Source organism: Peptoniphilus sp. SGI.035 (assembly GCF_050315115.1).
GTDB lineage: Bacteria > Bacillota > Clostridia > Tissierellales > Peptoniphilaceae > Peptoniphilus_A.
The window spans coordinates 115,344-228,576 of record NZ_JBNPOJ010000001.1 but is presented as its reverse complement, the minus strand read 5'-3'; the positions used below and the strand labels follow the sequence as shown (position 1 = coordinate 228,576).

Below are 113,233 nucleotides of genomic sequence, written 5' to 3'. Positions count from 1 at the left end.
AATGAGTATGGGATAGAAAAGAAAATGTAGTTTTTTAACTACAACATTATTATACGAGGTGGTTGAAAATGAAGACTTTTAACTGGTACAAGATACCTATAAATATACGAAGGTTTATAGGGATTACTATTCTATTTATTCTTGGTTACTTGGCTGTTAGCTTTGGAATTAAATTAATATTTTACATTTTATATGCAGGGACAACAGTAATTGACAAGTTTTTTAGTTTTTTAGTTAGTTTATTTTAGGAGGCAAAAATGTTATCTAACAAATTAGAATCACAGTTTGGTTTATTTGATATAGCAGGTCCAAGGAAGGCGAGTATAGAGTTCTATCAAAGAATTATTGAAGATCTTTTATATGAAGATGTAAAAACAATTGATTATCACGAAAAGGAAGAATACTTTGAAGTTGAATTTAACAATGAGTATTTACCAAAGTTATTAATTAACGTTAGGATGGACAGTATATCAGCTTGCACAAGAGATGTTATACATCAAACCATAAAATACAGAGACCAAATAAGGAATGATTAATTTGAATAGAGCAAATAAAAAAGTCCTGCAGCGACTAAACAACAGGACTAAACAATTAAAAAAATATTTATTTGCTCTTATTATATCACAGATTATAGAAATTTGGAGTTAGAAATGAAGGATTCATTAATAATTTTAAAAGGCGAATGGAAAGAAGCCGAGTATCTTTACTACAAATGTTGCGACCCTCAATTGAAAAATGAGATAGGCATCAATATGGCAGACATTAGGTCAAAGATTACACAGTTGGAGTTAGAAGAAAAGAATATAGAAAAAGTGATTAAGGGAGTAATAGTATGAAATTTAATAATTATAAAGAATTTATAGACGGAAATTTAAGAGAAACTAAAGCTTATACCATAGATGGTGAAAACCTATATAAAACGGAAGAAGAAGCTATTGAAAACTATAAAAAGGAAAGAATAAAAAGCTTAATTAGTTCAAGTATTAGCAATGTATTTGATTACGACCAAGAGTATGTAGCACAAAGAGTTACTGAAGAATTAGAAAAGAATATAGAAGAATTAATTGAAATATATAACCTTTAAGGAGGATAAAATGGAAAATTTCACACTTTACGAATTAACGGAACTTTATACAAATTTGATGGACCTAGACCTAGAGGACGAACAAGTGCAGCAAGCTCTGGAAGACATAGACGAAAAAATAGAGATTAAGGCGGACAACATAGCAAAGCTGATGAAGGGTCTGGAAGGTCAAAAAGATATTTGCAAGGCGGAAGAAGAAAGAATTTATAAAAGAAGAAAGAGCATAGAAAACAGGATAGACAACCTAAAGAAATATTTACAAAAAACAATGATAGCAACTGACAAAAGGAAATTTAAGACCGACTTATTCAGTTTCAGCATTCAAAAGAATAGAGCTTCAATAAAGATTTTAGACGAAGAAAAGGTGCCAGAAGAATACGTAGAATACGACAGAAAAGTTTTAAAGGATAAGCTAAAAAAGGCAATTACAGAAGGACTGGAAGCAGACTACGCAGAATTAATACAAACTGAAAGTTTAAGAGTTAAGTGAGGAGCAGGAAATGGCTAATACAATTTTTCAAAAATTACAAAACATTCAAAGTAGGTTGAAGGTAGAAAAAAAGAACTATAACAGTTTTGAGGGATATAGCTACAGGAGATGCTGTAGTTGATGAAAATGGAGAAATCATTGAAGGCATAAAAATCACAGAATATAAGAACTTTAATGTTAAGTATTGAGGTGGATTATGAAAAAAATAAGATTGTTGAAACCTAATGAAATTGATGTACGAGTACAAATGATAAAATCAAATTATATAAGCGTCCTTCTATATAAGGACGCAAGAGTCGATATGAAGATCCTTGATGAAACCTTTGGACCTATGAATTGGCAAAGAACACATAATGTAGTTAACAATAATTTGTTTTGTACAGTAAGCGTTTACGATGAAGATAAAAAGCAATGGATATCTAAACAAGATGTGGGAATACCAAGCTATACCCAAGCTGAAAAAGGAGAAGCTTCAGATTCCTTTAAAAGAGCTTGTACAAATATAGGAATTGGAAGAGAACTTTATTCTGCTCCATCAATATTTATTACACCAATGCAAGGGGAAGTTACACAAAATAAAGGCAAATTTCAAACTAGGTCAAAATTTTATGTAAAAGAAATTGAATACAACAATGAGTGCGAGATTGCCTATTTAACAATAGTAGATGGTCAAGGCAACCAAAGATATTCATACGGAAGAAAAGCCCAAGGAAAACAAACTGTGGCTAATAAAAACAATACAAACAACCCAAACAAAAACCAATTAGACCAACATAGAGTAGAAATAGCACAATTATTAAAAGTTAAACATATACAATCAGAAACTTTTGTAAATTGGTTGAAACAAGAATATGGAGTTGAAAGATTGGAAGGACTAAACGCAGAACAAGCTGAAGCAGTTAAGAATATAGTAGCTAGTTGGTAAAGGAGAAAATAATGGAAGAACAAATTAACAAAAGTTATTATGCAATAATACCTGCTGATGTGAGGTATGATAAAAATTTAACAGCAAATGCAAAATTATTATACGCAGAAATAACAGCATTGACAAATGAAAAGGGATATTGCTGGGCGACTAATAGTTATTTTGCTGAGTTATATGGAGTTAGCAAAAGAAGTATTTCAGCGTGGATAAAAAACTTAGAAGAACAAGGATATATTTATACAAAAAATATTTACGAAGAAGGCTCAAAAAATATTAAATGCAGATATATATATTTAAACAATTCACCCAATACCTATAGAGAAAAACTTCCAGAGGTAGTGAAAGAAACTTCCGACCCTAGTGAAGAAAACTTCATGAGGGTAGTGAAGAAATCTTCCGACCCTAGTGAAGAAAACTTCGCAGAGAATAATAAATATAATAATACATTTAATAATAATTACCCCCCTATATCCCCCCAAGGGGAAAATGGGGAGGTGGAATCTGAAAATAAAATATCAGACAACATAGAATCTAAAGAAGATACACCACAAGAAAAAGCAAATAGGATTATAAACTCTATAAGCAAAGATAAAAGCATAAAAAAAGTTATTAAGGACTTCGCAGGAGAAGACATTGACTTAATAGACGCCTTAAAAGAATTTTATAAGGCAAGGAGCAAGTTAAAAAAACCACTGACAGCACGAGCCTTAAAACTAAATATACGAGCCTTAAAAGAACTGTCCACAGACAGAGAAGAACAAATAGAAATTATAAACCAGTCAATCGAAAAAGGCTGGCAGAGTTTCTATGAATTACCTAAAGATCATCCTTATCAACGCAAAAAGTCGATGAAGGAGAATGCAAAATATGGATACGTATTTTGACAAAACAAAAAAAATCATAAATTCAAAAGTAAGTCAATTCACAAAAACTAAAGCTATATCTTTAGACGAAATGGAGATATACAACAGCACTACTGGCAATGAAACTAATTGCCCTAAATGCAAAGGGAGAGGATACATAGCAGAAGTTGTAGGCGAAAAGGACGTAAATGGCAATGACATCAGATGCTATATGGTTTTAAAAGAATGCGAATGTTTAAGCTATAAAAGAGAAAGCATAAAGGCTAAAAATAGCGGAATACAGCCGCTACTAGAAAAGACCTTTGAAAACTTTATAGCAAGAGAAGATTGGCAAAAAAATATAAAAAATCTTGCCGAAGAAAATGCAAAGGGCAAAGATTGGTTCTTTATTGGCGGTCAAAGTGGTACAGGCAAAACACATATATGCAGTGCCATTTTAAATTATCAATCAAGAAATCACATAAGAGTCAAATACATGATTTGGAACGAAGACATAAACAAGCTAAAAGATTTTGAAGATAACACAATTATTGAAAAACTAAAGCGTGTAGATTGCTTGTATATAGACGACCTTTTTAAAAAACCTAAAGGACAAAATGAATTGCCAAATTTAACCTCACCAGACATTGATAAAACTTGGGAGCTAATTAACTTTAGATACCTAAACAAGTTAAAAACAGTAATATCAAGCGAATTAACCATTGAAGATATTTTAAAAATTGACGAAAGTTTGGGAAGCAGGATAAAGCAAAGCGCAGGTAAATTTACGATTTCACTTAACCAAGACAAATTAAAAAATAGGAGGTTAGCGTGATTTATCAAGAAGCTTTAAAAGCAATGAAAAATAGGTCAAAGGTAAGAGTAGGCGGAATAGTTTACAAGCACATAAACGCAATTATCTTTAGAAAAACAGAAACCAAAGAAATGATTGAGTTAGAACTACAAAGCAATTGCCAAAATTCAGTAACAATTGCTGATATAGCACAAGCAGAGGTCATAGATGAAAGTTAAAGGAAGACTAAAAAACTTAAATTACAACATAGAAGGTAAGCCACAAGTTACCTTTGAACTAGAAAGATACCTAGATATAAATAAAATATACGAAATTAAAGAAGAGGACCTGCTTAATATAAATATATCAAAGGCAAAGAAATCACGTACACTTGACCAAAATAATTTACTATGGGCGATAATATCAGACATTGACAGAAAGATTAATGGAATACCATCTGAAATTTTTAGGTGGGATCTATATATACAAGGGATTGAAGAAGCAGGAATTGAATATGAAGATGTGTTGATACCACAAAAGAGTTTAAAAATCTTTAAACAAGCCTTTAGAGCCTATAAGATTTTAGGCGAAAAAGAAGACAAAATACTTTTAAGATGCTTTTTAGGTTCAAGCAAATTCGACACAAAACAAATGACAAATTTGATTGACTATTTCTTAAAAAAAGCAAGTGAACTAGGTGTAACAATAGTTGATTATAGGGAAGAATATGAGAGGTTATTTTATTGAAACATAGAGCAGAATATGAAATATGCGGAAGATATGAATATTTAGAAGAGCATCACCTAATACCAGGGATTGCCAATAGAAAATTAAGCGACAGATACAAATTAAAAATTAATATTTGCAGAGCTTGCCATAACAACATTCACAATAAAAAAGAACTCCTAGACTGGAGCAAAAAAAGAGGACAAAAACTCTTTGAACGAAAACACAGTCGAGAGGAATTTATAAAGGTATTTGGAAGGAGTTACCTTTGACACGAAGCAAGTACAACTCAATAAAAACAATAGTTGACGGAATAAAGTTTGATAGCAAAAAAGAAGCTAGACGTTACAAAGAATTAAAAGTATTAGAAAGAGCAGGAACTATAAAAGAATTGGAATTACAGCCAAGGTTTTTATTACAAGACAAATTTAAACTAGAGGGGACAACCCATAGAAAAATTGAGTATGTAGCAGATTTTAAATACTGGGATAAAGAAAAAGAAACTTGGATAGTGGAAGACGTCAAAGGTGTAAAGACAGATGTATATAAACTAAAGAAAAAAATATTTTTGAAAAAATATGGTCGAGAATATACATTCATAGAGATTTAAGGACAAAGAGAGGTAGAAGATGAGAATATTAAGCCAAGATAAGCTTACGGAACTTCCTGTTCTAAGAATAAAAGATAGCTTAATGGGAGATAGAGTAATAGGGAGCAATGTCCACGATATTTATATTTTAGGCAAAGATGGAGGATTACACTATCTAAACACACAAGGCATGATAGGGACAGGATATGGTGAACTTGAATTTGAAGTCGAAGAATATGAGTGCTATAAAGTTTTTGAAAGTTGGAATTTTATAGAGTTAATGGATCATGATGCTAAAAGACTAGGAATTTCAGAAAGTGAAGACTATAAGAAGACCAAAGAAAAAATAAAAGATATTTTTACAAAGGCTTTTAACGAGAAAGAAGAAAGAAAGAATAAAAAACTTATGGAAGTATTGCAAAAAGATTTTATTGAGGGATAGAAGAATGAACCAAGCAAATTTAATTGGCAGATTGACAAAAGACATTGATTTGAGATATACAACATCACAAATGGCAATAGGCAGATTTACATTAGCCATAAATAGAAAATTAACAAAAGAAAAAAGACAAGAAGCAGAAGCTAATAATCAACCAACAGCAGATTTCATTAATTGCATAGCCTTTGGAAAGACAGCAGAAACACTTTCAAATTATGTAGGCAAGGGAAATCAATTGGGAATTGAAGGACATATACAAACTGGGAGTTATGAAAATAAAGAAGGTCAAAGAATTTACACAACAGACGTAATAGTAGATGGATTTACCTTTATAGATTCAAGGCAAGACACACAGTCAAGCACAGATAGCGACTTTATCCCAGTGAATAATGACGATATACCATTTTAAAGAGGGAAAAGAGGATTTTGAAGACGAGTTTATTGAAAGTTAGGTGAGATATGATATTAGATGTATGTTGCGGTAGTCAAATGTTTTATTTTGATAAAAATAGAGATGATTTAATAACTATGGATATTCGAAAAGAAAATTTTGAAATTCACGGTAAAAAAGTTAATGTTAATCCTCAAATTATCGGTGATTTTACAAACATACCTTTTAAAAATGAAACATTTCACCATGTTATCTTTGATCCGCCTCACTTAATAAGTCCAGGTAAAAATTCAATAATGGGCGCACAGTATGGTGGTTTGAACAAAGATACTTGGCCAGTGATTATCAAAAAAGGATTTGAAGAGTGCATGAGAGTATTAATGCCTAATGGTACTTTAGTTTTTAAGTGGTCCGAGCATGATATTACTCTAAAAAAAGTATTAGATATATGTCCTTTTAAACCAGTTTATGGGCATAGAAGAGGAAAGACGGTTTGGATGATTTTTATAAAATGTTAAGAAATGTTAATAGTTTAGATATATAAAATAATCGGTGTTTGAATTTAAGGGAGTAAAAATTGAAAAATAAAGAACTTACCCTAGAGGATAAGATAAAGGGTTTCATTATTTTAAATTACCATGCTATGGAATTTAAAATAAAATACCTAAAAAAAGAATGTGAACGAGGAAGACTATCAAGAGATTATTTAAATGGGTATTTAAAAGGAGTTACTGATTTTAAAAATGATTTAATGGAAGCAGATTTAAAATTTTTAAAAGAAGAGAATTAAGAGATAAGGGGCAAAGAAGGCGGGTCTTATGAATTGGGAAAATTATGAAAAAGGAAGAGGATATGTGATGAATGCAAAGGTGTCTATTAATTCCTTACAAAACTTTTAGTGATAGGATTAGGATAGTTAATTATTATGAAAGACGAGGATATTATATAGAAGTTTGGACAGATTATATTTATTGTTATAGGGGGAAATAATGACTAGGGAGCAGTTAGGGCAATATAGAAGCTTGTGTCTTGAAATTAAAGAATTAGAAAATAAACTTAATAATTTAAAGGTGCAAGAAGTTTCTGATAAGGTTATTGCATCTGCTTCTGATTTTCCTTATAACCAGTATGAACTTAAAATATTTGGTCTTGAGGATGATAAATACATAGAGAAGATAAGGGTAAGACTCACTCGCAGAATTAGAAGATGCAAGAAGTTAAGACTTGAGATAGAGGAATTCATTGATGGTATTGAGGACTCTAGGACAAGATTGGTTTTTCAGCTTAGATATATTGAAGCTAAGAGTTGGGTATATATATCTAGACAATTAGGAAGTTCAAACGAGTCTTATGCACGAATGATTCATAATAGATATTTAGAGTTGTAGACACTACATATAGCGTATAACACTATATGTAGTGTCTGTTCAGAAAAACATATATTTGATATAATTTATTTTAAATAAAGGAGGCGAGAGAATGGCAAATAAACTTAGGATTAAAATAGAGCCAGAAATTATAAAATGGGCTATAAAAGAAAGTGGTAAAAGTGAAGATGAAATATTAAAAAAATTTCCTAATATTGTTGGTTGGATAAATTTGGATGAAAAACAATTGCCCACTTTTAAACAAGCTGAAAATTTTGCTAATTATTTAAAAATTCCTTTTGGTTATTTGTTCTTAAGTTCTCCTCCAAAAAAATTTGAAATTGGTGCAGACTTTAGATCTATTAACAATATTTTTCCAAAAGCTTCTAAAAATTTAAAAGATACAATTATAGACATGAGTAATAAACAAAACTGGCTTATTGAATATAGAAAAAGTTTAGGATATGAATTTTTAGAAATAAACAAAAAGTTCAAATCCTACTATCATGATAATATGAACTATGAAGAAGTTGCACACATTGTAATAGATTTAATAAATTTAGATCATTTAGAAGTCGAAAAGATGAAAAACAGTGCTGAGTATTATAAGTTTTTTAGAAATAAATTTGAAGATCTTGGAGTGAGTGTTTTTCAGAACGGTATTGTAGGTGGAAACACCGGAAGAAAGCTTGATATTAATGAATTTAGAGCATTTGTGTTAATAGATGAAATAGCTCCTGTTATATTCATCAATAATCGAGACAGCGTAACAGGCAAAATATTTTCTATTGTTCATGAATTCACACATATGCTTTTAGGGAAAGATGATATTATTACAAAAAATAGTGGCGAAGAAACATTTATAAATAATATTACTTCTGAAATTTTAGCTCCAAAGAAATATTTATTAAAAAACTTTGATAAAAACTTACCAGCAATAAATCAAATAGAAGAACTTTCTAAGAGATTAAAAATTAGCAGAGTGTCTATAGCCATTAAGCTTTTAAAGTTAAACTTGATAACAAATGAGGACTTTTTATATATAAAGAAATTGACAGAAGAAAATGTAATCCAAAAGGTTAGTTCTGGAGGAAATTATTATAATTCATTGAACTCTAGACTTAGTGAAAACTTTAAAAAAGATGTAATATCCAGTGTTGAGTCCAATAATACAAGCTATACAGAAGGGTTTAGGTTATTGGGAAATATTAAATCTAAAGCCTATGACAGCTTAAAGGAGATGACATATGGAGTATAAGTATTTAATTGACACTAACGTACTAATAACTGCACACAGGCAAACTTATCCAATGGATATATTTCCTTCTTTTTGGGAACAATTGATAGAGAAAGGTAGTTCAAAAATTATATTTTTAGATAAAGTATATGATGAAATCATTAATAATTCTGGAAAATCAGATGCATTAAAAACATGGGTTTCAGATAATAAAAACAACTTTGAAAATATAGTTAGTTCTGATAAAGATATAATTTCAGAGTATAGTGAAATAGCTAATGAAATTCAAAAAAGTAAAAGATACGAGGATCCAGCAAAACACGAATATTTTGATGTTGCGGATTCATGGATATGTGCAGCAGCAAAGGCAAAAGATCTTGTGATCGTGACGAATGAAGTAAGTTCAAATGCCAAAAATCGAGTAAAAATTCCTGATGTTTGTGAAAAGTTTAATATTAAATATATAAACTCTATTAAATTTATTAGAGAATTAGGAATGAGATTTTAATTTTAATTATTTTGTGCGTTTTGTGCGATTTTTGTGTGTTAATATATAAACTGAAAGAATGTAAAATTTACTGGGTTCATAATATAATGAAAGATTACAATTAAAGACAAAATTTACTATAAGAGGCTTGCGTTGCAGGTCTCTTTTATTGTGCTTAAAAGGTTAGAGAAAACCTAGTATAAAGATAATATTAAATATCAAGGACAACATCTATTTTAAATAAGTAACAAACAAAAAAACTAAATTTTAAAATAAGAGTACAAGTTTAAATATGAATTAGATTTAATGAGGGTAGCCATAAATATAAATGCCAATTAACGAACCTACTTTTATTATTTAATCCTTAATGAGATTTCTACAAAAACACCTCCAATAAAAGGCTACCTAAAATTAAATCTAAAAAGTTTTAAAATTAAATATAAATTAAACTAGGGAGCGAAGATTTCGCTTCTTTTTTTATGATGTAATGTTAATAAAGGAATGATTGGAAATGAAAAACAAAGGGGGAAGAAAGGGTAAGTACCACGAATGGATTGAAGAAGATGGTTTAAAGAAACTTGAAGCGTGGGCAAGAGATGGCTTAACTGATGAGCAAATTGCAAAAAATATTGGAATAAATATTGCTACATTGTATGAGTGGAAAAAGAAGTACGCCGAATTAAACGACGCCCTAAAAAGAGGAAAAGAAGTAGTAGACATAGAAGTAGAGAATGCACTTTTAAAAAGGGCTTTAGGAATGGAAATTAAGGAAGAGAAAATATATATACAAGAAGTTGACGGAGTAATTACTCAAAGAAAAGAGATAATCAAAAAGCAAATACCTCCGGATACAACGGCAATGATATTTTGGCTCAAAAATAGAAAACCTTATGAATGGAGAGATAAAAGGCATCAAGTATTAGAGGGAGAAGTTAAAGTACAGAATGACCCACTAGAAAAGCTATCAAGTAATGAATTAGACAAATTACTAGAAGCACTGGGCGAGGATAATGAATAATTTACTTAACAAATTAACTGAGCAAGAAAAGGCTCAATTAAGATGCAGGGCAACAATGATAAAAGCAAGGAAAAACTTTTATTCATTTTGTAGGTTAAAAAGTCCTCAATTCTACAAAGATAGTAGGTCATACTTAAAAGACGTATGTAATAGACTTGAAAACTTTTATAACTCTAAAGACCAAGTATTAATAATCAATATGCCTCCGAGACATGGAAAGACTTTTTCTATTAATCATTTTGTTCAATGGATACTTGGAAATAACAATAATTTAAAAATAATGATAGGGGCATATAACGACCTTTTATCGACTAACTTCTCAAAACAAATAAGAAACTCAATAGCAGAAGAAAATCCAAGAGCGGTTACATTCTCCGACATATTCCCAAACACAAAAATTAAATACGGAGATGGAGCAATAAACCAATGGTCATTAGAAAATGGCAATAACAATTATTTAGCAACATCTCCAGGTGGAACTTCTACAGGATTTGGAGCCGACATACTGGTAATAGACGACTTGATAAAAAACTCAATGGAAGCAAACAACACCCTAACCCTAGAAAAGCAATGGTCCTGGTTTACAGATACAATCCTATCAAGGCTTGAGGGAAACAACTGGAAGATAATAGTAGTAATGACTAGGTGGTCAACTAAAGACCTTGCAGGTAGATTAATAGAATTTTGTAAAGAAAATGGTATTCCATATCAGCACATAAATTATAAAGCAGTTCAGGAAGATGGGAGCATGCTATGCGAAGAGATACTAAATCGAAAGTCTTTTGAAATTAAGACCAAGGCAATGAGTCCAGAGATAGCAAATGCAAATTACCAACAAGAGCCAATAGACATAAAGGGAGTTTTATACAAAAATTTCAAGACATATTGCAAGATACCAGTTGATATGTTTGGAAGGCATAAATTTACAGAAATTAGAAGTTACTGTGATACAGCGGATACAGGCGACGACTACTTGTGCAATATTATATACGGAGTCTTAAATAGAGAAGCTTATGTATTAGATGTTTATTACACCAAGGAACACATGGAGATAACAGAAAAAGAAGTTGCAAGAAGGCTTACAGAATATCAAGTAAATACAGCACTTATTGAAGGAAATAATGGTGGGAGAGGTTTTGCAAGACAGGTAGAAAGTCACTGCCATGAGTATGGCAATTATAAAACCATTATTAATACTTTTCATCAATCAAACAATAAGAACGCAAGGATACTATCCAATGCTACATGGATAATGGAACACATCTATTACCCAGAAAACTGGTATAACAGGTGGAATGAATATTTTATAAGTATGAAAGAGTACCAAAAGGAAGGAAAGAATCCTCACGACGATGCACAAGATGCAACAACGGGAGTAGCAGAAAATATTATAAACGAAGGAGGTCTGTACTTTGGATAATCTATCGCCCAAGATACTGATAAAGATTTTAAATGATTATAGGAATAGCCAAGATTACAAAGAGATAGTAACTAGTTATGAATACTATAACAACAAACAAGAGGTTCTAGATAAAAAAAGGCTGGGAATTGGAGAGGTAAAAGGAACAAGAGAAGTTATAGAAAACCTCCCCAATAATAAAATCATGAGAAACCAGTATGCAGTATTAGTAGACCAGAAGAAGAACTATCTGCTCACTAGACCTATTGGAGTGAGCAGTGAAAATAAAAGTTACCAAGAAAAGCTACAGGAAGAACTTTTTGATTTTAAATTCCACAAATTAATAAAGTCAGTTGGCAGAGATTCAATTTTAGCTAACATGGGCTACATCTACCCTTATATCGATGTAGAAGGAGAATTTAAACTGATGAAGTTTGACCCTTTAGAAATAATTCCAATATGGGAAGATAAACTCCATACATGGTTACAAGGTTTTATTAGATTTTATAAGACAGTAGACTATGAAGATAATGAAACGCAAATAGTAGAATACTACCACATGTGGGGGATAGATAGATATGAGGAAATAGATGGAGAATTATTTTTAAGGGAGCAGGAACCTTATTTTATGGTAGGAGATGAGATAGGAAATTGGGGAAGAATTCCATTAGTTTATTTTAGAATGGACGAGCAAGAGCAACCTTTGCTTAATAGGGTTAAGACATTACAAGATGCAATTAATTCTATCCTATCAAAATTTATGGACTCAATGGACGAGGATTCAAGAAACACAATCTTAGTGTTAAAAAACATAGGTGGACATAATGAGCAAGACCTAAAAAGAATTAGAAGAGAAATAAACCGAAGCGGTATAATAGCTTTTTCCTCAAACCCTCAAACAGGCAATGCTGATGTAGAAACATTAAAAGTTGATATAGATATAACAAATTATAAGATAGTGCTAGATATACTTATAAGATCCTTGATAGAAGTAGGAAGAGGAGTAGATACTAACTCGGAACTTTTTCAAAAGGCAGTAAATCAAATGACCATTCAATCTCTTTATACCAATATAGACCTAGATGCCAACGAGATGGAAACGGAGTACAAGGTAAGTTTAGATATACTTTTATATTTTTATAATTTTTATAAAGGTTACGACCACCAAAGCGTGAAGTTTACATTTGACAGAAATGTTTTAATCAATGAAAGTGCAACAATAGAAAATGCTCAGAGGTCAATAGGAGTAATTTCAAATAGAACTATAATGCGAAATCACCCATGGGTTGAAGACATAGCTGAAGAAGAAAAGCAAGTAGCCAAAGAGATGAAAGAGGAGTCGGACTATGACGGAGTACTGGAAGAATAGATTTCTCAAATCCACAAAAGATATTTTTGACAGCAACGACAAATATGTAGCTGAAATTTTTAGAATGTATAAAAGAGCATCAGAAAGCATCGATAGAGATATCCTAAGTATTTTAAATTCCATGAATCAAGTGAGCATGAGTGAAGCAAAAAAACTTTTAAACAAGAAAGAAATTAAAGGTTTAAAAAATAATTTAGAAGACTTTATGAATGCTTCAAAAGGTTTTATAACACCAGACATTGAAAGGGAGCTTGATTTAATTTCAAGACGAGTGAGGATATCAAAGCTTCAGGGGATGCAGCTATCTTTAAAATCAAAGGTGGCTGTACTTTTAAATGAAGAGCAGAAAAAATTATTTGCTCATTTATCTAATCAATATGTAAGTAGTTACTATAAAGATTTATATGGATTACAAAGGATTACAGGATATAAAAATATAAATAAACTTTCAAAAGATTTTGTAGAGGAAGTTTTAAATGCATCTTGGGCAAATGACGGGAAAAATTTCTCAGACAGAATATGGAAAAGGAAGGATAAACTAATAAGTTCACTGGATACCGACCTAAGACAAGGACTTATTATAGGTAAAAGTCCTGATAAAATTACAAAAGCCATAGCTGATAAGTTAGAAGTTAGCAAGAATAATGCAAAGAGATTAGTTCAAACGGAATCAGCAGCAATACATTCAGGCTCAAGAAAACTAATGTATGAAAGAATGGGAGTAGAAAAGTACGAGATACTAGCTACACTAGACACAAGGACTTCTGATATTTGTAGAGGACTAGACGGCAAGGTATTTGAAGTTAAGGACTATGAAAGAGGTATAACTGCTCCTCCTTTTCATGTAAATTGTTATGATAAAAAAACGGAAGTTTTAACAAATAATGGATGGAAATATTTTAAAGACATAGAAAATGAAGATTATGTTTATACATTAAATCTTGATACTAAAATTCCAAAATGGCAAAAGCCAATAAAATTAATAAATTATAAATACAAGGGTAAAATGATTAAGTATTCTAGTGATAGATTTGATTTGTTAGTTACACCAAATCATAATATGCTAGTTCAAAACATGGCCTCAAGTTTTAAGGATAAAAGCTATAAGTTAAGGCAAGCTAATAAGATAGGTATAAAATCTAAAAATAGGATACCATGCGGGATTGACTGGGTAGGAGAAAGCAAAGAAACAATTGAACTTGTAGGTAAAGAGCTTGACATAAAAACGTATTTAAAATTTATGGCATATTGGTTATCTGATGGAAGTGTAACAAAGGATAAAGGACGATATAAAATAAAAATAGCACAATGCAAAAATGATTGGATGTGGAATGAGTTAAAAAAATTACCTTTTAAAAAGTATAAGTGTAAAGAAAGTATTCTTGTAGAAAATAATGAATTGGGTGAAGAATTAACAAAATTTGGAAAATGTAATAAAAAATATATTCCTAGTATAATAAAAACATTAGATAGAGATTTAATTATTTTTTTCTTAAAAGAATATGCAAAGTGCGATGGGACAATTAAAAAAGGAAAGTTTTGGAAGGGTTATCAATTTAATGATAGCACTTCTTTTTTTACAACTTCAAATCAACTAGCAGCTGACTTAGGAGAGTTAATTTTAAAGGCTGGGGGCAGACCAAGTTATAGTTTAAATAAATGTTCTGGAAATAAGGTAAAATTTTCTAATGGCACATATACTTTAAATTATGATGTTTGGACTATATATTGGAATAAACAAATCTATTCATGGATTTGCTACATGAATGTAGATAAGTCTTTTTATTATGATGATTTTGTTTATTGTGTAGAAGTTCCTGAATATAATACTTTATATGTTAGAAGAAATGGGAAGTGTTGTTGGAGTGGGAACTGTCGAACAACAACAGTACCATATTTTGACGATGACATACAAAAAGAGATAGAAAATACTAGAATGGCAAGAGATGTTGAAAGCGGTAAAAGTGTTAGAGTTGAAGATATTTCTTATAAAGAGTGGTTTGATAAATATGTTAAAGCTCCTAAAGATGAGGAAGAATATAATAATATTGTTAATATATTAGGGTATAAAGTTGTTGGAAATCTTGAGAAATACAAGGATATAAAGTATAATGATGGTGCAAGATATAAACAAATAAACCGTGAAGTAAATACAATGTGTATGATAGACGAAAAAGATTGGGCAGGATCTTATAAAGAAAAAATTAAAGACTTATATTATGAGTTTAGAGAAAAGGGTCATGAGCTTAGTATGCATGGTTTGGAAAGAACCCATAAACGAATACTAAAAGGCAAATTTACAAAAGATGAAGTTTTAGAAGTACTAAATAAAGACTTCAATAAAAGACAAATAGTTGATGATAGACCAGTCAAATTTTATAACAACATACAAGCTGTATACCTAGATGATGAAATAGAAATTCTTAATGTGTTATATAGAGGCAAAAACTGGAAGGAAGATGAGAAGTTATATGACTACAATAAATAATTTTTTTAAAGAAATTGAAAAGATATTATACGCAGAACCCTCTAAGGAAGACTGGGATTTATTCAATGATTTGGAAGACTATTTCATAGATAACAACGAGCCAATTTTTAAAGAGAGTGAGAAAATATCTGATTTAGGCTATGATATGCAAGATATCATAGCAGAGATGGGTTATATGGATGATTTCACAGAGTGCAGAAGAAAAATCAAAAAATTATATGATGAGATGAAAAAAGAATATTCTAAATAAAGAGCACATTAGCAGTTAAATGTTAGGAGTGCTTTTTTATTGGGGGTTTTTATGGCTAAAGATGATTATTTTGTGATTGTATGCTATGTTTTAAAATATTTATATGAATGTTTAAAAGCTGGGGTAATTCCAAAGGAGAATATTTTAAATCTCGATGTGTATCCTGTTGAAATAAAGGATAGTTATAAATTAAATATTTATAAAAATCTTTTAAAAGATGGATATATTGATGGAGTGGAAATAGTGGATATTCCAAGGCTTGGGTCAAGTGAAAATTTAGTTTATATTAGAAATTTAAATAAGGCGGTGATTAGTCCGAAAGGTATTGAATATTTAGATGAAAACTCTATGATAAAAAAGGCAATTAAAACATTAGAGATAATTTCAAATGTTTTGCCTTGGTAAAGCACACTGACAATTATGTTAGGTGTGCTTTTTGTTTGGAAGAAAAAAGAAAATTAATCGTAAGTAATCGTGAGGAAATCGTGCGAAAAACAGACACAAATCCAAGCGATTATTTTTTATGGCCAAAGTGGGAAGTGCGACAAGTTATTTATTTTGCACAAAGGGGTGGGGAAAAATAACTTGAAAGTTAGTCAACTGTAAAATGACGATTAGTAACTATGCGAAAATAGGAGGAGAAAATGTTAAGTAAAGAAAGATTACTAGAACTTGGGATTGAAGATGAGAAAGCCGAAAAAATACTTGAGGAAGTAAATAAAGACTATGTACCTAATTATAGATACAAGGAAGTCAAAGACAATTTAGACAGTTTAAATGAGGACATTAAAAAGAGAGATAAGCAAATTGAAGGCTTGAAAAAACACACTGGAAATAAGGAAGAGCTTGAAGCTGAAATTAATAAGCTAAAAGAGGAAAACAAAAAGGATAGAGAGGCAGCAGAGGGTAAGTTAAGTGCTATAAGAAAGGATAACGCAATAACAGAATACCTATATGGACAAAAAGTAAATAATATAAGTGTAGTAAGAAAACTATTAGATGCAGATAACATAAAGTACGAAGACAACAAACTAATAGGAATTGATGAACAACTTAAAACATTAAAGGAAGATGAAACGCTGAAATCTCTATTCAAGGAAACAAAAATGACTGGGGCAAATCCAAGGATACCTGGAGATAATCCTGAAAAGCCAAAGGGACTTTTTGATGTAGTAATCGGCAGAGAAGTAGATAATAAAGATTTTAATCCATGGGGATAATAGGAGGTAAGTATGTTAAACAAAAATTTATTATTTGAAGCCAAAACAAATATTTTAGTATACGCAGATCCATATGTAGCTATGACAGTTACTCTAAAAAAAGGAAGTGGAAAAGATATTGCAGGAAGAAATATCGTAAAGGCAGGTACTATTTTTCCGAAGAATGATGCGACAGCAAAGGGTATTATTTTATACGATATTGATGTAACAGAATCAGATGTGGAAGCACCGCTATTAATTGAAGGTTATGTTTATGAAAATAAATTGCCAGAACCAATTAATTCAGAAGCGAAGATGCCAGAAATTAAATTAGTGAAATAAGAAGGGGGAATTTTAATGCCACAAGAACTTACTAATGCGATTTTAAATTTAAGCGAGGGAAACCTTGACCTTAGAGAGTACGCAAGAACTAAACAAGAAGGGAATAATATAGGAAACTTTTTATTTCCAAATGTTAAGACTGATGATTTAAAGATTGAATATATTGTAGGTGGAAATCAACAGCCTGTTACTGCTGAAGTTTACGCTCCAGATACTAATACGAAGTTATCAACAAGACAAGGTTTGTATAAAAACATCTTAGATATGCTTTTGGTAAAAGACTCAAAGTCTATTACTGAAGATGAAATTGTTAAGCTTCAAAATCCAAGAACATCTGCAGAGGAGCAAGAGGTACTGAACAAGATATTTAACGATGTGGATTTAACTATTGAGTCAGTTTATAAAAGAATTAACATGATGAGATTTGAAATCCTACAAACAGGAAAGCTAACTCTTGATGAAAATGGTGTAAAGGGAGTGATTGACTACCATATGCCAGAAAGCCACAAGGAAGCTTTAAAAACTACTGCACGTTGGGGAGAAAGTGGAGCGGATCCACTAGGAAATCTTGATGCTTGGGTAGATAAAATAGTTGAAGATACTGGAGTAAATCCTACAAGAGCATTAATGGATAAGGCAACTTCAAGACTAATTTTAAATTCAGAAGCAGTGAGGAAGGGAATATATGGGGTAAATTCTTCAATCATTCCAAGTCTAACAAATTTAAATGACTTTTTAACTCAAAGAGACCTACCAACAATTGCAGTTTATAATGAAAAATATAGACTTTCAGATGGAACAATTATGCCACTTGTAAAACCTAATACAGTTATACTAATGCCAGATACAAAGCTAGGCAATACTAATTTTGGACTTACAGCTGAGGAAGTGGAATTGCCAGCTGTATCAAACTTAGATGTTAGAAATAAAGATTTTATTACAACTGTGATTTATAGAAGAATTGATCCAGTAGCAAGAATAACTAAATCAGTAGCAAGAGCAATTCCGTCTTTTGAAGCTTGCAATCAAGTTTTTGTTGCAACAGTAAAATGATTAAGCTTGATAATGTAAATAAAATTATTAAAGAGTTGGGTGGAAAGGAAATTGACGCTCAACTTTTTAATTTTATTCATGATGAGGTTTTAGATTTTTTAAGATGGGCTTGTTATAGGGAAGATTTTCCAGAAGATGCGAAAGGATCTATTGAATATTTTATTGCTATAAAGGCAATCCTAAGTAGAATGGAAATTGATGATTTAAATAAGGCAAATGAACCTATTAAAGATAGAAAAAGATTAGCTAAGTCAATTTCTATTGAAAACACTAGGGTTGAATTTGATGATAAAAGCGAAGAAGAAATAAGAGATGCTGTAATTTTAAATTATAAAAATAAGTTAAATTATTTGTTTAACAGTAGGCTTGAAATATTTTGCTCTAGATATAGGTGTTTAAAATGGTAATTGATTATGATTCTTATGGTAAAAATCTTTCACTTTTATTTGAGGATAGGGTAACTGCAATTTCTGTTGAAACTTATGAAGATGAAAAAACAAAGGTTACAAAGAGAAGAAAGGTTACTGTTGTTGATAATAAGCCTTGTAGAATTAGTTTTAATGTGTCTTCTCACAGTGACGATTTTATAGGTCATAGCGAGGCAGAGAGAAGAGATATTTTGACAACGGGGCATGATGTTAATATTCCAAAGGGGTCTGATGTAATAGTTACTAGATGTGATGGAAGCAGATACCATTATAAGTTTTCTGATACTCCTTCAATACATTTATCCCATAGGAGATATGTTCTTGAGAAGGTTGATATTTCATGAAAATTGATATTAAAGCTCTTAAAGATTATAAAAATAATTTAGATAAGTTTAAAAGTGTAACTAATGAAATTTTTATGGAAGCAGTTTATGAAGTTGCTACAAGAGTTTTTCAAGCTACGGTAAAAAACACTCCAGTTGATACTGGAGATCTTCGTGAGTCTTGGAATATTGATGATATAAAGAAAAAGGGTAGTGTTTACGAGATAGAGATTTCTAATAATTTGGAATATTCAACTTATGTTGAGTTTGGCCATAGAATTGTTGTCGGTGGAAATACTTTAGGTTGGAAAGATGGTGTTTTTATGTTAACTATTGCTGAAAAAAATTTAGAAAAAGTTATGGATAGAATTTTTCAAAGAAAGTTTGAAAAGAGGTTTAAAGAACTATGGTAGCTATTTTACAACCAGTAATCAATAGGCTTAAAGAGTTATTTCCAGATATAAAAATTGAAATCGATAGACAAAAGCAAGGGGTAGTTGCTCCTTGTTTTTTTATTAATCTTATTAGGACTGAGCTTATTAGACAATTTGATAATCGATTTTTCTTAAATAATACTGTAAACATCAATTATTTAAGATGTGATGAAGATGATTTGTTTAGTCTAGAAGAAATTAGATTTAAGCTTCTTATTGGAATGGAAGAGGTGAAGCTTAAAAATAGTGGTGTTACTTGTGAAAATCTGCAGACAAAAATTGTTGATGGTGACCTTGTAATGACCTTTGATTTAAATGTTTGGATGGAAAAAGTGAAGATACCTGATCCACTTATGAAAAGACTTAAACAGGAGGGTTTAATTAAAAATGAATAAAAGTAATAATGCTCCTACTTTTACTAAGGAGCAATTTTTAAATGCTAAGGAGCCAATAGGAAATGTTGATGCTCTCTATGCAATTTTAGAAGATGGTAAAGAATATACAAAAGAAGAAGTTTTAAAACTTTATGATGATTTTATGAATAGGGAGGTTAAATAATGGCTTATGGTGGTGGTACTTGGAATCCTCCAGTACAAAATAAAATGCTTTCTGGGACTTATATTTGTTTTTCTTCAAAAGCAAGACCTTCTAATATTTTTGGAGAAAGAGGTTTTGTTGCTTGTGGTTTAAATTTAAGTTTTGGTTTAGAAAACGAGATTATAACTGTTGAACCTTCAGATATTCAAAGACAATCTCTTGAACTATTTGGTTTGGAATATACAGATGAAGAGTTACTGCCTTTAAGAGAAATTTTGGCACATGCTAAGACTGCTTATATTTATAGATTAAATGGTGGCGGAGAAAAGGCAAAGGCAAATGTTGAATCTCTTACTATTACTGCTAAGCATTCAGGGACTAAGGGAAATCAGTTTGTTGTAATTATTTCAAATAATGTTGATGAAGAGGAAAAATTTGATGTAACTATTAAAATTGGAACTCTTAAAGTTTATGAAAAGGTTGCAGTTAAAGATATTGAAGATTTAAAGGATTGTCCTTATGTTGACTTTAAAGGAACTTTAACTAAGACAGTTGGTATTAATTTAACTGGTGGGACTAATGGAGTGGAAAATACAAAGTCACATACTGATTTTTTAGAAAAAGTTGAAAAGAAGTATATTAATGTAATTGCTTATGCAGGTACTGATGAAGCTATTAAAAGAATGTATAAGTCTTATGTTGAAAGAAGAGTTAATCTTGAAGGGGCATATTTCCAAGCTTGTTTGTATAATTTTGACGCCAATAGTGAACTTGTAATTAATGTGGCATCAAGGGCAAAGGAAAATGAAGCAGGCCTTGTTTATTGGGTAGCTGGTACTGAAGCGGGTTGCGAAATAAATAGGACTGTTGGAAATCATATTTACGATGGAGAATATACAATTGAGCTTAACATGAAACAAAGAGATTTAATAGCTGCTATTAAGAAGGGTCAGTTTGTATTTCATGAAGTAGATAATAAGCCAAGGGTTTTAAGTGATATTAATTCTTTTACTGATTTTAGCGTTAGAAAAAATGAAGATTTTTCAAAAAATCAAATTATAAGAGTTCTTCATCAAGTTGGAAACGATGTTTCAACTATTTTCAATACTAGATATCTTGATAAGGAACAAAACAATGAAATTGGTAGAAATATCCTATGGAATGACATATATAATCATGCACTTAAGCTACAAGGATTAGGTGCTATTACAGGTTTAGAGCCTGAAGATATTACAGTGGAACTTGGAGATTCTAAAGATTCTGTTTATTGTGAGTATTTAATTAATCCAGTTATGGCAATGGCAAAACTTTATATGCATGTAATTGTGGAGTAGGGGGTTATTAATGGATAAATTTTTAGAACGTGGCGATTTAATCAATGGCAGGTTTGGAGAAGCTGTTGTTGTAATTGATGGCAACAGGGAGTCTATGTTTTATTTAAAAAATATTACGGCAAAGATTGATATTGATAGAGAGACAATTCCTAGACTCGGAACTCCTATTGATTTAAGCGTTGGAGGAAGTGCTAAGGGTACTTTTACAGCTACTATGTATGCACATACTAAAGCTTTTAGAGAAGTTTTAACTAAATATATGAAGACTAGAAAGGAAACTTCTTTTGACATCTTTTTAACTCAAAATGATCCTAATTTTGACGGCGGAGAAGACAGAGTTATTTTGAAAAGATGTTATTTAAATGGTGGAGAGATTTTTAAATTGGATATTGAAAAATCTCATCTTGAACAAGAGATAGAAGGAACTTTTGAAGATATTGAGGAGAGATAAAGTGGAAAAGAATTTAAGTTATTTTATGCCAGAAGTGGCTAAGGAAAAAAGAGAAAATATTGATATTATTGTGTCAGATAGATTTGTTGATGAAGATGGGAACCCAATTCCTTGGAAATTTAGACTTTTAAGTGCAAAAGAAATTGATGAATTAAAGAATAATGCAATAGTAAAGAAAAATAAAAGTCTTTTAAAAGTAGACACTAAAAAAATAATCATTGATACTATTTCAGAAACTATAATTTATCCTAATTTAAAGAGTGAAGAATTACAAAATGCTTATGGTGCAATGAATATTTCTGAACTCTTGGACAAGATGCTTGAAGGTCGAGAATATGAAAGATTTACTGATAAGCTTATGAAGGCACAGGGATTTATGGACGATCCTGATGTAATTATAGGTGATGCAAAAAACTAATAAAGAGCGAGCCACTTTTAAGGTTCGCTCACAATTTGTTTTGGGAAACTAAGGGAAATATAAAAATTGAGGATTTTTTATCTATGGATAGTGGTCTTCAAACTTTATATATTGCAAGTTTTTTGTTTAGAAATGAAGAAATAGAAAAGGCTAGAAGGAAGGTGAAGGCATGAGTTTAAAAACTACAATTTCAATGATTAATAATGTAAGTCCAGTTCTTACAAATATTATTGAGTCAATGAATATGGTTATTTCTTGCGCATATAAACTAAATGACTCAACGGATAACATGATTGATGTGTCTTCTCTTGATGCTTCTTTAGCTTCTCTTAGAAATGCTCAATCTGAACTTGCAAATATGGAAAATTTTACAGCTAACCTTGAAAATGAGCATAGAAATTACAATGATACAGTTAGCAAAAGTGAAAGGCTTTTAAGTGGAATTAAGGGAAAAGTAATTGGAATTATTGGAGCTTATGCAGGACTTCAAAGTATTAAAGCTTTTACTAATTTAGGAGATGAGCTCACAAGTATTAACTCAAGGCTTAGTTTTATGTTGGGAAAAGAAGAAAAACTTTTTGATGTTCAATCTAGAATTGCACAAGCTGCTAAAAGCTCTAGAACTAATTATAAGAATATGGCTGATTCCGTTGCAAAGCTTACAATGCTTGCTGGAGATGCTTTTAGTGGACTTGAAGAAGCTACTAAATTTAGTGAAATTTTGAATAAAAATTTTAAGGTTGGCGGTGCAAGTGCAGAAGAACAAGCGGCTGCGATGTACCAACTGACACAGGCAATGGCTTCTGGTAGGTTGCAAGGTGACGAATTTGTATCCATAAGAGAAAATGCTCCACTACTTGCACAAGCAATAGCTAAGACAATGAATGTAAGTATGGGCGAGTTAAAAGAACTTTCAAGTGAAGGCGCAATTACAGCTGATGTTATTAAAAGAGCTATGTTTGAGAGTGCAGATGAGATTGAGACAAGATTTAAGAAGATTCCTAAAACTTTTTCTGATTTAAAGACAGAACTTATAAATACACTTATTTTAAGTTTACAAAAGCCACTTTCTAATCTTACTAATTTTATTGATACAGAGTCTTTTCAAAATCTTTTTAATGGTCTTATAAATGGGGTTATGATATTTTCTCATTTTGTTGGAATAGGCATTGATTTATTTATAAAGGGTTTTGAACTTATGGGTAATGCTATTACCTATGTTGGCCCGCCATTACTTTCGCTTATATCAATGTTTTTATTTTACAAGGGTATTGTACTTGCACACAATGCTATTGCTTCTGCTTCTGCTGCTATTCACTTTATTATGGCAAGAGCTATGAGTTTATATGCTATAGCTACTGGAAAGGCGACGGCTATTCAAGGTGGTTTTAATGCTGCACTTCTTGCAAGTCCATTATTTTGGATTCCTACAATTATAATTGGCGTTATTGCACTTATTTATGGAATTGTAGCTGCTATTAATAAGGTTACTGGTTCAACTTATAGTGCAACTGGTTTAATTGTTGGAATTGTTCAATGGGCAGGAGCAACAATTTTAAATATTGCTATTGGTCTTATTAATGGTCTTATACAACTAATGTATGCTGGGTTTGCCAGTCCTTTTATATCAATAATAGAGTGGGTTTTAAATGTTGCAAAAGGTGGATTTGATTCTTTTGGTGATGCCGTTAAGAATTTAATTGGAAATATTATTTCTTGGTTTTTAGATTTAGGAAAAGTTGTAACAAAAATAATCGATGCTATTTTTGGGACTGACTGGACAGGTGGTCTTGAGGAATTGCAAAATAAAGTGCTTGGTTGGGGAAAAAATGAAAATGCGATAACTCTTGATAGAGAAGTTTCTGGAATAGAAAGAATCGAAACTAAAAAATGGTTTAATAAGGGCTATGCATGGGGAGAAGATAAGGCTAAGTCAATTAAAAGTTTAATAGGTCAAAAGAAATTTGAAAACAGTCTTAATTCCACTGACTTTTTAAATATGGATGATTTATCTAATCCTCTCGATGAAATTGCTGAAAATACTAAGTCTATGAACGAAAAAATGAAAGATAATGATTGGGAAAATAATAATTTATCTGCTCTAAAGGGATTAATGGAGACTAGGGCAATAAGTGATTTGTCCAAGGGAATAAAGCTTGAAGTACACAATCAATTTACTGGTGATATAAAAAGTGATGTTGATGCGGAAAAGATTATTGATGAAGCAAATAAAAAATTGTTAAAAGACCTAATTTTATCAATTAATGGAGGTTGATTATGAGCAAAAAACCTTATCAACTATATATTGATGGAATGGAGATTCCAATAACTCCTGCTAAGATAAAAAATAAAATACCAGGGCAAAATGATTTTTATGATTTAGTTAATGGTGAAACTTATACTGTTTTAAGAAAAAGTAAATTAGCTGAATATTCTTTTTCTTTTTATGCTTTTTCTGATGAGCATGAGGGAGTAGACTTATATATTCCACAGCAAGAAATTATAAGCAAATTAGAGGAGTTAAAGAAAGAAAAGAAAATTTTTGAATTTGTTATTTTAAGAATTACATCAGATCCAAATCTTAGAAATTCTATTTGTAAGTACATGACCCTAGAAGATTATGTAATTGATGAAGATAGTAAAATTGGAACTAATATTTTAATAGATTTGACATTAAAAGAGTATCAACCACTTAAGACAGTTAAGCTAAAAGATACTGGGAGCAGTACTGATAAAAGACAGGTCAATAAAATAGTAAAAACTGCTATTGCCGCTATTCCTTTAACTGTTCCTGTTGTAGCCAAGACATTTTTCAATCCTAATAATGTATATAAACTAGTTAGGGGAATAAAAAATGAAGCAAAATAAAAAGATTTATCAAATATTTATTCAAAACAATGGAAAGATTTATCAGCCTGTAATTAAAGGTAAGGTTACTATTAAATGGGAAAGAGGATTTAGGGCAGGGATTTTAGAGTTTGATGTCGTAAAAGATGAAATTATTGACTATCAAGAGGGCAATCCCGTAAGTTTTAGTATTGATGGCAAGACTGTTTTTAAGGGATATGTTTTTAAAAAGAGTAGAGATAAAAGGCAAGTGATTTCTACTGTTTGTTATGATCAAATAAGATATTTAAAGTCAAAAGACACTTATCAGTATTCTTCAAAGTCTATGAGCGATTTGTTAAAACAAATTTGCAGTGACAGAAATTTGCAAATTGGGGAGATTGAAGATTCTTCATACAAAATACCTAAGAGGCTAGAAAAAAATCAAGAGTACTTGAATATGATAAAGGTGGCAAATGATATTACATTATCTCAAACTGGAAAGATTTTCACACTTTTTGATGATTGTGGAAAAATTTCTCTTAAATCTGCTGATAAAATGATTGTGGACTGTCCAATAAGTTATGACAATATTGTTGACTTTTCTTATGAAACAAGTATTGATGATGGAACTTATAATAGAGTTGTTGTTTATTTAATTGATGATGACGGAAGGTTGATAAAAAAAGTTGTAAAGCAAGATGAGAAAAACATTGCTAAGTGGGGAGTGCTTGAGTACACTATTACCACTAATAATGGAGAGGATATTGAAAATAAAGCTTCACAAATTTTAGAGGTTTTAAATAGAAAATACAGAAGTCTTACAATAAAAAATGCTGTTGGGGATATTCGTGTTCGTGCTGGTTCTGTTATTCCTGTTGAGATGATGGCTATTGGAGATATTAATATAAATTCTTATATGCTTGTTGAAAAAGTTACTCATACTTTTTTTGATGATGCTCATTTTATGGATTTAGAAGTTATGAATAAGGATATTCAAAAGATTGGCGATGTTGATGGCATTATAAGTGACAAGGAAAAACAAAATAAGAGATATAGTGTAAGTGATTCTAAGAATATTAGAAAGGCTACAACAAAGGCTAAAAAATTAGATGGTGCTACTGAATTACAAATTAAGGATTTACCTAAGGCTAATAATAAGAAGATGCAAACAATAGTAAATAAAGCAGAAAGTATGATAGGAACAAGAGCTTATAAAGGTAAATGTCAAGGGTTTGTTAGGGTATGTTATGAATCTGCTGGTATACATGGAAGTGCTGGAAGTGCAAAAACTGCTGGAAATAAATGGATAGTAAGCACAAGTAAAGACAATATTCCAGTTGGAGCTGCTGTTTATTTTAACAGTCCATATTCGCCACAATTTGGGCATGTTGGAATTTATGTAGGAGATGGAATGATGATTGATGCAACTGATACAACTGTTAAAAAAAATAAGATTGGTGGTTGGTGGAAACACTACAGAGGTTGGGGATATCAAGGAGGTGTGGTCCCTAAGTAATGGAAATTTTTGATTTAAAGGGTGCTATTGATGAAATAGTTAATCAAAATTTAGGTAGAAGAATGAATTCTGAAATTGTTTATTGCAAACTAGTCTCTCTTAATCCTCTTGATTTTATCCCTGAAAATGATGATAAAGTACACATTAAAGAAGAATTTTTAGTTGTTCCAAAGTATAGACCTTTTACGAGTAAAGATTTAGGAAAGAAGTTTGTTCTTATTTCTAATGATGGAGGGCAGACTTATTTTTACTTGTACGAAGCATCGGATCCTCAAGGGTCAAATGGCATTGCTTACCATTTTGAGGGAAGCCATGAGTTTGTAAATGGAAAGATGAGTTGCTCTTTGCATGGGACTTGTCCTCATGGCGAGGTGTTGGTTACGCATGGAACAGTAGAATCTTATAAAGGAAAGATTAAAGATGAGATGCACAAAAATCACATAAATGATTAGAGGTGGTTAAATGATACCAGAGTTAAATAATGAATATGAGTATGGTGATGAGATTGAAATAATTCCACAGCCTTCTTTTACTCATAAGATGTGGATTGAGGAAGAAAGGGTAAAAAATTATATTTATGATGATTTAGAAGCGCTAAGGCAGATGATTTATAAATGTATTAATACTGAGAGGGGTATTTATCCAATTTATCCTAATTTTGGAGTTAAGAAGGAAGATTTATTTGGCAAAAGAAAGGAATATGCTTATATAGTTTTAACTAGAAGGATTACTGATGCCTTGATGTTAGATGATAGAATTGAAGATGTTTTTGATTTTTCCTATGTGACTGAATGGAGCAAAGGAGATAGTCTTGGTATGAAGTTCAAAGTAAAAACTATTTTTGATGAGAAAGAAATTGATATTGAAGAGGTGATAAGAATTGGCTAGGGGAATTTATGAGCCTATGTTTGATGATAATTCTTTTGAAAATGTGCTTGAAAGAAATTTAGATAGAATTTCTGATGAGTTTGATAAAAGAGAAGGCTCTGTTATTTATGATGCTATTGCTCCTATGGCAATTGAAATCTCTCTTTTATATTCTTATTTAGATTTTTTATTTAAAAATGCTTTTGGAGATACTGCCAATAGATATTGGCTTATTGAGAGGGCTAAGGAAAGAGGTATTGAACCTTATAAGGCTACTAAGGCTATTATAATAGGAAAGTTTGATGCAGAACTTAATATTGGCGACAGATTTTTTATTGATGATATTTATTACACAGTTTCTAAGCTTCAAAGGGAAGATAAGGGGCTGTTTTTTTATGAGCTTATTTGTAATGAAGCAGGGACTATTGGGAATATAGAGGGCGGAAAGTTAACTCCTACTAAAACTATTAGAAACCTTAAATTAGCAGAGATATATAAATTGGCAATACTTGGCGAGAATGAAGAAGATACTGAAGATTTTAGACAGAGGTATTTTGAATCTATTAAGTCTATGGCTTATGGGGGTAATATTGATGATTACAGAAAAAAGGTAAAGGCTATTGATGGTGTTGGTCTTGTAAAAGTTATTCCAGTTTGGAATGGTGGTGGTACTGTGAAGATTATTATCACAGATCCAGAGTTTAAAGAACCTACACCGGAACTTATTTCTAAAGTTCAGGAAATTATAGATCCAATACCTTTTCATCAAAAAGGAGTTGGAGTTGCTCCTATTGGTCATTATGTGACAGTTGTTGGTGCTAAGTCTAAGAAAATAAATATTACTTGTGGAATTTTAAAATCTCGTGAGTCTAATTTAGAGGATATAAAAAAAGAGATTAAAAAAGATATTGAAGAATATTTTAAAGTTCAGAGGAAGATGTGGGCGACTTATGAAAAGATTGATTCTAATATTTATGTTGAAAATGATATTAGATTAGCTAAAATCACTAGTATTATCTTAAATATATCTGATGTAATTGATTATGACACTATTAGGTTTACTGATACGGATAAAAAAGTATTTGAGCTTTCTGAAGATGAACTTCCTGTTTTAGGAGATGTTGTTGTTACAGAGGTTAGAAATGGATAAAAAATATAATGTTGATGTAAATAATGTTAATCTACATGAGTTGGAAGATGTGATTTCTATAAGTCGTGATGTGGATATAGGTAAGCACTTGCCACAAGAGGTTATTGGAAAGGGTGCTGAATTTACTGAAATAAGAAAAAATGAAAATATTGAACTTTCTAATTTGTGGGCAAGGCTCAACAAGATAATGGAAAATCTTTATATCCAGTCTGCAGGAAAGAAAGGTTTAAGTGCCTATCAAAGATTAATAGATGATGAAAGCATAAAGGGAGATTTGGAAGAACAAAGAAAAAAGATTTATATTCTTTGGAATATGGATAGAATCTGGACACATAGAACTTTTGAACAGTGGCTTGATGTATATCTAGGCAAAGAGAATTACAAGTTATCTCTAGATTATGATAAGTACGCAGTAACTATTGATGTGAGGGTAAAAGAATCAATTTATTTTGAACTTGACGATTTTAGGTTACAAGTTAGGAATATAATTCCTGCAAATTTGACACAGTTTATTAAAATAATTTTTGTAAGAGACCAGACTATTTACTATGGTTTATATGCTCAAAAGGCTAAGCATTATAAAGTTTTGCCTAACAAGTTAGAGGATATGAATTTTAAAAATCCTATCTATATGGGCATGGCGGCTTATCATAAAAAAATTAAGAGAGTTGCAATTATGCCAGAGGTTTGGACTTTAAATGATGAAGATATGTTTTTGGAAGTAGAAGATGGAAGCGGGGTGCGCATGAAGTATGACAGATAAAATTAACGATATAAATCAAAAATTTAAGGGCAAGAAACTTCTTGCTTTTGATGAAACAACGGGGCAGTTTGCAATGGTATCTCCACATATCTTGACAAGTACAGTCTATACAGAAGAAGGTGTGCCTCTTGATGATTACTTAGGTTTTAAACCTCAAGATTTAATAAATAAAGTTGATGATATTTTAAAAGATGCTCCTAAGGATTATGATACTTTTAAAGAAGTTGCGGCAGAACTTAATAACAACAAAGATAGCATTGTAGAGATTTTAAGGGCTATATCAACTAGAGTAAAAAGACCTGAGGGAGGAAGAGAGGGTCAAGTATTAAAGCTTGATGATAAGGGGCAATTTATTTTTGCTGATGATAATGACACAATTTATAATCATCCCGAAACTCATCCTGCCAGCATGATAACAACTGATAATACAAGGCGATTTGTTACAGATAGTGATAAAGAAAATTGGGATGGGAAGCTAGATCAGTCTGCTATTATAGACAGTGATAGTAAAGCTAGCAAAGATACAGTTTTTAATTCTGAATATATGAAGCTACTATTGGATAATATAGGAAAAGAATTAAATAAGAAAGCATATAAAGTACAAGGTAAAGGTCTTTCTACTAATGACTATGACAATAAGGCTAAGGAGAAAGTTGATGCTATACCAAAAAATCCTAAATATACTGACACCACTTATGATTTAACATCCTATGCTAAGAGTAAGGACATAGAAGAAACTTATGCAAAAATAACTACTCTTATGGAGTTAAAGACTGCAATAGAAAGGGAACTTGCAAAGTATGAATTATCAGAAAATGTTGAAACATCTTTTAATTTATTAAAAAGTGAGTTGGACAAAAAAGAAAGTACTATCCACAAGGGAGGAGTCAACGGATACGCAGCACTTGATGACAATGGGAAAGTACCAGAAGAGCAACTACCAGAAAAGGCTATTAGAGAGTATGACCTAACACCTTATGCAAAGAGTGAGGATATCAAAAAGACCTATGCAACTAAGCAAGAGGTAAGTGCTGGTAAGCTTGATTATACTGCAGAAAATATTGCAAATAAGGGAAAGGCTAATGGTTATGCAAGTCTAGGCGATGATGGAAAAGTTCCTGCTGACCAGTTGCCAAGTTATGTAGATGACGTGTTGGAATTTGAAAGCAAGTCAAAGTTTCCAAGTGCAGGAGAAAAAGGGAAAATCTATGTAGACTTATCCACAGAAAACATATATAGATGGAGTGGAAGTATGTATACAGAAATATCTCCAAGCCTTATAACACAAGCTGAAATTAAAAAGCTACAAGGTATAGAAGACGGAGCAGAGAAAAACAATGTAACTCAAGCTATGATAGAAAAATGGAACAATAAGTGGGATAGTGCATATGGTAAAGATATATCTAGGGCAAAAACAGATGGATATAACACATCTAATGTTTGGCAGAGTATATCTTCAACTAGAGATTTAGAAGACTGGATTGGCGATTTTGATAAAAGAACTAGAGAATTAAAAGATAATCTCGATAAAAAACCAGAAGTTGTGGAGATGAGCCTTACAGACTACAACAACTTGACGACTAAAAAGTCAAATATTATTTATGCAGTTTATTAGGTGATGATATGGATTTTTTAAGAACTAAAAATGTTTTTTATAAGGGAAAGGAAATCAAAAAGCTATTTTACGGAGAAAATATAATTTGGTCTAAAATGAGAGGAGAATTTTCTAAGGATTTTAAAAATCTCAAAGAAGATGAAAACTTTGAGGGGATATATGATATTAACAAAAAGGGATTTGTTATTTAATAGGTATTTACAGTATATTATATGAGTATTTTTAGTATAAATTTTAGGATTGATTTAAAATAAAATGTACGTTATAATGTACTTGGTGATTATATGAGTAATATTAATGCGACAAATTTCAGAGCAAATCTTTTTGAATATTTAGATATGGCTGTATCTTATGGTGATGTTATAAATATTAGCACAAAGAACGGAAATGCCATTGTCATTAGTGAGGATGATTACAGAGGACTTTTAGAAACTGTTAATCTATGTTCCATTCCAGGCATGGAAGATAAGTTAGTCCATGGCAAAAATGAGCCTTTAGATGAGTGTGAAGAGTTTGAGTGGTAATTATAAGATTTTAATTACAAAAGATGCAAAGAAAGATAAAGAGAAGATTGAAAGCATTCCAAGTTTAAAAAAGAATGTTGAAAATTTAATAAATGTGATTAAAGATGATCCATATAAGAATCCTCCTAGGTATGAGAAATTAAAAGGTAATTTAGAAGGGTTATACTCTAGAAGAATTAATAACAAGCATAGACTTGTATATCAAGTTTATGAAGATGAGAAAGTTGTTAAAATAGTCAGTATGTGGAGTCATTACGAGTTTTAGAGAAGCGCAGGCTTCTCTTTTTTAATGAAAGAAAGGAGAAGAAATGCAAAGAGGAAGATTTTATCTCACTGAAAAAGGGCGAGACCTCTTGGCTTATTGTCAAAGTGGAGAGCCTTTAAACTTTACAAGAGCAGCAATTGGCAGTGGAAAAATTGAAAATACAAGTGCTCTTTTTAAGATGGACACTTTAGTTCAGGAAGTTCAAGAAGTCGACATTAGAGGTATTAAGGCAAATGGCGACGGAACAAGCACAATATCACTTGCAATTACAAATAATAAAACGAAGAAAGGTTTTTTAATGAGTGAAGTTGGTTTATTTGCTCAAGACCCTAGAAAGGGAGAAATCCTATATGGAGTTGCATATTATGAAGACCACGCTGATTATATACCAGTACACGACCAAGAAATGGTAGAAATCTCTATGGATATAATCGTAGTAGTTGCAAATGTGGATAATATAAATATTAATATAGATAGGTCAATGATTTGTGCAAGTCAGCTTGATTTAATGGATTTAGCAGGTAGGGGAAGAACAAACCAAACTGTAAAAGGAAATTGGGACTTAATACAAGACCTTGCCCTTAAAATTGCAGCAATGGGAACAGCAGTACACACAGATACAAGGTATAACAATTTTAAGGTTGATTTTAAACAATTAGAAGGTACAGAACAATTTGAAGGTATTTACGACCAACAAATGGCACGTTTTGTAATATAGGAAAGGAGTGATAGAATATGACAGCTTATAGATGGGGGAAATTTGAAAAAGAACAAAAGTCATTTACAAAGACAGCAGTCATAAAAGAAGTTCCGTATAGAGCTTCTGGCAGGTGTGTTGCACTGTTAGAGTCAGAAAGTTGGATAGAACCAGGTGAATATAAAGGGACAATCTATGTAGAACGTCCTGTTTTTGGAAGACCTGACTATGATTTTTACGCTCAAAAAGAATTATTGACAGGTGATAAACATATAATTGAAATTAATTATTGCGAAAAAAGAGAATATACAGATTTTATAAGGTATTTGGGTTATGGAAGAATAAAGGAAAAAAGGGTTAGTTATTATTATTCTAAAGGTCCAAAAATAGGTACAGTAACCTCTACAAACAGAAACGCATATCCAAATGACGGAGAAAGTGGCGACTACTGGTATGTATATGAAGGTATAGCAAATCAAACTCCAAGTATATCAGGACAAGATGAGGATTTAGGAGGTTTTAAAGCACCTTTTAAAAGAGTGTTTTCTGTAAATGACCCAGACAATAACGAAACTTTAAATGTAATTGTAAAACTTAATTCTGCTACGATTAGGACAATAAACAATGTAACAAAAGGAGAGTCGTATGAGATTGACATTGATAAGACAAAATTTGATGAGTTAGAACTCAACAAAACAAATACCATTGAAATTACAGTATCTGATTCTAACGGAGCATCAGCTATAAGAAGATATACCTTTAAAAAGGTAAATTCTAATCCAGTTGTAACTGTAACAAATTCTAATATGGGTGAGCAAAACAAACCTTTTAGCTTTAACTTTAATGCAAATGACCCTGATGGCGATGAAATCACAGTCAAGGTATATATTGATGATGTGCAAATTAAGAACTTAGGGCAAGTTACGAAAAATCAAGACATACAAGTTACCATTAATAAACTTGATTATGCCAAATTACAAAATGGAGAGCATAGAATTAAAATCGAAGCGACTGATTCTTATAGTGCTAAAGGTATAGGGTACATTACTTTTAGTAAAAATATTAATTATTGCTGGTATAGACTAACAAAAGAAGTAGATGCCCAACCATCAGCAATTGTAACAAATGTACTTGCAGAATTAGCTACTGGTGCAAAGATGACAGTAAAAGTATCACTAAATGCCAAGGATACTAGTCCAACTTGGGAAGTGGTGCCTGATGAATTAATAGGACAGAAATATAACTTTAAGACTAAAACAAAAACAGCTGATAAGTGGTGTATTGGTGTAGACATAAGAATAGATAGAGCAGACACACCTGAGGGAAAGACATCATACTTCTATGGTTTTGTTGGAGCATATATGTAGGAGGTAAAAATGGCAATAGAATTTATAAATGAAAAATCTTTAAAAGAGTTGCAAGAGGCAGATAATTCTAAGGCAATCCTAGAGGAGTTAAAGACAATAAATAAAGCAAATTTGGCTTTAGCTGAAGCGGTGGCAACAAATTATGAAACAAATTTAGAGAGAGCTGAAAAGACAGATGAAGTATTGGCGACAATTTATGAAACTATTTTAGGGGGTAAAGAATGATTGATTTATATGTTAGATTAGTTATAAATGGAAAAAGAACTTGTGATGTGAATAATAAAGAAGTTAGGCAAGTACCTAAGCATTTAAGAAATGCAGTTATAGCAGAACTTAAAGCACAAGGATATGATGAAAATGGCAAAGAAATCAAATAGTGTATTAATTGGATTTGCAGTAGCAAGTCTTTTTTTATACAAATTTTTAATTAAAGGGGGTGTAAATATGCTAGATCTATACGTTGGATTAGTTTCAAGACAAAGAAGAACTTGTAATCCTGAAAACAAAAAAGTTAGACAAGTACCAAGTATTTGGAGAGAAGCAGTTCTTGAAGACTTAAAGGCTCTAGGACTTGATGCAGACGGTATGCCAGTTGAAATTGACGGCTAAAGAATGTAAAATATGTATGAGGACATACAGATGGTTCGCCCAATAATTTTATTGGGAGGTGTTACAATGGGCTTATATGAAAAAATATCTTTATTGATAGCTTTCATTAGCTTAATTGTAACCATCCTATCACTTTTTAAAAAAGATTAGGAAATAAAATACCACCTGTATCGTTACTACTGGTGGTATAGAAATATAACCTGTAGGACGAACCGTCTTAATACCCATAGGGCACGAGTCGGTGTCCTCATTTATTAATATTATACCACAATTAAAAAAATTTAAACAGATAGTCTTTAGGCTATCTTTTTTATACTCAAAAGAAGGTTGCTAATGGAACAAAATATAAAAGATAAGATTAAAACAAATATTGATTTACGTGTTAATACGTGGTAAAATATATTTGTCAGGAGGTAGGTATACATGCCGATGACACAAGATGAAATGGTCAAGCTGCTAAAAAAGAATGGTTTTGAAGTAGTTAAAGGAGGAAAGGGCAGCCATATTAAAATGACAAAGCCTGGACTGAAAAGACCAATTATCATTCCACATGGAGAACTCCAAAAGGGTACTGAACGTGGAATCCTAAAAGAGGTGGGGCTTTAATAGCCCTGCTCCTTATATAAGAGAGGTGGTAATTATGTTAGTTTCTTATCCGGCGATATTTTATTATAGTCCAGAAGAAAAAGGTTATTATGTTTATATGCCAGATATTGAAGGGGCAGGAACTCAAGGCGATTCAATTGAAGATGCTTTATTAATGGCTAGTGATTATTTGGGAATTATGGCAAGTTCAATTATAGAAAATGGAGAAACACTTCCAAAAAAATCAAACATAAGCGACTTGTCTGTTGAAGATAATTTTCCATTTAAAGACGATGATGAATTTAATAATTTTTATGATTATTCTAAATCTTTTATTTCTCTTGTTTATGTTGATTTAAAAGATTATTTAGGAAGTCAGGAGCTTGTTAAAAAGACATTATCTATCCCAAAGTGGAGCAATGATCTTGGAAATAAATTGAATTTAAATTTTTCCAAGCTTTTGACAGAAGCTATTGTAAATATCGCCAAAAATTAAAAATTTAAAATTAATGCAAAAACACTCTTTTTTAAGGGTGTTTTTTTAATGGAAAGGGTGAGTTAATGGAAAATGAAAAGATAACGGATCATGAAATAAGAATCTCAAAGTTAGAAGAGAATGACAAGACGCAGGACAAGCGAATAGAAATGCACGGAAAGCAAATCGATGAACAAAAAGAATTAAGCAGAAGGCAAGACTTAAATATAGAGATTATAAAAAAGGATTTATCAAACATAGATAGGACAACAAAAAAGACAGATGACAAGTTAGACAGGTTATATAATGAAAGACTTTCAGACCAATACATTAAACCAAATGAGAGAACAAAGAATTTTATAGATGCAATAATAAAAGTAGCTATTGGCATTTTTATAGGTGCATTTATATATTTTCTGTTCCCAATGCTTAAATAGGAGATGATATTAATGTTAGATAAAAATAAAGTAGAGCAGTTTATAAACGCTGCTATGAAATATAAGGGAGATAATTATTCGCAACCTAGACGTATGCAGAAAGGATATAGTGACTGTTCATCACTTATTTATAAAGGATTAAGAGACGCTAAACTTTTAGACTTATCAAAGACAGACAGAACTATCTCAACTAAATATATATTAGATGGAGATCCACGTTTTACTGAAATTCCTAAAAAAGAACTACAAAGAGGAGATATCCTATGGGGTGGAGAATACAGAGGAAGTAAATGGGATGGACACGTTGCAATTTATCTTGGAGATGGTAAGACATTAGAAGCTAGATACAAAGAAGGAGTTTGCATTTATGTTAATCGTGCATATTTTAAAAAGGTTTATAGGATAAAGACATTAATGCAAGGAACAGAAAAGAAAGAACCAATTGTTAAAGCAACTCCGCAACCAAAGCCAGTATATAATTATTTAACTATTATGGGCAAAAAAAGTAAAATAAGCCCTCAAGTAATAGACGGTGTTTCATATGTGCAATTAGGAAGTATGATGGTGCCAGTTCGCAAGTTCTTTGAAGAATTAGGATATGATGTTAAATGGACAAGAGAAAAAGGAATAGAAATAGAATAAAAAGTCAATACAGTAAATTTATAGTTACTCTAGTTATATTGTTAAATATTTTATTTACTGTTATCGTACTCTTTATTTTTGCAAAAACAGGAACAGAGCCAAGCACTTTAATAGGAGCTTGGTTTTCATTTACCACAGTTGAACTATGGAGTTTATCAAGAATAAAGAAAAAGAAAATAGAAAAAGAAATACATGAAATAAAAAGTCAAAATGACGAATACCAAGGAGGCTAAAAAATGACTATAAATAATATATTTTATGTGATTTTAAGTATTATATCAGTTTTAATTACAGGAATTTTAATCCCTTATTTAAAAAATAAAAACGCACAAAACAAAACAGAAAATATTTTAAGTTCAGTAGAAATTGCAGTAAAGGCAGCAGAGCAGATATACAAAGAATCAGGAAAAGGTGAATTAAAAAAGGAATATGTATTAAGACGCTTGCAAGAAATGGGACTTAAATTATCAGAAAAAGAACTTGATGACATGATAGAAGCAAGTGTATTAGAATTAAACAAATGGAAAAAAGAACTGAAAAATTAATTGGTTAATGTAATTGAAAAGTAAGGACTTAATAAAAAAGGTTCTACTTTTAGCAGAACCCAAATTTAATTATAGCCATATAAATCTTAAAAATTTTTACACCAAAACTTACACCAAAATTAAAATTATGCACTGGAATATGCGTATTTAGTGCGATTCATTGAATTAGGATTCAAGCCCACCTTTAGCACCAACATTATCCACACGATTCAACATCTTTAATTTTATAGTAAAGGAGCCATCTTTAAAATATATACTATCTATAAAGGCTTTTAGTATCGTTGATTGTTCCCTTGGTGTAAAGTTATAGATGCTATCGTGTGAATTTAAAAAATCTCTAATTTGTTTTTCAAGCGGTTGGAGATTTATTTTTTTGCTTTCATTTTTTGAAATGGATTCTGTTAAAGTTTTCTTTTTGTTTTCCAATTCATTTAATTTTTCTTGTACTGTAGGAGATGAGATTCCATTTAAAATTGCATTTAAAATGTTGCCTAACTGTTTATTTATTTCTTGTAGTTCTTTTTTTAGTCCAGCAGTTTTATCAATTTTAGTACCTGATTTATTTAAAAATAACATCATTGATTCTAGGACTTCATCTTTATTATGCTTTGTAAAAATTACGTCATCAAAACAATCTAGTACCTGCTTTTCTATCTTTTCTGCTCTTACAGATACCGACTTACAGGTACGTGTCCTTACTCTATCATTACACTTGTAGTAATGGTAGATAGTTCCATAAGAGTTTTTAAGTTTATTCCCTGACATAGGAGATCCACATTATGCACAGAATAATAAACCTGTTAGGATGTAGTAGTGACTGTTTGCAATGTTTCTTGGAAGGTGTTTATACTTTTCTATCCTTAACTGTGCTTTATCCCATGTAGCTTGGTCTAAGATTGCAGGGACTCCATTTTCAATATAAATCATATCTTTTTTATCCTTCTTTTTTCTATGGTAATTTCTTTTTTTGGCAAATCCGTCATAGTCCTCTTTACTGTAGACATAAGTTCCTATATATTTTTCATTTCTTAAGATCTCAAAAAAACTATTCCTAGTAAAGTTTTTACCTGTTTTTGTTTTATATCCCTTTGAGTTTAAATAATCCATAATATCTTTATAGCTATGATTATTTCCACACATTGATAAACAAGAGGAATGTATTATAAAGTTACTATATAAGTAACAAAACTAGGGAGATTTTTTTGAATATTATCAACTTAAAAAGTTTGTCTACAAAAAATATTAACGAAAAGAAATTTAATAAAGAATTATCTAACATTTCAGATAATGATTTGTTAGCACATTTAACAAGTGTTAGACTAGTATAGTTAGTAAAAAGTTTAGTTTTTTAAACTTGAATTGAACTAAGCAATTGTAATAATTTTGTTGAGATGATTATAATAAATAAAAAGGGAGTGGCAATGGCAATGAAAAATTAACACAAGAAAAATAAGAATTGAAATGAAAAGAAAGGGCTACACATACAGAAAGTTAGCTGATGAAATGGGAATTAGCATTAATTATGTGTATGAGCTTGTTAAAGGTAATAGTGGAAATATAAAAAGAATTAATGATATGAGAAAAATATTAGGAATTTAAAAAGTAACACTGGGGAGTGTATGAAATGAAGACGATGTTAAGTCCTAAAGAATTAGGCGAAAGATGGGGTTATTCTACCTCAAGTATTGATAGATTAGAAAAAAGTGGAGTAATCCATAGAGTTAAAGGGTTTGATGGAGTTAGATTTTCCATTAGAGAAATTGAAGCTATTGAGGCTTTAGGAAGAAAGGATTTAAATGAAATTTCTATTATTGATTTCAAAAGAATGGAAAACGAAAAAAACTATTGGAAGAATGAGTATTTGAAGCTTAGAAATGCGATTAGTCAAAGTGCTAATGATTTAGTTAAGGTGCTAAGTGATGGAGGTGTAAAAAATGAAGATTTTTAGTTGCAATATATTCCGATATACCTTCGAAGGTTCATAGGAATTTTAATTATGCTTTAGACAATTAAGTTATTGAATATCACGATTATGAAAAGGGTTAAAGGTTATTAGATGAACCGATTATAAATTTTACTCAAGCAATAGTAGATGACACAATAAAAACAAATACTGTTTTCAATGTAAGTCTGGACTTAGCATTAAAATAGTTAGAAAATAGATTGGAAATTGTTGCGATTAGTGTAAAAAGCTACGTATAAAAGAATACTAATGATTTTAAAACTATAAAAAATTACTTACACGAGCTGAACTAGGAAAAAATATTACTTAGCAACAGGAAGGCACGCTGCAATTATACGGAAGACTGAAAAAGGTTATGAGTATTTAGAATAACAATCTCCTGAAACAAAGGGATATCCGCTTAATAGATTCAGAAAGTTAAATGATAAAGAATTAAGAGATAGATTTGAATGCCAGAAAACAAATAGTATAAAGTATATTGGTAAAATTGAAGCTAGAAGTATATTGATAGATTCAGAGAGTTTATATAATAATTATGAGTTTCAAAGTTTGCTGGGATTCATAAACACTGAAGAAAAAAATCAAATGAAGGGAGATAATGGACGTGTCAGATGATTTAATAAAAGAATTGGAAAAATATGAAGATGAAGAAGATACAAGTATTTGGGCTGATTGAGATATAGAAGGTTATGAGAATTTTCATAAAGACAATGAGAATGCCAAAATTTGATGGACTAGTAAAATTGGTGTTATTGGAGAACTTAACATAAGTTTTGATAGGAAAAAAATTTATAACTTATTTAGAGATTATCCTTATAATATGACAGATGAAGAAATAAAAATAGTTTAAGAAGAAGAACCATATTGGGCGAATTTTTTTGCATGGAGATTATAAATTAAATAGAAAAATTTAGTTTGGATAGAAAGAGAAAAGTCTAATTCAGTATATTGTTGATGAATTTTATAGATAAATTTTATTATTTAAAAATACAAATTATTTTAGTTTTAGTTTGAAAGAGAAATTTTACAATATATTAAAAAATTTTTCGATTGTTGATAAAATATTATGGGTAAATATTTTCTAGAAAAGGAGGTCAACTTGAAAAATTTAAAAAAATATTTTTACGCTCTTCCGTTTTTAATGCTATTTACAAATTTTGTATACGCAGTAGGGGAAAGTAATTTTATAGAAAGTATTTTTTCCAATGATTATATTTTTACAATTTTACTTATCATTGCAATTGTGAGCGCTGTTTTTGAAATTTTGACTCCAGGTTTTGGCTTAGGCGGAATTATTTCAATCCTTTCCTTTGTAATATTCTTTTGGGGAAATATCACAATGGGAAACACTAATTGGTTTGAAATTTTGTTGTTTGTCTTGGGACTTTTATTGATTGGTTTTGAGATAATGATTCCAGGTTTTGGTGTAGCAGGAATAAGCGGAATACTTTCAATATCAGCGGCTATTGTTTTATCTATGAAAGATATTTACTTTGCTATTTTTTCTCTTGCGATTGCCCTTGTAATTGCAATTGTCTTAGGATTTGTTCTTTTGAAAAAGGGGATAGACTCTGAAGTTATAAATAGACTTAGACTTTTTACAGAAAGTTCAACTGAAAGAGGATATGTATCTGTTAAGAGCGAAGAGGTAAAAGTAGGAGATGTTTTAATAACTAAGACGGCTTTAAGGCCAACTGGTTATGCCACTTTTGAAGATAAAAAAATTGAAGTTATTTCAGATGTTGGCTTCATTGGAAAGGATGAATCGGTTATAGTGGTTAGAATTAGCGGCGCAAGAGTTTTCGTCGAAAAAAATATTTAGGAGGATTTATGAATATTTATCCCTTTGGAAGCATTGTAGTTATTGTATTAATTTTTATAATTATATCAATATTTTTGTCCTTTGTTCCTATTGGACTATGGGTTACGGCATTTTTTTCTGGTGTCAAAATTAAAATTTCAGAACTTATTGGTATGAAACTTAGAAGGGTTAAACCTTCAAGGATTGTTGTTCCTGCTATTAAGGCAACTAAAGCTGGTTTAAATCTTGAAATTTCTAATCTTGAAGCACACTATCTTGCTGGTGGTAATGTAAATACTCTTGTAGATGCACTTATTGCGGCACAAAGAGCAAACATTCCCCTACAATTTGAAAGAGCTGCAGCAATTGATTTAGCTGGTAGAGATGTTCTTGAAGCGGTACAAGTTTCAGTTAACCCAAAGGTTATTGAAACGCCAAATATTTCTGCAGTTGCTCAAGATGGTATTGAAGTAATTGTTAAGGCAAAGGTAACTGTTAGAGCAAATATTGAAAGGCTTGTCGGCGGTGCAGGTGAACAAACTATTATCGCAAGAGTTGGTGAAGGAATTGTAACGACTGTGGGCTCATCTCAAAGTTACAAAGCAGTTTTGGAAAATCCAGATTCAATTTCTAGAGTTGTACTTGACAAGGGTCTTGACTCAGGTACTGCCTATGAAATTTTATCTATTGATATTGCAGACGTAGATGTTGCAAGAAATATTGGTGCAAGACTTCAAACTGATCAAGCAGAAGCTGATAAGAGAATTTCAGAAGCTAAAGCAAGTGAGAGACGTGCTATGGCTCTTGCTCGTGAGCAAGAAATGAAGGCTGAAGTTGAAGCAATGAGGGCAAAAGTTGTGGAAGCTGAATCACAAGTTCCTATTGCAATGGCGGAAGCTTTAAAGAATGGAAACTTAGGAGTCTTTGATTATTACAAAATGAAAAATATAAATTCTGACACTGATATGAGAAATTCTATTTCAAAAATTTCTGACAAGAATCAAAAAAAGGAAACTAAATAATGAATCCTAATTTTAGTATTCTCATAACAATATTTTCTTTGATGCCAGCCATAATTTTTGTGATAATTTTTAAAATATTATTAACTATTATGAAGCGTGGGAAAAGAAAATTTACTGAAGATATTCACGAAGAAAATAGAAAGTTTCACGGAGATAGAAAATTAGATACAGATACTCTAGCTAGTGAAATAAAAAGAATAATCAATGAAGAGAGAGAAAAAGAAAAGAATAAAAAGAATTCTAAAGAAGAATCTAAAAAAATAAAGGAGAATATTTTAATAGATAAAGATCCAAAACTTTTTCAAAAAGAATTAAAGGAAAAACTTTTAGAGAGTAGAAAGTTAAAAAATCAAGATAAAAAGAATTCTAAAGAAGAAAATTTGTCGGAAACTTACAATCTTGAAAATACTTATAATTTGTCAAAAACTTATAATTTAGAAAAGGATAGTGACAAAATAATCGACAGTGAGTTTATTAAAGAATGTGAATCTGATCAAATTTTTTATGAAGATGAAAGTAGTGAAAATATTAATCTTAATTTTTTAGATTTTGGTGTAGAAGATTTGCCGAAAATAATTGTTTATAAGGAAATTTTTGACAAACCTTTAAGTCTTAGATAAACAAGGGCTTGCTTTTCATAATCTATGGAAAAGTGAGCCTTTTTGTGGTATTATAATAATCACGTTTAAGGGGGTATATATTTGGCAAAAGTGGAAAGGTCCATTGATATTAATGATATAAATTTATTGTCAATTGTTTTTGGAAAATTAGATGAAAATATTGGTTTAATTGAGAAAGAATTAGATGTATTCGTTAAATCTAAAAACGACAAGGTTTTAATATGTGGAGAGGAAGAAAGGGTTGAAGATGCTTTAGTTTTAATAAATAATTTAATTGAAACTGCAAAGAAACAAAACAGCCTAAGTCTTTCCGATGTTAGATATTCTATTTCTTTAATTAAAAATAATGAGAAAAGACCAGTATCCGAGCTTTTAAAGGACACAGTAGTTTATACTTCTATGGGTAAACCAATAAGGGCAAAAACTCTCGGTCAAAAGAGATATATTGATAACATTAACAATAATGACATTGTATTTGGAATTGGACCTGCGGGCACTGGGAAAACTTATCTTGCAATGGCAGCGGCAGTTCGTGCCTTCAAGTCAAAGGAAGTAAATAGAATAATCTTAACTAGACCGGCTGTCGAGGCTGGAGAAAATTTGGGATTTTTGCCGGGAGATTTGCAAAATAAGGTAGATCCATATTTAAGACCTCTTTATGATGCTCTCTTTGAAATACTTGGTCATGACACGTACAACAATTTATTTGAAAAGGGACTTATTGAAGTCGCACCTCTTGCTTATATGAGAGGTAGGACTTTGGATTCTGCCTTTGTAATTCTTGATGAAGCTCAAAACACAACAAATGAGCAAATGAAGATGTTTTTAACTCGTCTTGGATATGGTTCTAAGGCAATTATTACTGGAGACGTTACTCAAATAGATTTACCTCGTGGAAAGCAATCAGGACTTAAAACTGTTCTTAGAATTCTTGCTGGAGTTAAGGGAATAGGAATTACTTATCTTAATAAAAATGACATTGTTAGACATCCCCTAGTTCAAAGAATTATTGATGCCTATGAAAAATATGAAAAAAATAACGAGAAGGCGGAAAAGTTAATAGAAGATAAAAAGTCAAAGAGTTGGGGAAAATAATGGAAGTTTATTATGATGACAGACAAGAAGATATAGAAATAACTGAAGGAATAAAAAACTTAATTGAAAAATCCATTGCTGCAGTTCTTAAAATTGAAGAACTTGACGAAAATGTAGAAGTTTCAGTTTCTTTTGTTGGAGATGAAGAGATAAGAAGATTAAATAGTGATTACAGAGGCATCGACAAAAGTACAGATGTCCTATCTTTTCCCATGGATGATGAATTTATTATAGACAATAGAATTTTAGGAGATGTTATAATAAATACAAGAAGAGTTATGGAGCAAGCAGAAGATCTAGGTCATTCCAATGAAAGAGAGTTATCTTATCTAACAGTTCATAGCATACTTCATCTTTTAGGTTATGATCACATGAAGGATGAAGATAAAAAAGAAATGAGAGAAAGAGAAAAACTTGCAATGAAGGAGCTTTCAATTTACAGGTGATTTTATGAAAAAAGGACGTTTTATATCTTCATTTAATTATGCAGTGCAGGGAATTATTTCTGTGTTAAAAACAGAAAGAAACATGAAGTTTCACTATCTTGCAGCACTTGGAATAATTATTTTATCTCTCTTTTTTGACATTTCATCTACTGAATTTTTATTAATGCTATTTGCAATTACACTCGTAGTATTTGCTGAGATGATAAATACTGCTATTGAAAGGACAATTGACCTGGTTGTTCAAGAGTATAATCCAATAGCAAAATATGTAAAAGACGTATCAGCTGGTGCAGTTTTAATAACAGCAATCAATGCAATAGTAGTAGCTTATTTAGTTTTTTACGACAAATTTGCATCTTTTGGAGACTTACTTTTGTTTAAAATAAAAAATATGCCAAATCACTTGGCTTTTGTGTCCCTACTTATAATTATAATTGCAACAGTTGGTGCAAAACTTTTAATGGCTAAAAAGAGTGGAGGTACATATTTCCAAGGTGGAGGACTAAGTGGACATTCTGCAATTTCTTTTTGTGCAGCTACAATTATAACTATGATTGCAGAAAATTCTCTTGTAACGCTATGTTCCTTTGGACTTGCGTTTTTAGTTGCTGAAAGTCGTGTTGAAGGTAAAATCCATAAAGTTTCAGAAGTGGTCGTTGGTGCAATACTTGGAATATGTGTTGCCATATTTGTATTTAAGGTAGTTGGTTAAATGGAATATAATAGATTAATAGAACTTGCTATAAAGGCAAGAGATAACATGACATATACGCCTTACTCACACTTTAATGTGGGATGTGCAGTTGAAATGGAAGATGGGTCAGTTTATTCTGGCGGAAACATTGAAATTGCTTCCTATTCTCCAACAAATTGTGCGGAGAGGACTGCGATTTTTAAGGCGGTTTCTGAGGGCAAAAGAGAAATAAAAAAAATTGCCGTAGTCGGAGATAGCGACTACACTTTTCCCTGCGGAGTATGCAGACAAGTTATTCGTGAATTTTCAAAAAATCCTGAAATAATAATTGCAAACTCTACGGAAGATTACAAAGTTTACGGAATTGAGGAAATTTTACCTCATTCCTTTGGTCCAGAGGACCTTATGGGAGATGAAAATGACAGAAAATAATTTTAAATCAGGATATGTATCTGTAGTGGGCAGACCTAATGTTGGAAAGTCAACTTTATTAAATGCTATAATTGGTGAAAAGATTTCAGCCATATCTTCAAAGCCACAGACTACAAGACAAAACATTACTTTTATTCACACAGATTATAATTCACAAATAATATTTTTAGATACGCCGGGAATACAAAGGCCAAAAAATAAGCTTGGTGAATTTATGCTTACCGAATCAAAGGAAAGCATAGAAGATGCTGATGTAATAACTTATATTGTGGACACTTCAAAGAAAATTGGAAAAGCCGAAAGATCAATTATTGACATTTTGAAGGAATATGAAGGCATAATTCCAATAATTTTACTAATTAACAAAGTTGACACAATAAGAAAAGATGAACTTTTAGAGATTATTTCAATGTATGCAAAGGAAGAAATTTTTAATGAAATTATTCCTATTTCAGCAATGAAAAACGACGGAGTTGACATTTACTTAGAAACTTTAAAAAAATATTTAAAACCTGGTCCAATGTACTATCCAGATGACATGATTACAGATAAAAACGAAAGGTTTATTGTATCAGAAATAATTAGAGAAAAGGGACTTAAATACTTAAATGAAGAGGTTCCCCATGGTCTTGCCATTTCAATCGAGAAATTTAAAAAGAGAAAAGATAAAAACATTTATGATATCGAAGCAAATATTTATGTGGAAAGAGATTCTCACAAGGGTATTTTAATTGGAAAAGGTGGATCAATGTTAAAGACAATTGGAACTGAAGCAAGAGAAGATATCGAAAAACTTTTAGATGCGAAGGTTAATCTACAAATTTGGGTGAAAGTTGAAAAAAATTGGAGAGAAAGAGAAAACTTGGTAAAAAGATTTGGCTACGACAAATAATTACACCTTGGGAATTGTCTTAAATGAAATGGAATTTGGCGAGAGCTCGAAAATTATTAGGGTTTTTACTAGAAATTATGGGAAAATTTCCATAATGGTAAAGGGAGCTATGACTCCAAAGTCCAAAAATTTAGGAGTTTCACAAGTTTTTGGCGTAAATGAATATCTTTTGAAAAAGGGACAAAACTTTTTTTATATTGGCGATGCAAAAATTGTAGAGTCTAATTTTAAAATTAGAGATGATTATTATAATTTAATTTACGCATCAATTCTCCTTGAGATTTTAGAAAAATCTTCTATTCGTGGAGAGGCTAATGAAAGAGTTTTTGACCTAATGAGAAAATCTCTAAACTTTTTTAACTTTACAAAGGATCCAATTTCACTTGCTATCGCCTTTGAACTAAAATATCTTTCCTTTATAGGTTATAGACCTAAGCTTGATATAAAAGAAAAATCTTATTTTTCTGTGAGAGAGGGAATTATAGATTTTCAAGATCCCTATTCTTTTTCTCTATCAAGAAGGGATTTAGTTTACTTAAACAAACTACTTTATAATAAGTTTGAAGAGCTGGAAAATGTGGAAGACATGGAAGAAATTGATGTGAATAGAAAAAAATATTTGCACAATATTATTATAAAATATATAAAATACAATTTAGATATAAGCAGTTTTAAGTCAGATAGGCTGTTTAATTAAGGAGGAAAAAATGTATTTCCAAGATTTAATTATGACAATGGAAAATTATTGGAAGGAAAAGGGAGCAATTATAATGCAACCTTATGACACTGAAAAGGGTGCGGGAACTATGAATCCTAACACTTTTTTGAGATCTCTTGGACCTGAAGAATGGAAAGTAGTATATGTTGAGCCTTCAAGAAGACCTGCAGATGGTAGATATGGAGAAAATCCAAATAGATTATATCAACATCATCAATTGCAAGTTATTTTGAAGCCATCTCCAGAAGATGTTCAACAACTTTACCTTGATTCACTTTTCGCAATTGGAATTGATCCTAAAAAGCACGATATAAGGTTTGTTGAAGACAATTGGGAATCTCCTACACTTGGTGCTTGGGGTCTTGGCTGGGAAGTTTGGCTTGATGGGATGGAAGTTACACAATTTACTTATTTCCAACAAGTTGGAGGAGTGAACCTTGACCTTGAAAGTGCAGAGCTTACTTATGGACTTGAAAGAATTGCAATGTATCTTCAAAATGTTGAATCTGTTTATGATATTCAATACAACGAAAATATAACTTATGGAGAGGTATTTAAAAAGAATGAATATGAACATTCTAAATATGCCTTTGAACTTGCAGATGTCGATATGCTTAGAAAATTATTTGATATGTACGAAGCTGAAGCAAATAGAGTAATTGAAGAAGGAATAGTAATTGATGCTTATGACTATACTCTTAAATGTTCTCATACTTTTAACTTATTAGATGCAAGAGGAGCTCTTTCTGTTTCTGAAAGAACTAGTTATATTCAAAGAGTTAGAAATCTTGCAAGAGTTGTTGCAAAGACACATCTAAAACACAGAGAAGAAATGAACTATCCCCTTATCAACAGAGGTGAAATAAATGAATAATTATTTACTAGAAATCGGAGTGGAAGAGTTGCCTTCAAGATTTGTCAATATGGCAATTGAGCAACTAAATGAAAAATCAAAAAAATTATTAGCTGAAAATGAAATTGGTTTTAAAAATGTAAAAGTTTATGCAACTCCAAGAAGACTCAGCCTTATTATTGAAGATTTAGATGAAAAGCAAAAAGACATACAAAAGGAAGTAAAAGGTCCTTCAGTTAAAATTGCCTACGATGATGACAAAAAACCTACAAAACCTCTTTTAGGTTTTATGAAGTCACAAAACATCAGTGAAAATGATTTAGTAATCAAAGAACTCAAGGGAACGGATTATGTTTTTGCAAACATTTCATCAATTGGAAGAAAATCCTCAGAAATTTTGGCTGAGATTATGCCTTCATTAATTAGAGATATTAATTTTCCAAAAAATATGCGTTGGGGTGGCAAAAATATTAGATTTGCAAGGCCAATAAGATGGATTGTTTCACTTTTAGGCGATGAAGTTGTTCCTTTTGATTTTGAAAGAATTTTTGTAGGGAATAAGACTAAGGGACATAGATTTCTAGGTTCATCAGAAATAATTATTGATAAAGTTGAAAATTATGAAAAATTACTTGAAGACAATTATGTAATTTTAGATCAAAATAAGAGACGTGAAATAATAAAATATGAATCAACAAAAATTGCCAAATCCCTTGGTGGAGAAATTCATGAAAATGAAGATCTATTAGAAGAATTAACATATATTGTTGAGTATCCAACGCCAATAAAGGGAAGTATCAAGGAAAAATATTTAACTCTTCCAAAGGAAGTTGTAACAACTACAATGATTGATCACTTGAGATTTATTCCAATTTATTCACAAGATGATGAACTTTTGCCATATTTTATTACAGTTAGAAATGGTACTAAGAATTATGAAGACATTGTAATTGCTGGAAACGAAAAAGTTTTAGGTGCAAGACTTGAAGATGCAAAATTCTTTTACGAAGATGATATTTCAAAGCCTCTTGAAGACTATGTAGATAATCTTAAAGGAGTATTATTTAACGACAAGTTAGGTTCTATGTTTGAAAAAGAAAAAAGAGACGGCGTAGTTGCAAAGAAAATTGCAAAATCTCTTTCTTTTGCAGATGAAGCTATTGAAGCGCTTGATAGAGTTGCTCATCTTTCAAAAGCTGACTTAACTACAAAGATGGTAATAGAATTTACTGAACTTCAAGGAGTAATGGGAGAAATTTATGCGCTAAAATCTGGAGAAAAAGAAATTGTTGCAACAGCAATTAGAGAACAATATCTTCCTAAATTTGCAGGAGATACACTTCCAGAATCAAGTGTGGGTTCAATTTTCTCACTTGCAGATAAAATCGATACAATAGTTGGACTTTTTGCAATTGGAGAAATCCCTACGGGCTCAACAGATCCTTTTGCACTAAGAAGATCTGCAATTGGAATAATAAATATAATTAGAAAAACTGGATGGAAATTTAATTTAAATGAAGTAATAGAAACAAGCCTATACGAATATATTAATGATTTAGGACTTACATTTAATCACGAAGAAGTAATAGCAAATGTAAGGGAATTTTTCTTTGGAAGAATTAAGACAATGCTTCAAGAAGAAGGAATAAGATATGACATCATAGATTCTGTATTAATTCCTGACAGTGAAATTTATAATATATTTGAAAAAGCTAAAGAATTAAATGAATGGTTTAACGAAGATAGATCAAATTTTGTCGATGCTTACAATAGAATTAACAATTTGACTAAAAACGTGGACTTTTTAGAAGTAAAGGAAGAACTTCTAAATGAAGATGCAGAAAAGAATCTTTACAACAAATTTGTAGAAACTAATAGCAAATTTAAAGAAGCACTTTCTTCTGAAGATTATAAAGAAGCAATGGATGCTCTAAATGATTTAGTTCCAGCTATTGATGCTTTCTTTGAAAATGTAATGGTAATGTCAGAAGACGAAAAAATTAGACAAAATAGACTTGCGTTAATTAATAGTATTGAGGAAAATATTCAAGAAGTATTAAAAATAGAAAATGTTGTAGAATAGGTCGGTGTATGAATGAAATTCAGCGATAGGCAGACTCAGATTATTGAAATTGTAAGAGATGAAGGTCCTATTACAGGCGATGAAATTGCAGAAAAGCTAGGTTTGTCAAGAGCGACTATTAGATCAGATCTTTCAGTTCTCACTATGATAAATATATTGGGAGCTAGACCAAAATTTGGATATTTTTATACAGGCAAATCTATTCTTTCACAGCTTTCCGATGACCTAAAAAAATTAAAATTAAAGGATTATATGTCACTGCCCTTTTCTTGTGACCAAAAGACTTCCGTTTACGATGTAGTTGTAGATCTTTTTATGGAAGATTTATCATCTATGTTTATCACTGAAGGGGGTTACCTTACTGGCATAGTTTCAAGAAAAGATTTAATTAGATTTATGATAGGAGATGCCGACATAAAGAAGACTCCTGTAAGTGTTATTATGACAAGGATGCCAAATGTTTTTTATGTTGATAAAAATGACAGTGTATATGAAGCAGCGAGTTTAATTGTGGAAAAGGGAATAGATTCTCTTCCCGTTGTTGAAGTTAAAAATAGTAATGATCTTGAAGTTGTCGGTAGATTTACAAAGACAAATGTAACTAGACTTTTTGTAGATGTATGTGACGGCGAGATAATCTAGGAGGAAGTATGAATAAAGAAGATAATCAACTTACAATTTTTGTAATCTCTGATTCAATTGGCGAAACTGGTGAATTAATTGCTAAAAGTTCTGCAAGACAATTTGAGTCAGAAAATTATGAAATAATTAGATATCCATACCACAATAGCATTGATCAAATAAAGCCAGTTCTCGAAAAAGCTTCCAAAATTCACAATAGTTTAATAGTTTATACAAATGTTGTAAAAGAGACTAGAGAATTTATAGAAAGGAAAACTCACGAATTAAAGCTTCACACAGTTGATGTAATGGGTGAACCTATGAAACAAATCGAGGATATTTTGGGATATGAACCTCTTAGAGAACCTGGACTAATAAGAAGACTTGATGAAAATTATTTCAAGAAGGTAGAATGTGTGGAGTTTGCAGTTAAATACGACGACGGAAAAGATCCTCGAGGTGCAAAAAAAGCCGATATATGTTTAGTTGGCATTTCAAGAACTTCTAAGACTCCACTTTCAATGTATCTTGCAAATAAATTGTATAAAGTTGCAAATATTCCGCTAGTTCCTGAAGTTCCTGTACCAAAGGAAGTTTATGAGAAAGATGTGGATAGAGTAATTGGACTTATTGCAAATCCCGAAAAAATTATTTCTGTCAGAGAACAAAGACTTAAATCTCTTGGTCTTACTTCAGGTGCAAAGTATGCCAATTACGATAGAATTAGAGAAGAACTAAATTATTCAAAGCAAGTTATGGAAGAACTTGGATGTTTTGTAATAGACGTTTCTGATAAAGCAATAGAAGAAACAGCTGAAATTATAATTAATCATATGAATTCTAGGATGTGAAATTATGAATTTAAGAGTCGAGAGAGAAAAACTTGAACACGTTATGCTTTTTGATTTTGCTACATTTGCAGATTCAACTTTGGGAAGAAATGAAAAAGAAGAAAAATGTAATCTTAGGACTGAGTTTCAAAGAGATAGAGATAGAATTATTCACTCAAAAAGTTTTAGGAGATTAAAACACAAGACTCAAGTATTTATCTCTCCAGAAGGAGACCATTTTAGAACAAGACTCACTCACACTCTCGAAGTCAGTCAAATTGGAAGAACTATAGCTAGATCACTTAGGCTAAATGAAGATTTAGTTGAAGCAATTTCTTTAGGACATGATTTGGGACACACTCCCTTTGGGCATTCTGGAGAAACTGTATTAAATGAATTAAAAAGTTCTGGGTTTATACATGGGGAACAATCTTTAAAAGTTGTAGATTTCTTAGAGCGTTCTGACAAAAGAATTGGACTAAACTTAACGGAAGAAGTGCGCGATGGAATTTTAAATCACTCAGGTAAAGGAGTGGCAAAAACTCTTGAAGGTAAAATCATAAAATTTGCTGACAGAATTGCATATATCAATCACGACATTGACGATGCCATTAGGGCAGGTATTATTTCATCAGATTCACTTCCAAAGGAACTTACAAAAATTCTTGGAAAAACTTCTTCAGAAAGAATAAATACAATGATAACTGGGATAGTAAATAAGTCCTATGGGAAACCAATTGTAGAGATGGAAAAAGAAGTTTACGAAGCAACTATGGAACTTAGACAGTATATGTTTAAGACAGTTTATATGGATTCTGTTGTAAAAAGTGAAGAAGTTAAAATTAAAAGACTTCTCACAGAGCTTTATAATTATTACATGGATGACTTGAGCAGAATTCCTGAAAATCATTTAAGCCTTTATAATGATAGAGTTCACAGTAAAGAAGATATTGTTTCTGATTATATTGCAGGGATGACAGATACCTATGCTATGAAACAGATAAAAAATATTTTTATACCGAAGGGATGGAGCATTTAATTGTATGTAATAAATGATGATGTTCTTAATGAGATACGGGATAGAGCAGATATAGTTGATTTAATTGGAGAATATGTCGAATTAAAAAGGTCAGGTTCAAACTATATGGGACTCTGTCCTTTTCACTCTGAGAAGACTCCCTCCTTTTCTGTTTCTCCTTCTAAATCTATTTTCAAATGTTTTGGATGTGGTGTTGGGGGCGATGTAATTACCTTTATTATGAAAAGGGAAAATTTAAGTTTTCCTGAAGCTGTGGAATTTTTGGCGGATAAATATAATATAAGGCTTTCTGAATATAAAGATGAAAATAAAGAAGCGCGCGATAAAAAAAATAGGCTTTACGATATAAATAGAGAAGCAGCAATGCACTTTTTAAATAATTTTAAAGCATCACAAAAGGCACAACTTTATTTAAAAAATAGAATGTTAAGTGATAAAACTATTATTAGATATGGCATTGGCTATTCAAAGGACTCGTGGACGGACTTATACGATCACTTAACTAAATTAGGTTATAAAGAAGAAGAACTTTTAGAATTGAATTTAATTACCAAAAGTAAAAAGGGAAATTATATTGATAGATTTCGCGACAGAGTTATGTTCCCTATTATAAATAAACACGATAAAGTTATTGGTTTTGGCGCAAGAGGCTTTGGAGATGCTAAACCAAAATATTTAAATTCAAGTGAAACATCAATATTTCACAAGGGAAGCAATCTTTTTAATATGAATATTATTTCAAGAGAATCTACTCGAGAAAGAATAATACTAGTTGAAGGCTATATGGATGTTATTTCTTTATACAATAGTGGTATAAATTATAGTGTAGCAAGCCTTGGTACTTCACTTACAGAAGATCAAGCAGGCATTATTAAGAATATGGCGAAAGATATATACATCTGTTATGACAGCGACAATGCGGGAATTAACGCAACTTCAAGGGCAATTGATATATTTTTATCTAAATCTGTCAAACCAAAAATCATTGAATTAGAGGGTGGACTAGACCCAGACGATTTTATTAAGAAATATGGAATGGAAGGCTTTGAAAATAAAATAAAAAGTGCAATTTCATATATAGAGTTCAAAATAAAAAAGCTAAAAGAAAATTTCAATTTGAATGAAAGCGAAGGACTTAGCAATTTTACTATTGAATCTGCAAAAATTCTATCTAGCATTAAAAATCCAATAGAGAGAGATATTTTTGTAAAAGATTTTTCAAAAAAATATAATATTTCTTACAATGCTATTGAAAATTATATAAATTTTCTAAATAGAAATAAAATAAAAAGTTCGAAAAAAGAAAAGTTCAAGGTAAAGAAAAATACAAATGTTGTGAAAAGTACAAAAACTAAGGCACAAGAGGAATTATTATCATATTCTTTACTTGACAAAGATATTTATACTTATATAAAAAATAAAATTGAAGTTTTTTATTTTAGCAATGCAATGACTAGGGCTGTTTTTGAAGAAATTCCTAGAATGTTTGAAAATGAAATGGAAGTTTCTGATTTTCTAAATTTATTGGAAAATAATATGTTAATAGACTCTAATTTTAGAGAGAACATTTTAGAAATAATAGAAAATATTCATGTAAATAACAGAATTGTAGATGACTTAATCAAAACTTTAGAGAGAAATTATCTAAAAAGGGAAAAAGATAAAATCTTAGAAAACATTGAAAAACTTCAAGTGGAAGAAGACAAAAATCTCTTGCTCCAAGCTTTAAAAGATCTTAAAGAGATTAATTTAAAGTTAAGCGAGTTAAAAGAGGAGGGCAATTATGAGTGAGAATTTAAAAAATAAAGATTCAATAGAATCAGTAACAGAACAGCTTTTAAAAGATGGTAAAAAAGAGGGTAATTTAAGCTACGATAAAATAGGAGATGCCTTCGAAAAGTTTCAAATTGATTCTGACGATATAGATGAATTATATAAAACTTTTGAAAAAGAAGGGATTCATTTAATTGACAAAAAAGATTTAAAAGATGATGAAGATGACGTAGATGAGGTAGATGTTACTAAGGAAGATCTATCAGTCCCTAAAGGAGTAACTGTTGACGATCCTGTAAGGATGTATCTTAAAGAAATTGGGAAAATTTCTCTACTTACTGCAGATGAAGAAGTCGAAATAGCAAAGAGAATGGAAGCTGGAGATGAACTTGCTAAAAAAGAACTTGCAGAAGCAAATTTAAGGCTTGTTGTTTCAATTGCAAAAAGATATGTTGGAAGAGGCATGAGTTTTTTAGATTTAATTCAAGAAGGAAACCTTGGACTTATGAAAGCTGTTGATAAATTTGATTATACTAAGGGTTTTAAATTTTCAACTTATGCAACTTGGTGGATAAGACAAGCAATTACAAGGGCAATTGCCGATCAAGCTAGGACAATTAGAATTCCTGTGCACATGGTTGAAACAATTAATAAACTTGTAAGAGTTCAAAGACAACTTGTACAAGATTTAGGACGTGATCCACTTCCAGAAGAAATTGCTGCAGAAATGAATTTAGATGTAGATAGAGTTCGCGAAATTCAAAAGATTGCACAAGAGCCAGTTTCTCTTGAAACGCCAATTGGAGAGGAAGAAGATTCACATCTTGGAGATTTTATACCAGATGATGAAATTTTATCGCCACAAGATGCTGCTACATTTACTTTGTTAAAAGAACAACTTAACACAGTTCTTGAAACTTTAACTGACAGAGAAAAGAAGGTATTAACCCTTAGATTTGGACTTGACGACGGAAGGGCGAGAACTCTTGAAGAAGTTGGAAAAGAATTTGACGTAACTCGTGAAAGAATTAGACAAATAGAAGCGAAAGCGTTAAGGAAACTTCGTCATCCAAGCAGATCAAAGAAATTGAAGGATTATTTAGAATGATAAAATTGTCGAATAGGCTAAAAAAAATTGCAGAACTTGTAGATTTTGGAGCTTCGGTAATTGATGTGGGCACAGATCATGGATATGTGCCCAATTTTTTGTGTGAAAAAAATATATCAAGAGATATTATTGCTACGGATATTTCAAGAAATTCTTTGAAAAAATCTATTGATCTCACAAAAGAATTAGGTAATGAAAAATATATTAAAAATATACTTGCAAATGGAATTGTAAATGAAAAAAGAGATGACATAATTATTGCTGGTCTTGGCGGAATTCAAATTGCAGAAATTATTTTAAATTCACTAGATATTTCTAAAAATGCAAAAAAATTAATTTTACAACCTATGCAAAAAACAAATATATTGCGCAGAGAATTAAATAATATGGGCTTTTTAATAATTGATGAAGAAATAATTTATGAAGATGAAAGATATTTTGAAATTCTTGTTGCAAAATTTACTGGTAAAAAAATAAATTTTAATGAAGTGGATTATTATTTTTCAAAGATTTTAATAGAAAAAAAAGAAAAAGTATATTTAGAATTTTTAAAAGAAAGAAAAATTGAACTTCAAAATATAATAAGTAGCATTAAAAACAAAAATGATAGGTCAACAAAGAGAAGTGCTGAACTTAAGGCCATATTAAAAATGACAGAGGAGGAAATAGATGAAATATCAAGTTAGTGAAATTAAAAGTTATATGGAAAATTGGGCAAAAGATGAATATCAACTTAGCTGGGATAATTCTGGAAGTCAAATTGAATTTAAAGAAGTTACAGATTCTGTCATTCTTGGATTAGACATTACAGACAAATTGATTAAAAAAGCAATTGAATTGGACACTAAGTTAATAATCACTCATCACCCAATGTTTTTTTCAGGAGAAAAAAATATAATTCAGGGAACATATATGGGCAACAATGTAATTTCTCTAATAAAGAATAATATTTCAGTATTCTCTTATCACACTTCTATGGATATTGCAAAGGATGGAGTAAATGATACTTTATTTGAAAAGTTAAATTTAAAAAATAAAAGTATTCTTGCCTATGAAGAAGAAAAAGCCATGGGCTTAGTTGGAGAACTTGAAAAGGAATACTCTTTGTTAGAATTAAATAAATTTTTAATGGAAAAACTCCAAGTTAAAAAAATCAAGTTTTATGGAAGAGAAGATAAATTAATAAAAAAAGTTGCAATTTTAGGAGGAAGCGGCGCGGAATTTATTTCTAATGCAAAAAAATCCGGTGTAGATGCCTTTATAACTGGAGATGTAAAATATCACGATGGACAAAAAGCTTATGAAAATGGAATTATTTTAATTGATGTGGGACATTTTTATTCAGAAAAAATAGTTCTCGAAAAAATAAAAAATAGACTTATGGAAAATTTCAAAGGTTTAAATTTTTATATTGAAGAGGAAAGCAGCTTCGAACTTGATATTTGACGTTTTTAATGTTAAACTATTTAAGTAAGTAAATTGGTCAACTGCACATATGTGAGGAAAGTCCGCGCTCCACAGAGCAAGGATGCTGGCTAACGGCCAGTGGGGGCGACCCTAAGGCTAGTGCAACAGAAATAAACCGCCCTTTTGGGTAAGGTTGGAAAGGCGAGGTAAGAGCTCACCAGATCATTAGTGATAATGATGCTATGTAAACCCCATTCGGAGCAAAACCAAATAGGAATAACAGATGTTGCTCGCATCTGCCAGTAGGTAGGTTGCTAGAGATTATAGGCGACTATAATCCAAGATAGATAGTTGACAAAACAGAACGCGGCTTATAGATTTACTTACTACATATTTTATTTTAAACACAAAAAAATACTGGAAATGGCAAAGGTTACAAAATAGTTAAAATTAATTTAACTTTTTTGTAACTTTTTGTTGTTTTTTTGTAATAACTTTGCTATACTTAATAAGTAATAAAAAATAGTACGCAATAAATTTCTTAAAAGATATAAAATAAAGAGTATAGGAGTTGTTAGTATTGGTTTCCTTAAAAAATAAATTGCCACTTGGTCTTTTTGCATTATGTGCAGTTTCAATAGTTGGCATGAAAGATACAGGAGTATTTATTAACGAACATGTACAAAAAACATATAGTGGAAGTGAAATTGAATTTTCTATTGGAGAAAAAGTAGAAATACTTGAAAACAAGGGAAATGAATATTATGTTCAAAAGGGTAAGGCAAAAGTTACTATTCCACAAGAAAAAATTTTACTTACAGAAGTAAATGTTCCTACATACAAGGTTATCAAGGCAAGTCCGATTTTAGATGATAATGGTAGAATTATTAGGAACTTATTTATAGATGAATATGCAATTGGAGTTTCAATAGACAACAATAAAGCAAAGATAAAATGTAATGACGGAACTGTAGGAAGTGTTGATAGAACTGCACTTAAAAAGATTTCTGATAAGAGAAACAATGTAACTGAAGTTCAAGTAAAAAACAATACAGTTGCAAGAAGTGACAATGGGAAAAAAATAAACTTAAATAAGAATCAAGTTGTTAATGTTGTTGATTATAATAATGGATTTTTTGTAATTCAAGACAATGGAAATTATTATAATGTTGAAGCAAAAAATTTGAATATTTTATCAGGGTTAAAATTAGAAAAAGCTGAAGATGTTAAGGTAGATGAAAAATCACTTATGTCTGCTGATGAAAAAGAAATTCAAGAAGTTATTAAAAATAAAGATTTAAAAGAAATTAAAGAATTCAAAAAAGTTGCTGCACCTAATGCTTCAATAGCAGGTAAAGTAATTTCTTCTGCAGAAAGTAAGCTTGGATCAACTTATGTATATGGTGATACAGGTAAAGAAGGATATGATTGTTCAGGATTAGTTTATTCAATTTATAACGATGAACTAGGAATATCAATTCCAAGATCTTCTGCTTCACAGTCAACTTTTGGAAAACAAGTTTCAAAATCTGATTTACAAGAAGGAGATTTAATATTCTTTAATACAACAGGTAATGGAGTTAGTCATGTTGGAATTTATGTTGGGAATGGAAAATTCATTCACGCTTCATCAGGACAAGGTAAGGTTATGACTTCTTCACTTTCTGAAGATTATTATCAAGATAGATATGTAAACGCAACACGTATTATATAAGAATTTTTAAAAGAGAGCCATAGGGCTCTCTTTTTATGCAGTCTGAGATTTTTAAACTTGATTATGGTTTTAAGAATAGTGTTGGTAAGAAATCGTCAGCACTACTTTATAGTATGCAATTAAAATAGACATAAAATCAAACTACCATAAATATCCTTGTTAGGTTTTTATAAAATGAATAAATCTTTTAAATTGGATTTTTGTCTTCAAACTTTTTTTCTTATGTTATAAAAGAGTATTTAGAGTTCTACTACTTTTATAATTTCTAATTTAGAATTACCCTATGTTTTTAACATAAAAATATATGGTTTAGGCAATAAACCTTAAACCATATATCAATAATTTCCTCCACCAACACTAATTGTCAAAGAGCTACACTTTCTGTTATCAGAAGGCAATAGTCTAAAAAGCATTAGTCCAAATTGTATACCAAAAATATAAATAGATTAAATATCAAGAACTTCTATTATTTCTCCATTTTTTTCTTTAAGCTTAATTTTTTTTATTATTTCGTCACCTAAGTATTTAGTAAAATCTTCTAATTTTGATGACACTTCAAATTTTATATCACTTTTTATTTCACTTATGTCAAAGCTATTGTAATATTTTCTTTTATCTGACCAATAATTCCAATTCACATCTGTCCTTTCATAATAAACATAATTTTGATTTTTCGTTACAAATACTCTTTTATTGGTTAATTTTTTTCCATCTTCAGATTTAAACATCTCTGAATATAATTTCATTCCTTCAAAAACTTTGTATTCGCTTATGTTATTATTTGACACATTTAATTTTATTATATCTTGCTTCATAAGATACTTCCTTATTTATTTCTTTTGTTTTTAAGATATCCTTTTCTATCTCAATAATCAACAAATTTATTATAATCTTGTAATTATTTTTTAAGTTTTGACTTTTAGATACATTTAGTAAACAATCTAAAATAATTTATATATGTAAATTAAATTTTAAAAGTTTTAATACAATTTTTTTAATACAGTGGTAAAATGGTAGAAGAAGTAATACTTCAAAATTTATAATTTTACAAGGAGGAGAAATGAAAAAAAACAGTTTTTTTAATTCCTTAGTTTTTAAACTAATACTGGGAATTATTATTGGAATTTTTGTAGGAAGAATTTCTAATGAATCTGCTATTGTTGTAATTGATACAATTAAGAGAATTTTAGGAGATTTAATAAGTTATATTGTTCCACTTATTATTTTGGGATTTATAACTCCTGCTATTGTTTCTTTAAAGGAAAGTGCAGGTAAGATACTAAGTGTAACACTTATTATATGCTACATATCATCTGTTGGTGCAGCTACAATGTCATTTTTGGCAGGAAGGGCAATAATACCTAAACTTAACATCGCATCTAATGTTGGAGCAGGAAATGTTATTCCAGAATCAATTTTTAAATTATCAATAGCTCCAATTATGCCTGTAATGACTGCACTTGTTACATCAATTTTATTTGGAATTGCAGTAATAGTTACAAAGTCAGAACATTGGGAAAGTTTACTTTTAGAATTAAACAAAATAATCTTATCTATTGTAAATAATTTTGTTATAAAAATTCTTCCACTTTACATTGCTACAACTTTTGCAGCATTGTCATATGAAGGTGCAATTATTTCTGAACTTCCAGTTTTCTTAAAAATTATTCTTATTGTAATTGTAGGGCATTTTATTTGGATGACAGTAATGTATTCAATTGCAGGAGCTATTTCTAAAACAAATCCCAAAGAAGTATTTAAACACTATTTACCAGCGTATTTAACAGCAGTTGGTACTATGTCTTCAGCAGCAACACTTCCTGTTGCACTTGAATGTGCTAGGAAATCTAAGACACTAGATCCAAAGATTAGAGACTTTGCAATTCCACTTTGCTCTAACACTCACTTGTGTGGTTCTGTATTAACTGAAGTTTTCTTTGTAATGACAGTTTCACAGATTTTAACTGGGAAGCTTCCTGAAACATCAAATATGATAGTATTCATAGTTTTGCTTGGAATTTTTGCCATAGCTGCACCAGGAGTGCCTGGCGGTACTGTCGTTGCATCTCTAGGACTTATAACATCAGTTCTTGGTTTTAATGATACAGGAACAGCACTTATGCTTTCAATTTTTGCACTACAAGATAGCTTTGGAACAGCATGTAATGTAACATCAGACGGTGCAATTGCACTAATGGTTACTGGAATATTTGACAAAGTCCCTGGCAAGGGAAAAAATAGTAAGGCTAAGGAAATTTAATATTAATTTAAAGATTAAACCAAGGAGTTTCCTTGGTTTTTTCATTTAGAAGCTATTAAATGAAGAGTCAATAATTTTTAATATAATTTACTATGAGCTTAAATTTATTAAAAAGAGTCCAAATTATTACAAAATATTACGGGAAGATTTTTATTTAACAAATTCCTATAATATTATATAAAAATTCCTCTTTAAATTTATTAAAATAAAAGTTAGATGATAATAAATTTCAAAATTGGAGGAAATAAAATGAGTAAAGTAAATGTAATATACTGGTCAGGAACTGGCAACACAGAAAAAATGGCAAATGCCATTGTTAAAGGCGCAGAAGGCGAAGGCGCTGAAGTAAAATTAATCCAAGTTGGATCTGCAACTGAAGATGATGTAAAAAATGTTGATAGAATTGCCTTTGGCTGTCCAGCAATGGGTGCAGAAGAACTTGAAGAAACTGAAATGAGACCTTTTATGGATAAAGTAAATCCACTTCTTTCAGGGAAAAATGTTGTGCTATTTGGCTCTTACGAATGGGCTGACGGCGAATGGATGAAACTTTGGCAAGAAGAAGTTGAAAATACTGGAGCAAAATTAGTTGCAGACGGATTTGCTGCTTATGATGATCCAGATGAAGATGCATTAGAAGAGTGCGAAGCTCTTGGAAAGGATCTTGCAAGGTCATAAGATATCATGGAAAAATCTATTTTCATTGAATTTTTTAATCATATAAAAAATTTTAAAGATTTTGAATATATCTTAGCTTTAATAAAATCCACTGTGGCTCCAACTTTAAAAGATTTAAAATTAGGCACAATGATGAACTTAAGAAATGGAAATAGACCATTGAAAGATTTATGGGTAAAAAATAAACTTCTCATAAAGGAAGCTTTAGGACTAGATTTTTATGAACTCAATGAGGGAGAGGATTTTATTTTAGTTTATTTTTTTAAAAAAGATTTACTTATAAAAAAATTATCCACGCGAAAGATTTTAGATTTTCTAAACACAATGGGTTATGAAAATTGTTTTAAACTTGAAGATTATCTTAGTTTATTAAAGAGTCGATTTAATGGCACTTGTCCTGATGAAATTGGTGTATTTCTAGGATATCCTCTAAAGGATGTAATTGATTTTAAGGATCGCCACAAAAAAATATGCAAATGCACAGGATATTGGAAGTGTTTCAACGATGAAGAAAGTTCCAGAAAAGCTTTTGAAAAATTTGATGAAGTAAAAACTATTGAGATGAAAAGTATTTTAGAGGGATATTAAGATTAAACTTGAACATAAAGTTGGAAGTAAACCAGAGTTATTTTATACTAGCTCTGGTCTTTTTCTATATATTTTAGTCAATCATAAACTTGAGTTTAATATATGTTAGCAATGCTTTCATATTTTATTAATTATTGATGTATTTATTATTAGGAAGCGATTTGCAGCTAATGTATTATTCAAAATATTTTTAGCTTTTTATTTTAATTTTCAAAGTAATTAAAAAACCACCCTTTGACAGGTGGTTATAAACTAAATTATTGTACAAAAGTTTTAATAAATGTTAGAACTATTGGTTGGTATATAATGTCTACTAAGAAAGCTCCTACTATGGGAACTATCATCATGGCTTTTCTACTCATGCCATATTCTTCATTAATTGCAGTCATATTGACTATGGCAGATGGGGTAGCACCAAGTCCGTGGCCACAAAGTCCTGCACACATAACTGCCGCGTCATAGTTCTTTCCAAGGGCTCTAAATACGAAGAAGTAAGCGTAAATTATCATGAAGATTACTTGACAAATTAGAACCACGAGAACTCCACCCATTAAATCTTGAAGTTCCCAAAGTTTTAAAGTCATAAGTGCAAGCGCAAGGTATAGGTTTAACATTACATCACCAATACCATCTACTAAATTTCCGCTGAATTTATATAGATGTATTTTTTCATTTACATTTCTTAGTATTACTGCTATAAACATTGAACCAACATAGTCAGGAAAATCCATTTTAATTAAACTGCCGATAAACTTGGAAACTAATGTGCCAATTGCCATTGAAATAATAATTGCTGCGACATTTTTAATTATGTCTAAGTTTGTTAGTTCGATTTTTTCCTCTTTAAAAAGGCTGTCTAGTTTTGAAGAGTCAAAATTGTCGTCAACAGGTTTTAAGTCATTTTTGTAAATCAATCTTCTTCCAAGAGGTCCACCTATTACAACTCCAAAGATAAGACCAAAAGTTGCAGCAGCAGCGCCAACTACTGGAGCTTGCTCATATCCCAATTTAGCAAATGTATTACCATAACTCAATGCAGCTCCGTGTCCACCAATCATTGATATAGATGATGCGAGCATTCCGTAAGCTGGCTGAAGTCCAATAGTTTTTGAAACACCGATGCCAATAATATTTTGGAAAAGTGATAAAAGTCCACAAATTAGCCAGTAAATAATTAACAGCTTACCACCAGACTTTAATATCTTTAAATTTGCTCCAAGACCTACTGTCGTAAAGAATGCCAACATGAATGTTGATTGAAATAAATTTTCATAACCAAAGTTAAAAGTATTTGTTTTGTACCCTATAAATGTGATAAACATAAACATGAATCCACCAACAACTGGTGCAGGGATACAATATTTTCTTAAAAATGAAGATCTATTTTTAACTCCGTAACCTACAAGCAGTAATATTACTGCCAGTGCAAGCGTTAAAATAGAATCGAGGTTAATTGTTAAAATGCCATTTTCTCTTATAAATTCCATAATTTCCTCCTTAATAAATATATAATTGCATTGATACCTACCTAATAAAATAGTAACATTTATATCCCTTTCCTTCAAGATTAGAAGTTACTAATTTAATTTGTTAAATAGATTTTTAAATAATTCTCTAGATTATTTCTGATTTTTATTATACAATTATAAAAACACTTTATTTATGCTAATGCGTTAAAGAAAAAATTACTAAATTTTTACGTAAAATATATTTTTAGATAAAATTTTATTATTATTATTGAGGTACTATGAAAAAATTAATTTTTAAGTTTTTAGAAAAAGAGCATATTGATGAAATTTATGAACTTACTTCGGAAGTTTATGGAGGAATAGAAAATAAAGAAATTTTCTCACACGACTCTAAAAGTGATTTGGAACATTTAATAGATAATGGAGGAGCTTTTATTGGAGTTTATGATGGGGATAAACTTGTTGCTTATAGAAGTATTAAAGTTCCTGATGATGACGAAAATTTAGCATATGATGTGGATTTTTATTTAGATCCAAAGAAAGTTATTATAAATGATACAGTTGTTGTCTTAAAGGAGTATAGGGGAAAAAATCTTCAAAATATTACAAGGGAAAAATTGGAAGAAAAATATAAAGATTCTAATTTTACTCATAAAATGTCTACTATTTCACCGAAAAATTATCATTCCTACAAAAATACTTTGGATTCTGGCTATATGCTTGTAGCACTAAAAAAGAAATACCCAGATGAATTATGTGAAGAGGGTTATGATAGATTTATACTATTAAAGTCAAAGGATATTGATTTTGATTTTACTGGTGAAGAAATTGTTATTCATGCCAGTGAAATAAATAAATTAAAAGAAGTCTTTGATTCAAATTATTTTGGAGTAGCCGTAGATGATGACGGAAACATTTTATTTAAGAAAGCTAAAATTATATAAATCAGTTTAACGTGAAAAATAAATAATAAATTACCTTATTAATAACATTAAAAAAGGGTATATAATAATTAAACAATAGAGCATAATGTAGATAATTAATTTTAATAAATAAAAGGAGGAATTACTTTGGATAAAGAATATAATTTTTTTGAAGAGTATATGAATTCACAAAAAAAGATGATGGATATGTGGCAAGAATACGCTAAATCCTTTGCTGAAAATGAGTATAATCCATTTAAAAATGAATATTTTTCAAATTTCAACAAGATTTTTGGGGATCTTAATTCAGCAGATTTCTTAAATTATAGTGGTTCACCATCTGAAATTGCACAGAAAATAAAGGAAACATCTAAGTTTTATTACAGCATTTATGAACTTTATAAAAATATTTACGAAAAAGATATTGAACCAACTAAGGAAAGTTTTGAAAAGATAATGAAACAATATAAAGAGGGCTCACTTCAATATATTAATAACTATCTTTTCCCATATATACCAGTTGATTTGCAAAATTTAATAAAACAATGTATGGGCGCTACTGAAAGTTACAAGAATATGCTTATTGCAATTTATGGTCCATGGATGGACAATTCATCTGAGTTAATAGATTGTGTCATGAAGGGGGCTCTTGATGATCCTAAGGGTTATCTTGAATTTTTCAAATTGTGGAAGAAAAATTATAGTGAAACTTTTGGAAAAATGTTAAATGCTCCACAATTTGGCATTGATAGAAACACTTATGAAATGCAAATGAAAACAATAGATAAATTGATTACTTTTATAGGTAACTATTTAGAGCTTAGCATTATGCTTTCAAATTTAGTCAATGAATCAACTGAAAATGTTGTAAAAGAAAGCTTTGAAATGATTAAAAAAGGAAAAGCACCTAAGACTTTTGAAGAATTTTACAATTATTGGAAAGCAAAAACTTCTGAAGAGTTCGATAAGTTGTTCTATTCTGACGAATTTTCTAAATTCTTAGGAAACTTTGTTGACTCTCTAATGTTATTGAAGATTGACTTAGATAGAGTTATTGAAGAGTCACTTAAATGGGTTCCAATCCCAACTAATTCCGATATGGACTCACTATATAAAACTGTTTATGAACTTAAAAAAGAAGTTAGAAAATTAAAAAGACATATTAGAGATAAAGAATATGAAGAAGAAAAAAAGGAAAATAAATAATAGGAGGTTATTAATTTGAAAAACGCATTTGGAATAGATTATGTGAAGTCAATGTCCGATATGGTCGATTCTTACGAAAAGATTATAAAGGGTGTGGACACTCTTATGAATGTAGACTATAGTGGATTTGATGCGACTCCTAAAGAATTAATTTTTTCAGAAGACAAGATGAAGCTTTATCACTATGAACCAAAGGTTAAAGATCCTAATAAAACTCCTACATTAATTGTTTATGCTCTTGTCAACAAACAATACATGATGGACTTGCAAGAAGATAGATCTCTCATTAAAAATCTATTAGAAGGTGGACAAGATATTTACATCATTGATTGGGGATATCCTACAATGGACGACAAATATATTGGTTTAGATGATTACATCAATGGTTACATCGATGACTGTGTTGATATCGTTAGAAGAAGACACAATATAGAAAAAATCAATATTATAGGAATATGTCAAGGTGGTACTTTTTCCTTTATTTATACAGCGCTTCATGGCGAAAAAGTAAACGCATTAGTATCTCTTGTAACACCAATTGATTTTTCTACTGATGATGGACTTTTATTTAAATGGGGACCATATTTAAATCCAGAAAACATGGTTAAGGCCTTTGGAAATGTGCCAGGAGAATTTATGAATGCAGGATTTGTATTCTTAAAGCCAATTGATCTAATGGTGGATAAATACATTGGTGTAATTGATTCTCTTGATGATCCAAACAAACTTGCAAACTTCCTTCGCATGGAACACTGGATCTTTGATTCACCTGATCAAGTTGGACGAGCTTACCAAGAGTTTCAAGAAGAAATGTATCATAAAAATAGTTTAATCAAGGGAGAATTTTATCTTGATGGAGAAAGAGTGGATCTTAAAAATGTAAAATGTCCTGTGCTTGCAATTTTGGGTACAAAGGACAATCAAGTTCCACCAAATGCAACAAGACCAATTCCTAAAGTTGTTGGTACAGATGATGTTGAACTCGTTGAAGTTGAAACAGGTCATATTGGACTATTTGTATCTGGAAGAAGTCAAAGAGAAGTTGCACCAAAGATAAACGAATTTTTGACAAAAAAATCTAAATAATTTTATAATTTATTAAAAAGGGCCGAGCATATTGCTCGGTTTTTGCGTCTTTATATTTATTTTGAAATAATTTTTGGATTGCCAATGTTAAGTGAATAATAATAAATTTTTGCAGCATCCTCTAAATATTCTGCTGATAAAAAAGCTCTATTTAAATCTATTCCACAGCAGACCACGCCGTGATTTGCCATTAGACATGAATTTGAACTTTTTAAATAAGGAAGAACAGATTTTGCAAGTTCAAGAGACCCTGCCTCGTGAAAGGGTGCAACTTCTATTTCGCCACCTAAAAAAGCGTCCATTTCAATTAAAATCCTTGGAATTTTTTTATTACAAACTGCAAAGGCAGTTGCAATAGGTGAGTGAGTGTGGACAATGGCATTGTAATTTGGATAATTTTTATAAATTTCTGCGTGCATTTGCCACTCTGAAGAAGGTTTTTTATCACCTTCAATAGTTTTGCCATCAAAGTTTATTTTTACTATGTCCTCTTCTGAGATGTCTAAATAATCCATTCCACTTGGAGTGATGTAAAATGTTTCCCCATTTTCGCCACGGAGGCTCAAGTTGCCACTTGTTCCTGCAACTAGTTTTTTATCTAAAAGTTTTTTCCCATATTTTACTAAAAGTTTTCTATAATTCATTTTGCACCTCAAATATAATTTATCACATTTTTCTTCTAATTGACAATTTATTATGCTGTGTTAGACTAAAATCATAAATGAATGGAGAGAAGTTATGTTAAAAGAAAAGATTTTTGATAATTATAAACAAAGTGCTGATTATATTTTGAAAAAAATAAAAATAAAACCTGAGATTGCAATAATTCTCGGCACAGGTCTTGAAAAACTTTTAGATGAAATTGAAGATAAAATTGAAATTAATTATAAAGATGTCCCAAATTTTTTGATTTCAACTGTAAGTGAAGACAGTGGAAAATTTATTTTTGGGAAATTAAAGGGTAAATTTGTAATTTGCATGACTAAAAGATTTCATTATTACGAAGGTTATGATTTTAACGAGCTTGCGACGCCAGTCTATGTTTTAAAACTTCTTGGCGTGAAAGAATTAATTCTTACAAATGCAGCTGGTGCAGTGAATTACAATTTTCATCCTGGAGATATTTGCCTAATAACTGATCACATAAATTTTGCTGGAATAAGTCCAACTAGAGGAAATAATTTATCTGAATTTGGCAATAGATTTTATCCAATTGACAAATTGTACGACAAAAGTCTTCGAAATATAGCAAAAAAATCTGCAATAAAGTTAAGAATTGAACTAAAGGAAGGAGTTTATTTCTTCACATTGGGCCCATTTTTTGAAACGCCATCAGAAATTCGTGCAATAAGAAATTTAGGTGGCGATTTAGTTGGGATGTCAACTATTACAGAAACATTGACGGCAGGTCATTGTGGTATAAAGGTCCTTGCATTTTCAGTTGCATCAAATTATTCTTCTGATCGAATAGAAAATATGGATGGAAGTGAGGTTGAAGATGTGGCTAGAGAAGTTTCACCAAAATTAAAAAATTTAATCATTGATATTATTGGGGAGTTGAAATAATAAATGGAAAGACAAGATTATGATATGCCCTTTATGCTTAGATATGAAAATGTAGCTTGGTATGAAGAGGGAAAAGTAAGAATTTTGGACAGAAGGGTCTATCCAAGGGAAATAAGATTTGAAATTTGTAATAGTTATAAGGATGTTGCAAGAGCCATAAAGGACATGGTAACTCAATCAGCAGGTCCTTACACTGCAGCAGGCATGGGAATGGCACTTGCAGCTTATGAAGGAAGGAATTTAAAGGGAGTGGAGTTAATAAAATTTTTAGAAGAAGCTGCCCATACAATTTCCACTGCAAGACCTACTACATCAAGTAGACTTAAAAAAGTAACTGAGGGATCAATTAAAGCTGCTAGAAGAGCAATTAAAAATAGAGAAGATGTTGTAGATGCAGTTTTTCAAGAATCTATAAATTCACTAAATAGAAGATATAATGCAATGAATGAAGTTGCAAAATATCTATGTGATGTAATCCCTGATGGCGGAAAAGTATTGACACAATGTTTTGCAGAAACGATTATTGGAACTATGACTAGAACTTTAAAGGAGCAAGGTAAAAATGTAAAATTTTACTGCACAGAAACTAGACCTTATTATCAAGGAGCAAGACTTACTGCAACTTGCATAAATGAAATGGGATTTGATACATATGTAATAACAGATAATATGGTTGCCTACACTATGGAAAATATAGGAATAGATGTATTCACATCGGCGACAGATACAATTACACTTGACGGTCATGTTGCGAATAAAGTTGGCACACACCAAATTGCAATTGTTGCTCGTGAATTTAATGTTCCTTTTTATGTGACGGGAATGCCCGATATGGGAAAAAAGAAAAAAGAGGACATAGTGATTGAAATGAGAGATCCATCCCTTGTGTTAGGCAATCACACTGCAAAGGGAGTAAAGGCAATTTATCCTTCTTTTGATATAACACCTCCAGAACTAATCACAGGCTTTGTAACAGACAAGGGAATTTACAAACCAAGGGAATTAAAAAAATATTTTGAAACAGATTATAAAAGTTATTATTAAATGTAATAAAAATTGTATTGAACTTTTAAAAATAAATAAATTAATAAATAAAAAAGGAGAGTAGTTAAAAATAATTTAACCATTCTCCTTGAGTTTAAAAAAGTGTTACGAAAATAAAATTAATTATAAACCATATCATCTTAAATAGAAGTTCAAAAAGCGTAAAAGCAATTACATACCAGCCAATGAAATTAATTTTTGATCTTCCAACAAATTCTTCTTTATAAAGAGTTATTGCAATGAGAAGGGATAATATAACTAATATTAATGTAGCAAGAGGCATTGCAGTAAGTGCTTGCAACATATTGTATTTAAAGAATCCACCAAAAGGTGAGATAATAAATCCAATAAATAAAAATACTTTGCATATTATCCAGTTTATAAGAGCAAATTTTTTGACTTCAGGATAACTTGTGTCAATTTCATCTCTATCAGTTGCAATATTAAGTGGGATATAAAATTCTAAGTAATCAAATACAAGTTTAAGTATTAAAAATAGTATTAAAATAAACTTAAAAGATCCACTGCCAATTAAAAGTGCAATTGCATTTAATATTGTACCAATTCCAATTAAAATTTTACTTTCCTTTGAACCAAAGTCCCCAATATAGTTAGAAATTTTGTCAGTAATATTACTTAAAACTTCCATTATTTTGTCGAGGGAATCTAAAGATGATTTAGAAATTTTTGATTCCATATCATTTACCTTTTTGGAAAGATTATTTTCAATAGCTTTGTCAACTTTTGAATCTACAGATTCTATTTCTTTTACAGGTTTTTCGCCATTATCTTTAAAACTAAATAAATTCTTTAAGTTTTTAGGTTTAATATTTTTTTTATTAATTGTATGCTTATCAGAATTCTTAGAAGTTTCTCCTTGTTTAGGTATTTTTATACTGTTGAGTTTTTCAGAAAGCTCAGAATTATTCTTTGATTTAAAATCTTTAGAATTAGCCTTAAACTCATTAGATTTATCTTCTTTTGTGGTATTAATGTTTGTATCATTGAAACTTTTTTCCGCTAAATCTTTATTTTTATTTTGAAATTCTTGAGGTTTCTTTTTTACATTTTGAGATTTATTACTTAAATCATCCTTTTTTTTCTTCTTTGCATCTTCAGACTTTTTAATGGCATCTTCAATGTCAATTTTTGGTGTAGAAAGAGTATTTTCAAAAGATTTTTCAGAATCCTCAACAGATTTACTAATTTCTAAATTTCTCGCATTTTCCTTTTTCTTGCTATCGTCTTTAATGCTTGAAAAAATTGAAAATTCGTCGTCCTCTTCATTTATAAAATTTTTCCATTTTTCTCTTAAAGAAAATTTTTTAGGACTTTCATTTTGAAAATCCACATTACTATGAAATCTTTCAGAATTATCAATTGAACTGTCTAAAGGAATTTCTTCTGCAGAAATGTCTTTTAAATCAGAAGGTTTCTTTGAACTTTCGTCGAAATTTGACTTTTTAAGTTCTTCTTGAACTCTTCTTATTAATTCTTTTTGACTCATTCCTGATTCGAGTTTTGATTCCTTATTTGCATCTAAAAATGCTTTATCAGCTTTTTTTGCATCATCAGCATCATATTCATTTTCAGATGTTTTAGATTCTTTTTTTATATCAATATTCTTTGAAGGAGATTCTTTAAGTTTTCTTTCTCTTGCAGTGGATTTTGCTTGGACACTACTTTTTTCGTATTCTTCAATATTTTTAGAAATTTTTCTATCAACCTCAGCAATAATATTTTTGAGTTCGTCAGTAGTGTCAATGCCATCAAGGGATTTTGGATTAAATACTCTAGTGTGTTCACTTGTTTTTTCAACTTTAGCAGTATTTTCTTTTTTTATTGATGAATTTGATGTAATATTGACTTTTACATCTTTTAAATTGTGACCACAGGAAGCACAAAAGTTGTCATCTCTAGAGACAGGATTCCCACATTTTGGACAAAACAATGTAGCACCTTCTTTCATTAATTCTATTAAAATATTATAACATATTTTTTATGACCTATAAATCTTTTATGTAGTAAATAAAAGAATAGAAAAGTCATTGTGATTAAAAGTAAAAATTTTAAAGCAATAAATTTATGAAAAAAAAGAAGCCTCGAAAGGCTTCCTTATAAAAGTTAAGCTAAAATTATTTTGCTTTTTCTTCAGTTTGAGCAGCATTAGTAGTTGCTTCTTCAGTTTTAGCTTCATCAGCTTTAGCGTTTACTTCTTCTTTAGCTTTTTCTTCGTCAGCTTTTACGTTAGCTTCAGCTTCTTTAGCATTAGCTTCAACTTTAGCTTTGTTAGCTTCAGCTTGTTTTTCTACTGCTTGGTTTTTAGCGTTAGCAGCTTCTTCTTTTTTGCTGTTAGAACCTTGGCATGCTACCATACCTAACATTAATACAGAAATCATTCCAACGCTTGCTATTTTCTTTAAATTTTTCATTTTAATAAATCCTCCTATTGAAACTTCTTGTTTCTTGATTTGCCTATATAATATATTTAGTATGTGATAATTGTGTGAAGATGATGTTAAAAATTTTGGAAATCAGAGAAAAAAGAATTTGCAAAAACTTTAAAAGTAATTTAATAAAAAATTTTTTCATGTATAATTATTTTAGGTGAGAAAATGTATAAAGCATTATATAGAAAATATAGACCACAGACTTTTGATGAAATGTGTGGTCAGGAAGCAGTAAAAGCTTCACTAAAAAATCAGGTAAAAACAGGAGAAATTAGTCACGCATATATATTTCAAGGTACTAGGGGAACGGGAAAGACTTCTGCTGCAAAAATTTTATCTCGTGCAGTAAATTGTCTTCATCCAGTTGATGGAAATCCATGCAATGAATGTGAAAATTGCAAACAAATTTTAAAAGAATCAGTTTTAGATGTAGTTGAAATGGATGCTGCAAGTAATAATGGAGTAGATGACATAAGGGAATTAAAGGAAAAAGTAATTTATCCGCCTCAATCTCTTAAGTATAAAGTTTACATAATAGATGAGGTTCATATGTTATCAAAGGGCGCCTTTAATGCACTTTTAAAAATATTGGAAGAACCGCCAAAACATTTGATTTTTATACTTGCAACTACAGAAATCCAAAAAATACCAGCAACTATTTTATCTAGATCTCAAAAATTTAATTTCAAAAGAATATCCATAGAAGAAATTACAGAGAATTTGAAAAAAATTACTTCTCTTGAAAAAAAATCCTGTGATGATGAAGTTTTTACACTTATTGCAAAATCAGCTGATGGTGCAATGAGAGATGCACTTTCGGTTTTAGATCAACTTCTTACAAAAAATAAGGAACATATAACGCTGAAAGATGCAATGGAAGTTCTAGGCATATCATCTTCAGAATTATTATTTTCACTTTCAAAAGCATTGGTAGAAAAAAATGTAAGTGAGTCACTTTTTGCAATTGATGAAATTTATAAAGAGGGAGTGGAATTCAATACTCTTGCTTCACAAATTTTGAGCCATTTTAGAGATCTTTTACTTGTAAAAACTTTAAAAGATCCCAATAAAATTGTCTACACAACTTATTTAAATGAGTTTAGAGAGCTTGCTGCAAAAGTTGATCTTGAGGAACTTTTAATAATTATTGATATTTTAAAAAATTTATCAGTGGAAATAAAGTATGCAGACAACAAGCGTGTTGTATTTGAGATGAATGCAATAAAAATTTGCAATAGAGTTATTAAAGATGATTTAGCACTTAGAGTTAAGGCTTTGGAAGAAAAAATTAATTCCTTTGGCGATGTAAATTTTGCATTAAATTCTTTTAAAGATTTTTCAAAGGACATTGTCAATAATAATTCAGTTAAAACAACAAATGTTGAAAATCAATTAAATAAAAGCATTGTTAATGATATGAAAAGTGATGCTAATATAAATGACCTCAAAGATAATGCTTCAATTGAAAAATCAAATCAATCTGATATAATAGAGGACAATGGTAAAGTTCATAATGAAGGTGCAACTATAACTCTTGAAAAAATAAATAGTGATTGGCAAAAATTATGTCAAGAATTAATTTCTAGAAAATATAATGGTTTCGGTAGAAATATTGCCTTTGGAAAACCAATGAAGTTTCAAGACAATATTTTAGAAATTGCATTTAAAGAAGAGCATGAGTTTTTTTATAACTTTTGTTCTGATTCCGAAAGAAAAAATATTTTACCAGATCTTTTAAAGGATATCTATGGCATAGATATTGATGTTAGGATGAAGTTACAAAAAAGTGGTATAGACAAATTAGAAGAAATATTTGGAAAAAATAATATAGAAGAAATTTAGGAGGAAATATGGCTAGAGGTGGATTTAACGGCTTCCCAGGCGGAGGCGGAAGAAATAATATGATGAAACAAATTGAGAAGCTTCAAAAACAAATGGAGGAAATGCAAGAAAATTTAGCAAATGAAGAAATTTCTGCGACTTCTGGAGGCGGTGCAGTTTGTGCAACTGTTAATGGAAATAAAGAACTTATTTCTATTAAACTTGACAAAGATGCAGTTGACCCAGAGGATGTTGAAATGCTTGAAGATTTAATTGTAGCTGCAGTAAACGAAGCTATGAGAAGTGCTGAAAGTAAAATGAATTCTCAAATGGGCAAATTAACTGGTGGATTAAATATTCCGGGGCTATAAGATGAATAAAGAAGTTGGTCCTATTGAAGACTTGATAAAAAAGTTGAATAGACTTCCTGGGATTGGTTCAAAAACTGCTCAAAGGCTTGCTTATTACATTATTGGACTTGATGAAAATGAAGTGGAAAATCTTTCAGATGCAATTCTTTCCGCTAAAAGAAATACAGTTAAGTGTTCCATTTGCATGAATTATGCAGATAGTGATCCTTGTGAAATTTGTTCTGACAAGGCAAGGGATGATTCAGTTATTTGTGTAGTTGAAAGCCCAAAAGATGTCGAGGCAATGGAAAGATCTCTTAGTTTCCGTGGAAAATACCATGTCCTTCATGGAGTAATATCTCCCTTAAAGGGCAAGACTCCAGAAGATGTCAAGGTTAAAGAATTAATTGACAGAGTTAAAAGGGGAAATATTAAAGAGATAATAGTTGCAACTAATCCAACAGTTGATGGCGATGCAACTGCAACTTATATAAAAAATGTTCTAAAAGACTTTGACATTACAATTTCAAGAATAGGATATGGACTGCCTGTTGGAGGCGATCTTGAGTTTTATGACGAGATAACAATTCAAACGGCAATGGAAAATAGAAGAAGACTAGATTAATTTTGGGACATTGTCCCAATTTTTTCTTTTAAAATTTTTAGAAAGGGGAAAAGTTTGTCTAATAATAAAAATAATTTTAATAAATACATTCCCACAATTCTCTATGTAATTTTGGCGATAGTAATTTTTTATGTAGTCGCTATATTTTTAGTTCCCAAATTAAATAAAGGGTCTGATATAAAGGAAACTGATTATGTATCCTTTGTAAATATGATCAACAAGGGTGAAGTTAAGAAGGCAGAGGTAAGAGACAAAACTATTGCCTTTGAAGTAGAAAAAGACGGGAAAAAGATAAAATATCAAACTAATAGGATGTACGATCCAAATTTAGTTGATAGACTAGTTAATAAAGATGTAAAATCTGCACAAGTTTATAAAGCTGAGATGAACCCAGTATTGTCTTTTATAATTTCAACAGTAGCTACCTTTGCAATTTTTATTGCTTTTTGGCTATTTCTTTCAAAATTTATATTTAAGAGAATGGGCGATGTTGGTCCAATGAATTTTGGAAAGAGTGGTGCAAAAATTTATGTGGAATCAACTGATGGAATAAAGTTTGAAAATGTGGCAGGTCAAGATGAAGCAAAGGAAGCTTTATCAGAACTTGTAGATTTTTTACACAATCCAAAAAAATATACAAAAATCGGAGCAAAATTACCTAAGGGAGCACTTTTAGTAGGACCTCCAGGAACTGGAAAAACTCTTCTTGCAAAAGCTGTGGCAAGTGAAGCAGAAGTACCCTTCTTTTCAATATCTGGTTCAGCTTTCGTTGAAATGTTTGTAGGTCTTGGCGCTGCAAAGGTTAGAGATTTATTTAAACAAGCTGTGGAAAAGGCTCCTTGTATAATTTTTATTGACGAAATTGATACAATTGGAAAGAAGAGAGATGGAGCTGGATTTTCAGGAAATGATGAGAGAGAACAAACTCTTAACCAACTCCTTTCTGAAATGGATGGATTTGATGCAAAGGCAGGAGTGGTAATTCTTGCTGCAACTAATAGACCTGATTCTCTTGATCCAGCTTTATTAAGACCGGGTAGGTTCGATAGAAGAATCCCTGTTGAACTTCCAGATTTAAGTGGAAGGACAGCAATTTTAAAGGTACACGCTAAGAATATAGAGAAAGAAGATGGCATAGATTATGACAAAATCGCTCGTGCAACTGCAGGAGCAAGTGGTGCTGATCTTGCCAATATGGTAAATGAAGGAGCCCTTCGTGCAGTTCGTGAAGGCAGGGATAAAATGAGCGAAAGAGATTTGGAAGAATCTGTAGAAGTTGTCCTTGCCGGTTATGAAAAGAAAAATGCGGTTATTTCTCCAAAGGAAAAGAGAATTATAGCTTACCATGAAGTTGGCCATGCTCTTGTAGCTGCAAAGCAAAAGGATTCTGCACCAGTTCATAAGATTACAATTATCCCAAGGACTTCAGGTGCATTAGGTTATACTATGCAAGTTGATGAAGAAGAAAAATTCCTTATGTCAAAGGAAGATGCAATTAATAGCATAGTAACTTTAACTGGAGGAAGGTCAGCTGAAGAATTAATCTTTGGCATAAGAACAAGTGGCGCTTCAAATGACATTGAAAAGGCTACAAAAATTGCCAAAGCAATGGTAACTAGATTTGGTATGACAGATGAGTTTGGTTTTGTTGCACTTGAGTCTATGACAAACGCATATCTTGGTGGAGATACTTCACTTCAATGTTCACCACAAACTCAATATGAAATTGATGAAGCCGTTCAAAAAATTATTAGCGATGCCCATGACAAAGCTCGTGAAATTTTAAAAGAAAATATTAAAGCACTTCACGCAATTTCAGAGTATCTTTTAAGACAAGAAACAATTACTGGCGAAGAATTCATGGACATTTTGAAGGAATATGACAATAAAGAAGAGCAAGTTGAAATTCAAGAAGAAAGTCAAGATAGTAAAGAAGATAATAGTGAAGAGTAATATTTTAAAATCTTATTTAAGATAAGAATATAATATTGTTCAAGATTTTCTCATTAATACTAATTATATTCAAATTAATATTTTATATAAGGGTGATGTTGCATGATAGATAATTCTATTATGCTCATCACTTTTTTTATGGGTCTTTGCTAAAAGTGTTGGAGGAGATAATTAATGATATGGTTTATGGTTTATTGCCAAAGCCATATTTTTTTAGCATGAAAAAAATCATAAAGGGAGATTAAAAAATCTCTAGTAATTTTCTTAATTATCTTAATTATGAGTTAAATATTTTTAAATTTTCCTTTATTGTAGCTAGTAGATAAAGCATTCTTAATTTTTCTAAATAAATATTTTACATTTGCTTTAATTTTTACTAAATTTTCTTTGGAACTTCTTATAAGCTAGGATTCAAAAAAGTAAAAAAATTAAATAAATTACACTTATTTAATAAATTTATCAAAGTTTATTTAACTAACAAAAATAATGTTATATATAATAATGATATCAATTATTGTTATCATTTAAAAGGAGGAATTTTTTAATGCGAAAAAGGATAATAGCTTTTAGTATAGCAATCCTTATGATGTTTACTAGCTTGGGATCGACATTAGTCTATGCCAATGATATAGGAAATAATCAAGGTAAAGTAGAAAAGCTAAAACAATTGAAGATAGTAGTTGGAGATGAAAAGGGGAATTTAAACCTTGATAAACCAATTAAGCGTAGTGAAATTACGAAGATAGTAATTTATGCTCTAGGATATGAAAAAGAGGCAAAAAGACTTTCTAATGTAAAATCAAAATATTCTGACATTGGTCAAAATCATTGGGCAAATGGCGTCATTCAAGCTGCATCTCAGATTAAGATGCCAAATGGTAAGTATTTGATTGAGGGTTATCCTGATGGAACTTTTAAGCCAGATAATAATATTACTTATGCGGAACTAATAAAGATATTAGTAGTAGCTAGCAAAAAGAATCTCAGCGACCAGATGATTAAAGATGCCAAATGGCCAGATAGTTATATAAGCTGGGCTAAAGAAGAAAAAATAATAGGAAAAGATACTGGTGTTGAAATTAAAGACTATAATAAACCTGCAATAAGGGAAATAGCATTTGTATCACTATATAATTCCTTGGAACTTTTGAAAAATCAAAATCAAGAAGTAAAAAAAGAAAGTGAAAAACCAAAGAATAACCAAAGTATAAGTTTGGCAAGTGGTAGAAAGCGTCCATATAGGGATTACGTTTACTTTTATGATTATAGTGATAATAATAAAACTGAAGTACCAAAAACAAATAATCAAGAGACGAAGCCAACACCGACAGAACCGAAGCCAGAAAATCCAAAAATAGATAAGGGACAAACTTTAAAAAAATTAACTAATCCAAGGCAGGGTCAGAAAGGCAAATATGAAAGAGGTAAACCTGCACTACTAGGCACTGGAATCAGCGGACTAGATGGATTAAGAATTGATCCAGGTCAAAAATTTGGAGAAGTAAAGGCAATTAAAGAGGCTTTATCAAATCCAAAGGTAGGACCAGGACAAATTTTTGAAAAATGGCAACAGATAAAAACTGGAAAGCAATACACAATTGAGGAGCTATTAAAAACAAAATTAACTAAGGATATGGTTTATGAATGTCCTTATGGCTTTCATTATGTCGAGTTAAAACCTATTACTAGGTCGGATCCGAACTATAAAGCACCGAACCTTGATGGAAAAGCGTCAGTCTATGTTTATAGATATAACAGATTGGGTTGCAAACACTTTGAGATAAAAGAAGAAGCAGTCCAAAATGATTTTAAAATAGGTCAAAAATATGGTGAATTAAATTCAGAGCTTTTGACAAAGCTAGAAGAATTATCCCAAGAAGAAGGTTTTAAAAACTTCTACATTGGAAAATATCCATCTGAAGGGAATATGGATATTGAAGTTAAGACTCTTGATGAATTAAAGACAATGTCATCTGAAGAAAACCATAGATATGGTGGAGGTTATACAGATATTTATATTTACGCCTATGAGAATACATTAAAGAAACCGAATAAAAAAGATCCTGGAGAAATTTCTACGGAATTAAAATCAAAATTCGAAAAAGGTAAACCAGCTTTTAATGGAGCAGGTCTAGATGGATTAAGACTAGATATAGGCGAGAGATTTGACTCAAGAGATGATGTTAAATCTGCTTTAACAAATCCAAAACCAGCACCTGGATATAAATTTATCAAGTGGAAATTAAAAGAAACTGGAAAAGAATATTCCATAGAAGAAATTTTAAAATTAACATTGACATCCAATATGATAGAAGATTGTCCAACTGGATATAAGTATATCAATATAGAAATGATCACTGAAAAAGATCCAAACTATGTGGCACCAGAACAAGATACAGATAAATTATCCAACGAGGTATCTGTCCACATTTGGAGAACATCACGTGCAGGTTGTAAACATTATGACAGTGGCGAAATATATGTTCAGGACAAATTCACTATTGGCAAGCCTTATAGTCAATTGGATTCAAAGACATTAAAGGTATTAGATAAATTATCTAAGCAATATAGACATCACAGTATTTATATAGCAAGAGCTGAAGGAGCGGATGGAAAAGATAGAGATATAAGGTTCCAAAATGTGGGAAATGGACCTGCAAATCTCAAGGCATTATTGGAAACTGTATCAAGTAATGAGCATAGATATGGAGCAGGCAATCCTAATATCTATATCTATTTCTACGACAATCCATATAATTCCAATTTAGATAACAAGCAAGATCCTACACCACCAGAGGTAATTGAGGGCGAGAAGTATAATATCTCAATTGACGGCAAGGGCATTATGTTCTTTGTCAAGGCGGATTACGAGACGAATTATATACAAGGAAAGTTTGATTATCCAGCTAACTCTAAGATTTTGATAAAATTTGGTTCAAATATGACAGCTACTGGAAAGAAAGTTGACGGTTGGAAGGTAGTTAGTACAGGTGGCGAAAATATTAAAGTTGAATATCCTGAAGGAGATTTTCCATATTTCATCATGCCAAAATCTGATGTTACAATAAGTCCAATATTAGTAGATGAAAATGTAACACCTCAACCTCAGCCAGAACCACAGCCAGAGCCAACACCTCAACCAGAACCACAACCTCAACCAGAACCACAACCTCAACCTCAACCAGAACCAGATCTTCCAGGAAGTGTAGAATTGGGAGAAAGTGTCAATATAATTGGTGGCATAGATCCCAATACGAATAAAAATTTAGAAATCAGGATTAACCAAAAGTTTGGCGATGTTGACAAGGTTAAAAATGCTATTCTAAATTTTGAAGCAGGAGAGGGAATGGAAGTAGCTGCTTGGCAAATAGAAAAGACGGGCAAGGTTTATACGACAGAAGAACTTCTAAATCTAAGAGTTACAGAAGATATGATTAAACGCAGCGAGTGGGATGATTATGAAATGCATCTTAATCCACAGCTTCAAGTAAAGGGACAAAAAGCTGATAAAAAAGAATTGAAAGAAAAAGTTGAAAGTGCTAAAAAATTGGATTTAAGTGGATACACATCAGATAGTGCAAATAAACTCAAGGATACAATTAAAAGAGCGGAAAAAATTCTTAAACTCGAAAATCCAGCTATTACAGAAATAAGCGTAGAGCTCTTTAACTTAGAACAATTCGAAAAAGGTTTAGTAAGTAAAGATAATAAGCACACAGTTAGTTTCACATCAACAGAATCCAACACCTATACTCACTGCCTATATGGAACTGAAGATTATATAGAGAAGTGGAAGAATGCTTCCTATGAGATAAATGACGATAAAAAATCTAATGTGGAGTATTCAGGTGGACCAGCAGGAGAATATAGAACAAATCATTATAAAGAAATGTCATTTATGAGAGGCACGACATTAGATGTAAGTCCTGAAAGTTCTATCTATATTAGGGTAGCTTTAAGTACTGGAGATGGAAAAACTCTAAAACAAATTCTAGTAAATAACGAACCAATAGTATTTGAAAGGGAAAAAGATCCAATAACTGGCATAGCAGGTTACGAGACTAAACCTATTAAAATTAAAATAGATAAGGATACTACAATTAAAACTATATTTGTAGATGAACAAGAAGAAGAAATAAAAGAACCTGTGCCAATGAAAGTATTTATATTTTCAGATGAACAAGAAAATGTTCAGGAAGATTTTATGACAGATCAACCATTGTCTAATCTAAATGAAAGTATGAAAGAGACATTGACAAAGTTGGCGAATAAACCGGGATTTAAATATTTCTTTATCCATAGAGAACCTATATCTTCTGCTACAAGAAATGACACTATCATCGGGAACTTAGAAAAATTATTTGCTTATAGCTTGAAAGAATCTGATGAATATGATGATGGACAATACAAAGGACAGGTTTATATTTACGCCAGCATAGACTCCAATAGTATAAATAACACACCCGAGGAAGATGAATCGGAGATAAATAAAGAAGCTGTTAATGTCAAGGTTCATATCTATGATTGGAACAGTGTAACAAATAAAGCAACAAAACATTTGACTCAGGAAAATTTCCAAACAGGTCAAAAATATGCCTTATTAAATAAGGATATGTTAGACAAGCTAAAATCATTGTCTCAAACACCTGGTTTTAGATATTTCTATATTGCAAGAGCAAAAACAAATGAGGCTCAGAAGCATAATGACATCATATTTAATAAGAAGGCAAATAGTTATGAGGAGCTTTTAGATTATGTATCTAAGGAGTCTGATCAGTATAATACGACAGATTTCAAGACTCAGATTTTTATCTATGCCAGTATAGGAAAGCCGGGCGAAAGCAGCGGTAAGTCTGAGGATGAAAGTTCAAATCAAGGTTCTAAATTATATAGTGTCGAAACCAAAGGTGCAATTCGATTTGGCGATGGTCAATGGATTGAAGAAGCTTTGCCGGGTACTAAAATCTATGTAGAAGTAACTAATTTTGGAAAAAAGAAGTGCAAGCTAAAAGTAACGGCAAAGGGCAAAAGTATAGAAGTTAAAACTGACGCCGAAGGCAAGGCTTATTTTATTATGCCGAAAAGTGATGTCTTAGTTGAAGCTGTAGAAATAAAATAGAAAAGAAATGAAATCAATTAAAAGCCATCCTCCTAGGAGGTTGGCTTAACCAAAGTATAAAGTTATAAAAAATTTATCAAAGTAAAATACTAAATACGAAAGGAAAAGTATGAAAAACATAGCAAAAAGATCTTTAAGCTTTATTTTAGCACTTGTGTTATTTTTAGGGATTATTCCATATTCAGTTATGGCAAAAGGTCCTGAAGGTGAAAACTCAAGTGAAGTAACTAGAGAAAATTTTCCTCTAGTTGAAGCTTTTTTAGATGGAAAAATAGATACTGCAAAAGATGTACAGAGAAGAGTATATATACTTGAGTTTGAAAAAAGTAAAAGAGATAGTATAATTGCAAAACTTAATAAAATTGAGGGCTTAAAGATAAAGTATAGTTACGACTCTCTTTTTAATGGTGTATCTGTAGAAACTTATACAAATACACTTGACCAAGTGAAAGCAATAGATGGAATAAAAAATATTCAAGAAAATGGGACTTTTGTACCACAAAATTTAAATGCAAGAAGCATGACAAAAGTAAACGAAGCAGTAAAATATGCAGAAGAAGTTAGAAAGGAAAAACTTGACGGTCGAGGAACAGTTGTTGCTGTAATAGACTCTGGAATGGATATTAATCATCCTGCAATGAGAATAGATGATGATGCAAAACCCTATGTAAAGATAAAAGAAAATAAAATTCAAAAGGGCTTTACATTAAAAGTACCTCATGGTTTTAATTATCTCGGGGGATCTTTCGATTTAATGGAAAGAACTCCAAGAGCTCACGGAATGCACGTATCAGGAATTGTAGCAGGGAACTCAACTGATTTTAAAGGAGTTGCTCCAAATGCACAATTATTCATGTATAGAATGTTTTCTGACAGAATGTATCCAACTATTGATAAGGATGGAAAACCGACACAAGATTATGGACAATTTGAATATGGTGGAGACGATGCAGTCTATCATGCTATGGAAGATGCTGTAAAAAATGGAGCTGACGTAATAAGTATGTCCATAGGTCAAGCAGGGAATGGTTATATAGGAGATATTTACTACAAAGCCGTTAGAAATGCAGCAGAAAAGGGTGTAGTTGTAGTATCAGCTATTGGAAATTATAGTTCATCAGCTTCTGGAGATACTTTTGGTTTTTATCCAGATAATAATGCTAAATTAGTGGATAATTCTGCTATGACATATATTGCATCAGTTGGTGAAGGACTTTCAGTAGGTTCTACAACTAACGATAAAGTTCCACTAGATACTGTAAACATTGGTGGCACAGATTTCCATCATAAATATATGGGCAGCGATGAGGCAAATAAGCAGTTTACAAAGAACAAAGAATATGAATTTGTATTTGTTGGAAATGGTAGAGAAAAGGCTGTAAAAGATCTTGATTTAAAAGGTAAAGTTGCTGTTGGACTTAGAGGTGGTGGAACAATATACGATAAGTTTGAAAATGCAGCTAAAAAAGGGGCTGTGGGATATATTCTCATAAATGCACCTATATATTATAGTAGAGATCACTACAAACAATATCCAGTAATGGATTACGATACAGACAAGCTGACAATAGATAGAATTAATACATCTAAAATGTGGATCACAAGTATTGATGGAACGCAGGGAGATATTCTTAGAAAAATGATAAAAGATTCTCCAAAACAAAAAGTCGAATTTAAAGATGAAAAAACTCTCGTATCTATCAATAAAGACACTAAAGTATCAGGTTTTTCTGGTTGGGGACCTAATGCGGAACTAGAACTTAAACCGGAAATAGTAGCTCCTGGAGAAAATGTATATTCAACTTATCATAATGGCGAGTATGGACTTATGTCTGGAACATCAATGTCAACTCCTCATATTGCAGGAATTTCTGCAATTCTAAAAAACAAAGTAACAGAACTAATAAATAGTGGAGCCAATTATGAAGGTGGCAGGGTAAAACTAAATAAAATACTACTAATGAATACTGCAGATCCTCTTATGGATACGGCAGAATCTAGCACAGAATCCTCTCCACGCAGGCAGGGCGCTGGAATGGTAAATGCTTATGATGCACTAAGGGCAAATGTCTTAGTTACACATAATGATAAAGGTGCTGTCGAATTAAAAGAGATTCAAACAAATACTGTAAAATTTAACTTGAAAATTAAAAATTATTCAAATGAAGCTCAAAAATTTCAAGTGAATTTTGGACCTGTGCTTGGAGAAACTGTAAAAGAGTTTTCAAAACCTAATATGGCAGATTCAGCGAGAAAATATAATGATTTTGAAGATGAATTTGAAAACCATACTGTTTATGAAACACGCTCAAAGGCAATAGTAGGTGCAAGCATAAATTCAAATATGGAATATGTAGAGTTAAAACCTAAGGAAGAAAAAGAAATAAGCATCACATTAAATACAGGAAAATCAAAAGATGAATTTGTAGAAGGATTTATCTATCTTGATGCTGAAAATCCAGAAAAACAACCGGGATTGTCAATTCCTTATTTTGGTTACAAAGGCGATTGGAATGCAGGTAAAATCATTGATTCGCCAGCATGGGAAGATGATTCCATTTATAAATTAACGACAGTGCTTGCTACTAAGGAAGCACATCACGATGATTCACAAGGTTTCATAGAACTTGGAAAAGATAAAGATGGTAAAATAGACCCTAATAAAATTGCTTTTTCAAATAAAGGAATAAGAGCATGGGACGGAGTAGCTGCAAGAATAATTCCATTGAGAGAAGCTAGGGATTTAGAAGTGTCAATAGTTGATAAAGATCACAAACTTGTGAGAATATTATCGACATCTAAATATTTTAGAAAGTTTTTTGCACAATTCCCATTAGAAAATAAATGGCAATTTGATAATAAATTCTTAGCGCCAAATCCACTTTTACAATGGAATGGCGAGGTATATGTAAGTAGAGATGGTCAATTTGATGATGAGGAAGCTTATCCAGGAATTATGGTTCCAGCAAATGAAGGACAATATTATTTCAGAATAAGAGCTCGCGTAAAGAAAAACGCACCTTATCAAGAGCTATATATGCCTGTTAGAATTGATAACAAAAGTCCAAAGATGACAATGATTCCGACATTTGGTGCAAACACAGCAAGTTTTAAAATCAGTGATGATCATGGGCTTGCATTTGTTGGTGCAAGTATAGATGGAAAAATAGTTCCAGTTCAAAAAATTGGCGATGATGAATATAAAATTGAAAATTTAGATGAGCATATCAATAAATTGACTAGATCAGCACTTCGTATAGAGGCAATGGATACTGCAGGAAATATTATGGAAGGATACAGTGTAGACTTAAATAAAAATGCAGAAGAAAGTACAGCTGTTTCTCATAAAGCTGACACAAGACCTGGTGCCATAGTCTATACAGAACTTGATGATGATACTGAAGCTAAGTTTAGACCAGAACTTTCAAAAATGATGTATAATTGGCGTGAAACAAATTTGAGCACTAAAGATATATCAAAAATCGAAGATAAAATTTATTTTACGACAGAATTCTTCAATATGCCTGAAGGTACTGAAAACTACAGAATGAGATTGACATCTTACAATTATAGTAAAAATGGATACAATCCTATGACAGATATCTTGGGATTGGGAACAGGTGGAAGAGTTCCAAGTCAACACCTTGAAATTCAAGAAGGATTTAATATTATAAATGTAACAGTTTATAATAAAGATAATCCTGACGAAATATTATATAGCAAGGGTCATATTATACTATTAGATAGTGAAGCACCAGAATTTAAAATAGATACTTCAAAAATTGGAAAAGACGATTCAAATATATTTGACTCTAGTGAGTATATATTTACAAATTCAGACACTATAAACATTAAGGGTGAGGTAAGTGATTCTAATGACAATTGGTCTATGTTCATCAATGGAGATAATGTAGCAAGTGAAAATCTACCAGGAATTATGGGAGAGAATAAGGTAGAATTTAATCGTGAAATATCTGTAAAAGATGGCGATTTAATAACACTATATGCAGAGGATAGGCATCACAATAAGAGTAAAGAATTAAAATATAGAGTTGCCTTTGATGATGTTGCACCGACAATAAATGTCAAGAATCAAAGTTTTGAAGGCAGCGATGTACTTGATGTTGAAATCAAAGACGATAGAAGCATAGCTGATGAGGCAAAAATTATCCTCGTAAATGGTAAGCTTTATGAAAGTGGAAGCCAACTTTCAAAATATGGAGATAACTACATTATCCAAGTAATAGCTACTGACAGAGCGGGAAATATTTCTGAAAAGATTATTGACGCAAGCAAAAAAGAAGATAAGAATGTCGAATTTCCTGAAATACCATTAAAGAAAGATGCCTTTGAATTTAGCGATTTAAATGATGTAAATTCTATACTAGAATTACCAAGTGATTATAGTGCAGAAATTTTAGATAAGGCAAAAATTGAACAAGTAGATGGAAATAAGCAAGTAGCAAAAATTAAGATAAGAATAAAGAATGAGGAAAATATTTATAAGACAAGAGAATATATACTGCCAATTAAACAAGCTATTTATGAAGAAGTAGAAGGAGTTGCTTCTGGAATTAAGGCTGAAGAAGATTTAAAAGCTAAGAAACGTCCAGGACGCTATACAAGTGAAACTTTAAATATAGCTCTCAAGAAAGATAAATTCTTGGCTGAAGAATTAAAAGATATAAATGTATTATTTGATTTACCTAATGGAGTAAGTGCAAGACTTATAAAAACAATTGATGCAAATAAAGTAGGCAAAACTCTTGTAGAAGTTGAATTTACAAAGGCTGGCAAAACTTATAGACAGGATTATAATATTGAAATTCTTCCAATACCAGATGCTAAATTAATCAAATTAAATGTAAATGAGGATGAATTAAATAATATAGCTAGCTTATTTGAAAAACCAGAAGGAATAAGCGTTTCTTTAAAAGATTCTAAAGACGAAGGAAGAAACAAGAAGAAAATAGTAGTTTTAATAAAAGATAATTATGGAAATGAAGTTGAGAAAGAATACACTATTAATATTTTAAAAACTCCTTCAACAAAAGTAGAAACACCAAGCACTCCATTATCGCCTATTGATACAAGTAAAAAATTAGACGATGATAGTTATTACTCATACCAAACTTATCCAAGAATGAGCGGGTATAAACAACCTTCAAAGGTAAATGAAGTAAGGGCGGTTGATAATAAAAAAGAAACTAAAGAAAGCAACAAAAATGAGAATAGTTTTGTAAAATTAACTGACATAGACAATCATTGGGCAAAAAATATTATACAAGAAGCTGTTCAAAAAAATATTATAAAGGGCTATCCTGATAATACCTTTAGACCAGACAATCCTGCAACTAGAGCAGAATACGTATCTATTTTGAATAGAGTATTAGATTTAGATGATGTAGCGGGAGATTTTAAGTTTAAAGATATAAATAGTTCTGATTGGTATTATAAGGACGTTAAAAAATTGGTTCTCAATAATATAGTAAAAGGCAGATCAGAAGATGAATTTTCTCCTAATGGTAATATAACAAGAGAAGAAGCAATTACAATGATAGTTAGATATCTAAAGATGAAAAATATAGATATAAAAGCTAGTGCAAAGATTGAATTTAAAGATGCAAATACTATCTCCGACTGGGCAAGAGAAGATATGGAAATAGCATATAATCTCGGACTTATAAAAGGAGATACAGAAGGACAAATACTTCCTAAAAAAATGGCAACAAGGGCTGAAATTGTACAGATGATTAGCAATTTAGCAAAAATCCTTAAAAAATAAAGGCTCTATGTCAAATTATGAGGAGGCTCGATATTATCGAGTCTCTTTTTAATGTAAAATTTAAATAATACAAAAACTAGTGTTGTTGATCTATTATGAACATTATTATAGAAAAAATAAAAGAAACTTCTGCGGGGTGTACAGAAGTCTCTTTTATTTGTCAAATATAAGTAAAGGATGTAAAATAATTTTTATTATCTTACTAAGTATATTATAACTCCATATCAGCAAAAGTAAAGAAAAATTTTATAATGCGAATCATATTCCACATTGTGAATTACAATGAATATAAAATTAAAATTAATTCATTTAAGAATTCTTATCTTTTTGGCAATTAGGGCAGATGCCACGAAGTTCTACTATATGATTTGTAACAGTGTAACCTGTTTCCCTTTCTGCAATATTTTCAAATTCAGAAATTGGACAATTTTCTATGGCAGAAATTTTCCCACATTTATCGCATACGATGTAATGTCGGTGTCCCATATTTGCAAATTCAAAATAGTAAAGTCCATTGTGATATAAATTCTTTTTTAAAATATTTTTTTCAGTGAGTTCGTTTAACATTCGATAAAGGGAAGTGAAGCTTGGCAAAGATTTTTTATCCACTGCTTCATAAATTTCTTCAGTATTCATTGGTACATGGGAACTGTAAAGTAAATTTAGAAGTGCTAATCTTCCCTTAGTTATTTTCAAATCATTTTTCCTTAGTATATCTTCAAAGCTTTTCAAAAAACCACCCGCTTTCAATTTTTAATATTATTATAACAAAATTTATTTAATTTCAAAAATTACTTTAACAATAAATAATTAGTGCTATAATAATTAATGGAAATCATTATTATTTAGGAGGAAAAAATGAAAAATATTAAGAAAATTTTATTTTTATTAGCAGGAATTGTTTTATTTTCAGGCTGTTCCAAGGGTGCAGATATGAAAAATTCTACAAAAGAAGATACAAGTAAGGAAGGTCTAAAGGTATATGCTTCAGTTTATCCAATGTATGATTTTGCAAAGAAAATTGCTGGAGACAAATTAGATGTAGAAATGGTAATGCCACAGGGAATTGAACCTCATGGATGGGAACCAGATTCTAATGCAATTAAAAATCTTGAAAATGCAAATATGTTTATTTACAATGGTGCAGGTCTTGAATCTTGGACAGACAAAGTTGTTAATTCTTTATCAAACAAAGATTTAAAAGTTGTGGAAGCATCAAAAGGTGTTGAACTAATTAAGTCAGCTCATGATGAAGATGAAGAAGAACATGAACATGAAAAAGTTGAAAACAACAAAAACCACGATGCAGCTAAAGAAAACAACAATCATAGTCATGAAGACGGTCATGATCACGAAGATCACGAGCATGGTCCAATGGATCCTCACGTATGGATTTCACCAAAGAATGCAAAAATAGAAATGGAAAACATAAAAAATGCTTTTGTTGAACTTGACAAAGAAAATGCAGATTATTATGAGTCAAATTACCAAAAATATGCTAAAATGTTAGATGAACTTGATGCAAAATACAGTGAATCTTTAAATAAACTTCCAAACAAGACAATTGTAGTAAGCCATGAAGCTTATGGATATTTATGTAAAGAATATGGTCTTACTCAAATTGGTATAAAGGGCGTTAACGCAGAAACTGAACCTGATGCAAAGAAAATGGCGGAAATAATTAATTACATCAAGGAAAATAAAATAAAAACTATTTTCACAGAAGAATTAATTGATCCAAAAGTTTCAAAAATTATTGCCGATGAAACTGGATGCGAGGTAAAAGTTCTTTCTCCAATTGAAGGCCTTAGCGAAGAAGAAATTAAAAACAATGAAGAATATTTTAGCATCATGGATAAAAATTTAGAAAATTTAGTGGGTGCTTTAAAATAGTGAAGGAAAAATTGTTAGAAATCAAAAATCTAAGTTTTAAATACAGTGATGAATTAGTTTTAGATGACATAAATTTTGATGTTTATAGGGGCGACTATATCGCCCTTATAGGTTCTAACGGTGCTGGAAAGTCGACATTAGTTAAGCTGATATTAAATCAACTTAAACCACTTACTGGCACCATTTCTTTTTATACAAAAAATGGATTAAAGGACATTGGTTATGTTCCACAACTTTCCATTCCATCAAGCTTGGAATTTCCAATAACTGTAACGGAACTTTTATCTCTTGCACTTTATCCAAAGAACAAGGGATTTAAAAGATTAAAGGAATACGACAAAGAAAAAATTATCAATGCTTTAAATCTCGTTGGCATGGAAAAATACAAGGATAGACTTTACACAGAATTATCTGGAGGACAAAGACAGAGAGTTTTAATTGCAAAAACACTTGTGGCAACACCAGAATTTTTAATTTTAGACGAGCCAATGACAGGAGTAGATAAGGAGTCCAAGGATTCATTATTTCATCTCTTGAGCCATATAAATATGAAACACGAAATTACAATTCTAATGATCACACATAATCTTGAAGAAGTTGAAGAAAATGTAAACAAAGTTTTTGAGATAAAAGACAAAAAAATTAGGGAAGTGAAATAATGGAAATTTTTCAGTATTCATATATGATTAAAGCGCTAATTGTTGGAGCATTTTTGTCAATAATTATTCCGTGCATGGGAGTTGTAGTTGTAAACAAAAAGATTTCAGTGATTGGAGATGCACTTTCTCACGTTTCCCTTGCTGGTGTAATGCTTGGACTTATTACTTCAATTTCACCAGTGCTTGGTGCACTTTTATTATGTATAGTTGGTTCAATTTTTCTTGAATATGTTAGGAAAAAATTTCCTGGGTATCAAGAAATTTCCACTGCAATTTTAATGAGTACAGGAATTGGTCTTGCTTCACTTTTTTCTGGATTTGTAAAAACTAGTGCAAACTTTGAAGAATATCTTTTTGGTTCAATAATTGCTATTCCAGAATTTGATTTTTATTTAATTTTAATAGTTTCAATAATTGTATTTATTTTATTTTTCTATTTATTTACAGACCTCATGTATATTTCCTTTGACGAGTCTTCGGCAAGACTATCGGGAGTAAATGTAGATAGAATAAATTTGATTTTTATGATTTTAATCGCAGTTACAATTTCTGTTTCAGCAAGAACTGTTGGGATTTTAATCATATCATCTCTCATGGTAGTGCCAGTAGCCTGCGCAATGCAATTTAAGCTAGGCTATTTAAAGACGACTATACTTTCGTCTATCTTCGGTTTTATTTTTACAATAATTGGACTTGTATCATCCTTTTACATTGGACTTAAACCTGGTGGAGCAATAGTATTAATTGGAGTTTTATTTTTAACGATTATACTCTTAATAAAGAAAAAATAAGAGTGAGGATTTTGATTGACCTCACTCTTTATTAATATCTTATGTTTTAATTTTTAACTATAGACGACCGTAGTGAACATAATCTTCTTCATAGAAATATTTAAAATGTGAAGATGTTCCTGTTACGGAAAAATACAAATTACCACTCTCGCCAATGCCAACACTTCTGCTACCAGTAGTGCTAATTGCACCATTATTATAGAAGTCCCCATTAATTGAGTAATAAATTCTTGTGTTAGTTTCTATGTTATAGTACATATTGCCGTTGAAAGTTTTTGTAACAGAATTATACTCTCTATTCATATTAACATTTAAGATTTTATAAATATAATAAGTATCGTGACCAGAATCAACTTGAATATAAAATTTTAGTGTAGGTTTATAATCTGGACTTACATTTAAAGTTTTAGATAATGTAGTATAAGAAAAATCTCTTAATTTAGCTTCATTATTAGTTGAAAAATCTCCTCCAAGAATAGAATATATTTCCTTTTCATTATAGCCATCTTCCAGCATAGTATTGAACATTTCATCATAAGTTAATAGCTTTTTTTCAGAAAAGTCAACATCTATACTTTCTTTTTGGATATTTAATTTATCTGAATTAACAAATACTGCAGTAGAGATACAAAAAACTACTAAACTTAAAAGTAAGAATTTTTTAAATAAATTCATGACTGTTTTCCTAAAAAATAAATAATTTTAATAAAATTAACATAAGCTATAAAATAAAACAAAGAGAAAATTTATTTTAATTATATTTATAATCCAAGATTATATAAACAAATGAAAAAAGCAAAAACAATAAAAGCTATAAAAGTGCAGAGGTATGTGAGAATATAGTATTCTTTTTTAAAGGATTTTTTAAAATCAGAAAAACCTAGCTTTCCAAGTATGATAGGGAAAAAAGGTAATAAAATAATTAAAAATTGTCTAAATAAATAATTAGAATAATCGCTCATATAATCACCTCATTTTAATTATAATATATTTTTGTTAATGTGCAATGATATTTAGATAAAGTGAGAATAAAAATATTTTAGCTTAAAGCTAATAAGATTCTTTATTTATAGGCATCTTTGTTTTATTATAGAGAGAGCAAGGCATAGGAGTGTTTTATGAAAATTCAAGTTAAAGAAAATAATTATACAATAGATATTGTTTATAAATGTGATGAAAAGTTAAGGAATTATTTATTTCAAAATAAAGATGCAAAATATTTAGTAATAACTGATGAAAATGTCTATAATCTTTACAGTGAAAGATTAAAAAATATTATGTATGGATTAAATTTTTATATTTTCAAATTTCCTGCAGGAGAAAAATCTAAATCCATGGAAAATTATATAAATATTAATAAGTTTTTGCTGGAAAATAATTTTAACAGAGGAGATATTATAATTGCCTTTGGTGGCGGAGTTGTAGGTGATATTTCTGGATTTGTCGCAGCAACATATTTAAGGGGAATTGATTTTATTTCTGTGCCGACAACGTTACTTTCCATGATTGATTCTTCAGTTGGCGGCAAAAATGGAATTAACTTTATGAATTTAAAAAATCAAATAGGCTCTTTTTATTTTCCAAAATATGTCTACATTGATTACAGCTTTTTAGAAACTTTAGACCACAGAAATATTAACAATGGACTTGCAGAAATTTTTAAATATTCTGTGTTAAAAGATAAAAATCTTTTTGATTATTTAAAGTCCTGTGACAAACTTGATTATGAAAAAATAATTTATAAATCTCTAAATATTAAACTTGATTTTGTGAAAGACGATGAGAAAGATAGGGGTAAAAGACAAAAATTAAATCTTGGCCATACTATTGGTCACGGAATTGAATCTATCTCGGATTATAAATTAAATCATGGAGAGAGCATTGGAATTGGAACAATTTATATGGCAAGGGCTGCTTATAAAATGGGCATTGCAGAAAGTGATTTTTCAAAAGAATTAATTTTAGCCTTTAAAAATTACAATCTTCCAACAAGTTATGATTTTGATACAGATGAGATTTTAGAGATTTTAAAACACGATAAAAAGATAAATAAAAACCTTATAAATGTAATTCTTCCAATAAAAATTGGCGAAGTAATAAATAAAAAAATCACTTTTGATGAACTAAGAGAAATTATTGATTTGGGTAAGGAAAATGAATAGAGTTATTGAAAATAAAAAACTTTCTGGAGAGATTTTGGGGATAACATCAAAATCCTATGCACATAGGGCTATTTTTTGTGCGGCAATAGCAAAGGGAAATTCAATAATTGAGATAAGCGACCTTTCAAAGGATATTGAAGCTTCAATAAATGTAATAAAATCTTTGGGAGTTGAAGTTATAAAAAAAGAGAATAAGTTTTATATAAATCCTCCCAAAACTTACAAAAATCAAGTAACCTTGGATGTAAATGAAAGTGGAACTACTCTTAGATTTTTACTTCCAATTGTTGCTACACTTGGCATTGATGCAAAAATTATAAGAAGGGGAAGTTTAATTAATCGAACAAATTCAGTTTATTTTCATGAATTTCCAAAACACGGTGTAGATATTTATGAAAAGGACGATGCTATTTTTGTAAGAGGAAAACTAAAAGACTATAACTTCACACTTCCAGCAAATATTAGTTCACAATTTGTTTCAGGCTTTATGATTGCATCAGGATTTTATGGCGAAGATTTTAAAGTTAAAATTACCACTGAAATGGAATCAAAACCCTACATCGACATGACAATTGATATAATGGAAAAATTTGGAAGTTGTGTAATAGAAGGGGAAAGGGAATATATTTGCAGGGGCAAATTTAAGGCAATAGATTATGTTGTAGAGAAAGATTGGAGCAATGCTTTATTTTTCTTGGCAAGTGGTGTAAAGGTCAAGGGATTGGATAAAAATTCTAAGCAAGGAGATAGAAGAGCGATTGAAATTTTTAGGGCTTTGGGATATGAAAATATCTCAAAAGAGGATTTTCAATTTAAAAGAGTTAAAGCTCCAGAGAAAAAAATTATTATAGATTCTAAAAATATGCCTGATGCAGTTCCTATTCTTTCAGTGCTTGCTGCAGCATCCAATATAGAGACAGAAGTTGTAAATATAAAAAGATTAAAATTAAAGGAAAGCGACAGAGTAAAGAGCACAGTTGAGATGTTAAATAATTTAGGAGTAGATGTTAAGCTAAAAGAAAATTCATTTACTTTTAGAGGAATAGAAAAATTTAAAGGTGTAAAAATTGATTCACATAAGGATCACAGAATTGCAATGGCAGCATCTATTGCAGCAACTTTTGCAGAAGGTCCTATTACAATAAATAACAGCGATTGCGTGGAAAAATCCTACAAAAACTTTTTTAAGGATTTTAAATCTTTGGGAGGAATTTCATATGTCCTATAGTTTTGGTAAAAATTTTAAAGTAACTTTATTTGGTCAATCTCATTCTAAAGAAATAGGTATTTTAATTGAGGGAATAAGTGCAGGCTATAAAATAAATAGAGATTTAATTGCAAAAAATTTAGATAGAAGAAGACCGGGCAAAAATAAATTTTCAACGGCTAGATGTGAACTGGATGACTTTCAAATTATAAGCGGCGAAGTTAATGGAATAACTTGTGGTGCTCCTCTTACTTTTGTAATTGAAAACAAGGACCAAAGAAGCAGCGACTATGAAAATTTAAAAGACCATCCTCGCCCATCTCACGCAGATTATCCAGCTTATGTAAAATATGGTGGATTTAACGATATTAGAGGTGGAGGACAATTTTCTGGCAGGATTACGGCTCCAATTGTAATCGCTGGTTCTATTGCAGAGGATTTGCTATTAAATAGAGGAATAAAAATTTTTTCAAGAATAAAAAGTATTGGAACTGTAAAGGATGTCGATATAAATTTTAATGATATTGATGAAGAAATTTTTTATGACTTAAAAAATCAAGACATGCCAGTTTATGATAAGTGCTCAAGAGAAAAAATGAAAAGTGAAATTTTAAAAGCAAAGGAAAGGGAAGATTCTATTGGCGGAATTGTGGAAACTTTTATTTTAAACATGCCAGCGGGAATTGGAGAACCCTTCTTTGATTCAGTTGAATCAGTTATTTCTCATGCAGTTTTTTCTATTCCAGGAGTTAAGGGAATTGAATTTGGGAGCGGATTTGAAGCTGCAAAAATGACGGGCAGTAGCCATAATGATGAGTATTATTATGATGATGGAAAAGTTAAGACTAAAACAAATAATCATGGTGGAGTAATTGGTGGACTTACTACATCTATGCCAATAATTTTTAGAACCGCAATAAAACCGACTAGCTCCATTGGGAAAACGCAATATACAATATCATTAAAAAATAAAACAAGGGAAAAGTTAAATATTCATGGAAGGCATGATCCTTCAATTGTGCCTCGTGCATTAGTTGCCGTTGAAATGATTTCTGCAATTGCAATCTTAGATTTAGTTATGGAAGGTGAAAGATGAAAAATTTAGATGAATCGAGAAAAACATTAGATCAAATTGATTCACAAATTGTAGATCTTTTAGAAAATCGACTGAAGATTTCAAAGGAAATTGGAATTTATAAATTAAACAACAATTTAAATACAGAAGATTCATCTCGTGAAGATAAAATTATAAAAAAACTGGAAAATAAAATAGCTCCCGAATTTAAAAATTCTATAAGACCAATTTACAGTGAAATTTTTAGTGAAAGCAAAAAAATTATTACAAAAGTAAAAAATGAAAATTTTAAGTATGGTTTAATTGGAGAGAACTTATCTCATAGCAAATCTAAGGAAATTCACGAACTATTTGGAAAATATAATTACAATTTAAAGGACTTAAAAAAAAGTGACGTTGAAAGTTTTTTTGAAAATAAAAATTTTATCGGCATAAATGTCACAATTCCTTACAAAGAAATCTCGATGAAATATTTAAACTATGTGGATGACCTTGCAAGAGAAATTGGTGCAGTGAATACTATTGTAAATCGAGCCGGAAAATTAATTGGATACAACACAGATTATTTTGGATTTGATTATAGTTTAAATCACTTTGATATAAATATTAAAGACAAAAAAGTTTTGATTCTTGGAAGTGGTGGAGCGAGCAAAATGATACAAAAACTTGCAAGAGATAAAGGTGCAAAAAGTGTAATTGTGATAAGCAGAAATGGCGAAAATAATTACGAAACATTAGATAAATTTAAAGACTACAATATTTTAATTAATGCAACACCTGTTGGAATGTATCCAAATAATATGGAGTGCAAAGTTGATCTCGATAAATTTCAAGATTTAGAAAGTGTAATTGATTTAATTTATAACCCACTAAATACAAAATTAATTTTAGATGCAAAAAGACTTGGATTAAAAACTATGTCTGGACTTTTGATGTTAGTTGTACAAGCTTTTTTTGCAGCAGAATTATTTTTAGATGAAAAACTAGACAAGTGTTTAATAAAAAAAGTCTATTTAAAGTTAAAAAGGGATATGCAAAATATAGTCTTTGTTGGAATGCCATCTGCTGGCAAGACTACAATGGCAACGCTCTTGTCAGAAAAATTAAATAGAGAATTTTTTGACACAGATAAATTAATCGAAGAAAGAGAAGGAAAAATTCCTGAAATTTTTAAAAACAAGGGCGAAAAATATTTTAGAGAAGTGGAAACTAAAATTTTAAATGAGGTTTCAAAAAAAACTGGGGTAGTAATTGCGACTGGCGGCGGCACACCTTTAAAAGAAATAAATAGAAATTTAATTTTGCAAAATTCTCTGGTAATTTATTTAGATAGAGACTTAAAAAATCTTGAAACAGAGGGAAGACCTCTTTCTAAAAACTTAGATAATCTTAAAAAAATGTATGAAATTAGACATAAAATTTACGAAGATATTTCTCACATAAAAATAAAAGTAATTGAAGATAAAGAAAAAAATTTAGAAAAAATTTTGGAGGAAATCAAAAATTATGAAAATTTTAGTAATTGACGGCCCAAATATAAATATGCTTGGAATTCGTGAAGTGAATATTTATGGAAGCAAAAGCTATGACACTTTATTAAAATTATTAGATGAAGTTGCCCTTGAAGAAAATATTGATATAAAACACTTTCAATCAAATTATGAGGGAGCAATTGTCGATGAAATTCAAAAAGCCTATCAAAAAATTGATGGCATAGTTATAAATGCAGCTGCCTACACTCACACAAGTGTTGCAATTTTAGATGCTCTTAAATCTGTGAGTATTCCAACAGTTGAAGTTCACATTTCAAAAGTTTCAGAGCGTGAAGATTTTAGACAAATAAATTTTATTAAGTCCTATGCGATAAAATCCTTTGAAGGATTTGGCATAGACGGATACAAAAAGGCAATAATATATCTAAAAAATTATTTAAAGGGGCAAAAATGAAATCACTTATAATTGATAATTACGATTCTTACACATACAATCTTTTTCAATTAATAGGAAAAGTTAGTGGAGTAGAGCCAATTGTAATTAAAAATGACGAGATGACTTACGAAGAAATTTTAGATTTAGACTTTGACAATGTAATTATTTCTCCAGGTCCTGGAAGTCCAGAAAAGGAAAAAGACTTTGGGGTGTGTAAAGATATTATTGAAAAATTAAACAAGCCAATTTTGGGAATTTGTCTTGGACATCAAGGAATATATTATTACAATGGTGGAAAAATTTTAAAAGCGAGAGAGCCAATGCACGGCAGACAAAGTAAAGTAATTCACAATGGCAAAAATTTATTTAAGGGAATAAAAAATAATTTTAAAGTAACAAGGTACCATTCCTTAATTTGCGAGGACAAAGAACTTGAAAATATAAATATTGATGCAAGGACAAGTGATGGCGTTGTTATGGCAATTTCTCACAAGAAAAAGCCAATTTATGGAGTTCAGTTTCATCCCGAGTCCATAGCAAGCGAATGTGGAGAACAATTAATAGAAAATTTTATAAATATTTGTCAAGAATTTTATAAAACAAGGGAACTTTATTATGAAATAATTGATAAGAGTTTTGACACTCAAAATATTTATGACAAAATTTATAATTTTTATGAAGGAGCTCTTTGGCTAGATAGCAGCAAGGTAGAAGAAGGACTTTCAAGATTCTCTATCTTTGGACTTCAAGGGCCTAAGAGTCATACACTTAAATACGATGTTGATAAAAAAATCGTAGAAAAATCCTTTGAAAATTCTTCAGAAGTAGAATTTTATAATATAGATATTTTTGATTTTTTAAAAGAAAATCGAAAAAGGTGGAGTTATGATGAATCACTTCCCTTTGATTTTCAATTGGGATATATTGGTTACTTTGGTTATGAATTAAAAAAAGATACAGAAAATGTAACAAACAAATATTCCTATGGATATCCCGATGCCTATTTTAAATATTGCGATAGAGCCATAGTTTATGACCATAAAGAAGAAAAATTATATTTTCTTTCCTATGTTGATGACAAAAATTGGATAGATGAAATAAAAAATATTTTAGAAAAAGAAATTGAAATAAAAAAAGATGATAATACAAAAAAAGATTTTCCAAAATTAAAATTTGTAAAGGACAAAGAAACTTACATTAATGACATAAAAAAAATAAAGGAATTAATTTGTGAAGGGGAAACCTATGAAGTATGTCTAACAAATAGACTAGATATTTTTGATAAAATTAATGGAAAAAAATATTATGAATATTTGCGAGAAAAAAGTCCTGGACAATACAGTGCCTACTTGCCCTTTGATGAAATAAAAATTGCGTGTTCTTCAATGGAAAGATTTTTAAATGTAGATAAAAATAATTTTGTTACCACAAAGCCAATTAAGGGCACTATAAAAAGAGGAGATTCTTTAGAAGAAGATCAAAAATTAATTGAAGAGTTAAGAAATGAAGAAAAAACAAAGTCAGAAAATCTTATGATTGTAGATTTATTACGCAACGATTTGGGTAAATTTTGTGAAATTGGTTCAGTTGAAGTGCCAAAATTAATGGATGTGGAAACTTATAAAACTCTGCACCAACTTGTTACTACAGTTTCTGGAAAAATTAAAGATGATGTTGATATAATAGATGTGTTGAAAAAAACTTTTCCAGGTGGATCAATGACAGGTGCTCCTAAAAAAAGAACATTGGAAATAATAGATGAATTGGAAAATTATCCACGAGGAGTTTATTCAGGAACTATTGGATATGTTTCAAATAATTCTACAATGGATTTTAATATTGTAATTAGAACTGCATTAATTGAAGATGATAAAACTACTATTGGCGTTGGTGGAGCAATTATTATTCTATCAGATGAAGAGGAAGAGTTCGACGAAATTGTTTTAAAGGCAAAGGGCTCACTTCTTGCACTGCAATCTTATTACAATAATTTTGACAAAATAGATATTGAGGGAAGCAAAGGATAATGAAAGATAAATTAAGTAAAGGAAAAATTGTAAAAATTAAAGATGTAAAGGTGGGCGGAGGAAAGCCTATTATTATAGCAGGCCCTTGCTCTATTGAATCTCGTGAACACATCGTTGACGAGGCTTTATCATTAAAAGAAATAGGAGTAGACATACTTCGCGGTGGTGCCTTTAAACCAAGGACAAGTCCCTTTGACTTTCAAGGTCTTGGGTTTGAGGCAGTTAAATATTTAAAGGAAGCGTCAGAAAAAAGCAATCTTCCCATAGTAACGGAAGTATTAAGTGAAGATCATGTTGAGAAAATGAAAGATTATGTAGATGCCTTTCAAATAGGTTCTAGAAATATGTATAATTATGCTCTTTTAAAAAAAGTTGGAAAAACAATGAAACCAATAATTTTAAAAAGAGGATTTTCTGCAACTTTAAGAGAATGGGAGATGGCTGCAAAATATATTGAAGCGGAAGGAAACGAAAATATAATTTTTTGTGAGAGAGGTATAAGGACTTTTGAAACTGAACTTAGAAACACATTAGATCTTGCAGGAGCCTATACATTAAAAGAAAAAACTCTCTATCCCGTAATTGTAGATCCAAGTCATGGCACAGGCAAAAGAGAATTAATTTTCCCAATGGTGAAAGCTGTGCTTGCACTTGGACTTGACGGAGTGATGATTGAAGTTCATCCAAACCCTGATGAAGCAATGAGTGATGCGGCACAAACTATTGACTATAAGACCTATGAAAGAATTGCAAATTATGTAGGAGAATTTAATGAAAATAGAATTTGACGATGGATTTTCCTTTGGGAAGGGTGCCTTTGAAACTATAAAAGTAGTGAATGGTCTCCCTTTGTTTTTAGATGCTCATTTGAAAAGGCTTAAAAATTCTTTGGATTTTTTTGAAATAAAAACTGATATTGATAAAAAAAAGATTTATGAATATATAGATAAATCAAATAATAAAAACTTTGCTATGAAACTAATTATTTCAGATAAAAATTTTATTATTACTTCAAGAGAAGATAATTATAGGAAAGATAATAAGTCTTATAAACTGAAAATTTCCAAAGTCAGAAGAAACTCAACTTCAAAGATAATTTATCACAAGAGTCTTTCCTATTATGAAAATATTATAGAACATAGATGGGCCGTAGATAGTGGTTATGATTCAGCCTTATTTTTAAATGAAAGAGAAGAAGTAAGTGAAACTTCTTTCGCCAATATATTTTTTGTAAAAAATGATAAGATTTATACGCCAAAGGTTTCATCGGGACTTTTAAGGGGAACAATGCGAGAATTTTTGATTAAGAATTTTGAAATTATTGAAGATAAAATTTGCGCCAAGAATTTAGATAGTTTCGATGAGTGTTTTATTTCAAATTCACTAATGGGCGTTAGGAATGTAGTTTCCATTGATGAAATAAAATTTAATAGTAACGAGAAGACAAAAACAATACAAGATTATTTAAAAAAATTTGGATTTTAAAAGACTAGTAGGCTAGCTTTTTTTATAAAAAATTTTAATGAATTTATAAATTAACATTTAATATCAATAGATGAAGAAGAAACTTTTTTGTTGTAAAATTAATATAGATGAAAAGGTGATTTTATGAAAAAAACTAATGCAATGAGAATTCTTGAAAGTGAAAATATAAATTTTGAAATAATTGAATACTCAACTAAGGACGGAATTGGTGGAGTAGATGTTGCAGAAAAGTTGGGAGAAGACAAGGATAGAGTTTTTAAAACTCTTGTTACAGAAGCAAAAGACGGCGAACACTATGTATTTGTTGTTCCAGTTTCTAGTGAGCTTGATTTAAAAAAAGCAGCCAAGGCATCAAATTCTAAAAAAATTGAAATGATTCCACAAAAAAAGTTGCTTCCACTCACTGGTTATGTCCACGGTGGTTGTTCGCCAGTTGGAATGAAAAAGTCTTTTAAAACTTTTATTGATTCATCAGCTGAAGACCTAGACTTTTTTTATGTAAGTGGTGGGAAAGTTGGCTTGCAAATAAAAGTAAATCCAAGAGAACTCATTTCTGCAATTGATGGAGAATTTTCGGATATTAAAAAGGAGTAAGTATGTACAGAGATATTTATGAAAAATGGCTTGCAAGTGAAAATGTAGATGCAAATTTAAAAAATGAACTTATCGCTATAAAAGATAATGAAGAAGAAATTGAAGATAGATTTTACAAAAATTTAGAATTTGGAACTGCAGGTCTTCGTGGAATTTTAGGTGCAGGTACAAATAGAATGAATTATTTGACTGTTGGGAAAACTGCGGTTGCACTTTCAAATTTAATTGAAAATCTTGGTGAAGACGCAAAAAAAAGAGGGGTAGTAATTGGACGCGACATAAGGCATTTTTCCTACGAATTTTCTATTTTGACTGCAAAAATATTGGCAGAAAAGGGGATCACTGTTTATTTATTTCCAGGAATTACTCCAACACCACTTCTTGCTTATTCAATAAGATATTTAAAAACAATTTCTGGAATAATGATTACTGCATCTCACAATCCAAAAAATTACAATGGATTTAAACTTTATTGGGAGAAGGGTTCTCAAATTTTATCGGACATTGCAGATAAAATGGAAGAAGAGTCACAAAATGTTGACATCTTAAATTTTAATTTTACTGGGCTAAAAAAATTAGGCGAATACGAAAATATTAAATTTATTGGTGAAAAAGTTACAAAATCTTTTTACAGAAATACGCTAAAACACACATTGACTGACGATGTTGACAAGGATATAAAGATTATTTACACCCCATTAAGTGGATGTGGCAATAAATTTGTGAGGAAAATTTTAGACCTTAGCGGTTTTAAAAGGGTAATTGTTGTTCCAGAACAAGAAAATCCAGATGGAGATTTTACAAATGTCACAAATCCAAACCCTGAAGATATAAGAGCTTTTGATAGGGCAATTGAGCTTGCGAAAAAAGAAAATGCTGATATAATTATTGCAACAGATCCAGATTCAGACAGAGTTGCTGTTGTAGAAATGGATGGCGAAATTTTTAGAATCACGGGAAATCAAATGGGCTTTATCCTTGGCAATTTTATTTTGGAAAGAATTAAGGATAAAAATATTGAAAGGGGAGCAATAGTAAAGACAGTTGTAACTAGTGATTTAATTAAAAAAATTGCAAAAAACTTTGGAGTTGAAGTCTTTGAAACTTTAACTGGTTTTAAAAATATTTGCAATCTTCCAAATATTTGGGAAGAAAATCACGAAAAGAATTTCATTTTTGGCTACGAAGAGTCCATAGGTTATGTAATTGGAGATCACATTAGGGACAAGGATGCCATTGGCACGTCAATGATTGTAGCAGAGATGGCAGGCTATTTAAAGAAGAGAAATTTAAAAATAAAAGATTATCTTGAAGAAATTTATAAAAAATATGGATATTTTGAAGAATACTTAGACTCAATTTATTTTGAAGGAAAAGATGGAAAAGTAATCATGAAAAAAATCATGGATGACTTTAGAAAAATTGAGGACTTTGAAAAAATAGGCGAGCTAAAGAAAAAAGTTGATTTTATAAAGGATAAAGAAAATCCACAAGATCTATTAAAATTTTACTTTGACGATGAAACTTGGTTTGCGCTTAGACCTTCGGGAACAGAACCAAAACTAAAAATTTACGCTTATGCAGTTTCTGAAAATAAAGAGGAAGCAAAAAAAATAATAAATGCAATGAAAGAAGAAATAATGGAAAAAATTGAGGCAAGTAGGTGATTGTATGATACTATTTTGTGATTTTAATCCAAAAATTGTTAGAGAATATATATTAAATAGCGAGATGGAAAATATTATTGAAAGTTCTAAAATTTATCCAAGTGGCAAAGGGATATATATGTCTTTATTTGCGAAAAAAATTGGCGTGGACTCGGAAGTTTTTATGCTAAAGGGAAGTGGAAGGGGAAGAGAAATTGCTCTTACTCTAAGTAGACTTGGAATCGACATAAATTATACTGCGCTAAAAGACGAAAATGTGGAAGAAGTTATGATAAAGGGCAAAAATTTTGAAAAAAGATACAAGACTAAAGACCCAAGAATTACTATGGAAGATAGAAATGATATTTTAAATTCCTTTGAAAGAGCATTGTATAATAAAAAAATTGCAGTAATTCCAAGAATTAACTTATTTGGGCTTGACGATGAAATTTACGAAAAACTTATTAAAATTTGTTATAAAAACAACACAAAAGTTGCTGTAAATCCAAAAAATCTTGATGCAATAGAAAAGACAAACCCATATATTTTAATGTTTGATAAAGATGACATTGAAAGGGAAAGAAAAATAAATTATACAGGTGAAGTAATTGAATTTAATAAAAAATTTATAAAATCTGGAACAAAAATTGTCTTTGTAAATAGTAAGAGAGCCACGATTATTTCAACTGAAGATAAAAATTATAGGGCTTATGTAAATAAACAAAAACTAGAGAGAAATGAAATCACAGAGAAACTAGACAGCTCCTTATCCCTTGCAGGTCTTGCCATGGCGATTGATAGAGATTACGATTTTATCACTTCAATAAAACTTGCAATATCCTGTGGAGTGTGGGAAAATTTTGTTGAAAAAGATAAAATAGAAATGAGTGCTATTAAAAAAATAATGAATAGTGTTGAAGTTGAAGAAATTTAGGAGGATAAATGAAGAATTTTCACTTAAAAAGAGAGAATGTTCTCTTTGCCTTTATTGACATTCAAGATAAATTATTAAAGGCAATTTATAACAAAGAAGAAATTGTAAAAAATTCTGCAATTTTGGCAAAAGTTGCAAGTATTATTGGAGCAGAGGCAATTTACACAGTTCAATATCCAAAGGGACTTGGATACACTAATGAAGATGTAAAAGCTCCACTAGAGGACAAAGAAGAATTTGGAAAGCTAAATTTTAATTCTTACGACGATGAAAATATTAAAAGAGAAATTGACAGACTTGGAAAGAAACAAATTATTATTTGTGGCATGGAAACACATATTTGCATTTTCCAAACAGTTAGAGCACTTTTAGAAGCAGGTTTTGAAGTTTTTGTTGTTGAGGATGCACTTGGTTCAAGGACAGAGAAAAACTCTAAGAATGGAATAGAGCTTCTCCGTGAAATGGGAGCAGTGGTTACAAATACAGAAACAGTATTATTCGACTTAGCAGGCATTGCAGGTACGGATGAATTTAAAACCTTACAAAAATTAATACTTTGACGATGATGAGCTTCCTCCAGAAGCTCTTTTTTGATTATAAACTGTGATATAATTATTTTGGTGATGAAATGAAAATAATTCATGCAGCAGATTTACATTTAAAAAAATTTTATAAGGGAAAACTTCCTCTTGAGATTTCAAATATACTTTTAGAGGATACTTGGCGTGCCTTTAGAGATGTAGTAAACTTCTCAAATGAAGTTAATGCAGATATTTTTTTAATTGCTGGGGATTTATTTGAAAGAGAATTTTTTTATCTAAGAGATTTAAGAAGATTTTTAAATATAATCGAAGAAATTAAAGCAAAGGTATTTGTGGTTTTTGGAAATCACGATTATCTTTCCAGCGACAATTTATTTTTAAAGGTGGATTTGCCAGAAAATTTATATATATTTAATAGCGAGCTTGATTTTTATGAATTAAAAGATTTAAACACGAGAATATATGGCATCTCCTACGACAATTACAATTTTAAAAAAGATTTTAGCAGCGTTAAACTTGATAAAAATTTTATAAATATTGGACTTTTTCACTCTGATTTAAAGGATGATAGATATATGCCTCTTGATGAAAAATTTTTAAGAGAGTTTAATTATGTTGCACTTGGTCATATTCACAAGAGAGGAAGTATCTTTAGCAATGTCTATTATTCTGGTTCGCTAATTCCACTTTCTTTTAAAGATGATGGCGAGAGGGGAATAATTTTTTTAGATGATGAGAAAAAAATTATAGAATTTAAAAACTTTTCAAAGAGAAAGTTTGTAAATTTAGAAATAAAAATAAATAAGGACATGAATTTTTCTGAAATTTTAAAAAATGTTCAAGATAAAATTTCTGCAGAGGATCTTTATAGAATTATTTTAAAGGGTTCAAGTCATAACAGAATGGAAATCGAAAGTTTTCTTCGAGATAATTTATCGGCATTTTATTTTGAAATAATTAATGAAATGACAGAAGAAAAAGAACTTGATTATGAAATTAAAGATAAATATATTTTAGAACTTCTGGACACTTTTTCTAATAGCGATATTGAAAGAGATGCACGAGAAATTTCAAAGGATTACATTTTGGAGCAATATTATGGTATTTAAAGAATTGGGAATTTTAAATTTTGGAAAATTTGAAAATAAAATAATAGAGCTTGATGAGGGAATAAATTTAATTTCTGGCAAAAATGAAGGCGGCAAGTCCACAATTGTAAATTTTATAGATGGAATTTTTTACGGATTTAGCCGAGATTCCCTTGCTAGAAAAGTTCGTGACGATATTTTTGAAAAATCTAGACCTTGGAATTCAAATTTTTATAGAGGTTATGTTGTTTTAAGTGAAGGTAAAGAAAATTTTAGAATAAGTAGAGATTTTAATAGCGATGAAATTTCGATTATAAACACAAATCACGGTGAAGATTTATCCAAGGATGAGAGGAATTATTTGTATTCAAGAATTCCACAGCCGGGAGCCTTGTTTTTTGAAATAAGCAGGAAAATTTATAGATCTAGCTTTTTTATTTCTCAAAGGCTATCACAAGTGGAAGATGATGCGGCAGAGGAATTAAAGAGTAAAATTGATAATTTTTCTGTTTCTCAAGATGAGAATATAGATTTAACAAAGGTTTTAGACAAGATGAAAGATGATCTTTATGATTTAGGATCTAAGAGGCGCAAAACTTCAGAAATTGGAAGAATTTATGCTGAACTTGAGAAAATTACTTCTGAAAAATTAAATTATGCAAAAGTTAGAGAAAGTTATGAGAAAACTGCTGACGATTATAAAGCTTCCAGGGAAAAGTTACGAACTTTGGAGGATAATTTAAGAGGGAGAAAACTTTTTGAACTTGAAATTTTAAAAAAGAAGTTAAAAGAAATTGAAGAAGAAAAATCAAAAGAAGATGAAAATTTTGTTTTTTCAGACTTGGAAAAGGCAATTGAAATAAATAGAACTACGGGGTTTTATTTAAGTAAACTTGACGATTTAATTTCACAAGAAGGAAATAGTTATGAAATTGACGACGATGTGGAAGAGGATTACAAGAGATTTAAAGATATTAAAGAGGAAATTTCAATTTTAAATGAAAATAATTTTTCTAAAGAGATTGAAATAATTTCTGGGGACATAAAAAATATTGAAAAAAAGGTATTAAAATACTTTTTAAAAGTATTATTTTCGGCAATTGTCGGTGTAGGAATAGTTTTTCTTTCAATTTATTTTAAAAAATATTTTTTAATAATTTTTTCTCTTTTATTTTTTACATATTCTTATTTTAGAATTGTAAAATTTAGAGAAAACAAGGATTTACTAAATAGACTTAGAAGTAAACTCATAGATTTTAAGAAAAAATCAATGGATAAAACCATAAAGAAAAGAAATTTTGATAAGGATTTTGCAGAGCTTCTTGAAAAATACGATGCAAGAGATGTAAAGGCATTATCAGAAATTTTAGAAAAGAAAAAGGAATTAAATTTAAAAAATATTTCTAAAAACGAGTACAATGAAAGCTGGAAAGAAAAAAAACATCTTGAAATAGAAAAGACTAAGGAAAAAATTACAAATTATGAAGAAGAACTTAGTAAAATTTTTGAAAAATATTCTGTAAAAAATATAAAAGAACTAAAAAATTTATTTTATGATTACAAGGGTTCTAATGACAAGGAAATAAGTGAGTACAAATATAGAATTGAAGAACTGGAAAAAGAAAATTTAAGGGGTGAAATTTACTCGCAGGAGTCCCTAGAACTTATTTCAAAAAACATTAAAGAAACAACTATGGAAATCTCAAACTTGGAGGGAAGCTTAAATGCTCAAGAAGAATCCATGGAAAAACTTAGAACTTTGGAAGAAAAATCCTTTGAGTTAAAGGATAAGCTAAAAGAGTTAGAGTATAAGAGAAGTTTAATTGAGCTATCCATAGAAAAGTTTGAAGAATTTATAAAATTAAAAAGAAGGGACACTCTGCCTATTTTAAAAAATAATATTTCAAAATATTTGGAGAAAATGACAAACTTTAAGTACAATGAAATTTTAATTGATGACAGATTTGAAATAAAGGTATATGATAAATTTGTTGGCAATTATGTTGATTTACATAATCTAAGCCTTGGTACTATTGATCAAATTTATCTCGCCTTTAGACTTTCTATTTCGAAAATAATTACAGACAAAAAAATTCCCATTGTACTTGATAGCCATTTCGATAGTTATGATGATGATAGACTAAAAAATACTCTCGATGTATTAAAGGATGAGGAGCAAGTTTTAATTTTTTCAAGTTCAAGTCGGGAAAGAGAAATTTTAGATAAATACAATTTAGCATATAAATTTATTAAACTTTGAGGTGTATATGATATTCGCAATAGGAGATCTTCACTTCGATTATACAGAAGAAAAGCCTATGGATATTTTTGGAGATAATTGGGAAAATCACGAAGAAAAAATAATAGAAAATTGGAAAGAAGTTGTGCATGATGATGACTTAGTTCTTTTGCCTGGAGATATTTCTTGGGCTTTGAAGCTAGATATGGCAGCCTACGATTTAAAAAGAATTGACGAATTACCTGGAACAAAGATTATTTCTAAGGGCAATCACGATTATTGGTGGTCTTCGCTAAATAAGATGAATAATTTAGGTTTAAATACCATTCACTTTTTGCATAACAATTCCTTTGAGTACAAAGATTACTCTATATGTGGCACGAGGGGTTGGGCTTCTCGTGATTCCTTTGAATTTTCAAAAGACGATGAGAAAATATATTTAAGAGAAGTCCAGCGACTTAAAAATTCCTTGGATTCTTGCGTAAACAAAAAAATAATTGCAATGATTCACTATCCGCCCTTTAATCAAAATTTAGGACCTAATGAATTTTCACAAACTTTATCAGATTATAATGTAGAGAAATGTGTTTATGGACATTTACATGGAAAGGGACACAAATATTCCTATGAAGGAGATTTACTTGGTGTGGATTATAAATTTGTTGCAAGTGACTTTTTAGATTTTAAACTTAAAATAATTGAGGAGGACTAATGGAAAGAGAAATTGAAGTTAAACTTCTTGACATTGACATACTAGATTTTGAAAAAAATATCAAAGCTTTAGGCGCAAATTTTGTTAAAGAAGAAGACCAAATAAATATAACAATTAATTCCACTGCACACAAAATTTATAAAAAGCAGGGTTATCTTAGAATTAGAATTGCAAAATCAGGTGGTGAAGAAAAAAAATATTTCACATTTAAAGAAAATATTTCAGACATAAAGGTTAGAGATAATATAGAACATACTACTGAAATAAATAGTGTGGATGATTTAATAAATATTTTAAAATGTCTTGGCTATGATAAATTTCACAAGGGCTATAAAAATAGAAAAAAATATAATTATAAAAATCTTGTAATTGACATAGACACTTGGGATGAAAACACATATCCTAAGCCATATGTTGAAATAGAAGCGCCTAGCATTAATGAAATTTATGCGCTTATAGATGAGTTAAAAATAGATAGAGAACACGTATCTACAATGTCCATAGATGAACTTAGAAAATCTTTAAAAAAATAGCGTGACATATATAATTAATGTGTTATAATATTTTTAGTAAATAAGGAGGAAATATGTCTAAGTATAATTATATAAAATGGTTTAATGAAATTGGAAAAAATGATGTAGGAATTGTCGGCGGAAAGGGTGCAAATTTAGGTGAACTAACTAATTTTGGATTACCTGTTCCTCCAGGATTTTGTGTTACTGCAACTGGATACACTAAGTTTATTAAATACGCAGAACTTGATGAAGTTGTAAAGTTTCTAATGGAAGCTGTTGATGTTGAAAATGTTGATGAACTTACTAATGCTTCAAAGGAAATTCAAAAGAAAATTAAGGAAAAAGAATTTGACCCAGAACTTAAAGAAGAAATTTTAAGTGCGTACAGAGAATTTTCTGAAAGCATTGGAGTTAAAGATCCTGAAGTAGCTGTTAGATCTTCAGCAACAGCTGAAGACTTGCCAGATGCATCCTTTGCAGGACAACAAGATACTTATTTACACATTAGTGGCGAGGAAGAACTTTTAAAACACATAAGAGATTGTTTCGCATCACTATGGACTTCAAGAGCGATTTATTATAGAGAAAAACAAAATTACGATCATTTTGACGTTGCTCTTTCAGTAGTTATTCAAAAAATGGTTAACTCTGAAAAATCCGGTGTAATGTTTACGGCAAATCCTATTAATAATAGTTCTGATGAAATGATGATCAACGCAAGCTATGGACTTGGTGAAGCTGTTGTATCTGGAATTGTAACTCCTGACGAATATATTATTGACAAGAAAACTAAAAAAGTTATAGAAAAGAATATTTCTGAAAAAGAATACATGGTTATTAAAAATGAAAATGGCGTTGGAACTAGAGTTGTAAATGTTAAAGATGTTTTAGGCGTTGATGCAATTAAAGCAGAGGCACTTTCTCCAAAGGAATTAGATACTTTAATCGAAAGAGGACTAAAGGTAGAAAAACTTTACGGTTCAGTTCAAGATACTGAATGGGGCTTTGATAGAGATACAAAGGAATTTTATTTCTTACAATCAAGACCTATCACAACTCTCGGCGACAAAGAAGAAAAAAGGGAAGAAAAACTAATCACACTTGTCAAGGGGCTTCCTGCTTCTCCAGGAATTGGTAGAGGTAAAGTAAAACTAATTAAAGACATTTCTGAAATCAATCTTGTCGAAGAGGGAGATGTTCTTGTAACTGCAATGACAAATCCTGACATGGTTCCTGCTATGAGAAAATGTGCTGGCGTTGTAACTGACGAAGGCGGAAGAACTTGCCACGCAGCCATAGTTTCTAGGGAATTACAAATTCCATGTATAGTAGGAGCAAAAACTGCAACTAAAACTTTAAAGACAGGAGATATTGTAACAGTTGACGCAGTAAGAGGAATTGTATATGAAGGCGAAGTTCTAAAAGAAAAGGAAGAAAAGAAATCTGAAGATAAAGCGGGTGTATCTAGCATTGCAAACTTAGATGAACTTAGAAACCTTTTCGCACCAACTACTGCAACTAAGATTTACATGAACCTTGGTGAACCAGAATTAATTGAAAAATATAAAAATTTGCCAATGGACGGCATTGGACTAATGAGAACAGAATTTATTTTTACAAATATGATCGGCGCTCATCCAATGTATTTAGTGAAGACTGGTCAAGGCGACCTCATGATAAACAAATTAGCTGAGGGAATTTCTAAAGTAGCACAGGCAATTTATCCAAAGAATTTAGTTGTAAGAACTAGTGATTTTAGGACTAATGAATTTAGAGGTCTTAAAGGTGGAGATGAAGTTGAGCCAATTGAAGCCAATCCAATGATTGGATGGAGAGGTGTTTCAAGATATATTTCTCCTGAATATGAAAAGGGATTTAGGTTAGAGTGTCAAGCAATTAAAAAAGTTAGAGAAGAATATGGACTTACAAATGTAATTGTAATGCTTCCTTTTGTTAGAACTCCTGAAGAACTTAAAGTTGTTAAGGGAATAATGGCAGAAGAGGGACTTGTACAATCTAAAAACTTTAAGATTTGGATTATGGCAGAAGTGCCAGCAGTAGTTCTTCAAGCAGAAGAATTTGCAGAATTAGTTGACGGATTTTCCATTGGTTCAAATGACTTAACTCAACTTGTAATGGGTGCAGACAGAGACTCTGGAATCCTTAACAATATGGGTTACTTTGACGAAAGAAATGATGCAGTCAAAATTGCATTAAAGACAATTATCGATGCAGCAAACAAAAAGGGAATTACTTGCTCAATTTGCGGACAAGGACCTAGTCAATATCCAGAACTTGCAGAATTTTTAGTTGAATGTGGTATCACTTCTATGTCAGTAAATCCTGACACAGTTGAATACACAAGAAGACTTGTTGCAAGTGTTGAACAAAAAATTATTTTAAAGAAACTTAGACAAATGTAATTTATAAATAAAAAGATCTCATTAATGAATTTGATCTCTAAAAGTTAGTCTTAAAAATTAACTTGAAGAGATGAATTCAAAATGAGATCTTTTTTATGAAAATCTGGCAAATTTCATCAACAGATTAAAAAAAATTAAATTAATTTGTCGTAGTCTAAAAAATTTGAGACAAGAGATTTTGTGAATAAAAGTTTTACTAAATCAATTATACATAAATCATCTTTAAACTTTAGAGACTTGTCAATATTTATTTTTATGTCATTATTTATAAAAACAATATAATCTCTATCAATTCTTCTAGGAACTCCAATATATGTGTCAGAAGAAGGAAGACCACTGCCACAGCATTGTTTTGAAGTGATATAATCAATGGTTATTTCTTTTGCTTTTTTATCCTTTAAAAATTCAAAAGCATCTTTTGTAATTTTTACTTTCAAATTAATTATCCTTTTTTATTAGAGTTACAAAAAACTCACTTGGCTGCATTGCTTCAATGGAGATATAATTTTCACCATCGAATTTTAAAACCTTACCTGGTTTAAATTCTCTATCTTCATCGTCATTTAAAACAACTTTAATTTCACCTTTAACAATAGTTACAAGAACAGTAAACCCGGGGTGATTATGCTTGTCAATAGTTTCGCCAGAAGCTAAAATTTTCTTCACTAGAGTAAATTCTTTTTCACTAAAAACTTTTCCAGGCATACTTCCTACATAACCAATCATTTAATCACCTCATTTCTTAAATTTATCTAAATCATGAAAACTTTCTAAATTCAAATCACTATTACTAAGATCTTTGTCTCTTGATAAGTTTTTTGCATCATCTAAATTTTTTTTAATAATTTGATCATCTTCTAGAGTACTTTCTTTTTCAACTTTAAGTTCTTCTCCAGTTACAATGTGATTAATTAAATCTTCAGAAGATTCTAAATCTTCAATTTTGTACTGGGGCATTTCTTCTAAGAAAGTAGAAAGATTTATAGTTTCACTTTCGTAAAGTTTTCTAATAATTTCGTCTATATTTTGTGAATTTTTGCGAACAAGTTCAGACCTAATTTCGCTTAAAATATTTAATTTTTCCAAATTATATTTTTCGGAGAATTTTTTTAAATCTTCAAAGATAATGTCTGTAATAGTTGGGTTTAGCCTTGAACTATTAAGGGAAAAAGTAAGAGGTCCGTGCTCAATAGATTTATTTATGGACATCAATGATTTTGAAAAGATGTCAAATCTTTGGTAGATCATATTTCTTGAGTTTGCTCTTTTCTCCAATGCTTCATTTAGCTCAAAATCTTCTGTTGCAATAAGAACATAGTCGAATCCCATGAATTTAAAATCTTTTTCTAAAGTATGTTCCTTTAATTTAATTTTTCCATTAGATTCATCGGATTTTTTAATTATATCTGTGGTAAAACTATCTGCAATCATATAAATTTCTGCTTCAGTATCTAATACAGATTTAAGTGCAGATAGGGCAAGGTAGCCTCCACCTAAAATTAAAATCTTTTTTTCAAAAGTATCAATACTTACTGGAAGAAAACGCATAATATCACTCCTTTATAAAAAAATAATTTACAATTATATGTAATGCTTAGCTTAATTATACCAAATATTAAAGCAAATCAAGCAAAATATTACATTATTTATAATTTTTCAATTCTAATTATGAAATTTTAAGATTTCTAGAATTTAACAGTTTAATATATGTTATAATAAAAAAAACAAGCTATATAAAAGTGGAGGTTTTATAATGGAATTTAAAAATTTAAGAAGAGTAGCTTCGATTGGACTTGCAACTATTATGCTTGCACCAAGTGCAACTTTTGCTAAAGAATTTAAAGATGTTAAAAAGAATAATAGATATTCTTGGGCTTACAACGCAATTGACATACTAAGTGATAAGAATGTTATTAGCGGACATCCAGATGGTGAATTTAAACCTGGAGATTCAGTTTCTCTTGAGGAACTTTTACAAC

General features: G+C 30.5%; 131 protein-coding genes and 1 other RNA gene (1 of these 132 running past the window's edge). 120 read left to right on the top strand and 12 right to left on the bottom strand.

Translation table 11 applies throughout. From position 1 onward, the window contains the following. Positions 1-68: 68 nt before the first annotated feature. The 61 genes from ACQRC6_RS01250 (at position 69) to ACQRC6_RS00950 (ending at position 37,299) form a co-directional block, all read left to right on the top strand. The gene (locus ACQRC6_RS01250; protein WP_427847377.1) at positions 69-248 is read left to right on the top strand and encodes a hypothetical protein; all 180 of its coding nucleotides are present in this window, start codon (positions 69-71) and stop codon (positions 246-248) included. Positions 249-257: 9 nt separating this feature from the next. Beyond that, positions 258-536 (top strand): hypothetical protein, encoded by a 279-nt coding sequence (locus tag ACQRC6_RS01245; protein WP_427847376.1) that lies wholly within the window; start codon positions 258-260, stop codon positions 534-536. A gap of 114 nt (positions 537-650) precedes the next feature. Next, positions 651-836 carry a hypothetical protein gene (locus ACQRC6_RS01240; protein WP_427847375.1) on the top strand — a complete coding sequence of 62 codons (186 nt, stop codon included), beginning with the start codon at positions 651-653 and terminating at the stop codon, positions 834-836. Further along, positions 833-1,084 (top strand): hypothetical protein, encoded by a 252-nt coding sequence (locus ACQRC6_RS01235; RefSeq protein ID WP_427847374.1) that lies wholly within the window; start codon positions 833-835, stop codon positions 1,082-1,084. The genes ACQRC6_RS01240 and ACQRC6_RS01235 overlap by 4 nt, the downstream gene beginning before the upstream one ends. A gap of 10 nt (positions 1,085-1,094) precedes the next feature. Then, entirely contained in the window at positions 1,095-1,574 is a 480-nt protein-coding gene (locus tag ACQRC6_RS01230; RefSeq protein ID WP_427847373.1) for a siphovirus Gp157 family protein, read from the top strand. A gap of 10 nt (positions 1,575-1,584) precedes the next feature. Further along, the gene (locus ACQRC6_RS01225; protein ID WP_427847372.1) at positions 1,585-1,695 is read left to right on the top strand and encodes an ERF family protein; all 111 of its coding nucleotides are present in this window, start codon (positions 1,585-1,587) and stop codon (positions 1,693-1,695) included. Between the two features lie 75 nt (positions 1,696-1,770). Beyond that, positions 1,771-2,499 carry a hypothetical protein gene (locus tag ACQRC6_RS01220; RefSeq protein ID WP_427847371.1) on the top strand — a complete coding sequence of 243 codons (729 nt, stop codon included), beginning with the start codon at positions 1,771-1,773 and terminating at the stop codon, positions 2,497-2,499. An 11-nt stretch (positions 2,500-2,510) separates the two neighbouring features. Further along, positions 2,511-3,383, top strand: a complete 873-nt coding sequence (locus ACQRC6_RS01215) for a helix-turn-helix domain-containing protein (protein WP_427847370.1) — start codon at positions 2,511-2,513, stop codon at positions 3,381-3,383. Then, positions 3,367-4,176 (top strand): DnaA ATPase domain-containing protein, encoded by an 810-nt coding sequence (locus tag ACQRC6_RS01210; RefSeq protein ID WP_427847369.1) that lies wholly within the window; start codon positions 3,367-3,369, stop codon positions 4,174-4,176. The genes ACQRC6_RS01215 and ACQRC6_RS01210 overlap by 17 nt, the downstream gene beginning before the upstream one ends. Next, complete coding sequence (locus ACQRC6_RS01205; RefSeq protein ID WP_427847368.1) at positions 4,173-4,373, top strand: hypothetical protein; 201 nt, start codon at positions 4,173-4,175, stop codon at positions 4,371-4,373. Before ACQRC6_RS01210 ends, ACQRC6_RS01205 begins: the two co-directional genes overlap by 4 nt. Further along, positions 4,363-4,881, top strand: a complete 519-nt coding sequence (locus ACQRC6_RS01200; protein WP_427847367.1) for a hypothetical protein — start codon at positions 4,363-4,365, stop codon at positions 4,879-4,881. The genes ACQRC6_RS01205 and ACQRC6_RS01200 overlap by 11 nt, the downstream gene beginning before the upstream one ends. After that, positions 4,878-5,132 (top strand): hypothetical protein, encoded by a 255-nt coding sequence (locus tag ACQRC6_RS01195; RefSeq protein WP_427847366.1) that lies wholly within the window; start codon positions 4,878-4,880, stop codon positions 5,130-5,132. Before ACQRC6_RS01200 ends, ACQRC6_RS01195 begins: the two co-directional genes overlap by 4 nt. Continuing rightward, a complete protein-coding gene (locus ACQRC6_RS01190; protein ID WP_427847365.1) occupies positions 5,129-5,470 on the top strand; it encodes a DUF1064 domain-containing protein in 342 nt (113 codons plus the stop codon). Before ACQRC6_RS01195 ends, ACQRC6_RS01190 begins: the two co-directional genes overlap by 4 nt. Positions 5,471-5,489: 19 nt before the next feature. Further along, positions 5,490-5,891: a hypothetical protein gene (locus tag ACQRC6_RS01185; RefSeq protein WP_427847364.1), complete on the top strand. Its 402-nt coding sequence runs from the start codon at positions 5,490-5,492 to the stop codon at positions 5,889-5,891. Between the two features lie 4 nt (positions 5,892-5,895). Further along, complete coding sequence (locus ACQRC6_RS01180) at positions 5,896-6,297, top strand: single-stranded DNA-binding protein (protein WP_427847363.1); 402 nt, start codon at positions 5,896-5,898, stop codon at positions 6,295-6,297. Positions 6,298-6,347: 50 nt separating this feature from the next. Then, entirely contained in the window at positions 6,348-6,797 is a 450-nt protein-coding gene (locus ACQRC6_RS01175; RefSeq protein WP_427847362.1) for a hypothetical protein, read from the top strand. Between the two features lie 59 nt (positions 6,798-6,856). Further along, positions 6,857-7,069, top strand: a complete 213-nt coding sequence (locus tag ACQRC6_RS01170; protein WP_427847361.1) for a hypothetical protein — start codon at positions 6,857-6,859, stop codon at positions 7,067-7,069. 199 nt (positions 7,070-7,268) lie between these two features. Then, a complete protein-coding gene (locus ACQRC6_RS01165) occupies positions 7,269-7,667 on the top strand; it encodes a hypothetical protein (RefSeq protein ID WP_427847360.1) in 399 nt (132 codons plus the stop codon). Positions 7,668-7,758: 91 nt separating this feature from the next. Then, the gene (locus tag ACQRC6_RS01160; RefSeq protein WP_427847359.1) at positions 7,759-8,904 is read left to right on the top strand and encodes an ImmA/IrrE family metallo-endopeptidase; all 1,146 of its coding nucleotides are present in this window, start codon (positions 7,759-7,761) and stop codon (positions 8,902-8,904) included. Continuing rightward, positions 8,894-9,391, top strand: a complete 498-nt coding sequence (locus ACQRC6_RS01155) for a DUF4411 family protein (protein ID WP_427847358.1) — start codon at positions 8,894-8,896, stop codon at positions 9,389-9,391. The genes ACQRC6_RS01160 and ACQRC6_RS01155 overlap by 11 nt, the downstream gene beginning before the upstream one ends. Positions 9,392-9,881: 490 nt before the next feature. Continuing rightward, on the top strand, positions 9,882-10,388 hold the full coding sequence (locus ACQRC6_RS01150; protein ID WP_427847357.1) for a transposase: 507 nt from the start codon (positions 9,882-9,884) through the stop codon (positions 10,386-10,388). Then, complete coding sequence (gene terL, locus ACQRC6_RS01145; RefSeq protein WP_427847356.1) at positions 10,381-11,808, top strand: phage terminase large subunit; 1,428 nt, start codon at positions 10,381-10,383, stop codon at positions 11,806-11,808. Before ACQRC6_RS01150 ends, terL begins: the two co-directional genes overlap by 8 nt. Then, complete coding sequence (locus tag ACQRC6_RS01140) at positions 11,801-13,156, top strand: phage portal protein (protein ID WP_427847355.1); 1,356 nt, start codon at positions 11,801-11,803, stop codon at positions 13,154-13,156. Before terL ends, ACQRC6_RS01140 begins: the two co-directional genes overlap by 8 nt. Beyond that, positions 13,134-15,644 (top strand): minor capsid protein, encoded by a 2,511-nt coding sequence (locus ACQRC6_RS01135; RefSeq protein ID WP_427847354.1) that lies wholly within the window; start codon positions 13,134-13,136, stop codon positions 15,642-15,644. The genes ACQRC6_RS01140 and ACQRC6_RS01135 overlap by 23 nt, the downstream gene beginning before the upstream one ends. Then, entirely contained in the window at positions 15,628-15,894 is a 267-nt protein-coding gene (locus ACQRC6_RS01130) for a hypothetical protein (protein WP_427847353.1), read from the top strand. The genes ACQRC6_RS01135 and ACQRC6_RS01130 overlap by 17 nt, the downstream gene beginning before the upstream one ends. Positions 15,895-15,945: 51 nt before the next feature. After that, positions 15,946-16,299 carry a YjcQ family protein gene (locus tag ACQRC6_RS01125; RefSeq protein ID WP_427847352.1) on the top strand — a complete coding sequence of 118 codons (354 nt, stop codon included), beginning with the start codon at positions 15,946-15,948 and terminating at the stop codon, positions 16,297-16,299. Positions 16,300-16,334: 35 nt separating this feature from the next. Continuing rightward, complete coding sequence (locus ACQRC6_RS01120) at positions 16,335-16,478, top strand: hypothetical protein (RefSeq protein WP_427847351.1); 144 nt, start codon at positions 16,335-16,337, stop codon at positions 16,476-16,478. 60 nt (positions 16,479-16,538) lie between these two features. Then, positions 16,539-17,114 carry a phage scaffolding protein gene (locus tag ACQRC6_RS01115; protein WP_427847350.1) on the top strand — a complete coding sequence of 192 codons (576 nt, stop codon included), beginning with the start codon at positions 16,539-16,541 and terminating at the stop codon, positions 17,112-17,114. Between the two features lie 12 nt (positions 17,115-17,126). Beyond that, on the top strand, positions 17,127-17,435 hold the full coding sequence (locus ACQRC6_RS01110; RefSeq protein ID WP_427847349.1) for a hypothetical protein: 309 nt from the start codon (positions 17,127-17,129) through the stop codon (positions 17,433-17,435). Positions 17,436-17,450: 15 nt separating this feature from the next. Continuing rightward, positions 17,451-18,488, top strand: coding sequence for a major capsid protein (locus ACQRC6_RS01105; protein ID WP_427847348.1), 1,038 nt, complete (start codon positions 17,451-17,453; stop codon positions 18,486-18,488). Further along, positions 18,485-18,895, top strand: a complete 411-nt coding sequence (locus tag ACQRC6_RS01100) for a hypothetical protein (protein WP_427847347.1) — start codon at positions 18,485-18,487, stop codon at positions 18,893-18,895. Before ACQRC6_RS01105 ends, ACQRC6_RS01100 begins: the two co-directional genes overlap by 4 nt. Beyond that, the gene (locus ACQRC6_RS01095; protein ID WP_427847346.1) at positions 18,889-19,260 is read left to right on the top strand and encodes a hypothetical protein; all 372 of its coding nucleotides are present in this window, start codon (positions 18,889-18,891) and stop codon (positions 19,258-19,260) included. Before ACQRC6_RS01100 ends, ACQRC6_RS01095 begins: the two co-directional genes overlap by 7 nt. Next, complete coding sequence (locus tag ACQRC6_RS01090) at positions 19,257-19,652, top strand: HK97 gp10 family phage protein (protein ID WP_427847345.1); 396 nt, start codon at positions 19,257-19,259, stop codon at positions 19,650-19,652. Before ACQRC6_RS01095 ends, ACQRC6_RS01090 begins: the two co-directional genes overlap by 4 nt. Next, entirely contained in the window at positions 19,646-20,068 is a 423-nt protein-coding gene (locus ACQRC6_RS01085) for a phage tail terminator family protein (RefSeq protein WP_427847344.1), read from the top strand. The genes ACQRC6_RS01090 and ACQRC6_RS01085 overlap by 7 nt, the downstream gene beginning before the upstream one ends. Further along, positions 20,061-20,231, top strand: coding sequence for a hypothetical protein (locus ACQRC6_RS01080; protein WP_427847343.1), 171 nt, complete (start codon positions 20,061-20,063; stop codon positions 20,229-20,231). The genes ACQRC6_RS01085 and ACQRC6_RS01080 overlap by 8 nt, the downstream gene beginning before the upstream one ends. Beyond that, positions 20,231-21,544, top strand: a complete 1,314-nt coding sequence (locus ACQRC6_RS01075; RefSeq protein ID WP_427847342.1) for a phage tail sheath C-terminal domain-containing protein — start codon at positions 20,231-20,233, stop codon at positions 21,542-21,544. The genes ACQRC6_RS01080 and ACQRC6_RS01075 overlap by 1 nt, the downstream gene beginning before the upstream one ends. A gap of 10 nt (positions 21,545-21,554) precedes the next feature. Next, positions 21,555-21,995 carry a phage tail tube protein gene (locus ACQRC6_RS01070; RefSeq protein WP_427847341.1) on the top strand — a complete coding sequence of 147 codons (441 nt, stop codon included), beginning with the start codon at positions 21,555-21,557 and terminating at the stop codon, positions 21,993-21,995. Between the two features lies 1 nt (position 21,996). Continuing rightward, positions 21,997-22,413 (top strand): phage tail assembly chaperone, encoded by a 417-nt coding sequence (locus ACQRC6_RS01065; RefSeq protein ID WP_320849998.1) that lies wholly within the window; start codon positions 21,997-21,999, stop codon positions 22,411-22,413. Between the two features lie 35 nt (positions 22,414-22,448). Then, on the top strand, positions 22,449-22,586 hold the full coding sequence (locus tag ACQRC6_RS01060; protein ID WP_427847340.1) for a hypothetical protein: 138 nt from the start codon (positions 22,449-22,451) through the stop codon (positions 22,584-22,586). Next, positions 22,583-24,688, top strand: coding sequence for a tape measure protein (locus ACQRC6_RS01055; protein ID WP_427847339.1), 2,106 nt, complete (start codon positions 22,583-22,585; stop codon positions 24,686-24,688). The genes ACQRC6_RS01060 and ACQRC6_RS01055 overlap by 4 nt, the downstream gene beginning before the upstream one ends. A 2-nt stretch (positions 24,689-24,690) precedes the next feature. Continuing rightward, positions 24,691-25,281 (top strand): peptidoglycan-binding LysM, encoded by a 591-nt coding sequence (locus tag ACQRC6_RS01050; RefSeq protein ID WP_320850000.1) that lies wholly within the window; start codon positions 24,691-24,693, stop codon positions 25,279-25,281. Next, entirely contained in the window at positions 25,268-26,758 is a 1,491-nt protein-coding gene (locus ACQRC6_RS01045; RefSeq protein ID WP_427847338.1) for an XkdQ/YqbQ family protein, read from the top strand. The genes ACQRC6_RS01050 and ACQRC6_RS01045 overlap by 14 nt, the downstream gene beginning before the upstream one ends. Continuing rightward, the gene (locus ACQRC6_RS01040; protein WP_427847337.1) at positions 26,758-27,210 is read left to right on the top strand and encodes a hypothetical protein; all 453 of its coding nucleotides are present in this window, start codon (positions 26,758-26,760) and stop codon (positions 27,208-27,210) included. The genes ACQRC6_RS01045 and ACQRC6_RS01040 overlap by 1 nt, the downstream gene beginning before the upstream one ends. 10 nt (positions 27,211-27,220) lie before the next feature. Continuing rightward, positions 27,221-27,646: a DUF2634 domain-containing protein gene (locus ACQRC6_RS01035; protein WP_427847336.1), complete on the top strand. Its 426-nt coding sequence runs from the start codon at positions 27,221-27,223 to the stop codon at positions 27,644-27,646. Next, on the top strand, positions 27,639-28,775 hold the full coding sequence (locus ACQRC6_RS01030; RefSeq protein WP_427847335.1) for a baseplate J/gp47 family protein: 1,137 nt from the start codon (positions 27,639-27,641) through the stop codon (positions 28,773-28,775). Before ACQRC6_RS01035 ends, ACQRC6_RS01030 begins: the two co-directional genes overlap by 8 nt. Further along, positions 28,768-29,538 (top strand): hypothetical protein, encoded by a 771-nt coding sequence (locus ACQRC6_RS01025; RefSeq protein WP_427847334.1) that lies wholly within the window; start codon positions 28,768-28,770, stop codon positions 29,536-29,538. Before ACQRC6_RS01030 ends, ACQRC6_RS01025 begins: the two co-directional genes overlap by 8 nt. Beyond that, positions 29,528-31,153, top strand: coding sequence for a hypothetical protein (locus ACQRC6_RS01020; protein WP_427847333.1), 1,626 nt, complete (start codon positions 29,528-29,530; stop codon positions 31,151-31,153). The genes ACQRC6_RS01025 and ACQRC6_RS01020 overlap by 11 nt, the downstream gene beginning before the upstream one ends. 8 nt (positions 31,154-31,161) lie before the next feature. After that, on the top strand, positions 31,162-31,344 hold the full coding sequence (locus ACQRC6_RS01015) for a hypothetical protein (RefSeq protein WP_427847332.1): 183 nt from the start codon (positions 31,162-31,164) through the stop codon (positions 31,342-31,344). Between the two features lie 93 nt (positions 31,345-31,437). Further along, on the top strand, positions 31,438-31,677 hold the full coding sequence (locus ACQRC6_RS01010) for a type II toxin-antitoxin system Phd/YefM family antitoxin (RefSeq protein WP_320850307.1): 240 nt from the start codon (positions 31,438-31,440) through the stop codon (positions 31,675-31,677). After that, positions 31,667-31,942: a Txe/YoeB family addiction module toxin gene (locus tag ACQRC6_RS01005; RefSeq protein WP_427847331.1), complete on the top strand. Its 276-nt coding sequence runs from the start codon at positions 31,667-31,669 to the stop codon at positions 31,940-31,942. Before ACQRC6_RS01010 ends, ACQRC6_RS01005 begins: the two co-directional genes overlap by 11 nt. 43 nt (positions 31,943-31,985) lie before the next feature. Continuing rightward, positions 31,986-32,660, top strand: coding sequence for a phage tail protein (locus tag ACQRC6_RS01000; RefSeq protein ID WP_427847330.1), 675 nt, complete (start codon positions 31,986-31,988; stop codon positions 32,658-32,660). A 17-nt stretch (positions 32,661-32,677) separates the two neighbouring features. Further along, complete coding sequence (locus tag ACQRC6_RS00995; protein WP_427847329.1) at positions 32,678-34,006, top strand: hypothetical protein; 1,329 nt, start codon at positions 32,678-32,680, stop codon at positions 34,004-34,006. Between the two features lie 9 nt (positions 34,007-34,015). After that, positions 34,016-34,231, top strand: coding sequence for a hypothetical protein (locus ACQRC6_RS00990; protein WP_293557946.1), 216 nt, complete (start codon positions 34,016-34,018; stop codon positions 34,229-34,231). Further along, positions 34,228-34,383 carry a CD1375 family protein gene (locus ACQRC6_RS00985; RefSeq protein ID WP_427847328.1) on the top strand — a complete coding sequence of 52 codons (156 nt, stop codon included), beginning with the start codon at positions 34,228-34,230 and terminating at the stop codon, positions 34,381-34,383. The genes ACQRC6_RS00990 and ACQRC6_RS00985 overlap by 4 nt, the downstream gene beginning before the upstream one ends. Then, complete coding sequence (locus ACQRC6_RS00980; protein ID WP_427847327.1) at positions 34,364-34,615, top strand: CD1375 family protein; 252 nt, start codon at positions 34,364-34,366, stop codon at positions 34,613-34,615. Before ACQRC6_RS00985 ends, ACQRC6_RS00980 begins: the two co-directional genes overlap by 20 nt. A 423-nt stretch (positions 34,616-35,038) precedes the next feature. Then, the gene (locus ACQRC6_RS00975; protein ID WP_169969580.1) at positions 35,039-35,221 is read left to right on the top strand and encodes a type II toxin-antitoxin system HicA family toxin; all 183 of its coding nucleotides are present in this window, start codon (positions 35,039-35,041) and stop codon (positions 35,219-35,221) included. A gap of 34 nt (positions 35,222-35,255) precedes the next feature. Then, entirely contained in the window at positions 35,256-35,696 is a 441-nt protein-coding gene (locus ACQRC6_RS00970) for a type II toxin-antitoxin system HicB family antitoxin (RefSeq protein ID WP_427847326.1), read from the top strand. 65 nt (positions 35,697-35,761) lie between these two features. Then, positions 35,762-36,112: a hypothetical protein gene (locus ACQRC6_RS00965; RefSeq protein ID WP_169967710.1), complete on the top strand. Its 351-nt coding sequence runs from the start codon at positions 35,762-35,764 to the stop codon at positions 36,110-36,112. 12 nt (positions 36,113-36,124) lie between these two features. Then, entirely contained in the window at positions 36,125-36,754 is a 630-nt protein-coding gene (locus ACQRC6_RS00960; protein WP_427847325.1) for an NlpC/P60 family protein, read from the top strand. Beyond that, complete coding sequence (locus ACQRC6_RS00955; RefSeq protein ID WP_169969588.1) at positions 36,721-36,987, top strand: hypothetical protein; 267 nt, start codon at positions 36,721-36,723, stop codon at positions 36,985-36,987. Before ACQRC6_RS00960 ends, ACQRC6_RS00955 begins: the two co-directional genes overlap by 34 nt. Before the next feature lie 3 nt (positions 36,988-36,990). Then, positions 36,991-37,299 (top strand): phage holin, encoded by a 309-nt coding sequence (locus tag ACQRC6_RS00950; RefSeq protein WP_427847324.1) that lies wholly within the window; start codon positions 36,991-36,993, stop codon positions 37,297-37,299. A 165-nt stretch (positions 37,300-37,464) separates the two neighbouring features. Here ACQRC6_RS00950 and ACQRC6_RS00945 read toward each other — a convergent pair whose 3' ends face one another. Then, positions 37,465-38,064, bottom strand: coding sequence for a zinc ribbon domain-containing protein (locus ACQRC6_RS00945; protein ID WP_427847323.1), 600 nt, complete (start codon positions 38,062-38,064; stop codon positions 37,465-37,467). Between the two features lie 12 nt (positions 38,065-38,076). Then, positions 38,077-38,439: a recombinase family protein gene (locus ACQRC6_RS00940; RefSeq protein ID WP_427847322.1), complete on the bottom strand. Its 363-nt coding sequence runs from the start codon at positions 38,437-38,439 to the stop codon at positions 38,077-38,079. Positions 38,440-38,501: 62 nt separating this feature from the next. On the opposite strand from ACQRC6_RS00940, the gene ACQRC6_RS00935 reads away from it, so the two are divergent. The 24 genes from ACQRC6_RS00935 to ACQRC6_RS00820 all read left to right on the top strand — a co-directional run bounded on the left by ACQRC6_RS00935 (position 38,502) and on the right by ACQRC6_RS00820 (position 58,410). Beyond that, a complete protein-coding gene (locus ACQRC6_RS00935; RefSeq protein WP_427847321.1) occupies positions 38,502-38,627 on the top strand; it encodes a hypothetical protein in 126 nt (41 codons plus the stop codon). Positions 38,628-38,760: 133 nt separating this feature from the next. Next, complete coding sequence (locus ACQRC6_RS00930; protein ID WP_427847320.1) at positions 38,761-38,898, top strand: hypothetical protein; 138 nt, start codon at positions 38,761-38,763, stop codon at positions 38,896-38,898. Between the two features lie 25 nt (positions 38,899-38,923). Beyond that, positions 38,924-39,247, top strand: a complete 324-nt coding sequence (locus tag ACQRC6_RS00925) for a hypothetical protein (protein ID WP_427847319.1) — start codon at positions 38,924-38,926, stop codon at positions 39,245-39,247. Positions 39,248-40,004: 757 nt separating this feature from the next. Then, entirely contained in the window at positions 40,005-40,112 is a 108-nt protein-coding gene (locus tag ACQRC6_RS00920) for a DUF7675 family protein (RefSeq protein ID WP_427847379.1), read from the top strand. 249 nt (positions 40,113-40,361) lie between these two features. Next, on the top strand, positions 40,362-41,084 hold the full coding sequence (locus ACQRC6_RS00915; protein WP_427847318.1) for an NfeD family protein: 723 nt from the start codon (positions 40,362-40,364) through the stop codon (positions 41,082-41,084). Between the two features lie 8 nt (positions 41,085-41,092). Next, positions 41,093-42,085: a flotillin-like protein FloA gene (gene floA / locus ACQRC6_RS00910; RefSeq protein ID WP_427847317.1), complete on the top strand. Its 993-nt coding sequence runs from the start codon at positions 41,093-41,095 to the stop codon at positions 42,083-42,085. Between the two features lie 89 nt (positions 42,086-42,174). Further along, entirely contained in the window at positions 42,175-42,705 is a 531-nt protein-coding gene (locus tag ACQRC6_RS00905) for a hypothetical protein (protein ID WP_427847316.1), read from the top strand. An 81-nt stretch (positions 42,706-42,786) separates the two neighbouring features. After that, positions 42,787-43,800, top strand: a complete 1,014-nt coding sequence (locus ACQRC6_RS00900; RefSeq protein ID WP_427847315.1) for a PhoH family protein — start codon at positions 42,787-42,789, stop codon at positions 43,798-43,800. Then, positions 43,800-44,246, top strand: a complete 447-nt coding sequence (gene ybeY, locus ACQRC6_RS00895; protein ID WP_427847314.1) for an rRNA maturation RNase YbeY — start codon at positions 43,800-43,802, stop codon at positions 44,244-44,246. Before ACQRC6_RS00900 ends, ybeY begins: the two co-directional genes overlap by 1 nt. 4 nt (positions 44,247-44,250) lie before the next feature. Further along, entirely contained in the window at positions 44,251-44,958 is a 708-nt protein-coding gene (locus ACQRC6_RS00890; RefSeq protein WP_169967696.1) for a diacylglycerol kinase, read from the top strand. Continuing rightward, on the top strand, positions 44,959-45,372 hold the full coding sequence (locus ACQRC6_RS00885; protein ID WP_293557609.1) for a cytidine deaminase: 414 nt from the start codon (positions 44,959-44,961) through the stop codon (positions 45,370-45,372). Next, positions 45,359-46,264 (top strand): GTPase Era, encoded by a 906-nt coding sequence (era, locus tag ACQRC6_RS00880; protein ID WP_427847313.1) that lies wholly within the window; start codon positions 45,359-45,361, stop codon positions 46,262-46,264. Before ACQRC6_RS00885 ends, era begins: the two co-directional genes overlap by 14 nt. Beyond that, positions 46,248-46,961 (top strand): DNA repair protein RecO, encoded by a 714-nt coding sequence (recO, locus tag ACQRC6_RS00875; RefSeq protein WP_427847312.1) that lies wholly within the window; start codon positions 46,248-46,250, stop codon positions 46,959-46,961. Before era ends, recO begins: the two co-directional genes overlap by 17 nt. A 10-nt stretch (positions 46,962-46,971) precedes the next feature. After that, on the top strand, positions 46,972-47,856 hold the full coding sequence (locus ACQRC6_RS00870) for a glycine--tRNA ligase subunit alpha (protein ID WP_427847311.1): 885 nt from the start codon (positions 46,972-46,974) through the stop codon (positions 47,854-47,856). Then, positions 47,849-49,918 (top strand): glycine--tRNA ligase subunit beta, encoded by a 2,070-nt coding sequence (gene glyS, locus ACQRC6_RS00865; protein WP_427847310.1) that lies wholly within the window; start codon positions 47,849-47,851, stop codon positions 49,916-49,918. The genes ACQRC6_RS00870 and glyS overlap by 8 nt, the downstream gene beginning before the upstream one ends. Before the next feature lie 12 nt (positions 49,919-49,930). Next, positions 49,931-50,560, top strand: coding sequence for a helix-turn-helix transcriptional regulator (locus ACQRC6_RS00860; RefSeq protein WP_427847309.1), 630 nt, complete (start codon positions 49,931-49,933; stop codon positions 50,558-50,560). Between the two features lie 8 nt (positions 50,561-50,568). Then, a complete protein-coding gene (locus ACQRC6_RS00855; protein WP_293557597.1) occupies positions 50,569-51,390 on the top strand; it encodes a pyruvate, water dikinase regulatory protein in 822 nt (273 codons plus the stop codon). A 4-nt stretch (positions 51,391-51,394) separates the two neighbouring features. After that, entirely contained in the window at positions 51,395-52,408 is a 1,014-nt protein-coding gene (locus tag ACQRC6_RS00850; protein WP_427847308.1) for a deoxyguanosinetriphosphate triphosphohydrolase, read from the top strand. After that, positions 52,409-54,199, top strand: a complete 1,791-nt coding sequence (gene dnaG, locus ACQRC6_RS00845) for a DNA primase (protein ID WP_427847307.1) — start codon at positions 52,409-52,411, stop codon at positions 54,197-54,199. Beyond that, positions 54,192-55,289 carry an RNA polymerase sigma factor RpoD gene (rpoD, locus tag ACQRC6_RS00840; protein ID WP_427847306.1) on the top strand — a complete coding sequence of 366 codons (1,098 nt, stop codon included), beginning with the start codon at positions 54,192-54,194 and terminating at the stop codon, positions 55,287-55,289. The genes dnaG and rpoD overlap by 8 nt, the downstream gene beginning before the upstream one ends. Continuing rightward, positions 55,286-55,975, top strand: a complete 690-nt coding sequence (locus ACQRC6_RS00835; protein WP_427847305.1) for a tRNA (adenine(22)-N(1))-methyltransferase — start codon at positions 55,286-55,288, stop codon at positions 55,973-55,975. Before rpoD ends, ACQRC6_RS00835 begins: the two co-directional genes overlap by 4 nt. After that, the gene (locus ACQRC6_RS00830) at positions 55,959-56,735 is read left to right on the top strand and encodes a Nif3-like dinuclear metal center hexameric protein (protein ID WP_427847304.1); all 777 of its coding nucleotides are present in this window, start codon (positions 55,959-55,961) and stop codon (positions 56,733-56,735) included. The genes ACQRC6_RS00835 and ACQRC6_RS00830 overlap by 17 nt, the downstream gene beginning before the upstream one ends. Positions 56,736-56,760: 25 nt before the next feature. Beyond that, an RNA gene (rnpB, locus tag ACQRC6_RS00825) (RNase P RNA component class A) lies at positions 56,761-57,086 on the top strand. Positions 57,087-57,276: 190 nt separating this feature from the next. After that, positions 57,277-58,410, top strand: coding sequence for a C40 family peptidase (locus ACQRC6_RS00820; protein ID WP_427847303.1), 1,134 nt, complete (start codon positions 57,277-57,279; stop codon positions 58,408-58,410). Positions 58,411-58,856: 446 nt separating this feature from the next. Here the strand turns inward: ACQRC6_RS00820 and ACQRC6_RS00815 are convergent, their stop codons facing one another. Beyond that, positions 58,857-59,225, bottom strand: coding sequence for an EXLDI protein (locus ACQRC6_RS00815; RefSeq protein WP_427847302.1), 369 nt, complete (start codon positions 59,223-59,225; stop codon positions 58,857-58,859). A gap of 245 nt (positions 59,226-59,470) precedes the next feature. Between ACQRC6_RS00815 and ACQRC6_RS00810 the strand changes: the two genes are divergently transcribed. The 3 genes from ACQRC6_RS00810 (at position 59,471) to ACQRC6_RS00800 (ending at position 61,936) form a co-directional block, all read left to right on the top strand. Then, entirely contained in the window at positions 59,471-60,670 is a 1,200-nt protein-coding gene (locus ACQRC6_RS00810) for a dicarboxylate/amino acid:cation symporter (RefSeq protein ID WP_427847301.1), read from the top strand. Positions 60,671-60,919: 249 nt separating this feature from the next. Beyond that, on the top strand, positions 60,920-61,348 hold the full coding sequence (locus ACQRC6_RS00805; RefSeq protein WP_293557579.1) for a flavodoxin: 429 nt from the start codon (positions 60,920-60,922) through the stop codon (positions 61,346-61,348). Positions 61,349-61,354: 6 nt separating this feature from the next. Then, positions 61,355-61,936, top strand: a complete 582-nt coding sequence (locus tag ACQRC6_RS00800; RefSeq protein ID WP_427847300.1) for a DUF3793 family protein — start codon at positions 61,355-61,357, stop codon at positions 61,934-61,936. A gap of 257 nt (positions 61,937-62,193) precedes the next feature. Here the strand turns inward: ACQRC6_RS00800 and gltS are convergent, their stop codons facing one another. Then, positions 62,194-63,423 (bottom strand): sodium/glutamate symporter, encoded by a 1,230-nt coding sequence (gltS, locus tag ACQRC6_RS00795; RefSeq protein WP_427847299.1) that lies wholly within the window; start codon positions 63,421-63,423, stop codon positions 62,194-62,196. A 260-nt stretch (positions 63,424-63,683) separates the two neighbouring features. Here gltS and ACQRC6_RS00790 point away from each other — a divergent pair, with 260 nt between their 5' ends. The 3 genes from ACQRC6_RS00790 to phaC all read left to right on the top strand — a co-directional run bounded on the left by ACQRC6_RS00790 (position 63,684) and on the right by phaC (position 66,620). Further along, positions 63,684-64,349 carry a GNAT family N-acetyltransferase gene (locus ACQRC6_RS00790; protein ID WP_427847298.1) on the top strand — a complete coding sequence of 222 codons (666 nt, stop codon included), beginning with the start codon at positions 63,684-63,686 and terminating at the stop codon, positions 64,347-64,349. A gap of 126 nt (positions 64,350-64,475) precedes the next feature. Continuing rightward, positions 64,476-65,534: a poly(R)-hydroxyalkanoic acid synthase subunit PhaE gene (locus tag ACQRC6_RS00785; protein ID WP_427847297.1), complete on the top strand. Its 1,059-nt coding sequence runs from the start codon at positions 64,476-64,478 to the stop codon at positions 65,532-65,534. A 15-nt stretch (positions 65,535-65,549) separates the two neighbouring features. Beyond that, the gene (gene phaC / locus ACQRC6_RS00780) at positions 65,550-66,620 is read left to right on the top strand and encodes a class III poly(R)-hydroxyalkanoic acid synthase subunit PhaC (RefSeq protein WP_427847296.1); all 1,071 of its coding nucleotides are present in this window, start codon (positions 65,550-65,552) and stop codon (positions 66,618-66,620) included. Between the two features lie 56 nt (positions 66,621-66,676). Here the strand turns inward: phaC and ACQRC6_RS00775 are convergent, their stop codons facing one another. Further along, on the bottom strand, positions 66,677-67,264 hold the full coding sequence (locus ACQRC6_RS00775; protein ID WP_427847295.1) for a class II aldolase/adducin family protein: 588 nt from the start codon (positions 67,262-67,264) through the stop codon (positions 66,677-66,679). 94 nt (positions 67,265-67,358) lie between these two features. On the opposite strand from ACQRC6_RS00775, the gene ACQRC6_RS00770 reads away from it, so the two are divergent. Both ACQRC6_RS00770 and ACQRC6_RS00765 read left to right on the top strand, forming a co-directional pair. Then, on the top strand, positions 67,359-68,186 hold the full coding sequence (locus tag ACQRC6_RS00770) for a purine-nucleoside phosphorylase (protein ID WP_427847294.1): 828 nt from the start codon (positions 67,359-67,361) through the stop codon (positions 68,184-68,186). Positions 68,187-68,189: 3 nt separating this feature from the next. Beyond that, on the top strand, positions 68,190-69,230 hold the full coding sequence (locus tag ACQRC6_RS00765) for a s-methyl-5-thioribose-1-phosphate isomerase (protein WP_427847293.1): 1,041 nt from the start codon (positions 68,190-68,192) through the stop codon (positions 69,228-69,230). 94 nt (positions 69,231-69,324) lie between these two features. Here the strand turns inward: ACQRC6_RS00765 and ACQRC6_RS00760 are convergent, their stop codons facing one another. Both ACQRC6_RS00760 and ACQRC6_RS00755 read right to left on the bottom strand, forming a co-directional pair. Then, complete coding sequence (locus ACQRC6_RS00760) at positions 69,325-71,199, bottom strand: zinc ribbon domain-containing protein (RefSeq protein WP_427847292.1); 1,875 nt, start codon at positions 71,197-71,199, stop codon at positions 69,325-69,327. Between the two features lie 166 nt (positions 71,200-71,365). Further along, the gene (locus ACQRC6_RS00755) at positions 71,366-71,662 is read right to left on the bottom strand and encodes a hypothetical protein (RefSeq protein ID WP_427847291.1); all 297 of its coding nucleotides are present in this window, start codon (positions 71,660-71,662) and stop codon (positions 71,366-71,368) included. Between the two features lie 183 nt (positions 71,663-71,845). Between ACQRC6_RS00755 and dnaX the strand changes: the two genes are divergently transcribed. From dnaX to ACQRC6_RS00725, 6 genes are all read left to right on the top strand, one after another. Further along, complete coding sequence (gene dnaX / locus ACQRC6_RS00750) at positions 71,846-73,522, top strand: DNA polymerase III subunit gamma/tau (protein ID WP_427847290.1); 1,677 nt, start codon at positions 71,846-71,848, stop codon at positions 73,520-73,522. Positions 73,523-73,530: 8 nt separating this feature from the next. Then, the gene (locus ACQRC6_RS00745) at positions 73,531-73,872 is read left to right on the top strand and encodes a YbaB/EbfC family nucleoid-associated protein (protein ID WP_075660332.1); all 342 of its coding nucleotides are present in this window, start codon (positions 73,531-73,533) and stop codon (positions 73,870-73,872) included. A 1-nt stretch (position 73,873) separates the two neighbouring features. Continuing rightward, positions 73,874-74,476, top strand: coding sequence for a recombination mediator RecR (gene recR, locus ACQRC6_RS00740; protein ID WP_427847289.1), 603 nt, complete (start codon positions 73,874-73,876; stop codon positions 74,474-74,476). Between the two features lie 54 nt (positions 74,477-74,530). Continuing rightward, positions 74,531-76,429, top strand: coding sequence for an ATP-dependent zinc metalloprotease FtsH (gene ftsH / locus ACQRC6_RS00735; RefSeq protein WP_427847288.1), 1,899 nt, complete (start codon positions 74,531-74,533; stop codon positions 76,427-76,429). Between the two features lie 544 nt (positions 76,430-76,973). Continuing rightward, entirely contained in the window at positions 76,974-81,548 is a 4,575-nt protein-coding gene (locus tag ACQRC6_RS00730) for an S-layer homology domain-containing protein (RefSeq protein WP_427847287.1), read from the top strand. A 109-nt stretch (positions 81,549-81,657) separates the two neighbouring features. Further along, positions 81,658-87,333, top strand: a complete 5,676-nt coding sequence (locus tag ACQRC6_RS00725) for a S8 family serine peptidase (protein ID WP_427847286.1) — start codon at positions 81,658-81,660, stop codon at positions 87,331-87,333. Positions 87,334-87,642: 309 nt separating this feature from the next. Here ACQRC6_RS00725 and ACQRC6_RS00720 read toward each other — a convergent pair whose 3' ends face one another. Continuing rightward, on the bottom strand, positions 87,643-88,065 hold the full coding sequence (locus ACQRC6_RS00720) for a Fur family transcriptional regulator (RefSeq protein ID WP_427847285.1): 423 nt from the start codon (positions 88,063-88,065) through the stop codon (positions 87,643-87,645). 126 nt (positions 88,066-88,191) lie between these two features. Here ACQRC6_RS00720 and ACQRC6_RS00715 point away from each other — a divergent pair, with 126 nt between their 5' ends. From ACQRC6_RS00715 to ACQRC6_RS00705, 3 genes are read left to right on the top strand one after another with little or no spacing between them, the layout of a single operon-like run. Continuing rightward, the gene (locus ACQRC6_RS00715) at positions 88,192-89,226 is read left to right on the top strand and encodes a metal ABC transporter substrate-binding protein (RefSeq protein ID WP_427847284.1); all 1,035 of its coding nucleotides are present in this window, start codon (positions 88,192-88,194) and stop codon (positions 89,224-89,226) included. Then, complete coding sequence (locus ACQRC6_RS00710) at positions 89,226-89,885, top strand: metal ABC transporter ATP-binding protein (RefSeq protein WP_427847283.1); 660 nt, start codon at positions 89,226-89,228, stop codon at positions 89,883-89,885. The genes ACQRC6_RS00715 and ACQRC6_RS00710 overlap by 1 nt, the downstream gene beginning before the upstream one ends. Then, a complete protein-coding gene (locus ACQRC6_RS00705) occupies positions 89,885-90,676 on the top strand; it encodes a metal ABC transporter permease (protein WP_427847282.1) in 792 nt (263 codons plus the stop codon). The genes ACQRC6_RS00710 and ACQRC6_RS00705 overlap by 1 nt, the downstream gene beginning before the upstream one ends. 57 nt (positions 90,677-90,733) lie before the next feature. On the opposite strand, the gene ACQRC6_RS00700 is transcribed toward ACQRC6_RS00705, so the two are convergent. Further along, positions 90,734-91,351, bottom strand: a complete 618-nt coding sequence (locus ACQRC6_RS00700) for a hypothetical protein (RefSeq protein ID WP_427847281.1) — start codon at positions 91,349-91,351, stop codon at positions 90,734-90,736. 443 nt (positions 91,352-91,794) lie between these two features. Between ACQRC6_RS00700 and aroB the strand changes: the two genes are divergently transcribed. The 17 genes from aroB to ppsA all read left to right on the top strand — a co-directional run bounded on the left by aroB (position 91,795) and on the right by ppsA (position 111,254). After that, positions 91,795-92,838 carry a 3-dehydroquinate synthase gene (gene aroB / locus ACQRC6_RS00695; protein ID WP_427847280.1) on the top strand — a complete coding sequence of 348 codons (1,044 nt, stop codon included), beginning with the start codon at positions 91,795-91,797 and terminating at the stop codon, positions 92,836-92,838. Next, a complete protein-coding gene (locus ACQRC6_RS00690) occupies positions 92,831-94,066 on the top strand; it encodes a 3-phosphoshikimate 1-carboxyvinyltransferase (protein WP_427847279.1) in 1,236 nt (411 codons plus the stop codon). The genes aroB and ACQRC6_RS00690 overlap by 8 nt, the downstream gene beginning before the upstream one ends. Continuing rightward, positions 94,056-95,141 carry a chorismate synthase gene (gene aroC, locus ACQRC6_RS00685; RefSeq protein WP_427847278.1) on the top strand — a complete coding sequence of 362 codons (1,086 nt, stop codon included), beginning with the start codon at positions 94,056-94,058 and terminating at the stop codon, positions 95,139-95,141. Before ACQRC6_RS00690 ends, aroC begins: the two co-directional genes overlap by 11 nt. Further along, entirely contained in the window at positions 95,138-96,646 is a 1,509-nt protein-coding gene (locus ACQRC6_RS00680; protein WP_427847277.1) for a shikimate kinase, read from the top strand. The genes aroC and ACQRC6_RS00680 overlap by 4 nt, the downstream gene beginning before the upstream one ends. Next, positions 96,627-97,067, top strand: a complete 441-nt coding sequence (gene aroQ, locus ACQRC6_RS00675) for a type II 3-dehydroquinate dehydratase (RefSeq protein ID WP_320850144.1) — start codon at positions 96,627-96,629, stop codon at positions 97,065-97,067. The genes ACQRC6_RS00680 and aroQ overlap by 20 nt, the downstream gene beginning before the upstream one ends. Further along, positions 97,064-99,076 (top strand): aminodeoxychorismate synthase component I, encoded by a 2,013-nt coding sequence (gene pabB, locus ACQRC6_RS00670; protein ID WP_427847276.1) that lies wholly within the window; start codon positions 97,064-97,066, stop codon positions 99,074-99,076. The genes aroQ and pabB overlap by 4 nt, the downstream gene beginning before the upstream one ends. Beyond that, entirely contained in the window at positions 99,076-99,864 is a 789-nt protein-coding gene (gene aroF, locus ACQRC6_RS00665) for a 3-deoxy-7-phosphoheptulonate synthase (RefSeq protein WP_427847275.1), read from the top strand. The genes pabB and aroF overlap by 1 nt, the downstream gene beginning before the upstream one ends. Then, on the top strand, positions 99,848-100,561 hold the full coding sequence (locus ACQRC6_RS00660; RefSeq protein ID WP_427847274.1) for an aminotransferase class IV: 714 nt from the start codon (positions 99,848-99,850) through the stop codon (positions 100,559-100,561). Before aroF ends, ACQRC6_RS00660 begins: the two co-directional genes overlap by 17 nt. 123 nt (positions 100,562-100,684) lie before the next feature. After that, the gene (ybaK, locus tag ACQRC6_RS00655) at positions 100,685-101,155 is read left to right on the top strand and encodes a Cys-tRNA(Pro) deacylase (RefSeq protein ID WP_293558691.1); all 471 of its coding nucleotides are present in this window, start codon (positions 100,685-100,687) and stop codon (positions 101,153-101,155) included. A 2-nt stretch (positions 101,156-101,157) separates the two neighbouring features. Next, positions 101,158-102,822: a phospho-sugar mutase gene (locus tag ACQRC6_RS00650; protein ID WP_427847273.1), complete on the top strand. Its 1,665-nt coding sequence runs from the start codon at positions 101,158-101,160 to the stop codon at positions 102,820-102,822. Positions 102,823-102,826: 4 nt separating this feature from the next. Then, complete coding sequence (locus ACQRC6_RS00645; protein ID WP_427847272.1) at positions 102,827-103,735, top strand: tagatose-6-phosphate kinase; 909 nt, start codon at positions 102,827-102,829, stop codon at positions 103,733-103,735. 8 nt (positions 103,736-103,743) lie between these two features. Next, positions 103,744-104,295, top strand: a complete 552-nt coding sequence (locus ACQRC6_RS00640; RefSeq protein WP_427847271.1) for an isochorismatase family protein — start codon at positions 103,744-103,746, stop codon at positions 104,293-104,295. A gap of 68 nt (positions 104,296-104,363) precedes the next feature. Next, positions 104,364-105,386 carry a metallophosphoesterase family protein gene (locus ACQRC6_RS00635; protein WP_427847270.1) on the top strand — a complete coding sequence of 341 codons (1,023 nt, stop codon included), beginning with the start codon at positions 104,364-104,366 and terminating at the stop codon, positions 105,384-105,386. After that, on the top strand, positions 105,376-107,625 hold the full coding sequence (locus tag ACQRC6_RS00630) for an ATP-binding protein (RefSeq protein WP_427847269.1): 2,250 nt from the start codon (positions 105,376-105,378) through the stop codon (positions 107,623-107,625). The genes ACQRC6_RS00635 and ACQRC6_RS00630 overlap by 11 nt, the downstream gene beginning before the upstream one ends. Positions 107,626-107,632: 7 nt before the next feature. Then, positions 107,633-108,316: a metallophosphoesterase gene (locus ACQRC6_RS00625; protein ID WP_320850152.1), complete on the top strand. Its 684-nt coding sequence runs from the start codon at positions 107,633-107,635 to the stop codon at positions 108,314-108,316. Then, positions 108,316-108,849 (top strand): class IV adenylate cyclase, encoded by a 534-nt coding sequence (locus ACQRC6_RS00620; RefSeq protein ID WP_427847268.1) that lies wholly within the window; start codon positions 108,316-108,318, stop codon positions 108,847-108,849. Before ACQRC6_RS00625 ends, ACQRC6_RS00620 begins: the two co-directional genes overlap by 1 nt. Positions 108,850-108,902: 53 nt before the next feature. After that, complete coding sequence (ppsA, locus tag ACQRC6_RS00615) at positions 108,903-111,254, top strand: phosphoenolpyruvate synthase (RefSeq protein WP_427847267.1); 2,352 nt, start codon at positions 108,903-108,905, stop codon at positions 111,252-111,254. A gap of 134 nt (positions 111,255-111,388) precedes the next feature. On the opposite strand, the gene ACQRC6_RS00610 is transcribed toward ppsA, so the two are convergent. From ACQRC6_RS00610 to ACQRC6_RS00600, 3 genes are read right to left on the bottom strand one after another with little or no spacing between them, the layout of a single operon-like run. Then, entirely contained in the window at positions 111,389-111,691 is a 303-nt protein-coding gene (locus ACQRC6_RS00610) for a CC/Se motif family (seleno)protein (protein ID WP_427847266.1), read from the bottom strand. Between the two features lies 1 nt (position 111,692). Beyond that, positions 111,693-111,980 carry a DUF1637 domain-containing protein gene (locus ACQRC6_RS00605; RefSeq protein ID WP_427847265.1) on the bottom strand — a complete coding sequence of 96 codons (288 nt, stop codon included), beginning with the start codon at positions 111,978-111,980 and terminating at the stop codon, positions 111,693-111,695. Between the two features lie 9 nt (positions 111,981-111,989). After that, positions 111,990-112,802, bottom strand: a complete 813-nt coding sequence (locus ACQRC6_RS00600) for a precorrin-2 dehydrogenase/sirohydrochlorin ferrochelatase family protein (RefSeq protein ID WP_427847264.1) — start codon at positions 112,800-112,802, stop codon at positions 111,990-111,992. Positions 112,803-113,007: 205 nt separating this feature from the next. On the opposite strand from ACQRC6_RS00600, the gene ACQRC6_RS00595 reads away from it, so the two are divergent. After that, a protein-coding gene (locus ACQRC6_RS00595) for an S-layer homology domain-containing protein (protein ID WP_427847263.1) crosses the window boundary here: on the top strand, positions 113,008-113,233 show its beginning. Its footprint extends 1,814 nt past the window's final position; 226 of the gene's 2,040 nt are visible here — the first part of the coding sequence; it begins with the start codon at positions 113,008-113,010; its stop codon lies beyond the right edge, outside the window.

What these genes read in the sequence shown, in the direction of transcription:
- ACQRC6_RS00905 (WP_427847316.1), top strand. Translation starts at nt 42,175, where the DNA reads ATGAAGCGTGGGAAAAGAAAATTTACTGAAGATATTCACGAAGAAAAT.
- ACQRC6_RS00660 (WP_427847274.1), top strand. Translation starts at nt 99,848, where the DNA reads ATGAAAATAGAATTTGACGATGGATTTTCCTTTGGGAAGGGTGCCTTT.
- ACQRC6_RS01090 (WP_427847345.1), top strand. Translation starts at nt 19,257, where the DNA reads ATGAAAATTGATATTAAAGCTCTTAAAGATTATAAAAATAATTTAGAT.
- ACQRC6_RS01045 (WP_427847338.1), top strand. Translation starts at nt 25,268, where the DNA reads ATGAAGCAAAATAAAAAGATTTATCAAATATTTATTCAAAACAATGGA.
- ACQRC6_RS00730 (WP_427847287.1), top strand. Translation starts at nt 76,974, where the DNA reads ATGCGAAAAAGGATAATAGCTTTTAGTATAGCAATCCTTATGATGTTT.
- ACQRC6_RS00745 (WP_075660332.1), top strand. Translation starts at nt 73,531, where the DNA reads ATGGCTAGAGGTGGATTTAACGGCTTCCCAGGCGGAGGCGGAAGAAAT.
- ACQRC6_RS00700 (WP_427847281.1), bottom strand. Translation starts at nt 91,351, where the DNA reads ATGAATTTATTTAAAAAATTCTTACTTTTAAGTTTAGTAGTTTTTTGT.
- ACQRC6_RS01085 (WP_427847344.1), top strand. Translation starts at nt 19,646, where the DNA reads ATGGTAGCTATTTTACAACCAGTAATCAATAGGCTTAAAGAGTTATTT.
- ACQRC6_RS00650 (WP_427847273.1), top strand. Translation starts at nt 101,158, where the DNA reads ATGTACAGAGATATTTATGAAAAATGGCTTGCAAGTGAAAATGTAGAT.
- ACQRC6_RS00885 (WP_293557609.1), top strand. Translation starts at nt 44,959, where the DNA reads ATGGAATATAATAGATTAATAGAACTTGCTATAAAGGCAAGAGATAAC.
- ACQRC6_RS00890 (WP_169967696.1), top strand. Translation starts at nt 44,251, where the DNA reads ATGAAAAAAGGACGTTTTATATCTTCATTTAATTATGCAGTGCAGGGA.
- ACQRC6_RS00630 (WP_427847269.1), top strand. Translation starts at nt 105,376, where the DNA reads ATGGTATTTAAAGAATTGGGAATTTTAAATTTTGGAAAATTTGAAAAT.
- ACQRC6_RS00860 (WP_427847309.1), top strand. Translation starts at nt 49,931, where the DNA reads ATGAAATTCAGCGATAGGCAGACTCAGATTATTGAAATTGTAAGAGAT.
- gltS (WP_427847299.1), bottom strand. Translation starts at nt 63,423, where the DNA reads ATGGAATTTATAAGAGAAAATGGCATTTTAACAATTAACCTCGATTCT.
- ACQRC6_RS00805 (WP_293557579.1), top strand. Translation starts at nt 60,920, where the DNA reads ATGAGTAAAGTAAATGTAATATACTGGTCAGGAACTGGCAACACAGAA.
- aroB (WP_427847280.1), top strand. Translation starts at nt 91,795, where the DNA reads ATGAAAATTCAAGTTAAAGAAAATAATTATACAATAGATATTGTTTAT.
- ACQRC6_RS01025 (WP_427847334.1), top strand. Translation starts at nt 28,768, where the DNA reads ATGGATAAAAAATATAATGTTGATGTAAATAATGTTAATCTACATGAG.
- ACQRC6_RS00965 (WP_169967710.1), top strand. Translation starts at nt 35,762, where the DNA reads ATGGAAAATGAAAAGATAACGGATCATGAAATAAGAATCTCAAAGTTA.
- ACQRC6_RS00950 (WP_427847324.1), top strand. Translation starts at nt 36,991, where the DNA reads ATGACTATAAATAATATATTTTATGTGATTTTAAGTATTATATCAGTT.
- ACQRC6_RS00970 (WP_427847326.1), top strand. Translation starts at nt 35,256, where the DNA reads ATGTTAGTTTCTTATCCGGCGATATTTTATTATAGTCCAGAAGAAAAA.
- recR (WP_427847289.1), top strand. Translation starts at nt 73,874, where the DNA reads ATGAATAAAGAAGTTGGTCCTATTGAAGACTTGATAAAAAAGTTGAAT.
- ACQRC6_RS01080 (WP_427847343.1), top strand. Translation starts at nt 20,061, where the DNA reads ATGAATAAAAGTAATAATGCTCCTACTTTTACTAAGGAGCAATTTTTA.
- era (WP_427847313.1), top strand. Translation starts at nt 45,359, where the DNA reads ATGACAGAAAATAATTTTAAATCAGGATATGTATCTGTAGTGGGCAGA.
- ACQRC6_RS00960 (WP_427847325.1), top strand. Translation starts at nt 36,125, where the DNA reads ATGTTAGATAAAAATAAAGTAGAGCAGTTTATAAACGCTGCTATGAAA.
- ACQRC6_RS00810 (WP_427847301.1), top strand. Translation starts at nt 59,471, where the DNA reads ATGAAAAAAAACAGTTTTTTTAATTCCTTAGTTTTTAAACTAATACTG.
- ppsA (WP_427847267.1), top strand. Translation starts at nt 108,903, where the DNA reads ATGTCTAAGTATAATTATATAAAATGGTTTAATGAAATTGGAAAAAAT.
- ACQRC6_RS01200 (WP_427847367.1), top strand. Translation starts at nt 4,363, where the DNA reads ATGAAAGTTAAAGGAAGACTAAAAAACTTAAATTACAACATAGAAGGT.
- ACQRC6_RS01070 (WP_427847341.1), top strand. Translation starts at nt 21,555, where the DNA reads ATGGATAAATTTTTAGAACGTGGCGATTTAATCAATGGCAGGTTTGGA.
- ACQRC6_RS01155 (WP_427847358.1), top strand. Translation starts at nt 8,894, where the DNA reads ATGGAGTATAAGTATTTAATTGACACTAACGTACTAATAACTGCACAC.
- ACQRC6_RS01210 (WP_427847369.1), top strand. Translation starts at nt 3,367, where the DNA reads ATGGATACGTATTTTGACAAAACAAAAAAAATCATAAATTCAAAAGTA.
- floA (WP_427847317.1), top strand. Translation starts at nt 41,093, where the DNA reads ATGAATATTTATCCCTTTGGAAGCATTGTAGTTATTGTATTAATTTTT.
- ACQRC6_RS00975 (WP_169969580.1), top strand. Translation starts at nt 35,039, where the DNA reads ATGCCGATGACACAAGATGAAATGGTCAAGCTGCTAAAAAAGAATGGT.
- ACQRC6_RS01240 (WP_427847375.1), top strand. Translation starts at nt 651, where the DNA reads ATGAAGGATTCATTAATAATTTTAAAAGGCGAATGGAAAGAAGCCGAG.
- ACQRC6_RS01215 (WP_427847370.1), top strand. Translation starts at nt 2,511, where the DNA reads ATGGAAGAACAAATTAACAAAAGTTATTATGCAATAATACCTGCTGAT.
- ACQRC6_RS00770 (WP_427847294.1), top strand. Translation starts at nt 67,359, where the DNA reads ATGTTAAAAGAAAAGATTTTTGATAATTATAAACAAAGTGCTGATTAT.
- ACQRC6_RS01020 (WP_427847333.1), top strand. Translation starts at nt 29,528, where the DNA reads ATGACAGATAAAATTAACGATATAAATCAAAAATTTAAGGGCAAGAAA.
- ACQRC6_RS01135 (WP_427847354.1), top strand. Translation starts at nt 13,134, where the DNA reads ATGACGGAGTACTGGAAGAATAGATTTCTCAAATCCACAAAAGATATT.
- ACQRC6_RS00940 (WP_427847322.1), bottom strand. Translation starts at nt 38,439, where the DNA reads ATGTGTGGAAATAATCATAGCTATAAAGATATTATGGATTATTTAAAC.
- terL (WP_427847356.1), top strand. Translation starts at nt 10,381, where the DNA reads ATGAATAATTTACTTAACAAATTAACTGAGCAAGAAAAGGCTCAATTA.
- ACQRC6_RS01230 (WP_427847373.1), top strand. Translation starts at nt 1,095, where the DNA reads ATGGAAAATTTCACACTTTACGAATTAACGGAACTTTATACAAATTTG.
- ACQRC6_RS00775 (WP_427847295.1), bottom strand. Translation starts at nt 67,264, where the DNA reads ATGAATTATAGAAAACTTTTAGTAAAATATGGGAAAAAACTTTTAGAT.
- glyS (WP_427847310.1), top strand. Translation starts at nt 47,849, where the DNA reads ATGAATAATTATTTACTAGAAATCGGAGTGGAAGAGTTGCCTTCAAGA.
- ACQRC6_RS00600 (WP_427847264.1), bottom strand. Translation starts at nt 112,802, where the DNA reads ATGCGTTTTCTTCCAGTAAGTATTGATACTTTTGAAAAAAAGATTTTA.
- ACQRC6_RS01160 (WP_427847359.1), top strand. Translation starts at nt 7,759, where the DNA reads ATGGCAAATAAACTTAGGATTAAAATAGAGCCAGAAATTATAAAATGG.
- ACQRC6_RS01100 (WP_427847347.1), top strand. Translation starts at nt 18,485, where the DNA reads ATGATTAAGCTTGATAATGTAAATAAAATTATTAAAGAGTTGGGTGGA.
- ACQRC6_RS01050 (WP_320850000.1), top strand. Translation starts at nt 24,691, where the DNA reads ATGAGCAAAAAACCTTATCAACTATATATTGATGGAATGGAGATTCCA.
- ACQRC6_RS00640 (WP_427847271.1), top strand. Translation starts at nt 103,744, where the DNA reads ATGAAGAATTTTCACTTAAAAAGAGAGAATGTTCTCTTTGCCTTTATT.
- ACQRC6_RS01235 (WP_427847374.1), top strand. Translation starts at nt 833, where the DNA reads ATGAAATTTAATAATTATAAAGAATTTATAGACGGAAATTTAAGAGAA.
- ACQRC6_RS00980 (WP_427847327.1), top strand. Translation starts at nt 34,364, where the DNA reads ATGGCAAAGAAATCAAATAGTGTATTAATTGGATTTGCAGTAGCAAGT.
- ACQRC6_RS00850 (WP_427847308.1), top strand. Translation starts at nt 51,395, where the DNA reads ATGAATTTAAGAGTCGAGAGAGAAAAACTTGAACACGTTATGCTTTTT.
- ACQRC6_RS00955 (WP_169969588.1), top strand. Translation starts at nt 36,721, where the DNA reads ATGGACAAGAGAAAAAGGAATAGAAATAGAATAAAAAGTCAATACAGT.
- ACQRC6_RS00945 (WP_427847323.1), bottom strand. Translation starts at nt 38,064, where the DNA reads ATGTCAGGGAATAAACTTAAAAACTCTTATGGAACTATCTACCATTAC.
- ACQRC6_RS00815 (WP_427847302.1), bottom strand. Translation starts at nt 59,225, where the DNA reads ATGAAGCAAGATATAATAAAATTAAATGTGTCAAATAATAACATAAGC.
- ACQRC6_RS01035 (WP_427847336.1), top strand. Translation starts at nt 27,221, where the DNA reads ATGATACCAGAGTTAAATAATGAATATGAGTATGGTGATGAGATTGAA.
- ACQRC6_RS00755 (WP_427847291.1), bottom strand. Translation starts at nt 71,662, where the DNA reads ATGAAAAATTTAAAGAAAATAGCAAGCGTTGGAATGATTTCTGTATTA.
- ACQRC6_RS01125 (WP_427847352.1), top strand. Translation starts at nt 15,946, where the DNA reads ATGGCTAAAGATGATTATTTTGTGATTGTATGCTATGTTTTAAAATAT.
- ACQRC6_RS00855 (WP_293557597.1), top strand. Translation starts at nt 50,569, where the DNA reads ATGAATAAAGAAGATAATCAACTTACAATTTTTGTAATCTCTGATTCA.
- ACQRC6_RS01220 (WP_427847371.1), top strand. Translation starts at nt 1,771, where the DNA reads ATGAAAAAAATAAGATTGTTGAAACCTAATGAAATTGATGTACGAGTA.
- ACQRC6_RS01010 (WP_320850307.1), top strand. Translation starts at nt 31,438, where the DNA reads ATGAGTAATATTAATGCGACAAATTTCAGAGCAAATCTTTTTGAATAT.
- ACQRC6_RS00990 (WP_293557946.1), top strand. Translation starts at nt 34,016, where the DNA reads ATGGCAATAGAATTTATAAATGAAAAATCTTTAAAAGAGTTGCAAGAG.
- ACQRC6_RS00765 (WP_427847293.1), top strand. Translation starts at nt 68,190, where the DNA reads ATGGAAAGACAAGATTATGATATGCCCTTTATGCTTAGATATGAAAAT.
- ACQRC6_RS01015 (WP_427847332.1), top strand. Translation starts at nt 31,162, where the DNA reads ATGGATTTTTTAAGAACTAAAAATGTTTTTTATAAGGGAAAGGAAATC.
- rpoD (WP_427847306.1), top strand. Translation starts at nt 54,192, where the DNA reads ATGAGTGAGAATTTAAAAAATAAAGATTCAATAGAATCAGTAACAGAA.
- ACQRC6_RS01150 (WP_427847357.1), top strand. Translation starts at nt 9,882, where the DNA reads ATGAAAAACAAAGGGGGAAGAAAGGGTAAGTACCACGAATGGATTGAA.
- ACQRC6_RS01115 (WP_427847350.1), top strand. Translation starts at nt 16,539, where the DNA reads ATGTTAAGTAAAGAAAGATTACTAGAACTTGGGATTGAAGATGAGAAA.
- ACQRC6_RS01075 (WP_427847342.1), top strand. Translation starts at nt 20,231, where the DNA reads ATGGCTTATGGTGGTGGTACTTGGAATCCTCCAGTACAAAATAAAATG.
- ACQRC6_RS00800 (WP_427847300.1), top strand. Translation starts at nt 61,355, where the DNA reads ATGGAAAAATCTATTTTCATTGAATTTTTTAATCATATAAAAAATTTT.
- ACQRC6_RS01175 (WP_427847362.1), top strand. Translation starts at nt 6,348, where the DNA reads ATGATATTAGATGTATGTTGCGGTAGTCAAATGTTTTATTTTGATAAA.
- ACQRC6_RS00870 (WP_427847311.1), top strand. Translation starts at nt 46,972, where the DNA reads ATGTATTTCCAAGATTTAATTATGACAATGGAAAATTATTGGAAGGAA.
- ACQRC6_RS01185 (WP_427847364.1), top strand. Translation starts at nt 5,490, where the DNA reads ATGAGAATATTAAGCCAAGATAAGCTTACGGAACTTCCTGTTCTAAGA.
- dnaX (WP_427847290.1), top strand. Translation starts at nt 71,846, where the DNA reads ATGTATAAAGCATTATATAGAAAATATAGACCACAGACTTTTGATGAA.
- ACQRC6_RS00985 (WP_427847328.1), top strand. Translation starts at nt 34,228, where the DNA reads ATGATTGATTTATATGTTAGATTAGTTATAAATGGAAAAAGAACTTGT.
- ACQRC6_RS01105 (WP_427847348.1), top strand. Translation starts at nt 17,451, where the DNA reads ATGCCACAAGAACTTACTAATGCGATTTTAAATTTAAGCGAGGGAAAC.
- ACQRC6_RS01180 (WP_427847363.1), top strand. Translation starts at nt 5,896, where the DNA reads ATGAACCAAGCAAATTTAATTGGCAGATTGACAAAAGACATTGATTTG.
- ACQRC6_RS00635 (WP_427847270.1), top strand. Translation starts at nt 104,364, where the DNA reads ATGAAAATAATTCATGCAGCAGATTTACATTTAAAAAAATTTTATAAG.
- ACQRC6_RS01165 (WP_427847360.1), top strand. Translation starts at nt 7,269, where the DNA reads ATGACTAGGGAGCAGTTAGGGCAATATAGAAGCTTGTGTCTTGAAATT.
- ACQRC6_RS00725 (WP_427847286.1), top strand. Translation starts at nt 81,658, where the DNA reads ATGAAAAACATAGCAAAAAGATCTTTAAGCTTTATTTTAGCACTTGTG.
- ACQRC6_RS00830 (WP_427847304.1), top strand. Translation starts at nt 55,959, where the DNA reads ATGAAATATCAAGTTAGTGAAATTAAAAGTTATATGGAAAATTGGGCA.
- ybaK (WP_293558691.1), top strand. Translation starts at nt 100,685, where the DNA reads ATGAAAAAAACTAATGCAATGAGAATTCTTGAAAGTGAAAATATAAAT.
- ACQRC6_RS00790 (WP_427847298.1), top strand. Translation starts at nt 63,684, where the DNA reads ATGAAAAAATTAATTTTTAAGTTTTTAGAAAAAGAGCATATTGATGAA.
- ACQRC6_RS00645 (WP_427847272.1), top strand. Translation starts at nt 102,827, where the DNA reads ATGATACTATTTTGTGATTTTAATCCAAAAATTGTTAGAGAATATATA.
- ACQRC6_RS00760 (WP_427847292.1), bottom strand. Translation starts at nt 71,199, where the DNA reads ATGAAAGAAGGTGCTACATTGTTTTGTCCAAAATGTGGGAATCCTGTC.
- ACQRC6_RS01110 (WP_427847349.1), top strand. Translation starts at nt 17,127, where the DNA reads ATGTTAAACAAAAATTTATTATTTGAAGCCAAAACAAATATTTTAGTA.
- ACQRC6_RS00995 (WP_427847329.1), top strand. Translation starts at nt 32,678, where the DNA reads ATGACAGCTTATAGATGGGGGAAATTTGAAAAAGAACAAAAGTCATTT.
- ACQRC6_RS01000 (WP_427847330.1), top strand. Translation starts at nt 31,986, where the DNA reads ATGCAAAGAGGAAGATTTTATCTCACTGAAAAAGGGCGAGACCTCTTG.
- ACQRC6_RS00705 (WP_427847282.1), top strand. Translation starts at nt 89,885, where the DNA reads ATGGAAATTTTTCAGTATTCATATATGATTAAAGCGCTAATTGTTGGA.
- ACQRC6_RS00835 (WP_427847305.1), top strand. Translation starts at nt 55,286, where the DNA reads ATGATAAAATTGTCGAATAGGCTAAAAAAAATTGCAGAACTTGTAGAT.
- pabB (WP_427847276.1), top strand. Translation starts at nt 97,064, where the DNA reads ATGAAATCACTTATAATTGATAATTACGATTCTTACACATACAATCTT.
- ACQRC6_RS00690 (WP_427847279.1), top strand. Translation starts at nt 92,831, where the DNA reads ATGAATAGAGTTATTGAAAATAAAAAACTTTCTGGAGAGATTTTGGGG.
- ACQRC6_RS01225 (WP_427847372.1), top strand. Translation starts at nt 1,585, where the DNA reads ATGGCTAATACAATTTTTCAAAAATTACAAAACATTCAAAGTAGGTTG.
- ybeY (WP_427847314.1), top strand. Translation starts at nt 43,800, where the DNA reads ATGGAAGTTTATTATGATGACAGACAAGAAGATATAGAAATAACTGAA.
- ACQRC6_RS01130 (WP_427847353.1), top strand. Translation starts at nt 15,628, where the DNA reads ATGACTACAATAAATAATTTTTTTAAAGAAATTGAAAAGATATTATAC.
- aroC (WP_427847278.1), top strand. Translation starts at nt 94,056, where the DNA reads ATGTCCTATAGTTTTGGTAAAAATTTTAAAGTAACTTTATTTGGTCAA.
- ACQRC6_RS00715 (WP_427847284.1), top strand. Translation starts at nt 88,192, where the DNA reads ATGAAAAATATTAAGAAAATTTTATTTTTATTAGCAGGAATTGTTTTA.
- ACQRC6_RS01040 (WP_427847337.1), top strand. Translation starts at nt 26,758, where the DNA reads ATGGAAATTTTTGATTTAAAGGGTGCTATTGATGAAATAGTTAATCAA.
- ACQRC6_RS01095 (WP_427847346.1), top strand. Translation starts at nt 18,889, where the DNA reads ATGGTAATTGATTATGATTCTTATGGTAAAAATCTTTCACTTTTATTT.
- ACQRC6_RS00605 (WP_427847265.1), bottom strand. Translation starts at nt 111,980, where the DNA reads ATGATTGGTTATGTAGGAAGTATGCCTGGAAAAGTTTTTAGTGAAAAA.
- aroQ (WP_320850144.1), top strand. Translation starts at nt 96,627, where the DNA reads ATGAAAATTTTAGTAATTGACGGCCCAAATATAAATATGCTTGGAATT.
- ACQRC6_RS01245 (WP_427847376.1), top strand. Translation starts at nt 258, where the DNA reads ATGTTATCTAACAAATTAGAATCACAGTTTGGTTTATTTGATATAGCA.
- ACQRC6_RS00925 (WP_427847319.1), top strand. Translation starts at nt 38,924, where the DNA reads ATGAAGACGATGTTAAGTCCTAAAGAATTAGGCGAAAGATGGGGTTAT.
- aroF (WP_427847275.1), top strand. Translation starts at nt 99,076, where the DNA reads ATGAAAGATAAATTAAGTAAAGGAAAAATTGTAAAAATTAAAGATGTA.
- ACQRC6_RS00625 (WP_320850152.1), top strand. Translation starts at nt 107,633, where the DNA reads ATGATATTCGCAATAGGAGATCTTCACTTCGATTATACAGAAGAAAAG.
- ACQRC6_RS01250 (WP_427847377.1), top strand. Translation starts at nt 69, where the DNA reads ATGAAGACTTTTAACTGGTACAAGATACCTATAAATATACGAAGGTTT.
- ACQRC6_RS00620 (WP_427847268.1), top strand. Translation starts at nt 108,316, where the DNA reads ATGGAAAGAGAAATTGAAGTTAAACTTCTTGACATTGACATACTAGAT.
- ACQRC6_RS00930 (WP_427847320.1), top strand. Translation starts at nt 38,761, where the DNA reads ATGAAAAGAAAGGGCTACACATACAGAAAGTTAGCTGATGAAATGGGA.
- ACQRC6_RS01055 (WP_427847339.1), top strand. Translation starts at nt 22,583, where the DNA reads ATGAGTTTAAAAACTACAATTTCAATGATTAATAATGTAAGTCCAGTT.
- ACQRC6_RS00680 (WP_427847277.1), top strand. Translation starts at nt 95,138, where the DNA reads ATGAAAAATTTAGATGAATCGAGAAAAACATTAGATCAAATTGATTCA.